Here is a 112,763-nt window from a genome sequence, read left to right on the forward strand (position 1 = left end):
CACGTCCCGCCTGGCGGCGGTGGTCTTGACCGGCTCGGTCCGGCGGACGAGCGAGACGAGCCCGCTGTCGACGTTCGGCGCCGGCCAGAAGACGTTCCGCCCGATCGAGCCGGCCCGCTTGACCTGCGCGTACCAGTTCGCCTTCACCGACGGCACGCCGTACACCTTCGAGCCCGGCCCGGCGGCGAGCCGGTCGGCGACCTCCGCCTGGACCATCACGAGGGTGCGCTCGATGGTGGGGAAGGTTTCGAGCATGTGCAGCAGCACGGGGACGGCGACGTTGTAGGGAAGGTTCGCGACGAGGGCCGTGGGGGCCGGGCCGGGAAGCTCGGTCACCTGCATCGCGTCCGAGTGCACGAGGGCGAAACGGCCGGCGCGGATGGGCATGCGGGCGGCGATGGTGGCGGGCAGCGCGGCGGCGAGGACGTCGTCGATCTCCACGGCCGTGACCCTGTCCGCCACCTCCAGCAGGGCGAGGGTGAGGGAGCCGAGCCCCGGGCCGACCTCGACGACCGTGTCCTGCGGGCGGACGTCCGCGGTCCGCACGATCCGGCGGACCGTGTTCGCGTCGATCACGAAGTTCTGGCCGCGCTGTTTGGTGGGGCGCACGCCGAGCGCTGCCGCGAGTTCACGGACGTCGGTGGGGCCCAGTAGGGCGTCGGGGGGGCTGCTCACGGCACAAGGGTACGGGGCGGGGGCTGTGCCCCGGTTCGTGGGCGCCCTGGGGGTCGGGGGTGCGGGTGCGTCGGCGTGTGCGGGTGGTGTGTGGTCGCTGGCGCAGTTCCCCGCGCCCCTGAAAAGCAGGGGCTGCGCCCCGTGCTTCTCGGCCCGCAGGGCCACCGCTCCTCAGGCCCGCAGGGCCTGGTTTTTCAGGGGCGCGGGGAACTGCGCAACCAGCCCCCACCGGACCCGCACTCGCCGACGCACCCGGACCCCGCCCCCCGACGCGGCCCTCACCCCCGCAGCCGGGCCCCGCAATGGGGCCAGGGACTCGCCCCCCGCTGGACGTACAGCTTCTTCGCGCGGAGGGTCTGTTCGCCTGCGGAGGCGTCCTGGGGACGACCGCTGCCGCCGAGGCTCTGCCAGGTCCTCGTATCGAACTGATACAGCCCCCCGTACGTCCCGGAGGGATCGACCGCGTTCGGCCGCCCCCCGGACTCGCACGCGGCGAGCCCGGACCAGTTCAGCCCCTCCGCCCCGGCCACGGACGTCGGCATCGCCTTCGTCCCGACCTTCACAAGCTGGTCCTGCGGCTCACGCACGACCTCCGTGCGGAGCAGCCGCGGCCGCTGCCTGACCCCGTTGACCGTGCGGATCGCGTACGTGATCCGGCGGGTGCCCGGGTGACCGGCCCGCTCGACGACCTCCGTGCCCCGGAAGAGCGAGGGGTCCTCGGTGCGGAGCACCCGGAACGGGATGGGCACCTCGCGGACCTCCTGGGACCCGGTCACCCGCAGCACGGTCACCGTCTGCCCGTCCCGGGGGAAGCTCGACCACGCGACCGAGGTGGTGTCCTCCCCGCGCAGGGTGACCCCGGCCTGCTCCACGGCCTCCCCCACGGTCGCCGCGTTCGTCCGGATCGTCCGCGTCCGCCCGTCCGCCATGATCGTGACGGTGCGCTCGGTACGGACGTCCAGCTCCAGACCCTCACGCCCGATGCGCCGGGAGCGCGAGGTCGACACGTACGCGCCCTCCGCACGCACCCCGAGTTGCTGAAGCGCCCCGTCCACCGTGCGGGCGGTCGTCCAGACCTTGCGCGGCCGGCCGTCCAGGGTGAGGTCGACGGGCCGCCCGTAGTGCACGGCGACCTCGTCACCGCTGCTCAGCGCGGTACCGGGGGCGGGGGCGATGACATCGTGGGCGCCGAAGGCGACGCCTTCGTCGGCGAGCAGCTCGGAGACGTCGTCGGCGAAGGTGTGCAGCGTGCGCGGCCGCCCGTCGACGGTCAGCTCGATCGCCTTGTCCTTCGCCACGAAGGCGGAGGTCCCGCCCGCGAGGAACGCCACCACCAGCGCCTGCGGCACCAGCCGCCGCAGCGAACCGGGCCTTCCGGCGGACCGCCCGCGCCGCACGGCCCGCCGGGAGCCGCCCCGCCCGCCACCGACCGGCCCGGCGGGCTCGGGGTTCAGCTCTTCCGGCACCTCACGGGCGCGCCGGTCCTCACGGGCGGGCCGGTCCTCATAGGCGGGCCGGTCCTCATAGGCGGGCCGGTCCTCATAGGCGGGCCGGTACGTGTCCGCGTAGACCCCGTACGGCAACGTCGCGGCCTCGTACGGCGGCGTCGCGGCCTCGAACGGCGGCGTCGCGGCGGCGTACGGCTGCGTCCGGACGTCATACGGCGGCGTCCCGGTGTCGTACGGCTGTGTCCCGGTGTCGTACGAGGCAGGCTGCCAACTCGTACCGTCCGCAGGGCCATAGGTCTCGTACGACGACGACTGCACGTTGCTCACGACGACACGCTCCAGAGGGGATCCGGGTCCGGGTCGGGCGACGTGAACCTAGCGGACTCCGGTCACCCTCCAAAGCAACGTGGTCACGCAGTGTCGCGACACGGGCCGCTGATCATCTTTTTGGGTCCCTCGGACGGCCGACAGAACGTGACCGGTCAGTAATCGAACGCCCGCGCCGTGTTCGCCGCGAGCGCCGTCGCCAGCGCGTCCTCGCCGATCCCCCGCACCGCGGCCATCGCCCGAACCGTGACCGGAATGAGATACGGCGCGTTGGGCCGTCCGCGGTACGGCACGGGCGTCAGGAAGGGCGCGTCGGTCTCGACGAGGACGAGTTCGAGGGGCGCGACGGCGAGGGCGTCGCGCAGCGGCTGGGCGTTCCTGAAGGTCATGTTCCCGGCGAAGGACATGAAGTAGCCGTGCTCGGCGCACACGGCGGCCATGTCGGCATCGCCGGAGTAGCAGTGGAAGACGGTCCGCTCGGGCGGGCCCTCCTCCTTCAGGATCCGCAACACGTCGTCGTGGGCGTCGCGGTCGTGGATGACCAGCGCCTTGCCGTGCCGCTTGGCGATCTCGATGTGCGCGCGGAAGGACCGCTCCTGGGCGGCCTTGCCCTCCGGCCCGGTCCGGAAGTAGTCGAGCCCCGTCTCCCCGACCCCCTTGACCTGTGGCAACGCGGCCAGTCGGTCGATCTCGGCGAGCGCTTCGTCGAGCGCCGCGTCACCGCCGGGTGTCCGCGCGCCCTGCCGGGACCAGCCGTCCGGGTCGCCGTGCACGATCCGCGGCGCCTCGTTGGGGTGCAGCGCGACCGTCGCGTGCACGGCCTCGTACCGCTCGGCGGTCTCGGCGGCCCAGCGCGAGCCCTTGATGTCGCAGCCGACCTGCACGACCGTCGTCACCCCCACGGAGGCGGCCTTCGCGAGGCCCTCCTCGACCGTGCCGGACTGCATGTCCAGATGGGTGTGCGAATCCGCGACCGGCACCCGCAGGGGTTCGGGGAGCGGGGGCGCGGCGTTCTTGTCGTTCTTGCCGGACGCGTTGCCGGAGTCGTTCGAAGGCATGCCCCGATCCTACGAATCGCACGATCGGGGCATGTCCTCCAGGCTCGCTGGGGGGAGGTCAGCTCGCCTTGCGGTGGAACGGGTGCAGGAGGTCGGCCAGGTGCCAGTGGTGGTGCTCCTTGTGGTCCACCGCGTCCGAGGTCTCAGCGTCCGCCGCCACGGGGCGTGGCTTCGGCACGTGCCGCCGTCGCTCGGCGTCCCGGACCGACGACACCTGGCCCGCCCGCATGATCCGTACGACATGACCGTCGCAGTTCTGGCACGCGGGCCTCGACAGCGGGGACGGCACGACCTGGCCGTCGGCCACGTACATCACGAAGTCGCGTCCCTGGGCGTCGTTGTGGTGCTCTATCTCGTACGACTGCTCCCAGCCGTGCCCGCAGTGCATGCAGGCGAACGAGTACGACTCGTGCACGACGGCGGTGGCGGTGTCCCGCAGGACGGTCCGCTCTGCGATCTCGGTCATTGCCAGCTCCTCTGGTCCGCTGGACGGTGAGGACGAGTACGTCCTCAGCACCCAGTTGACTCCTCGGCGGACCTGGAGTGCACCCCACCTGCCGACTGTTGAAGCCGTTTTGGCCCTCCCTTGTGGGAAGGCCGTCTGTGCGAGGGCTGTGCTTTGCTCAGCTTTGCCAGGGCATGGGGCGTGGGGGCTCGTTCGCGGCGCACAGGGGCGTGCGTTGTGCGTCGCGGAGTGCGGGTCCGGTGGGGCTTCCCGCGCAGTTACCCGCGCCCCTGAAAGCAGGTGCCGCGCCCCACGCTTTGCGGCCCGAGGACCGTCGCCCAACAGCGCCGAGGACCGTTGTTCTTCAGGGCCCGCAGGGCCATCGTCCTTCAAGCCCGCGGGGCCTGGTCCTGCCGACCCGCGGGACCGTCGTCGTCCAGACCCTGGCCGGAAACCGTCGTCGTCCAGACCCGCGGGGCCTGGTCTTCCAGCGGCGCAGGGCATGGTCCTCCAGGGGCGCGGGGAACTGCGCGGGAAGCCCCACCGGACCCGCACCCGAAAACGCATCCCACCCCCTACGGCGCAGCCCTCTTCGCGGCCACCACCGCGTCGAAGACCTCCCTCTTCGGCAACCCGGCCTCGACCGCCACCGCGGCGATCGCCTCCTTGCGCCGCTCCCCCGCCTCCTCCCGCACCTGAACCCGCCGCACCAGCTCCGCCCCGTCCAGTTCCTCCGGCCCCTTCTCCGGCGCCCCCTCGACCACGACGGTGATCTCCCCGCGCACACCGGCCGCCGCCCACTCGGCCAGCTCCCCGACAGGGCCCCGCTTGACCTCCTCGTACGTCTTGGTCAGCTCACGGCACACGGCGGCCCGCCGCTGCGCGCCGAAGACCTCGGCCATCGCCGCGAGCGTCGCGTCCAGGCGGTGGGGCGCCTCGAAGTACACGAGTGTGCGCCGCTCCTCCGCGACCTCGCGCAGCCGCCCCAGCCGCTCTCCGGCCTTGCGCGGCAGGAACCCCTCGAAGCAGAACCGGTCCACGGGCAGCCCGGACAGCGCGAGCGCGGTGAGCACGGCCGAAGGCCCGGGGACGGCAGTGACGCGGATGTCCTTCTCCACGGCGGCGGCGACGAGCCGGTACCCGGGGTCGGAGACCGACGGCATCCCCGCGTCCGTGACCAACAACACCCGGGCGCCGCCCACCAGTGCCTCGACGAGCTCCGGTGTACGCGCGGCCTCGTTGCCCTCGAAGTAGGAGACGATCCGCCCGACAGGCTGCACACCCAGCGCCTGGGTGAGCCGCCGAAGCCGCCGGGTGTCCTCGGCGGCGACCACGTCCGCACCGGCCAACTCCTGGGCGAGCCGGGGCGGCGCATCCGCAACATCACCGATGGGGGTACCTGCCAACACAAGGATTCCTGTCACACCCCCATCCTCCCAGCCACCACCCCCTGGGGGCGAAGCCCCCGAAGGGACCGCGGGACTGTGCCGATGTGCGGCTCCACCGGGTGAGCGCGACCAGCCGCGCCCCGCCCGCGGACACCGCGGCGCAGGCATCCCCACGCCCGGAAGGCACCCCACGCCCCACGACCCACATTCCGTTCCCACGGGACTCCCACAGCGGTGTTCCCTACGATGGCGCGGTGACCAGTACCGCGTCCTCCACGGACACCCGGCAGGACCAGGCCACCGAAGAGCACCGGCCGTCGTGGCAGCACCGCCTGCGCCGATTCGGCTACGCGGCGCCCCGGAGAGGCGACGTCCGCACCCGGCTGGTGCCCCCGTACACCCGGCCGAGCCCGCGCGTCGTGGCCGTGCTCGGGCTGCGCGAGGAGGTCGCGACGCGCCTGGCCCGCTGGTCGGCGTGGGGCGGTCCGCTGCTGGTGACGCTGTTCGCGGGGCTGATGCGGTTCTACAACCTGGGCAGCCCCAAGGCGGTGATATTCGACGAGACGTACTACGCCAAGGACGCGTGGGCGATCGTCCATCGCGGGTACGAGGTCAACTGGGCCAAGAACGCCAACGAGCTGATCCTCCAGAACAACGGGGACGTGCCGATCCCGACGGAAGCGGCGTACGTGGTCCACCCGCCGGTCGGCAAGTACGTGATCGGTCTGGGCGAGCTGATGTTCGGGTTCGACCCGTTCGGCTGGCGCTTCATGACGGCCCTGCTCGGCACGCTCTCCGTGCTGATGCTCTGCCGGATCGGCCGCCGGATCTTCCGCTCGACGTTCCTCGGCTGCCTCGCGGGCACGCTGATGGCGGTGGACGGCCTGCACTTCGTGATGAGCCGCACCGCGCTGCTCGACCAGGTGCTGATGTTCTTCGTGCTGGCCGCGTTCTGCTGCCTGGTCATCGACCGCGACCGAGCACGCGGACGACTGGCCGACGCGCTCCCCCCGGACGGCGAAGGAGTAGTACGCCCCCACTCCCTCATCGCCGAGACGACCCGCCTGGGCTGGCGCCCCTACCGCTGGCTGGCCGGCCTCTGTCTCGGCCTGGCCCTCGGCACCAAGTGGAACGCCCTGTACTTCCTGGTGTTCTTCGGCGTCATGGCGGTGCTGTGGGACTACTCGGCCCGCAAGGTCGCCGGTGCCCGCCAGCCGCTGATCGCCGTGCTCCAGCGCGACCTGGGCCTCGCGTTCCTGTCCACGGTCCCGGTCATGATCGCCACGTATCTGGTCTCCTGGACCGGCTGGATCCTCTCCCCGGACGACGGCACCGGCGGCTACTACCGCAACTGGGCCGTGACCGAGGGCAAGGGCGGCTGGTTCAGCTGGCTGCCGGACTGGCTGCGCAGCCTGTGGCACTACGAGCACGCGGTCTACGAGTTCCACATCGGGCTGTCGTCCCCGCACACGTACCAGTCGAACCCGTGGAGCTGGATCGTCGTCGGCCGCCCGGTCTCGTACTTCTACGAGTCGCCGTCACCCGGCAAGGACGGCTGCGCCACCGATACCGCCGACAAGTGCGCCCGCGAGGTCCTCGCCATCGGCACTCCTCTCCTGTGGTGGGCCGCCGCGTTCGCGGTCCTCTACGTCCTGTGGCGCTGGTTCTTCCGCCGCGACTGGCGCGCCGGCGCGATCGCCTGCGGCATCGCCGCGGGCTACCTCCCCTGGTTCATGTACCAGGAGCGCACGATCTTCTTCTTCTACGCCGTCGTCTTCCTCCCCTTCCTCTGCCTCGCCGTCACCATGATGATCGGCGCCATCCTCGGTCCCCCCGGCGCACCGGAACGCCGCCGCGTCGCCGGCGCGGCGGGCGCCGGCGTCCTGGTCCTTCTGATCGCCTGGAACTTCATCTACTTCTGGCCCATCTACACCGGCCAGCCCATCCCGATCGACAGCTGGCGGTCGCGGATGTGGCTGGACACCTGGGTCTAGCCCGGCGGACGAACCACGAGTGCGTGAACCACGAGTGCGTGAACCACGAGTGCGTGAACCACGAGTGCGTGAACCACGAGTGCGTGAACCACGAGTGCGTGAACCACGAGTGCGTGAACCACGAGTGCGTGAACCACGAGTGCGTGAACCACGAGGGTGCGGCCGGCGGCCGCACCCTCGTGACACCGGTGATCAGCACACGCTGGCCGTCGAGTTGGCCCAGAAGACCAGGAACGACCATGTCTGGGCCCCGACGGTCCCGTCCACGGTGATGCCTGCGCAGCGCTGGAACCGCTTCGTCGCCGCATTGGTGACCGGCCCGAAGTCCCCGTCCAGGTCCAGGTTGGCGCCTGTCATGGCTTCGTTCAGGTAGCACTGGGCCTGCTGGACAGCGCTTCCTGACGACCCGACCCTCAGCGTCGGCCTCTGGATGGTGAAGTTGCAAACGTCTTGGGAGCCGTGGGCGACGAGCTTCTCAGGCAGCGCCGCACTTCTCACCGCCATGGCGCGAGGCGCCTCTGACTGAGCGTTCTGCGGTACCGCTACGGCCGCGCCTCCCGCAAGGACGAGAGAGGCGACCAGAGTCACACAGGTGGACAGGCGTCGCATTTTCATCACCTCCAACAGACACACCCCCTGTACCACCGTGCACTTCCGTCCCGGAGGCTGCATCCCGGCGACGCCGTCACCCGCGCCCGCGGGATTGTCCGCGGGACTGCTCGTGTCGGGGCCGGCATCGGTGGCTGGGCCACTGCAAACGGATCGCATCGGCGCCCCAGAGGAACGGTCCGTCGCCACCGTGGTCGCGAATGGCCGGATACCCGGGTGTGATGGCCTGAATCCGGTTTGCCGGGCTTCCTGGGCTAACAATCAGGGCACACACAGGAAGCATTTTTCCCACGCGTTACGTCGGCGTGTTTACAGTGAGCCTCGGCAAGCGGTTTCTGAACGCGTTCAAAGGGGGATTCGCGTCATGCGCAAGGGGGTCAAGGTCGCCATAGTCGGCGGGGTGTTCGCGGCGATGGTGGGGGGTGCCGGATACGGCGGGTACAACTTCGTGACGGCGCTCAACGGGGACGGTGGGAGCGCGGAGAAACGGACCGGGCCGCCGAGCGCGGACGAGGTCCGGGAGACGACGGAGAAGTTCTTCGCGGCCTGGGAGAAGGGCGACTCGGCCACCGCGTCGTCGTACACGAACGACGCCGTGGACGCGGGGAAGGTGTTCGGCAGCTTCGTCGGCACCGCCCGGATCGACGATGTGAGGATCGCGCCGGGCAAGCCCACCGGGACCGGCGGCCGGACCGTCCCGTTCTCCGTCGAGGCGAACGTGGCGTACGAGGGGAAGAGCAAGGAACTCTCGTACAAGAGCCGGCTGACCGTCGTGCGCGGGAAGACGACCGGACGGGCCCTGGTCGACTGGCGGCCTTCCGTCGTGCACCCCGAACTGAAGGCCGGCGACACGCTGTTCACCGGGGAGGCGGCGGCGCCGCCCATCGAGGCCGTGGACCGGGACGGCAAGGTGCTGACCAAGGAGAAGTACCCGTCCCTCGGGCCGATCCTCGACACCCTGCGCGAACGCTACGGCGCCGACGCGGGCGGTACACCCGGCATCGAGCTGGGCATCCGCCACACCACCACGGAAGCCGGCGACACCACCCTGCTGACCCTCGCCAAGGGTAAGGCGGGCAGGTTGGAGACCACGATCAGCGCGCGGACGCAGGCGGCGGCCGAGCAGGCGGTCAAGAAGTACGCCGAGTCGTCCGTGGTCGCCCTGCAGCCCAGCACCGGTCAGGTGCTGGCCGTCGCCAACCACCGCGGGGACGGCTTCAACGCGGCCTTCCAGGGGGAACTCCCGCCCGGCTCCACGATGAAGATCGTCACCGCCGCGATGCTCATCGACAACGGTGTGACCTCCATGAACGGCCCCGCACCCTGCCCCGACACGGCCACCTGGATGAGCCAGACCTTCAAGAACCTGCCGGGCATGAAGGCGAACGAGACGCCGAGCGCCACGCTCGCCAACAGCTTCGAGAGGTCCTGCAACACGGCCTTCATCAAGCTGATCGACGAGAAGCCGCTGACCGACGCGTCGTTGACCGAGGAGGCGCAGGAGCGGTTCGGGATCGGCCGGGACGACTGGAAGACGGGCATCGCCTCCATGGACGGCAAGGTGCCGCCCTCCGGCGGGCCGAACCGGGCCGCCAACGCGATCGGCCAGGGTGACGTCCTGATGAACCCGTTGAACATGGCGTCGGTGACGTCCACGGCGATCACGGGACAGTTCCGGCAGCCGTATCTGGTGTCGCCGAAGCTGGACGACCGGAAGCTGGCCACGGCGAAGGGGTTGTCGCCCGGTACCTCGTCGCAGTTGAAGCAGATGATGAGGCTGACCGCGACTCAGGGGACGGCCGAGACCGTCATGTCCGATCTCGGCGGCGACATCGGGGCCAAGACCGGCTCCGCGGAGATCGACGGGCAGGCCGTGGCGGACAGTTGGTTCACCGGGTTCCGCGGGGACGTGGCCGCGGCGGCGATGTCGGAGGGCGGTGGCCGCGGCGGTGAGGCGGCCGGTCCGATCGTGGTGGATGTGCTCAAAGCCGGGGGGTGAGTTCCCGCGGGTGGGCGGGGCTGCTCGCGCAGTTCCCGCGCCCCTGCTCGCCTCTGTTCCCGCGCCTTGAAAGACAAAGACCGGACCTGCGGACCGAAAAGCGAAAAGCAGGGGCTGAGCCCCTGCTTTTCGCTTTTCGCGTGGGCGGGGAACTGCGCGAGCAGCCCCCGCCCACCCACGGACGAACTCCCGGCCAAACCCACGGAGTGATCCGCGGGACTCTAGTGTGGTGGTTCTCGTTGAGGGACGAGAGGCAGTCGAGGGCAGCGGAAGGTCGAAAGCGTGGGTAAGCGTGGGTAAGAGAAGGCGTGTCGACGAGCGGAAGGCCGCGAAGTCGGGGAGGTCACGGCGGCACCTCGTGCTGGGCGGAGTCGCGGTCGCGGCCCTCGGCGGCGGCGCGGTCGCCGTGTACACGGTGTTCGGTGCCGGCGCGTCGGCCGACGACGGTTCGGCCGACGCCGAGGCCGTGAAGAGCGGGCCCCTGTCCTCCGCCGAGGTCCGTACGGCCGCGACCGCGTTCCTCACCGCCTGGCAGAAGGGCACCGTCACGAAGGCCGCCGCCGCCACGGACGACTCGGCCGCCGCGAAGGCCGCGCTGACCGGTTTCACCAAGGACGCCCATGTGAAGGACGTCACCCTGACCCGCGGCAAGCGCGCGGGCGACAAGGTGCCGTTCACGGTGAAGGGCACGGTCGCCTACAAGGGCGCAAAGAAGCCGCTGACCTACGCGTCCGCCCTCACCGTCGTACGGGCCGAGAAGGACGGCGAACCCGTCGTCGACTGGCAGCCGTCCGTCGTCCACCCGGACCTCGACGAGGGCGACCGGCTGGTGACCGGTGAGGCCGGCACGCCCCCGGTGAAGGCCCTCGACCGGGACGGCGGCGAGCTGACGACGAAGAAGTACCCGTCGCTGGGCTCGGTGCTGGACGGTCTGCGGGAGAAGTACGGCAAGAAGGCGGGCGGCAGGGCGGGCGTCGAGCTGCGGATCGTCCGGGCGGACCCGGCGCAGGACGGGTCGGACGGCAAGTCCGCCAAGTCCGGCACCTCCGATTCGTCCGAGTCGCCCGAGGCGTCCGAGAACTCCACCAAGTCCTTGAAATCCGGCACGTCCGGCAAGTCCGGCAAGGAGAAGGCCGCAGACAAGACGCTGCTGGAGCTGAGCGAGGGCACTCCCGGGGAGTTGAGGACGACGCTCAGCCCGTCGCTGCAGGCCGCCGCCGAGGCGAAGGTGGCGGCCACGCAGCGGGCGTCGGTGGTCGTGATGCGCCCCTCGACCGGCGAGATCCTGGCCGCGGCGAACTCCGGCAGCTTCAACGTGGCGTTCCAGGGCTCCCTGGCCCCCGGCTCCACGATGAAGATCGTGTCGTCGGCGCTGCTCATCGACAAGGGCCTGGCCTCGGCCGACAAGGTCCACCCGTGCCCCAAGTTCTCGTCGTACGGCGGCTGGAAGTTCCAGAACGACGACAAGTTCACGATCAAGGGCGGCACGTTCAAGGCGAGTTTCGCCCGCTCCTGCAACACCGCCTTCATCTCCCAGGCGAAGAAGCTGGACGACAACTCCCTGACCCAGGAGGCCCAGCAGGTCTTCGGGCTCGGCCTGAACAACTGGGCCATCGGCGTGCCCAGCTTCGACGGCGCGGTGCCGGTGCAGAGCGACGCCCCGATGGCGGCCTCGCTGATCGGCCAGGGCGGCGTGCGGATGAACCCGCTGAACATGGCGTCCGTGGTGTCGACGGCCAAGACGGGCGTCTTCAAGCAGCCCTACCTGGTCGCGCCGTCCGTCGACGGCCGCACCCTCGCCACCGCCTCCCGGCCCCTGTCCGAAACGGCCCGCTCCCAGCTCCGCGAGCTCCTCCGGTACACCGCCGCGGCCGGTACGGCGGCCGAGGCGATGTCGGGCCTCGGCCCCGACTACGGCGCCAAGACCGGCTCCGCCGAGGTCGACGGCCAGAAGGAGCCCAACGGCTGGTTCACCGCGTGGAAGGGCGACCTGGCCTCCGCCGGAGTCGTCCAACAGGGCGGCCACGGCAGCGAGTCGGCGGGCCCGATCGTGGCGGCGCTCCTGAAGGCGGGCAGCGGGGGCTGAGCACCGCGCTCAGGGCGGGCCGCCCGTCCTCGCGCCCCCTCAGCCGAGTGGCGTACGGCCGTGGACGGGGGTCTTCTCGTACGACTCGGGTGACTGGTCCAGGCACCAGTCGAACACCGACGGCCAGGAACCGTAGCCCGCGTCCAGGTCGAGATGGGCCTCGCCCGGCAGTACGTCGGCGGGCAGGCCCAGCGGTTCGGCGTACGTCGCGGCCGCGCCCCCGGGGCAGAACGGGTCGTTGTCGCTGCCGACGACCCGGGTGTACGAGGCGGTCGTGGCCAGTCGCGCGGGGCTCAGCTCCGGCGGGGCGAACTCGGCGATCTCCGGGTGCTCCAGGACGACTTCGGGGGCGGGCGGGGCGATGAGCAGGACGCGGTCGACGGGGCCGGACAGCACGTCGTCCCGCGCGACCGCGTGCAGCCACAGCAGGCAGGCCAGGCTGTGGCAGATCACCGTGATCCGCCGGCCCGCCAACTCCCCCAGCAGCGCGTCCAGTTCCGCCAGCCACCGCTCCAGGTCCGGGTCGTCCGCCTCCGGGAGCTGCGGGTACGCCACCTCGTGGCCCAGGTCGGTGAGGCGGTCGGCCAGCCAGTGCTGCCAGTGCGCGGCCGGGCGGTGGTTCTGCCAGCCGTGCAGGATCAGGAAGGCGCGGGTGCCGTCGGCGGGCGGGGTTCTTGTCATCCCCCGATCGTCAGCGAAACGGATCGGTCGGTCCAGTGCCGTCTCTGTGGCTGGATGGGATGTTCGGCGGGTGCGGGTCCGGTGGGGGCTGGCCGCGCAGTTCCCCGCGCCCCTGAAAAGCAGGGGCTGCGCCCCGTGCTCTTCAGGACCGCCGACCCGTCACCTTCAGGACCGCCGACCCGTCACCTTCAGGACCGCAGGCCCGTCGCCTTCAGACCCGCCGGCCCTTCACCTTCACGACCGCCGACCCGTCACCTTCGAACTCGCCGGCCCGTCACCTTCAGGCTCGTCGCCCGTCACCTTCAGGACCGCAGGCCCGTCGCCTTCAGACCCGCCGGCCCTTCACCTTCACGACCGTCGGCCCTTCACCTTCACGACCGCCGGCCCTTCACCTTCACGACCGCCGACCCGTCACCTTCAGACCCGCCGGCCCGGTCGCCTTTCAGGCCCGCAGGGGCCTGGTCTTTCAGGCCCGCAGGGGCCTGGTCTTTCAGGGGCGCGGGGAACTGCGCGACGAGCCCCCACCGGACCCGCACCCGCCCCACCGCCTCGACAACCCACTCGCATGGCCAGTACACCCACCACTACCGTGCCCCGCATGACCAACGTCGCGCAGGACACCGAGGGCTCCGGAGCCCACCCCCGTTTCGCCGAGGCGCTCACCGCGCTGGGTCTGGGCGAACTGCACACCCGGATCCGCCGGTTCCCGGACGCCACACGGACCGCGGCGGAGGCGGCCGCCGCCCTCGGCTGCGAGCTGAGCGAGATCTGCAAGTCGCTGATCTTCGCGGCGGACGGCGTCCCGGTGCTGGTGCTCATGGACGGCGCGTCCAGGGTCGATGTGGAACTGGTCCGGCGTGAACTCTGCGCCGCGAAGGTCACCCGGGCACGCGCCGACGTCGTACGGGAGGCGACCGGGTACGCGATCGGCGGGGTCCCGCCCTTCGGCCACCGGACGAGGACCCGCGTCCTGGCGGACCGCTCGCTCCTCGACCACGCGACGGTGTGGGCGGCGGCCGGCACCCCGTACACCGTCTTCCCCATGGACCCCAAGTCGCTGATCGCGCACGCGGGCGCCACCCTGGTCGACGTCCGGGAGGCCGGCGAGGGCGTCCGCGAGCCGAACGCGTGACGCCGGTCGTCACCGCGGCGGTGCTGCTCGCCGCGGTCACCCACGCCGGCTGGAACGCGATCGCCCACAAGATCACGGACAAGCTGGTCGGCTTCACGCTGATATCCGGCGGCGGGGCGCTGATCGGGTTCGTGATGGTGCCGTTCGTGCCACTTCCGGAGGCCGGAGCGTGGCCGGCGCGGCTAGGACCCGTCCGCCGGCAGACTGCTCAGATCCAGGACATCGCCCGCCGGAGGGGGCTGAATGTCCACTCGGTCGTTGAAGGCGCTGAACCTCGTGACGCGGGGGAAGTAAGGGTCCTTGTAGTCGACCCCCAGAAGGTACGGCTCGCCCTCGGCGGCCACGTAGAAGGTGTGGACGCCCCCCTCGACTTCGTCGTCCGTCACTCGCACAGGGATGACCGGCTCACCGTCGAGCTCGGTCGGGTTGTCCCTGGTCGCCTTGCCCAACGAGGGGGACAAAAACCGCCACGCACAGTCGGCCAGGTTGTCCGCTCCCCTCGCCGCGCTCACGGGGCTCTTCAGCCAGGGTTTGCTCCGCATCGCTGGGACCGTCTTCCGGCCCCACATTTCGCGGTACATGTCGTTGGCATGGATGTAGTCCGTCTCACCGATCCGGATCTGCTCCATCTCCGCCACATCGGAGACATAGGACGCGGTCGACTTCAAGGTGCATCTGGTCTTGAGATCGGTCGTCAAGCGGCCAGTAGATCGATTGCCGGTGGTGGTCGAGGTGACATCCCAGACGACGGTCACCGACGTGAGCGCCTTCATGGCGCGATCGGCCTCGCCGAGCAACTGGTCGGCGGAGCGCGTGTCAGACGTGCCAGCCGTGTCACTGACGTCGGCACAACCGACCGCGACAGCACCCATGAACAGGCACAGCGCAGCGGTGATCGTCTTCGTCCGCACAATCCCCCCTGGCGTGTAGGGCGGCACAGACTACCGGAACGGATCGCTCCGCATCCCGTCGGGTGTGCCACCGTCCCCGGCAGCCACTCACGCTCCTGAAGGGAAGCCCGGCAAGCCCGCCCGACAGGGGCACCGCCGACCTCGAAACGGAGCGACCAGTCAAGCGTCTCGGCCCCAGGAACGATGTCGATCATCGTGGGCGCGGCGATCGGGGCGGTGTTCTTCAAGGAGCGGTTCGGGGCGCCTCGGATCGTGGCTGCGGGGTTGCTGGTGGTGGGCATCGGGCTGATGCTGCGGGCCGGATAGGCGGGACGGGGACCGATAGGCGGGATGAGGACCGGATAGGCGGGGCGGGGGCCCGGCAGGCCGTGCGTCCACGGGCGCGGAGGAGCACTCTGGAAAGAGCGATTCCGGAGGTGATCCGTCATGATGAAAACGGCTGTCGGATGGCACATCGAGCTGGAGTTCCAGGAGGACGATCAGCGCACACGGGCGGCGGCCCTCGTACGGCTCCCCGACGGGAAGGAGGTACGCGCGAACGGCTACGCCAGCCGCCACCGGACCGACTCCCATCAGCCCCGGGTCGGCGAGGAGATAGCCGGGGCCAGGGCCCTGAACGAGCTCGCCATGAAGCTCCTCACCAAGGCCCACGACGAGATAGACGAGGCATCGGGCCGCACGTCGCACCCGATAGCGCTCTGACCCAGGACGCCGGCAACCACCGCGCCCACCCCACCCGCCTCGGCCACGCCCCGCCGCGACGCCGGCGTCGGCGTCTTCGTGGCCGTACCCCGCGCCGCGGGCAGTCGTGCCGCCGGGGGCGGCCCGGGGTGGGCGCGGCGGCGCCCTGCTCGCGCCGGTGGGCGAGACCCGCTCGCCCGGCCTCGGCATCCGGGTCGCTGCCGCGCCGGTGGTCGAACAGTGGACGCGTTGCCAAGTAACAGTGGACCGTCAGCCAACGACATTGGCCGGATTTCCGCGCATCCTGGTGATCGCCGCCGCGGAGTGCGGCCGTCCGGAACTCCGGGATCGGGCCAGGACACCAGCGGGGGAGCCCTGGGCCGGTCCGGCCGCTCACCCGTGACGGCCGCGCTTCGCGGTGAGCATCTGCGCCCGGCAGCCCGGCAGCCCGGCAGCTCGCGCTCGGGACGACTGTTGAGCTCGGGACGACTGTTGTTCGGCGGCCGCGGTCGTACGTGGCTACGCGGCTGGTCACGCCCACGCGACGGAGCCGCCCATCGACACGGCCCCGCACCCCTGGAGGGCGCGGGCGCCCTCTAGCCCAGCGCCTCCCGCACCGCCTTCACCAGTGTCTGCGCCCTCGGGTCCGCCGTCACGGTCTTGCGGTAGCCGTTCGTGACGTAGCCGAAGGCGAGGCCGGTGTCGGGGTCGGCGAAGCCGAGGGGGCCGCCCCGGCCGGGGTGGCCGAAGGAGCCGGCGCCGAACAGCGGGGAGGCGGTGCCGTGGAGCATGTAGCCGAGGCCGAAGCGGGTGTTGATGACGAGGACGCGGTCGGGGCCGGAGGCTTCCTCGGCGCGGGCGGCCTCCAGGGTCGCCGGGCCGAACAGCCGTACGCCGTCGACCTCGCCGATGAGCGCCGCGTAGAAGCGGGCCAGGCCGTCCGCCGTGGCGATGCCGTTGGTCGCGGGGAGGGCGGAGGCCCGGTACGCCGGGTCGTTCTGGTCGGGGAACGGGGTGATCGCGGCGAAGGCGCGGCGTGTGAGGGAGTCCGGGTCGTCGTAGGCCTCGGTGACCGAACGCCTGGCGCGCACCCGCAGCCCGCCCGTGGGTTCGGGCGCCGACTCCAGACGGCCCGCGCGGCCGACCCGGCCGGCCGCCGCCACCGAGTCCGGCAGCCCCAGCCACAGGCCGGCGTCCAGGCCCAGCGGGGTGGCGATGTCCGACGCGATCCACTCGCCCGTCCCCCGGCCGGTCACGCGCCGGACCAGTTCGTCGAGCATCCAGCCGTACGTCAGGGGGTGGTAGCCGTGGTCGGTGCCGGGCTCCCAGGCGGGGGTCTGCGCGGCCACGGCCGCCGGGCCCCGGCGCGGGTCCAGCGCCTCGGCGGGGGTGAGGGGACGGTCCAGGACCGGGAGCCCGGCCCGGTGGTTGAGCACGTGCCGCACCAGCACGCGGTCCTTGCCGTGCGCCTTGAACTCCGGCCAGTACCGGCCCACCGGCGCGTCGAGGTCCAGCTCCCCACGCTCGGCCAGCATCAGCGGTACGGCGGCGGCGACGCCCTTCGTCGCCGAGCGCATGATCTGGGCGGTGCCCTGCTGCCAGGGCTCGTCGCCGTCGACGTCCCGGGTGCCGGCCCACAGGTCGACGACCTTGCGCCCGTGCCGGTAGACCACCACCGCCGCGCCCCGCTCGCCGAGCGCCTCGAAGTTGCGTACGAACGCGGCCCTGACCGGCTCGAAGCCCTCGGCGACTGTGCCGTTCACGTCCACGTCGGCGCTCCTTGCTGTCCGTTCACTCGCCACGACCACTCGCCGCGACGACGGATGCAACGTGCAGGCATGGCCCGGGATTCCCCCGCCCGAGGCCGCCGCAGCCCTTCGCCGCCGGCAGCCCCTCCGGGCCGTTCCAGGCCCCTCCAGCCCTTCTCAGCCCTTCTCAGCCCAGCAGGATCGTGACCTCGATGTTGTCGCGGGTCGCGTTCGAGTACGGGCAGACCTGGTGGGCCGCGTCGACGAGCTTGGCCGCGATGTCCTGGTCGATGACCGGGAGGGAGACACTGAGGGCCACGGCGAGGCCGTAGCCGCGCTGCTTGTTGGGGCCGATGCCGACCTTCGCGGCGACGGTGGAGCCGGTCAGGTCGTAGCCGGCGCGGCGGCCGACGAGGACCAGCGCGTTGTGGAAGCAGGAGCTGTACCCGGCGGCGAACAGCTGCTCGGGGTTGGTGCCGTCACCGTCGCCGCCCATGGCCGGCGGCATCGCGACCTTGAGGTCGATCTGGCCGTCCTGACTGCTGATGTAGCCGTTCCGGCCGCCGTGCGCGGTGGCCTCGGCGACGTACATGATCTTCGTCGGACGAGTGTCGGTACGGGTGTCGGGACCGGAATGAGGACTGGCACCGGCATCGGTACCGGCATTGGAACTGGTACCGGGTCCGGTCCCCACCACGGCGTCGTCAGTCATTCCCTTGGCCTCCCCCAGGACGAGCGCGTGGCCTCCCCAGGACAGGCGCGCACGAATACATCGTGCACAAGGTACCGGTCGGTAGGGGAGAGCGGTTACCAGGGGGTAGTAACCACGGGTAACACAAGGTCACCGCCGACCGCCGAGCGACCCGCCGGCGAGCGACCCGCCGGTCGGCCTCGCCCGCTCAGCGGCCTGCCGCCTTCGTCGCCCGTGCCGTCAGCTGCCACAGTTCCTCGCGCAGCCGGGTCACCTCGGGGGCGTGCAGCCCGGTGGCGGCCGCGAGGGTGGCGGGGACGGCCGCCGCACGGTCGCGGAGCTGTTCGCCGCGGCCGGTGAGCGCGATCCGCACCGAACGCTCGTCCCGCAGCGACCGCTCCCGGCTCAGCAGCCCGGCCGACTCCAGCCGCTTCAGCAGCGGCGAGACCGTGCCGTAGTCGAGCCGCAGGGCGCCCGTCAGTTCCTTGACGGTGGTCTCGCCGCGCTCCCAGAGGGAGAGCATGACCAGGTACTGCGGGTAGGTGAGGCCGAGTTCGTCGAGCAGCGGGCGGTACGCGGCGGTGACCGCGCGCTGGGCCGCGTACAGCGCGAAGCACAACTGCTGGTCGAGGAGCAGCGAACCGTGCTGTTCGGGTTCCTCATGATTCGTCACGGGCCCCATTGTCACGGACGCGTGTGGTGCGCTGCGGGGGGACCGTGTTTGTCCGCGGTGGGTGAGGGCTGGTCGCGCAGTTCCCCGCGCCCCTCAAAAGCGCAGGGCGCCCCCGGCCTTCAAGGGTCGCGGGGAACTGCGCGAGAAGCCCTCGCCCACCCGCGCCGGGCGAACAACCCGCACCCCGAGCCCTAACCCGCCCTCACCGACCGCGGATCGAATCCGAACGGCAGTTCCAGACGATGGGCCCGCATCAGCTCGTCGTCGACGAGGAGTTCACCCGTCACCCCGTCCGCCGCGATGACACCCTCGCTGAGGATCAGGGAACGCGGGCAGAGTTCGAGCGCGTACGGCAGGTCGTGCGTGACCATGAGCACGGTGACGTCCAACGACCTCAGGATGTCCGCGAGTTCGCGGCGCGAGGCGGGGTCCAGGTTGGAGGACGGCTCGTCGAGGACGAGGATCTCGGGTTCCATGGCGAGCACGGTGGCGACGGCCACCCGCCGCCGCTGCCCGAACGAGAGGTGGTGCGGTGGCCGTTCCTTGAACTCCGCCATGCCGACCTGTCCGAGGGCCTTGTCCACCCGGGCCTCCAGTTCGGGGCCCCGCATTCCCGCCGCGGCGGGCCCGAAGGCCACGTCCTCGCGCACGGTCGGCATGAACAACTGGTCGTCGGGGTCCTGGAAGACGATGCCGACCTTCCGCCGGATCTCGGCCATGTGCCGCTTGCCGACGGGCATCCCGGCGACGGTCACCGTGCCGGCGCCCCCGGTGAGGATGCCGTTCAGGTGCAGGACGAGGGTGGTCTTCCCGGCGCCGTTCGGCCCGAGCAGTGCGACCCGCTCCCCTCGCCCGACGGTGAAGTCGACGCCGAAGAGGGCCTGATGGCCGTCGGGGTAGGCGAAGGCGAGCCCGGCGACTTCGAGGGAGAATGTCACGAAACCCTCCGAATGCCACTGCGTGATCGGGTGACGTCAGTGGCGAACGGTGCATAGCGAGAACCAAGCATGCGCATCCCTTTTGGCGTTCAGATCATCCAGGCTGGTCTCAACCCGGCTGGTGTTGATCGTGTGAGACTCGGTCATCCGCTGGATGACCGAGCAGCGTGAGCCAGGAATCCCCCTTGTTCGCAAGAGGGAGGGAGGAGTCAAAGGCTCCATCCCAGCAGACAGACAACGAGGGCCGCGCCCGGAAGCGCGAAGGCGTACGACCACTGCGCCCGGGACGCGGTCACCTCGTCGATGACGGGCATGGTGCCCGTGTACCCCCGGCTGATCATGGCCAGATGGACCCGCTCGCCGCGCTCGTACGAGCGGATGAACAGCGCCCCGACCGTTTTGGCGAGCACCCCCCAGTGCCGTACGCCGCTCGCCTCGAACCCCCGTGACTCGCGCGCGATCCGCATCCGCCGCATCTCATCGGTGATCACGTCCCCGTAGCGGATCATGAAGGACGCGATCTGGACGAGCAGCGGGGGCAGTCTGAGGCGCTGGAGTCCGAGGAGGAGTTCGCGGAGTTCGGTGGTGGACGCGAGGAGGACGGAGGCGGCGACGCCGAGTGTTCCCTTGGCGAGGACGTTCCAGGCGCCCCACAGCCCGCTGACGCTCAGCGACATCCCGAGGACCTCGATGCGCTCGCCCTGCGCCACGAACGGCATCAGCACGGCGAACGCGACGAACGGGATCTCGATGAGCAGCCGCCGGAGCAGGAACCCGGCGGGTACGCGGGCCACGTACGCGACCACGCCTAGCAGCACGGCGTACAGCCCGAACGCCCACATCGCCTCCCTTGGCGTCGACACCACGACGACCACGAAGGCGAGGACGGCCGCGAGTTTGGTGTGCGGCGGCAGGGCGTGCACGGGCGAGTGCGCGTGCCGGTAGAGCTTGTGGGCGTGGCCGGCTCCCATGTCAGGCGTTCCCGGGCACGGAGGTGGGGGACGTGGCGTCGCCCTCGTCGGTACGCCGCTTGCGTACGGCCCAGAAGATCCCCGTGCCGGCGACGACCGTGACGCCGACGCCGATCACGCCCGCGAGGCCGCCGGAGAGGCGGGTGTCGGTGAGGCCCTCGACGCCGTAGTCGGCGAGCGGGGAGTCGGCGGCGGCGTGGTCCTCGACCTTGGCGTCGATGCCCTTGTCCGCGGCGACCTTCTCCAGTCCGTCGGGGTCGGCGGACGCGTAGAAGCTGACGACACCGGCGAGGAGGAGGGAGGTGCCGAGGCCGGCGAGGATCAGCCTGCGGGGCGACCGGGCGGCGACGGGGGCGGGCGTCGGCTCGGCTGCGGGCGCGTCGACCAGCTCACCGCCGACGCGCAGCTTCAGCGGGGCGGTCAGGCCCCGGGCGCCGTGCACGAGGTCCGGGCGTACGGCGATGACGGCACCGACCGTGGCGGCGGTGATCGCCGCCTCGCCGATGCCGATGAGGGTGTGGACGCCGACCATGGCGGTGAGGACCGAGCCGATCGGCACGTCCGTGGTGCCGCCGATCGCGTAGACGAACGTGAAGGCGACGGCCGCGGCGGGCACGGAGATCAGGGCGGCGACGAAGGCGGAGACGGTGATCGAGCGGCGCGTCCTGGGCAGCACCTTCACGAGTCCGCGGAAGAGGGCGTACGCGACGACGGACGTGACGACCGCCATGACGCTGATGTTCACGCCGAGGGCGGTGAGGCCGCCGTCGGCGAAGAGGATGCCCTGCATGAGGAGCACCACGGACACGCACAGGACCCCTGTATAGGGGCCCACGAGTATCGCGGCCAGGGCACCGCCGAGCAGATGTCCGCTGGTCCCTGCCGCGACCGGGAAGTTCAGCATCTGTACGGCGAAGATGAACGCGGCGACGAGCCCGGCGAGCGGCGCCGTCCGCTCGTCCAGCTCACGCCGGGCGCCGCGCAGGCTCACGGCGACCGCACCGGCGGCGACGACTCCGGCGACCGCCGAGACGGGGGCGTTGATGAATCCGTCGGGGACGTGCATACGAGGGCTCGCTCTCCTGGTCGGGGGCCGGGCCACCGGGTGGGGACGCGCTGGCTGAGGGCTGGGTGCTGGGTGCTGGGCAGTCTGTGGATGGCTGGATTGGCCGGAACCTTACGATGATAGAGCCCTATTGCGAGTCTCTTGCAAGAGCGAGGCGGGTCCGATTAGCGAACGGCTCGCCGAACGCGGCGAAGGAACACCCGCCGACCGCCCGGCGCACCCACAGCGGCCTCCCGGGACTCCCGCAGGCCCTCCACGGGCGCGCGGCGGAAAATATGCGACATTGGAGGGGCAGCGGACAGCGGATTCACAGCTTCCGTCAGGGTCACTCAGCGTGAGGAGCAGCCCGATGTCTGTCACCGTCGAGCAGTACGCTCGGGCACATGTCGTCACGGACTCCCCCGAGGACCGGGACACCGTGCCGGTCGTCCTCCGCTACGACACCGACGCCTCCACCGTCCGCCTCCGCCTTCCCGGCCCCGACACCTCCGCCGTCCGCGGACGCCTCCCCGGCCCCGACGAGTGGACCTTCCCCCGCGACCTCCTCGAACGCGGCCTGCGCACCCCCACCAGCTCCGGCCCCGTGAGCATCTGGCCCTGCGGCCGCGTCCAGGCCGTCATGGAGTTCCACTCCGCCCAGGGGGTGGCGGTGATGCAGTTCGACACGAAGGCACTGATCCGCTTCCTGCGCCGGACGTACACGGCGGTTCCGGTCGCGCACTGAACGGAGCGCGGGGGTGTTCACGACCGCGACGGCCCTGCTGCTTCCGGCCCGGGTCGGGCCCGCGTCGGCCTGGCGGCACGGCCGCCGGCGCGTCCCAGCCGGTGTGGTGACTCTCGGAGCGAGCACGTACGCGAGGACCGGCCGCGTGCACGGTGATCACCACGCCGTCCCCGTCAGGTCGTACCCCGCCATCAACCGATCGGCTGATGCCCCTTCGAGCGCGATGGCCGATGTCCGCGTCCGGTGCCCCCGGGCACGCTCTTGTGCATGGCAGTCATCGAAGTCAGCGGCCTGCACAAGGCCTACGGAGACAGGAAAGCAGTCGACGGCGTGTCCTTCGTCGTCGAGGAGGGGGAGATCTTCGGGATCCTGGGCCCCAACGGCGCCGGCAAGACCACCACCGTCGAGTGCGTGGAGGGACTGCGGCGGCCCGACGGCGGCAGCATCCGCGTCGCCGGGCACGACCCCGTCGCCGACCGCGGCCCCGTCACCCGCATCCTGGGCGCGCAGCTCCAGGAGAGCGAACTGCAGCCCAAGATCACGGTCCGGGAAGCGCTCGAACTGTACGCCGCCTGCTGTCCGGATCCCGCTGACTGGCGTGCCCTCGCCGAGCGCCTCGGTCTCACGGACAAGCTCCGCACGCGCTTCGCGAAGCTGTCCGGCGGACAGAAGCAGCGCCTGTTCATCGCGCTCGCCCTGATCGGCAACCCTCGCATCGTCGTACTGGACGAGCTGACCACCGGGCTCGACCCGCGCGCCCGCCGCGACACCTGGCGGCTCATCGAGGACGTACGCGACAGCGGTGTCACCGTGCTGCTGGTCACCCACTTCATGGAGGAGGCCCAGCGCCTGTGCGACCGGATCGCCCTGATCGACCAGGGCCGCATCACCGCACTGGACACCCCGGCCGGTCTGATAGGCCGCACGGCGAGCGGTACGGCGGTCTCCTTCAGGCCCTCCGCCCCGCTGGACACACGGCAGCTGGCGGACCTGCCCTCGGTCGCGTCCGTGACACGGACGGAGAAGGACGGCCGGATCGTCATCAAGGGGACCGACGAAACGGTTGACGCCGTGCTGTCACTGCTCGCCGCGCAGGGCATCACCGCCCACCAACTCCGCGTCACGGAAGCCACCTTGGACGACGCCTACCTCGACCTGACGGGACTGGACGCATGACCGCCACCACCACCGCCATCACCCACACCCCCACCCGCCCCGCCGCCGTCAAGGGCAGTGCCACCGCCGTCCTCAAGGCCGAGGCGCGGCTCTTCCTGCGGGAGCCCGCCTCCCTCTTCTGGATCCTCGCCTTCCCCACGGTGCTGCTGTGCATCCTGGGCTCCATCCCGTCCTTCCGGGAGCCGTCGGCCGATCCGAACGGCCTGCGCCCGGTGGACCTGTACGTCCCCGTCGCCGTTCTGCTCGCCATGATCATGTCCGGCATCCAGGCCATGCCGCCCGTCCTGACCGGCTACCGCGAGCGGGGCATCCTGCGCCGCATGTCCACCACACCCGTGCGGCCGGGCGCCCTCATCGGCGCACAGATCGTGCTGCACGGCGCCGCCGTGGTGCTCTCCGCCTCGCTCGCCCTCGCGGTGGGCCGGATCGTGTTCGACGTGGCTCTGCCCCGCCAGTCGGCCGGGTACCTGGTGGCCTTCGTACTCGCCGCACTGGCCACCTTGGCGATCGGCGGCACCGTCTCCGCCGTCAGCCGGACAACGAAGATCACCCAGGCGGTAGGGTCCGTGGTGTTCTTCCCTGTCATGTTCACCAGCGGTGTCTGGCTGCCCGTCTCGACGATGCCTGACGCCCTCCAGCGCATCGTGGAACTCACCCCTCTGGGCGCCGCCGCACAGGCCCTCGACGCGGCCGCCGCAGGGGACTGGCCCGGCTGGACGCACCTCGGGGTCACGGCGCTGTGGGCGGTACTGCTGATGGCCGCGGCCCGGCGCTGGTTCAAGTGGGAGTAGGTCAGGCACACATGAGGACGACGGCCGAGGGAGGCGTCACGAAGACGGCCGAGGGAGGCGTCGCGGCGACGGCTGAGGGAGGCGTCGCGGCGACGGTCGAGGAACGCTGGGCGCAGTTCTTCCGGTACGGCCCGTACGCCCTGCTGGGCCTGGCCACGCTCATCGGGGCCGCGGCCGCCGGTGCGGTGATGACCGCGCGGGAGATGTACGTCGCGGGGGGCCTGGTCCTCGCCTCGCTGGCCCTCCAGGCGTGGTGGACGCGGGCGGTGCCGCGGCTGCTGGAGGCGCAGTACCCGGAGGCCTCCGCCGACAGCGGCATCCAGGCCGGGCCCCTCGTCTGCGCGGCGGAAGCCGACCTGGGCATCCATGGCCGGGTGCTGCCCGGGGGCACCGCCTCGGGGTACGTCTACTTCACACTGCGCACCGCCCTCGCCTTCGCCCTCACCTGGCTCAACCCCTTCTTCGCGATCTACGCGTGCCTCGGCTACTTCGAGGCCGCGCGCCTGCTGTCGCCGCGTGCCGCCCGGATCGGGCTCGTGGTCACCGCCGTCACCATGGCGGGGTCCCAGTCCGGCGGACTGCCGCCCGCCTCGTCGATGAACTGGGTCGCCTTCGGTGCGCTGTTCCTCATGAACGCGGTGCTCGTCACCGTCATCACGCACCTGGAGGCCAAGGAGGCCGAGAAGGCCAAGGAGCGTGCCGAGAAGGTCAAGGAGCGTGCCGAGACCATCACCGCCCTGGAGAAGGCGCTCGCCGAGAACGCCGCCCTGCACACCCAACTCGTCATCCAGGCACGGGAGGCGGGCGTGGCCGACGAACGCCACCGCCTCGCCGCCGAGATCCACGACACCATCGCCCAGGGACTGGCCGGCATCATCACCCAGCTCCAGGTGGTCGCCTCCGCCGCCGATCCGGACGTGGCCCGCGAGCATCTGGGCCGCGCGCAGGCGCTGGCCCGCCAGTCCCTGGGCGAGGCCCGGCGCTCCGTGCACAACCTCTCTCCGGCCGCCCTGGAGCACGACACGCTCCCCGTGGCTCTGCGGAAGACCGTCGCCGAGTGGTCCGAACGCACCGGTGTCAGTGCCCGGTTCACGGTCACCGGCACCGAGGAACCACTGCACGAAGAGGTCGCCGCCACCCTTCTGCGGATCGCCCAGGAAGCCCTCGCCAACGCGGCCGATCACGCCGACGCCGCCCGCGCGGGCGTGACGCTCTCCTACATGGGCGACGAGGTCACCTTGGACATACGGGACGACGGGCTCGGCTTCGACCCCCTCGCCGTACCGCCGCGCACGCGCATCGGCGGCTTCGGCCTCGACGGGATGCGCGCCCGTGCCCAACGCATCGCGGGCACCCTCGCCGTCGAGTCGGAAGCCGGGCAGGGCACCGCGATCAGTGCTCGCGTACCGTTGGTACGCCATGACTGACCGCGTCATCACCCTGCTGATCGTCGACGACCACCCGGTCGTACGGGACGGTCTGCGCGGCATGTTCGCCTCCGATCCCGACTTCGACGTCCTCGGCGAGGCGGCGGGCGGCGTCGAGGGAGTCGAACTCGCCCTGCGCCTCGACCCGGATGTCGTCCTCATGGACCTGCGCATGCCCGCCGGCAACGGGGTGAAGGCGATCGCCGAGCTCACCCGGCGAGGCGCCCGCGCCAAGGTCCTCGTTCTCACCACGTACGACACCGACGCCGACACGATCCCCGCGATCGAGGCGGGCGCCACCGGCTATCTCCTCAAGGACGCGCCCCGTGACGAGCTGTTCGCGGCGGTCCGTGCCGCCGCGGAGGGGCGCACCGTCCTCTCGCCCGCCATCGCGTCCCGCCTGGTCTCCGCCGTCAGGAAGCCCACCGTGCCCGCGAGCCAGGCTCTCTCGGCCCGCGAACGGGAGGTGCTCGAACTGGTCGCCAAAGGCACGTCGAACCGCGAGATCGCCCGAGAACTCTTCATCAGCGAGGCGACGGTCAAGACCCACCTGACCCACCTGTACGGCAAGTTGGCCGTGAAGGACCGCGCGGCCGCGGTGGCGGCGGCCTACGACCGCGGCATCCTCGGGTGAGCCGCCTCGCGGTGTGGGGGCGCCACGCCCGTCGTCGGCCTCAGCACGGACGAGTGGTTCTGCCGAGGGCACGACAGTCCCCGGCCGGCTGACCCGGTGCGGGGACATGGCGCGCCTCGGCCGAGACGGGCCGGGGCCGGTTTCCGGGTTACACCGGGACGGTGAGGGTGGCCGTGTAGCCCTTGTCGGTGCTGCCCTCAAGGGTGGCGAGCTGCTGGTCGTAGCCGTCGCTGAAGATGTTGTCGGTCTCCAGGGAGAGCTGGCCGAGGTTCTGCACGCTCTGGCTGTACCCGTCCGTCGCGTACACGGTGTCGCAGACGTCCTTGGGGAAGGCGAGTTGCGAGGTGGCGGTGATGTTCTGGGCCGCGGTGGCGTCGTCCAGGCTGCCGTACACCTCGAAGTGGATGTGCGGCCAGCGGCCCGTGTAGCAGGCGGGGAAGATCGACGTGAAGGTGACCTGGCCCTTGTCGTCGGTCTCCTGGACGCCGCGCAGGTAGTTCTCCTCGGTGACGCCGTCGGAGTAGAGGGAGTACCTGCCCTCCCGGTCGCAGTGCCACAGGTAGACGGCCGCGCCCTCCTTCGGGGAGTCGCAGCCGGAGGACTGGTCGACGACCGTCAGCGTGATCGTCAGCGGGATGCCTTCGGCGACACCGCTGGACGAGCCGAAGCTCTTCGTGATGTCGCGCCGGACGACACCGCTCTCCTTGAGGACGTTCGGGCCGTTCGAGCCGTCACCGGGGTACGGGCCGGCCGTCTCGGTCGGAATGACCTCGCAGTCCGAGCCGGAGGTGCCGGACGAGGACGAACCGGAGGAGGACGCGTCCGACGCGGCACCGCTGCTGGAGTCGTCCGTGGAACAGGCCGCCACCAGCGGGACCATGCTCGCGCCGGCCAGCAGTCTGATCATGCGGCGGCGGGCGAACACGGGGAGGTCGTAGGAGAGCCCTCTGTCGAACTCGTCGTCGTGGTGGTGGTCGTGCCCGTGGCTGTGGCCGTTGCTGCTGCTCGCTGTGCTCATGATGCCGAACCGCGCTTTCCGAATGTTCCCGTCATGGAATGCGCGTGATGCTATGAGTGATTGCTGTGCGATTCCCAGGTGTCTGCCATGGGCACCTTGTCAGACGGCTCGGCCTTCCGTCACCGTGCGGCCGACAGCATCACGAGCGCGAACCACGACAGGCGTCAAGATCATCGTGGCCAGGTGGATCCGGAACGCGAGGTGCCTGGGCCCGGATCCGGCCTGAGCATGGTTGTCCGTCACTGCTCACACCCAGTACGAAGGCGGAGGACAGGCTTCGGTTCGACGGGCGCAGGCTGGGAACCCTGGACGGCCTCACCCGCCTCAATGACGGCCGAGCAACACGTCTGACACTCCGGCAGGTGTCACGCCCCGACCGTCCCGTCCACCCCCTCCCGCAAGAAGTCCGCGTGGCCGTTGTGGCGGCCGTACTCCAGCAGCACGTGCACCATCACCATCCGCAGCGAGACCTCCTCGCCCCACCTCGGCTGGTAACCGGCGAGGTCCAGGGAGTCCGCCTCCCGTTCGATACGGCGTGAGGTCTCCACCTCCGCCTCCCACGCGCCGAACGCCTCCGTCCGCGTCGAGGCGCCCACGTCGTACGCGGCCTGGAAGTCGATCTCCTTCGACCACACCATGGGGGCGTCGTGGTCCTCGAAGGCCCGGCGGAACCAGGCCCGTTCCACCTCCGCCAGGTGTCTTACGAGGCCCAGCAGCGAGAGGGTCGACGGGGGCATCGACCGGCCGCGGAGTTCCTCGTCCGTGAGGCCCTCGCACTTCATGGCGAGCGTCGCGCGGTGGTAGTCGAGAAAGGCGCGGAGCGTCTCGCGTTCGGTGCCGAAGTGGGGCGGTCCTGTGCGGTTGTCGTCGGTCACGGGTCATGGCCTCACATGCGAAGAATCCAGCGGTCAGAGGATTCTTTCCCCTCAGGGAACTGTCGGGTGACGCCCAAGCCGTCGATCCCGGTCGCACGGGAACGCAGAAGCCGGTGAGGGCGCCCGTCCCCACGGGCCCTCACCGGCGGTGCTGCGCGGCTGCCGATCCCGCTCGGCAGTCGTCCGTCGCGTCAGGCGCGGACCAGTTCCCTGTCCTCGTCGTCCTCGGCCGGGTTCTTCGCGGCGTCGTCGTGCGCCCGCAGGCCCTCACCCTCGACATCGACGTTCGGCAGGGCGCGGTCGAGCCACTTCGGCAGCCACCAGGCCTTGTCGCCCAGGAGAACGAGGACGGCCGGGACGATGGCCATGCGGACGACGAACGCGTCGAAGAAGACGGCGATGGCCAGGCCGAAGCCGATCATCTTGATCATCGACTCGCCGGAGCCGATGAAGCCGGCGAAGACGGCCATCATGATCGCCGCGGCGGCCGCGACCACCCGGCCGCTGTACCTGAAGCCGGTCACCACGGCCTGGTTCGGGTTCTCACCGTGGACGTACGCCTCACGTATGCGGGTCACGAGGAACACCTCGTAGTCCATCGCCAGGCCGAAGACCACACCCACCATGAAGATCGGCATCATCGACATGATCGGGCCGGTCTCCTCGACGCCGATGAGTCCCGCCAGCCAGCCCCACTGGAAGACCGCGACCACGGCACCGAGCGCGGCCAGCACGCTGAGCAGGAAGCCGAGGGCCGCCTTCAGCGGAACCAGGATCGACCGGAAGATCACGATCAGCAGGAGGAAGGCGAGCCCCACCACCAGCGCCAGGTACGGGAGCAGCGCGTCGGTGAGCTTCTGCGAGAAGTCGATGTTCATCGCCGTGGCACCGGTGACCAGCACCTTCGCGTCCGTGTCCGCCGTCACGCCGGCGCCCGCGTCACGGATGGTGTGCACCAGGTCCTCGGTCTGCGTCGAGGACGGCTTGGACTTCGGGATCACCGTGATCATCGCGGTGTCGCCGGCCTTGTTGAACGTCGCGGGGGTCACCGTCACGACGTCCTCGAGCCCCTTGATCCCGTCGGTCACCGCGGTGGCGGCCTTCTGCGGGGACGCGCTGTCCTTGGCGTCGACGACGACCATCAGGGGGCCGTTGAAGCCGGGCCCGAAGCCTTCGGACAGCAGGTCGTACGCCCGTCGCTGCGTGGTGGACGTCGCCTGCGAACCGTCGTCGGGCAGGCCCAGTTCGAGCTGGGTGGCCGGGAGCGCGATCGCGCCCAGGCCGACCACGCCGAACAGCAGCACGGCGACCGGACGACGGACGACGAAGCTCGCCCAGCGGGTGCCCATGCCGGGCTTGACCACGGCGGATTCCGTGGCGGAGTCATTGGCGGACTCCGTGGTCGAGGCCACGGCGGAGTCCTTGGTCAGGGCCACGGCGTGGTCCTCGGCGGAGTTCTTCGCCTTGCCGCGTCCGAGCAGCTTGCCCTTGCCCTTCTCACCGGCCGGCCGGACCTTGCGGCCCGCGTAGCCGAGCAGCGCCGGGACCATGGTGAGGGCGATGAGGACCGCGATGACGACCGTGCCCGCCGCCGCGAGACCCATCTTGGTCAGCATCGGGACGTTGACGACCGCGAGGCCGGCCAGCGCGATCACGACCGTGAGCCCCGCGAAGACCACCGCCGAGCCGGCGGTGCCGACGGCCCGGCCGACCGCTTCCTCGCGTTCCCGGCCCTCGGCCAGTTCGGACCGGTAGCGGGAGACGATGAACAGCGCGTAGTCGATACCGACCGCGAGACCGATCATCAGGGCGAGGGTGGAGGTGGTGTCGCCGAGGTCGAGCGCCTTGGCGAGGGCGGTGATGGTGGAGACGCCGATGCCCACGCCGATGATCGCCGTCAGCAGCGGCAGCCCGGCCGCGACGAGCGAGCCCAGGGTGACGACGAGGACGACCGCCGCGAGGGCGAGGCCGATGATCTCGCCGGTGACCGCCGTCTCGGGCTCGGCCTGCAGGGCGTCACCGCCCATCTCGACCGTCAGCCCGGCGTCCTGCGCCTTGAGCGCGGTGGTCTCCAGAGCCTCCTTGGAGGAGTCCTTCAGCTCCATGGCCGGGACCTTGTACGTCACCGAGGCATAGGCGATCGTGCCGTCCCGGCTGACCGCCCTGGTGGTGAACGGGTCGCTGACGGAGGCGACTTCGGAGCCGTCGCCCAGTTCCTTGACGGTCTTCTCGACGGCCGCCTTGTTGGCGGCGTCGGCCATCTTCTCGCCCTCGGGCGCCTTGAAGACGACCCGGGCGGTGGCGCCGTCGGCGCTCATACCGGGATAGCGCTGCTCCAGCAGGTCGAAGGCCTTCTGGGCCTCGGTACCGGGGATGGAGAAGGAGGACGAGCCCGCGGCGGGCGCGGAGGCGGCGCCGACGCCCGCGAGCGTCAGCAGTGCCACCCAGACGAGGGCTACGAAGTGTCGTCGCCGGAAGGCGAGTCGACCCATTTTGTAGAGGAATGTGGCCACGGGGGCGGTACTCCCGTTCAGATCGTGGACGTGCGGAGGGCAGGACGGATCAGCCCGTGCCGCGGGGAGGAGAGGCAGGGCGGGGCAAGGCAGGGGGGATCGGCCCGACAACTTGAGCGGGTGGCGTCAGGTGGAGCTCAGCCGCGCGTCAGGCGGTTGTCGGCGCAGGGGTGTCAGTCGATCGGTACGCCGAGGGCGGGGAGGACCACGGCGTCGATGTACGAGACGAGGAAGGCCTGGGTCGGCGGCAGCTCTTCGAGCAGCGTCCGGGTGAGGAAGGCACCGAACATCATGTGCATCACGAATTCGAGCGCGGGGTTGTCCGGCCGGACCTCACCGCGGTCCACGGCGCGCTGCAGCACCCGCCGGAACTCCTCCATCTCCGGTTCGATGAGGAACTCGCGGAACGCCTCTAGCAGTTCGGGGTTGGTGTGCACCGCCATGGCCAGACCACGCATCAGCGCGGAGCTCTGCTCCATGACACAGTCGTCCTCGCGCCGCGCCTGGGCATGGAGGTCTCCGCGCAGGGACCCGGTGTCGACACCGGCCTCGCCGATCGACTTGTCCTGCCGGATCGCCTTCGCGACCAGCTCGGCCTTGCCGCCCCACTGGCGGTAGAGGGTGGCCTTGCTGGACCGGGTGCGGGTGGCCACGGCGTCCATGGTGAGGGCGTCGTAGCCGACCTCCCGGAGCAGGTCGAGGACGGCCGCGTAGAGCTCGGCCTCACGCTCGGGCGTGATCCGACTGCGGCGCACCGTCGCGGTCTCAGTCATCCCACTCCCCTTACCCAGGTTGCACGTTCGAGACGACAAGGCTACCGGCCGTACGCATGGCACGGGCCGAACACCCCGCTTCTCGAACGAAACGGTTTCGTACACTTATGAAGATACCCCGAGAGTCAAAGAAAACGAAACGGTTTCGTTCGTGCTGTGGGTCACGCCGTCACCGGTCGGTCGTTTTCACGAGTTGCCGGGGCCCCCCGAGGGGAAAAGCATGGGGAGGTGAGCGACACCTATGAGCAAGGGACAGGCCCGAAGCAAGGGTCGGACCAACGGCGGAGGTCGGACCAACGGCGGAGGTCGGGCCAGGAGCAAGGCCCAGGCCGGGAGCAAGGCGCGGGCCTGGACACCGGCTACCTCCGCTTCCCCCACCTCAGTGGCGACCGCCTCTGCTTCGTGGCCGAGGACGACCTGTGGCTGGCCCCCCTCGACGGCTCGGACCGCGCCTGGCGGCTCACCGTCGACCGTACGAAGGTCGCGGGACCGCGTTTCTCGCCCGACGGCCGGCACATCGCGTACACGAGCTGGCGCAGCATCCTCCCGGAGATCCATCTGACTCCGGTGGACGGCGGCGCCCCCGCCCGCCGGCTCACCCACTGGGCCAGCCCCGACACCGAGGTCCGCGGCTGGACGCCCCCCAACAAGAAGGGCCGCTCGGACATCCTGGCCGTCGCCTCCCACGGCGAGCCGTTCTCGTACTTCACCTGGGCCTACAAGGTCCGCACGGACGGCGACCCCGGCCGCAAGCTCCCCTGGGGCCCGGTCTCCGACATCCAGTCCGCCGAGATCGACGGCGAACGCCGCACCCTGCTCCTCACCGGCACGCCCCCGCACGAGCCGGCCTCCTGGAAGCGCTACCGGGGCGGCGCCACGGGCCGCCTCTGGCTGCACGGCGAGCGGCTGCTGGCCGGCCTCGACGGGCACCTGCACTCCCCGATGTTCGTCGGCGGCCGCATCGCCTTCCTCTCCGACCACGAGGGCGTCGGCAACCTCTACTCCTGCGCGTACGACGGCTCCGACCTGCGTCGCCACACCGACCACGATGCCTTCTACGCCCGGCACGCGGCGAGCGACGGCACCCGGGTGGTGTACCAGTGCGCGGGCGACCTGTGGATCGTCGACGACCTCGCCGCCGACGCCGTCCCGCGCCGCCTCGACGTACGGCTCGGCGGTGCGCTCACCGGGCGGCGGCCGTACCAGGTGCCGGCCGCCCAGCACGTCGACGGCATCTCCGTCGACGAGACGGGCCGGGCGAGCGCGGTCGTCGTACGCGGCAGCCTCTACTGGCTCACGCACCGCGACGGCCCCGCCCGGACCATCGCCGACACCCCCGGCGTACGCGTCCGGCTGCCCGAGATGCTCGGCTCCGGCGGCCAGGTGGCGTACGTGACGGACGTGGACGGCGAGGACGCGATCGAGATCGCCCACCTCCCCCGGACCACCGGCGACCGCGAACCCCGCCGTCTCGCCTCCGGCGGTCTGGGCCGCGTCCTGGAACTGGTGTCGGACCCACGCGGCGAACGCCTCGCCATCGCCGCCGACGACGGCCGCGTCCTGCTCCTCACGGTGTCCGACGGAGCGACCGCCACCTCGGGGACCGAGGAATCGACAGGGGACTCGACCGGGGACTCGGCCGAGGAATCGACAGGGGACTCGGCCGGAAACTCGGCCGGGGAGGTCACCGAACTCATCACCTCCCTCAACGGCCCCGTCCGCGACCTCGCCTTCTCCCCGGACGGCGCCTGGCTGACCTGGTCCCACCCGGGCATCGGCCGCACCCTCCGCCAGATCAAGATGGCCCGAATGAAGGACCGGATCGTCGTCGACGTCACCAACGGCCGCTTCGAGGACGAGAACCCGGTGTTCACGCGCGACGGCCGCTACCTCGCCTTCCTGTCCTGGCGCGGCTTCGACCCGGTGTACGACGTCCACACCGGCGACCTGTCCTTCCCGCTCGGCTGCCGCCCCTACCTGGTCCCGCTCTCCTCCGCCACGCCCTCCCCCTTCGCCCTGAACCCAGACGGCCGCCCGGTGGCCGGAGGCATGGACCCGACGGAGGACGAGAACACCGACGGGACGGTGACCGTCGAGACCGAGGGCCTGGAGAACCGCGTCACGCCCTTCCCCGTCACCGCCTCCAAGTACTCGGCGCTCCACCCGGTCGCCGGCGGCGGCCTCGTCTGGCTGCGCTGGCCCATCTCGGGCGCCCTCGGCGAGACCTTCGCCAACCCGGACGATCTGACGGGCCGCCCGACCCTCGAATACTTCAACATCAACAAGGCGAAGAAGTCCGAACTGGTCGAGCACCTGGACTGGTTCGCGGTCAGCGGCGACGGCTCACGGCTGGTCGTGGTGGACGAGGGCGACCTCCGGGCCGTCCCCTCCACCGAGTCCGGCGACGGCGACTCGACTGTCTGGATCGACCTGCGCCGCGTCCTGCACGAGGTCGATCCGGCGGCGGAGTGGCGCCAGTCGTACGCGGAGGCCGGCCGCCTCATCCGCGCGTACTTCTGGGACCCGAGGATGAGCGGCATCGACTGGGACGGGATCCTCGACCAGTACCGCCCCCTGGTCGAACGGGTCGCGTCCCCCGACGAGTTCGCGGATCTGCTGCGGGAGGTCCTGGGCGAGCTGGGCACGTCCCACGCCTACGTCTCCCCCGCGCGCCGCAACGAGGGCCCGCCCCACTACCAGCGCCGCCAGGGCCTCCTGGGTGCCAACTTCGTCCGCCGGGACGACGCCTGGACGATCCGCCGCATCCTGCCCGGCGACTCGTCCGACTCCAAGGCCCGCTCCCCACTGGCCGGCACGGGCATCAGGGAAGGCGCCGCGCTGACCCACGTCGACGGCCGCCCCGTCGACCCGACGACGGGCCCGTACCCCCTGCTGGCGGGCGCGGGCGGTACGACCGTCGAGCTGACCTTCGCCCAACCCGTCAGCCACCACCACCCTTCCGAGGAAGGCCCTCCGGGCCCCTTCGATGCCGAGGGCGAGGTCCGCTCCCGACGCGTGGCCGTGGTCCCCCTTCTCGACGAGCGACCCCTGCGCTACCAGGACTGGGTCGCCAAACGCCGCGAGGTCGTACGCGAGTTGAGCGGCGGCCACTGCGGCTACCTCCACATCCCGGACATGGGCGGCTCCGGCTGGGCACAGTTCAACCGTGACCTGCGTATGGAGGTCTCCCGGCCCGCCCTGATCGTCGACGTCCGCGGCAACGCGGGCGGCCACATCAGCGAACTGGTCGTGGAGAAACTGACCCGCACGATCCTGGGCTGGGACCTGACCCGCAACGCCCAGCCGGTGTCGTACGCGTCCAGCGCCCCGCGCGGCCCGGTGGTGGCCCTGGCGGACGAGGCGACCTCGTCCGACGGTGACATGATCACCGCCGCCTTCAAACTCCTCGGGCTCGGCCCCGTCGTCGGTCTGCGCACCTGGGGCGGTGTCGTCGGCATGACCGGCCGCCACCAACTCGGCGACGGCACCGTCATCACCGTCCCCATGAACGCCGCCTGGTTCGACGCGTACGGCTGGACCATCGAGAACCGGGGCGTCACCCCGGACCTGGAAACCCTCCGCACGCCCCTCGACTGGGCCGAGGGCCGCAACACCCAACTCGACGCGGCGGTGACCCTGGCCCTGGACCTCCTCAAGACCCACCCCCCGGCAGACCCCCCGGACTACACGAACACCCCGAACAGAGCCCGCCCCGAGCTGCCTCCCAGGGCCACCTCCTGACGCGAAGCGTCGGCGTCACAGGGGCGGCGCCTGACGCGAAGCGTCGGCGTCACAGGGGCGCGTGGAACCGCGTGACCAGCCCCACAAAAAACGCAGGGCACCCTCCAAGAAGGAGGGTGCCCCACGTTCCGCGTGGCCGAAGCCGAGTCCGGCGACTACACGTCCTGCCGGAACCTGTCTTCCTCGTCCCGCATCAGCCGCTCGGACTGCTCGTCCCGCCGCTGCGCACCGCGCTCCGGCTGGCCGTGCTCTCGCTGCGGCTGACGCTCGCGCTGCGGCTGCCCGTGCTCACGCTGCGGCTGACGCTCACGCTCCGGCTGCCCGTGCTCACCAGGCCGCTGAGCCCGCTCACGCGCCTGCGGCGACTGCCCGGCCTTCTGCTTGGCCTGCTGCTTGAGCCGCTCGGCCTTGTCCTGGAACTGGTCCTTCATGCCCATGTGGTTTCACTCCCGTAGTGGGTGAGGGGATCGGGCCTCGACCAGACAAACACGGGCGGACATTCAACGCATTTCGATCAGTGACGCTCGGTAACGCTCGGTTATCGAGGGCCCGGTGCCCCCACCCCCCGCGTCCGCTCGTCCGCGGCTCCACCGGCCCCCACCAACCCCTTGGACACCCCGCGCAGCCGCGACTCCATCCGCCGCACCTCCCGCGGCGCGAACGTCCCTATGAGCCCGGGGAGATACCCGCGTACGCCCTGCATGCCCCGCAGCCACCACTGCCCGTACACATGGCCGGCCCGCCGCTCGATCCCGGCGACGAGCCGGTCCACGGCCGGCCCCAGCGGATACGTCTTGCCGGCCGGCCACGGCAGCCGTTCCCGCAACTCCCGCAGCGCCTCGTCCTTGTCGGCGCCGCGCACCATGTCCGTGTCGGTCCAGGACAGATACCCGACCCCTACACCCACGCCCTGATGCGCGACCTCGGCACGCAGACAGTGCGCGTACGCCTCGACGCCGGACTTGGAGGCGCAGTACGCCGTCATCATCGGCGCCGGGGTGATCGCGGCGAGCGAGGCGATCTGCAGCAGATAGCCCCGGCTCTCGATCAGCGCCGGCAGGAACGCCCGCCCGGTGACGGCCGATCCGACGAGGTTGACCTCGATGACGCGCCGCCACGAGTCCGGGTCGGAGTCGACGAAGGGCCCGCTGTTGGCGACGCCCGCGTTGGCGACGACGATGTCGACCCGCCCGAACCGCTCCTTGACCTCCTCGGCGACCTTCGCCATGGCCTCGTGATCGGTGACATCTGCGTGCCAGTACGCGCTGTCCCCGTACAGCCGTTCCGACGCCCGCTTCAGCTCGTCCGGTTCGAGGCCGACGAGCGCGACCCTCACCCCACGCGCCGAGAGCTTGCGCGCGAGGAGTTCCCCGACGCCCCGCGCGGCCCCGGTGACGACCGCGACCCGCCCCTCCAGGATGCTGCCGTTGCTCATGCGCCCGCCTCCTCCAACTCGTCCCGCCCGGTCGTCGCACACCTCGTCGTGTACGCCGTCACGAGCTCGCGTATCCGGGCGGTGACCGCTTCCGGCGCCTCCACCGGCGCCATGTGTCCGACCCCGGTCAGCTCACTCACGCCCACGCAGTCGGGCAGCGCGGCGGCCAGCGCCCGCGCGTGCACGGGTGGGGTCATCCGGTCCGCGGTGCCCACGACGACGGCCGTCGGCACCGTCAACTCCTGTATGCGGTGGTCGAGATCGAGCGAGGCGAGGACATGCGACCAGGCGTGGCGCACCCTGGCCGGACACGCGTGCACGATCCGTGCGCACGCCTCGACCATCACCGGCGACGAACCGGGTCCCATCGTCGCGTACTTGAGGATCCGCCGGGCGACCGGCGTGACCGGCCCGAGCGGCGCCCGCGAGCCGAGGATCTTCCGCGTGAGCCAGGTGCGCACGCGCCCCGGACGCATCGGCACGACCAGCGACTCGGCGACCAGCTTCGAACTGCCCGTGCTGCACAGCAGGACCGCCGCAGCGTGCTCCCGGAACCCCGGCCGTCCGGCGGCAGACATCAGCGTCATCCCGCCCATGGAGTGCCCGGCCAGCACCGCCCCCTCGCCCGGCGCGAGCGTCGCCGCGAGCACCGCCTCCAGATCGTCGGCGAGGGCGTCCGCGCTGCACACGGCGGAGGCGGGGCTGCGGCCGTGGCCGCGCTGGTCGTAGACGACGACCCGGTGGTCGACGGCGAGGTCCCGGACCTGCGCCGCCCAGTACGCCGTCGAACACGTCCAGCCGTGCACCAGCACCACCGCGGGTGCGCCCTCGGGTCCATGCACCTCGACGTGCAGCCGCGCCCCGTCGGCGGACACGGCCGCCAACTCCCTCGCGGCGACGGGCGGCGCGTAGGGTCCGTGCTTCACATGGGTCAGTCGGGTCACGCTCCGGCCTCCACCTTCGCTGTGTCGGCCTTGCCGGCCGTCTCCTCGTTCTCCGTACCCGGCCGGGCCGCCCGCAGCACCGCGTACTCGCTCAGATCGACCCGCCGGGTCGCGCCCCGGAACTCGGTCGTCGTGCCCGGCCAGACGGTCGTGTTGCGGCCGTTCGCATCGAGGTACCAGCTGGTGCAGCCGCCGGTGTTCCAGACCGTGCGCTCCATGCGCTTCTGGACCCGCTGGTTCCAGGCCGCCACGGCGGCGGGCCGGGCGTCGAGGGCGACCCGGCCGCCCAGCACGTCCAACTGCCGTACGAAGTCCGCCATGTAGTTGAGCTGGGACTCGATCATCAGGATCATGCTGGAGTTCCCGAGGCCCGTGTTGGGCCCGATGATCGTCATCCAGTTCGGGAACCCGGCGGCCGACGCCCCGCGCAGCGCCTGCATCCCGCTGTCCGACCAGGCCTCGGCGAGGGTGCGGCCGTCGGCGCCCACCACCCGGTCGGCGATGGGCATGTCGGTGACGTGGAACCCGGTGCCGAAGACGATCGCGTCGACCTCGGCGGCGGACCCGTCGGCGGCGACGAGGGTGGAGCCGTCGACCTTGGCCAGCCCGGAGGCGACCACGTCGACGTTCGGCCGGGTGAGCGCCGGATAGTAGGTGTTGGACAGCAGGATGCGCTTGCAGCCGATGCGGTAGTCGGGGGTGAGCCGGGCGCGCAGCTCCGGGTCCCTGACGGTCCGGGCCAGGTTCCGCCTCGCCACCTGCTCCACCAGGCCCAGCACCTTGGGGCGCTTGGTGAAGGCCTGCACCTGCAACTCCCGGATGCCCCACAGCAGTCCGCGCCGGGCCTGCGCGGTGAACGGCAGCTGCCGGTGCAGCCACCGCTCGACGCCGCCGATGCCCCGGTCGACCCGGGGCAGCACCCACGGCGGCGTCCGCTGGAAGAGGGTCAGCCGGCCGACCTCGGGCTGGATCGCCGGCACGATCTGGGCCGCGGAGGCCCCCGTACCGATCATCGCGACCCGCTTGCCGCGCAGGTCGTAGCCGTGGTCCCAGCGGGCGGAGTGGAAGACCTTGCCGGGGAAGGAGCCGAGCCCCGGCAGCTCGGCCTCGGTCGGGATCCTCGGATCGGACAGCGGCCCGGTCGCGGAGACCACGAAGTCGGCGGACAGCGACCCGCTGCTGGTCTCGATGTCCCAGCACAGCCGCTCGCCGTCCCAGGCCATCCTCAGCACCTCGGAGTCGAAGCGAATGTGGGACCGCAGCCCGAAGACATCCGTCACATGCTCCAGATAGGCCCGGATGTGCTCCTGCCCGGAGAAGGCGCGCGGCCACTCGTAGTCGGTCGCGAACGAGAACGAGTACAGATGGGACGGCACGTCACAGGCGCACCCCGGGTAGTCGTTGTCCCGCCAGGTGCCGCCGACGGAACCGGCCCGCTCCAGGACGACGAAGTCGGTGATCCCCTCGCGCCGCAGCCGCACGGCCGCCCCGAGCCCGCCGAACCCGGACCCGACCACCGCCACCCGCACATGCGGCCCCTGCTCCCGCCGCCCCTGACCCTGCTCGGCCATCCGGTACCTCCACGCCTCAACGCGTGCGCACACCGCGTTCGCACCTCATGTCCGCGCCAGTAATCACTGGCGCAGTGGGAGCGTAGGGCAGGACCGTACCGATGGGTAGGGGTCAGACACTCTGGAGTTACCAGCGGTACGACATAGGCTGCGCGCGTGGCAGAAGACGGCGAGCGACGCGAGTACCGCATGGAGGAGCTGGCCGGGGAGGCCGGCATCACCGTACGCACCCTGCGCTTCTACCGGGAGCGCAAACTGATCCCGCCGCCCCGCCGCGAGGGCCGTATCGCCTGGTACGACGACACCCACCTGGCCCGGCTGCGCACGATCTCGGCGCTGCTGGAACGCGGCCACACGCTCAGCGGCATAGCCGAGCTGGCGGAGGCCTTCGACCAGGGCCGCGACGTGGGCGAACTGCTGGGCCTCGGGGACCCCACCGAGGAGGTCCCGGTCCGCCTCTCCCCCGAGGAACTCGCCGACCACTTCGGCGACCAGGCGACCCCGGAGAACCTCGCCGCCGCCCTCGACCTCGGCTACCTCGCCACCGACGGCGGCGAGATCGTCCACATCAGCCGCCGTCTCCTCGACGTCTCGGCCGCCCTGGTCCGCGACGGCGTTCCCCTCGCCGACGTCCTCGCCGTCGGCCGCCGCGTACGCGAACACGCCGAGGCCCTCGCCATCCTCTTCACCGACCTCGTCCTCACGCAGCCGGGCCGCACCCCCGAAGACCTCCACCGGCTGCGCCCCCTGGCGAAGAGCGTGGCGGAGGCGGAACTGTCACTGGCGCTGGACCGGCGGTTGCGGCAGACCGGAGCGGGCGATCAGGGGCCGTAGCCGGGATCGGCCCCGCGGTCGACCCCGGTGCGTCAGAGGTCGTAGACCGCCGTCACCGGCGCATGGTCCGACCACCGCTCGGCGTGTGTCGCGGCCCGCTCCACGAACCCCTTGACCGCCTTGGCGGCGAGTCCGGCCGTGGCCACCTGATAGTCGATCCTCCATCCCGAGTCGTTGTCGAAGGCCCGCCCCCGGTACGACCACCAGGTGTACGGTCCCTCGACGTCGGGATGCAGGGCGCGCAGGACGTCGACGTACGCCCCGTCGCCCTCGTCGAAGACCTGCCCGAGCCAGGCCCGCTCCTCCGGCAGGAACCCGGAGTTCTTCTGGTTGGCCCGCCAGTTCTTGAGGTCGGCCTGCCGGTGGGCGATGTTCCAGTCGCCACAGACCACGACCTCGCGCCCGTCGGCGGCGGCCCGCTCCCGGAGCTCCTTGAGATAGGCGAGGAACTCTCCCATGAACCGGACCTTCTCGTCCTGCCGCTCGGTCCCGACCTCTCCGGAGGGGAGGTAGAGGCTGGCGACGGTGACGCCGGGGAGGTCGGCCTCGACGTACCGCCCGCTCCCGTCGAACTCGGCCGACCCGAAGCCGACCTGGACCCGGTCGGGCTCGCGCCGGCTGTAGAGCGACACTCCCGCGCGCCCCTTGGCGGCGGCCGGGGCGTGCACGACGTGCCACCCCCCGGGCTGCCGCACCCCCTCCGGCAGTTGCTCCGGCTCGGCCCGCACCTCCTGCAGGCACACCACGTCCGCCGAGGTCCCGGCGAGCCACTCCACGAAGCCCTTCTTCGCGGCGGCCCGCAGCCCGTTCACATTCACAGAGGTCACAGTCAGCACCCGGGCACGATACCCGCACCTTGGACGGAGTCCAGATTCTGACGAAGATCACACCGGACCGGGCGCGCTGGACGGGCGCACCGGGCGGGTACACCGGGCGGGCGCACCGGGCGGGTACACCGGATGGATACGCCGGATGGATACGCCTTGGGCGTCGGTGATGCATAGATGTACGATGCGCGGCATGATTATCCGCCGCGTAGCCTTCGACCACCCCGACGCCGTCAAGCTGAACGACGAGGTCCAGGCCGAGTACAGCGTCCGCTACGGCGACGACGGCGACGCCACACACATGGACCCGGAGCACTTCGTACCGCCGGCGGGGCTGTACCTGATCGCCTACGACGAACACGGCAGCCCCCTGGCCACGGGTGGCTGGCGCACCCAGGACGCCAACGACGAGGACTACCAGGACGGGGACGCCGAGATCAAGCGGATGTACGTCACGCCCGAGGCCCGAGGCCTGGGCCTGGCCCGCCGCATACTCGCCGAACTGGAGTCCGACGCCCGCGCCGGCGGCCGCACCCGCATGGTCCTCGAAACCGGCGCCAAGCAGCCCGAGGCCGTGGCCCTCTACACCTCCAGCGGCTACGCGCCCTGCGCGAAGTTCGGCTACTACCGCTTCCACGAACTGAGCCTGTGCTTCGCGAAGCCCCTCTGACCACACCCTGCGCCCCGCAACCCCGGGCACGTAAATCCCGGTGCCCGTGACGGCGTCGGCCGCCTACGGTGTTCCGGTGACGAAGAACAACCGTCTACGCCGTCTCGTCGTGGGCGACACCACCTGGCACTGGACCGTCCGCCAACTCCCCCACCCGCGACTTCGCGGGAGCGAGAGGGACCCCCGGCGCGTGGCCCGCGACCACTGCCGTCTCAAGCTGTCCCTCTACCCGGAGGGCCCCCGGCGCCGCCGCCTGGTCCTGCTCTTCGGCCCGTCCGAGGACCGCACCGTCTCGAACTGCTACTTCGACTCCGGCGCCCTGGTCCGCCGGTCCGACCACACCTATCTCAACCTCCACGAGCCCGGCACGGTCCGCCGCCTCCTGGACGCCGCCGCCCCGGACCTGGACCTCGACCCGTCCGCCCGGACGGTCGAGGTGGACGGCTGGCCGTACTTCGACGCGATCACGGTCCCGGAGCGGGCGACAGGCGCCGACGATCCGTCCTGACAGAGCATCGTCCTGACAACACGTCAGAGCCCCCAGTGGTGATCACCACTGGGGGCTCTGAGCTGCGTGGACCTGTGGGGATTTGAACCCCAGACCCCCTCGATGCGAACGAGGTGCGCTACCAGACTGCGCCACAGGCCCTTGCAACGAGTGAAACTCTAGCATCCCGATCGCGGTGCTCGGAAATCCGTATCCGAGGGGCCGGCGAGCGGCCCGCGGCCGGCTCGTGGCTGGTCAGCGGAGTGGGAGATCCGGGGCCGCGAGGTCACTCGTTGGCCGCTCGGGGACGGTCGCCGTCCTCGTACTGGTCGAAGAGCGGCGTACGCCCCCGCTCGCGGGAGCGGCGTGCGGACGCGGCCCGGCGGGCGTCGGAACGGCCGCCGTCGGGAGCGTCACCCGCGTCGTCCCCGTCGGCGTCGTCCGCCCGCTCCTCGCCACCGCGCTCCCCCTGCGGCTCACGCCCGGAGGCGTGCGCGGAGTTCGACGGAGCGCCCGACGAGCCGTGCGGGTCGGCCGCGCTGGAGCGCGCGGAGCTCCACGCGTCCGGTGCTCCGAGGTCGACCCCGGACGTGGCCCGGGGGGCGACCGGGGCGGTGACGTACGTCGGCAGCGGCACGGGGACCGGGTCCCAGCTGTCGCCCTGGCCGGGCCGCCGCTGGCGCTCACGCTGCTGGTCGACCCACTCGGCGTGGTCGGTCTGCTCCACGAGGGCGCGGCGGTCGGCCGCGAGCCCGGCCAACTCGGCCCGGTTCTCCTCGTTCTCCGGTCCGTCCTCCGGCTCGTCGGTGTCCACCGGGTCCGGCATCGGGCGCCGCCGCTGGGGCTGCCGCTCCCGCAGTCGCTGCGCCGCCACCTCGGCCTGCCGCCGGTCCATCGTGTACGCGAACCGCTTCAGCTCCTGACGGCGCAGATGCGCGATGTACGTGCTCAGCAGGACCGCCGGTACGGCCGGCGCCCACAGGAAGGCGAGTCCGCCGACCGCCGCGACGACCGCACCCAGCGTGAAGGCGAAGAAGAGCATCACCGTCGTACGCCGTCGGCGCGCGAGCACCTTCAAGCGCTGGGCCCGCGCCTTGGCCTCCGCCGAGTCGCCCCGGCGTGCGCCTGTCGTCTGCTTGCCCGGACGCTTCGCACGTGCGGGGGCGGGGACTTGGGCCGCACTCTGCCTGGCGGACGGCGCGCCCTGCTTGGCGGACGGCGCACCGGCCTGTTTGACCGACGGGGCACCGCCCTGCTGGGGCACCGGCTTCGCCTGCGCCGCCGGTTTCCCCGGCTGCTGCGCCTGCTGGCCCTGTTGCTGGCCCTGTTGCGGTGACTCACCCCGCTCCGCCGGCAGTTGTGCCCTCGTGTGCTCCCGGTGCGGGGGCATGGCGAAGGCCCGGACGTCCACCGAGTCGGTGACGCCGCCCGGTTCGGCGCTGGGCTCCCCCTCTTCGGTGGAGCGCGCCCGCAGGTCCTTGGCGTATCGGCGCTCCATCCCCGCCCGGCCGGAAAGCAGCCGGATGGCGGTGCTGAAGCGTTCCGTCGGACGGGCTTCGTTCAGCTCGTCCTGCCTACGGAGCCACATCGGCACCAAGTAGGCGGCCCAGGCCCCGACGATGACTGCGTAGATGAGGCCGCTGCTGCTCACGCCTCACACGGTAGAGGGGTTTGCGTGAGGCCATCCGCCAATTGAGCCGGTGTGTCGCACGATCCGGCTGATATTTCGAGCTTTTTTTGTGACCGATCCGATCAGCAGGCCACCGAGAGCGCGAAATTAACGTGCCGGGAACGCCTCAACTCGTTCAAGCCGATCGCCACTCGGTCATCGCTCGGACATGCTTTTCGAACATACATTTCATTTATTGGGGCTGTCCGGGCTTGCCCACGTCGGAGCCCGCGTTCCGCGCCCGTTCCCGCTGCCAGCGGCCGAGCAGCCCTTCGGGGACCTCTTCGGCGGTGAGCGCGAAGACGAGATGGTCGCGCCAGGCTCCGTCGATGTGAAGATATCGTGGACGAAGGCCTTCCTCGCGGAATCCGAGTTTCTCCACAACCCGTCGGCTGGGCCGATTCTCGGGGCGAATGCAGACCTCGACGCGGTGCAGTCCGACGGTCCGGAAGCAGTGGTCCACGGCGAGCGCGACCGCCGTCGGCATGACCCCGCGCCCGGCGACCGACTCGTCGACCCAGTAGCCGACGTGGCCGGAGCACATGGAGCCCCAGGTGATCCCGGCGACGGTCAACTGCCCCACCAGCCGCCCCTGGTGCTCGATCACGAACGGCAGCATCCGGCCCGCGTTCGCCTCCGCCCGCAGATGGCGGACCATCTGACGGTACGTCGGCCGGTGCGCGATGGGCCCGCTGGGCGTGGGCGGCGGAATGGTCGCCTCCCAGGGCCGCAGCCAGTCCCGGTTGCGCCGGTTGACCTCGCGCCAGACGCGCTGGTCACGCATCTTTATGGGCCGGAGGACGACCTCGCCGTCCACCAGCACCACGGGCCAGGATGGGCTGTTCAGCTCGCACCCCCGTGGCTGGGTCTGGGGTGGTCCCCGCCGCGGAGCTGGTCGACGGCGTGGGTCAGCAGGGGTTCCAGTACGGCCAGGCCGTCCCGTACCCCGCCGGTCGAGCCCGGCAGATTGACGATCAGTGTCCGGCCCGCGACTCCGGCGAGGCCCCGGGAGAGCGCCGCCGTCGGCACCTTGTCCCGGCCGTACGCCCTGATCGCCTCGGGGATGCCGGGCACCTCGTGGTCGAGGACGGCGCGGGTGGCCTCGGGGGTGCGGTCGGTGGGCGAGACGCCGGTCCCGCCGGTCGTCACGATCACGTCGTATCCGGCGTCGACGCCGGCCCGCAGCGCGGCCTCCACGGGGTCGCCGTCGGGCACGACCCGGGGGCCGTCGACGGCGAAGCCGAGCGCCCTGAGCCCGTCGGCGACCAGAGGCCCGCCCCGGTCCTCGTAGACCCCGGCGGCGGCCCGGTTGGAGGCGGTCACGACCAGGGCGGCGTACGGCGCGGTGAGGGCGCTCCCGAGCGGCGGTTCCACCGGCCTCATGCCCGGCTCCAGTCGCCCGACTTGCCGCCCGTCTTCTCCTCGACGCGGACGTCCGTGATGACGGCGCCCTTGTCGACCGCCTTGACCATGTCGATCACGGTGAGGGCGGCGACGGAGACCGCTGTGAGGGCCTCCATCTCGACGCCCGTGCGGTCCGTGGTCTTCACGGTGGCGAGAATCTCGACGGCGTCGTCAGCGACCGACAGATCGACCTTGACGCCCGACACCGCCAGCGGATGACAGAGCGGGATGAGGTCGGGGGTGCGTTTGGCGCCCATGATCCCGGCGATGCGCGCGGTGGCGAGGGCGTCGCCCTTGGGCACCCCCTCGCCACGCAGCAGTTCGACCACCGTGGGTGAGACCAGGACCCGGCCGCTGGCGCGGGCGGTGCGCGCGGTCACGTCCTTCCCGGAGACGTCGACCATGCGGGCGGCGCCCGCCTCGTCGATGTGGGTCAGTCGGTCCTGCGGCGTACTCATGGTGGCGTGGCGCTCCCGGTCGGGGCCCGTCGCGGTGCGGCGCGCGGTCCGTTGTGCGCGACACGGTACGCCACCCCCGACGGTTCAGCCGAGCAGGACGACCTCGACCTCCGTACCGGGTTCGACCGACTCGGTGCCCTCGGGGATCACGATCAGCGCGTCGGCGTGCGCGAGGGCCGCCACGAGGTGCGAACCGGCACCCCCCACGGGGGTGACCTCGCCGTCGGCGTAGGTCCCGCGCAGGTACTGCCGGCGTCCTGCGGGCGAGGTCAGGGCCTTGGGTGCCTGGAGTGTCGCCGTGGTCGTCGGCCGGTGCACGTCGGTCAGGCCCGCCAGGGTGCGGATGGCGGGCCGGACGAAGATCTCGAAGGAGACGTACGACGACACCGGGTTGCCGGGGAGGGCGAGCAGCGGGGTGTGGTCGGGGCCGATGGTGCCGAAGCCCTGGGGCTTGCCGGGCTGCATGGCGAGCTTGCGGAAGTCGATGCCGGCGCCCTCCTCGTCCTCGTCCCCGACGGACTCCAGGGCCTCCTTGACGACGTCGTACGCGCCCACGCTGACCCCGCCGGTGGTGACGACCATGTCGGCGCGGACGAGCTGGTCCTCGATGGTGGAGCGGAGGGTCTCGGCGTCGTCGGCGACGGCGCCGACGCGGTAGGCGATCGCGCCCGCGTCCCGGGCGGCGGCGGTAAGGGCGAAGCTGTTGGAGTCGTAGATCTGGCCGGTGGCCGGGGTCTGGCCCGGCGGGATCAGTTCGCTGCCGGTGGAGAGCACGACCACGCGCGGGCGCGGGCGTACGCGCACCGAGGCGCGGCCGATGGCGGCCAGCAGCCCGAGCTGGGGCGGGCCGAGGATCGTCCCCGCGGCCAGGGCGCGTTCACCGGCCTTCACGTCACTGCCCTTGGCGCGCACGTGCGCGCGTGCCTCGGCGGAGCGGTGCACGGCGACCTGGCCGGTGGCGCCCTCCGGGTTCGCGCTGCGGGCGCGCATCCCCGAGACGGGTCCCTCGCCGAGGCCGCCGTCGGTCCACTCCACCGGGACGACAGCCTCCGCGCCGGGCGGCAGGGGGGCGCCGGTCATGATGCGGGCGGCCTCGCCGGGGCCCACGTGGGGCTGCTCGGCCTGGCCCGCCGCCACGTCCCCGATCACCGTGAGCACGGCCGGGAACTCCTCGCTCGCGCCCGCGACGTCCGCGACGCGTACCGCGTACCCGTCCATCGAGCTGTTGTCGAACGGCGGCAGCGAGACCGGCACCGTGACGTCCTCGACCAGGACGCAGCCCTGGGCGTCGAGGAGTTGCAGCTCGATGGGTTCCAGGGGGCGGACGGTGGCGAGGATGTCCTCCAGGTGCTCGGTCACCGACCAGAGGTGGTCCGGTCCGGTGGTGCGGGTCGCGGCGGTGCTCAACGTGGCTACATCTCCTCGGCAACGTAAGTGCGAAGCCAGGTCCGGAAGTCCGGGCCCAGGTCTTCACGTTCGCATGCGAGTCTGACAATGGCACGCAGGTAGTCGCCACGGTCACCGGTGTCATAGCGGCGTCCCTTGAAGACGACGCCGTGCACGGGGCCGCCGACCTTCTCGTCCGCCGCGAGCTGCTGGAGGGCGTCGGTGAGCTGGATCTCACCGCCGCGGCCCGGCTCGGTCCGGCGCAGTACGTCGAAGATCTGCGGGGCGAGGACGTAGCGGCCGATGATCGCGTAGTTCGACGGGGCGTCGGCCGCCTCCGGCTTCTCGACCATGCCCGTGACCTTGACGACGTCGCCGTCCTCCGTGGCCTCGACGGCCGCGCACCCGTAGAGGTGGATCTGCTCCGGTGCGACCTCCATGAGGGCGATGACGCTGCCGCCGCTGCGCTCCTGGACCTCGACCATGCGCTGCAGGAGCGGGTCGCGGGGGTCGATCAGGTCGTCGCCGAGGAGGACCGCGAAGGGCTCGTCGCCCACGTGCGGGGCGGCGCACAGGACGGCGTGGCCGAGGCCCCTGGGGTCGCCCTGGCGGACGTAGTGCATGGTCGCGAGGTCGCTGGACTCCTGGACCTTGGCGAGCCGGTGGGCGTCGCCCTTCTTCTGGAGGGCGGACTCCAGCTCGTAGTTGCGGTCGAAGTGGTCCTCCAGGGGACGCTTGTTCCGGCCGGTGATCATCAGGACGTCGTCGAGGCCCGCCGACGCGGCCTCCTCCACCACGTACTGGATCGCCGGTTTGTCCACCACCGGCAGCATCTCCTTGGGAGTCGCTTTGGTGGCCGGCAGGAACCGGGTTCCCAGACCCGCGGCGGGGATGACAGCCTTGCTGATCCTGGGGTTCGCCTCACTCATGGGCGGAACCATATCCGGCGTCTTTGTGCGGAATCTGTGGCTCCGATGAATTCGTTCTCATATGAGCCGATTACGAAGAATACTGGAGCTATCTGTGAGCCGGATGGGACCTGAACCGGAGCTTTCCAAGCGAATGTTGCGACGAGAGCTCCTCCTGGTGAGGAATGGGTTGACGCCGGATGACGTCCGGAAAACGACGGGCGCCCTTGCGGGCCGGGCCCTCGATCTGGCCGAACTGGCCCAGGCGCGCACGGTCGCGGCGTACGTCTCCGTAGGGAGTGAGCCGGGCACCCGCGCGCTCCTCGACGCACTCCGCGCCCGAGGCGTGCGCGTCCTGCTGCCGGCCCTGCTCCCCGACAACGACCTCGACTGGGGTGCCTACGACGGAGAGGCCTCCCTCGCGCGCGTGCGGCACGGGGGCGGCCGTATGGCGCTCCTGGAACCCGTCGGCGAGCGGCTCGGCACGGAGGCCGTGACCACCGCCGACGTCGTCCTGCTGCCGGGCCTCGCGGTCGACGCGCGCGGGATGCGCCTGGGGCGGGGCGGCGGCTCGTACGACCGCGTCCTGGCCCGCCTGGAGCGCGCGGGCGCCGACCCGGCCCTGGTGGTGCTCCTGTACGACTCGGAGGTCGTGGACCGCGTCCCGGAGGAGCCGCACGACCGCCCGGTGCACGCGGTGGTGACCCCGTCGGGGGTACGACGGTTCCGGTGACCGGACGCGAAAGCGGCCTCCACGCACGCGTGGGGGCCGCTTTCCGTGTTCAGACGGGCGTCACGGTTTCAGCAGCAACGTGTCGCTCGTGGTGCTCTCGACCGCCTTGTCGGAGAACGACCACGTCAGCAGCTCGCCCTTGACCCACTTGTCGGTCTGGTCGGTGTAGTGCGCGTTGTACGCGTGCCCGGAGGCGCCGGTGAGGTTGATCCACTTGGACTTGTCGAGGTCCCCGAGGTTCACCACCATGCGCATCGAGGGCACCCAGACGACCTCGTAGCCGCCCGCCGCGTTCCAGCCGGTGGCGTTGACCGTGGCCTCGCCGCCGCCGAGCTTCCAGGGGCCGCGGTTGAGCATGTACTGGAGGAACCCGGGGCCCTCGGTACCGAGGGTCTGGTTCTTCAGGAACAGGCGGTGCAGCCGGCCCCAGCTCCAGGTGTCGATGTCCTTGCCGAGCTTGGCGGTGAGCTCCCAACGGGCGTCCCGCATGGCCCGCTTGAACAGCTCGTCACGGGTGTCGGCGGCTTTCTGGGTGCGCGTCGCCGGGGTCGACCACCAGTCGTTGTCCTCGTCGTCGATGATCCGGCGGACCACCTCGAACCAGCGGTCGCCGCCGTCCGGCTGCGCCTGGTCCGCGTCGCGCCTGCCGCACTCGCGCACCCGCCGGTCCTCGTCGGCGGGCCCGGTGGCGTCGACCGGCTCGACCGACAGGCACTGGCCCTCGACGCGCAGTTCCTTGGGCAGTTTGTTGCCGAAGGCGAGCTTGAGGATGTTGCGCCAGACCGAGTTGAAGTACGCGGCGGCCGCCGAGTCGGCGTCCTGGGTGTAGTCCCAGCCCTCCAGGAGCTTCTGCGCCTCGCGGATGTACTTGTCGTCCACGTCGATCTTGAGCAGCAGCGGCACCAGCAGCTTGGCGATCTCGCTGCTGTTGTCCATCTGCATCTGCCGCATGTCGTCGGTGGAGATCTTGCCGCCACCCTTGATCTTCGACTCGATGAGGCTGGTGATCCGCTGCGCGCGCGTGCCGTAGCCCCAGTCCCTGGTGAGGGTGTACGGGTACTTGTCGTCGACGACGGCCTGGTTCGCGGTGACGATGTAGCCGCGCTCCGGGTCGTACTCGTACGGCAGCTCGTCCTGGTCGATGTAGCCGGTCCACCGGTACCTGGTGTCCCAGCCCGGCGCGGGCACCGAGCCGTCGCCCTTGCCCCGGGTGGGGATCTTGCCGGGCAGCTGGTAGCCGATGTGGCCCTCGGTGTCGGCGTAGATCAGGTTCTGCGAGGGGACGTCGAAGAGGGCGGCGGCCTCGCGGAAGCCGTCCCAGTCCTTGGCCCTGTTCATGGCGAAGACGGCGTCCATGGAGGTGCCGGGGTCGAGCGCGGTCCAGCGCAGGGCGATGCCGTAGCCGTCACCGCGGTCGGGAGCGTCCTGGCCGACCGTGGCCTTCTTGCCGACCTGGACGAGTTCGCTGCTGCGGTCGGACAGCAGGGGGCTGTTGTCCTGGGTGGTGCGGACGACGATCTTCTTGGCCGTGCCCCCGGCGACCTCGATGGTCTCCTCACGGGTCTCGAACGGCAGGACCTTGTCGCCGTACTGGTAGCCGTCGCCGGTGAGCTTCTCCAGGTAGAGGTCGGTGACGTCGACGCCGGAGTTGGTCATGCCCCAGGCGATGTCGGCGTTGTGGCCGATGACCACGCCGGGCATGCCCGAGAAGGTGTAGCCGGAGACGTCGTACCGGCACTTCGCGGAGACGGCCTTGCAGTGCAGGCCCATCTGGTACCAGACCGACGGCAGCGTCGCCGAGAGGTGCGGGTCGTTGGCGAGGAGCGGCTTGCCGGTGATGGTGTGGTCGCCGGAGACGACCCAGGAGTTGGAGCCGATGCCGTTGCCGTTCACACCCACGGCCTCGGGCAGGTCCTCCAGGACGTTGTAGAGGCCGCCCAGCTGGGTCTGGAGGGCCGAGGAGTCCGTGGAGGTCCCCGCAGTGCCGACGCCCGTTCCCGTGCCACCCGTGCCCTGCGTGGAGCCCTCGGTGCCCTGGCCGGCGCCCTCGCCCTGCGTCGACCCGGACCCGTCCGACCAGGTCTTGGTGAGCTCGTCGTACGCGCCCTCCTGCACGATCGTCTCGTTGCGGTCGTACGGGTACTGCGGGTACAGGTCGGCGATCTGCTTGGGGCCGAGGCGGCTGGTCATCAGGGCGCGGTCGATCTCGTCCTGCATGTTGCCGCGCAGGTCCCACGCCATCGCCTTCAGCCAGGCGACCGAGTCGACCGGGGTCCACTCCTCGGGCTTGTAGTCGTTGGCGAAGCCGAGGGCCGCGTACTCCAGGGAGATCTCGTCGCCGTCCTTGCCCGCGAGGTAGGCGTTGACCCCCTTGGCGTACGCGTCGAGGTACTTCCTCGTCTCGGCCGAGAGCGTCTTCTTGTACTCCTCCTCGGCGATCCGGTGCCAGCCGAGGGTGCGCAGGAACTCGTCGTTCTCCACCTGCCCCTCGCCGAACATCTCCGAGAGGCGGCCGGCCGTCATGTGGCGGCGCACGTCCATCTCGTAGAACCGGTCCTGCGCCTGGACGTAGCCCTGCGCCATGAACAGGTCCTCGTCGGAGGAGGCGTAGATCTGCGGGATTCCATAGCCGTCGCGCTTGACGTCGACCGGTCCCGACAGACCGTCCAGGGATATCGAACCCTTGGTCTGGGGGAAGGAGGCGCGCACGGTGGAGACGGACCAGAACGCCCCGTAGCCGACGCCACCGATGATGGCCAGGACCAGGACGATCAGGAGAAGACGGACTTTGCGCCCCTTCTTCCTGCCGGACTTGCCTGACTGCTGGCCGGAGGAGGCGGGATTGTCGGTGGGCATCGCTGTCCTTGCTGTCCTAACACGAGCGGCAGGTCGGGCTGTGCTTTGTACTGAACGCTGGAGCAACCATAGGCGCAGGGCCCGACACGACTTGACGCGGAGTCGGGAACTGGCGCGGACGGCCGTTCGATCTTGCCCTCGCAAGCGTCAAGAAATCGTCAAGAGTTAGGTAAGGTAACGAAGTACTTGCACTGACGTAACCGCAACCGCACGGTTTCCGTGATCGGCTGCGCATGCCCACACGCGCGTGTGCCCCGCATCCAGTGCTCGGCATCCCCCATCGGAACCACGTGCGGTTCGGCGAGAAAGGTACGGCCCTCTGACTGTCCACGACCTCAACCAGCTCCTGCTCGTCTGCTCGCTCGTCCTGTTGGTCGCGGTCGCCGCGGTCCGGATCTCGTCGCGCAGCGGGCTCCCCAGCCTGCTCGTCTACCTGGGCATCGGCATCGCCATGGGCCAGGACGGCATCGGCGACATCCACTTCGACAACGCCGAACTGACCCAGGTCATCGGCTACGCGGCCCTCGTCGTGATCCTGGCGGAGGGCGGCCTCGGCACGAAGTGGAAGGAGATCAAGCCGGCCCTGCCGGCCGCCAGCTCACTGGCGCTGGTCGGAGTCGCGGTGAGCGTCGGCGTCACGGCCGCGGGTGCGCACTATCTGATCGGGCTGGAGTGGCGACAGTCACTCATCATCGGCGCGGTCGTGTCCTCCACGGACGCGGCGGCCGTCTTCTCCGTGCTGCGCAAGATCCCCCTCCCCGCGCGCGTGACGGGCACCCTGGAGGCCGAGTCCGGCTTCAACGACGCCCCGGTGGTCATCCTCGTCGCCGCGCTCTCCATGGCCGGTCCGGTCGAACACTGGTACGCCCTCATCGGGGAGATAGCGCTGGAACTGGCGATCGGCGCCGCCATCGGGCTCGCCGTGGGCTGGCTGGGTTCCTGGGGCCTGCGGCATGTGGCGCTGCCCGCCTCCGGCCTCTACCCGATCGCCGTCATGGCCATCGCCGTCGCCGCCTACGCGGCCGGCGCGCTGGCCCACGGCAGCGGCTTCCTCGCCGTCTACCTGGCCGCCATGGTCCTCGGCAACGCCAAGCTGCCCCACTGGCCGGCCACGCGCGGCTTCGCCGAGGGGGTCGGCTGGATCGCCCAGATCGGCATGTTCGTCCTGCTCGGACTGCTGGTCACCCCACACGACCTGGCCGACGACATCTGGCCCGCACTCGTCATCGGCCTGGTGCTGACCATGGTGGCGCGACCGCTGAGCGTCGTCGTCGCGCTGACGCCGTTCCGGGTGCCGTGGCGTGAGCAGACACTGCTGTCGTGGGCCGGGCTGCGCGGCGCGGTGCCCATCATCCTGGCGACGATCCCCATGGTGAGCGGCGTCGAGGGCAGCCGTCGGATCTTCAACATCGTCTTCGTGCTCGTCGTCGTCTACACCCTCGTCCAGGGCCCGACGCTGCCCTGGCTGGCCCGCAAGCTGCGCCTGGGCGGCTCCGGCGACGAGGCCGCCGACCTCGGCATCGAGTCGGCGCCCCTGGAGCGGCTGCGCGGCCACCTGCTGTCCGTCGCCATCCCCGAGAAGTCCCGCATGCACGGCGTCGAGGTCAACGAGCTCCGGCTCCCCCCGGGCGCCGCCGTCACCCTCGTCGTCCGTGACGGCAAGTCCTTCGTGCCGCTGCCGACCACGGTGCTGCGACGCGGCGACGAACTGCTCGTCGTCGCCACGGATCCCGTCCGGGACCAGGCCGAACGCCGCCTCAGGGCCGTCGGCCAGGGCGGCAAGCTGGCCGACTGGCTGGGGACGGGGAACGGGAAGGGGAACAGGAAGGGCGGGGCAGGTCGCTGACAGGCTCCGGGGTGGGGCACCGGGCCTCCGGGGCAGGTCGCTGACAGGCTCCGGGGTGGGGCACCGGGCCTCCGGGGCAGGTCGCCGACGGGCACCGGGGTGGGGCGCCGGGCCTCCGGGGCAGGTCGCTGACAGGCTCCGGGGTGGGGCGCCGGGCCTCCGGGGCAGGTCGCCGACGGGCACCGGGGTGGGGCGCCGGGAGCCTCCGGGGCGGGGCGTAGAGAGCCTCCGGGCGGGTCGTTAAGAACAGGTTTCACGCTGTTCACGCCCTCCGGAATCGGAGGCACGGCCGTCCATGGTGCTCGCTTTCACAGGTGACCCCGCCAGTCTCCCCTGTACGATGAAGGCGCACTTGATCGGACCAACTCTGCCTGACGCAGAGCTGGCGCGACCGTATGGCGGTCGGGACGCCCCTCGCAGTGGGCTCCGGCATCTACCGCAGTAGCGCAAGAGGACAGCTCTCGGCGCCCCCCGCACGGGCGCGCTACCAGGCGGCGGAAAGGCACGGCCGTGGCATCCACGGTCACCTCGAACACCTCGAAGACGTCCCGCCCGGGCTACGGGCAACTGCTGCGCACCCGCGGCGCGTGGACGTTCCTTCTCCCCGGCTTCGCGGCACGTCAGCCGTTCGCCATGCTGACCATCTCCATCGTGCTGCTGGTCCAGCACACCACCGGCTCGTACGGGGCGGCCGGCGCCGTGGCCGCCGCCACCGGTGTCTCCATGGCGGTGTTCGCGCCCTACAGCGGCCGTCTCGCCGACCGTCACGGTCAGCGGGCCGTCCTGATCCCCGGCATCCTCGTCCACGGGGCGGCGGGCCTCTCCCTGACGGCGCTGGCCCTGATGGACGCCCCCTTGTGGGCGCTGTTCGTCGCCGCCGTGCCGACGGGAGCCTCGGTGCCGCAGATCGGCCCCATGGTGCGGGCCCGCTGGGGCGTCAAGCTCCGCAACTCGCCCCTGATGAGCACCGCCGCCGCCTTCGAGTCCGTCACCGACGAGCTGACCTTCGTGCTTGGCCCGCTGGTCGCGACCGCGCTCTGCACCGCCGTGCACCCGGCCGCCGGCCTGCTCACCGAGGCCGGGCTGACACTGATCGGCGGCCTGCTGTTCGCCGCGCAGCGCGGCACCCAGCCCAAGGTCGTCTCCATGGCGCACGCGCGCGTGGAGCACGTCTCCGCCCTGTCCGTCCCCGGGGTACGCGTCCTGATCGTCACCTTCCTGGGCATCGGCTCCGTCTTCGGCGGCATGCAGGTCTCGCTGGCCGCCTTCTCCGAGTCGATCGGCGAGCCCGGTCTCAACGGCGTTCTGTACGGCGTCTTCGCCGCCGGCAACATGCTCTCCGGCATCGTCTGCGGCGCGATCGCGTGGAAGGTGGGCCCTCAGCGGCGCCTGGTCGTCGGCTACGCGGCCCTCGCGCTGGCGGCCTCCGCCCTGTGGACCGCCGACTCCGTGCTCGTCCTCGCCACGCTCGGCCTGCTGGTCGGCATGTGCATCGCCCCGGCCCTGATCACCGGCTACACGCTGGTCGACTCCCTGGTCCCGTCCGGTGCCCGTACCGAGGCCTTCACCTGGCTGACCGGCGCGGTCGCGCTCGGCCAGGCGGCCGCCGTCACGGCCGCCGGACAACTGGAGGACCGGCTGTGGACCGGCGCCGGATTCCTGGTGCCCGCGGCCGGTACGGCACTGGCTCTTGCGACACTGTTGGCGCTGCGTACACGGCTGGTGGGCAGGCCCCGGAGCCGTACCGTCGCGCGTGTCGTCGGTCACCGAGTGCCGGTGACAGTGGACTGATCCCGGGGGAATAGGTCAGTATGGACCGTCGTTAGCACTCATCGAGTGAGAGTGCCAGGAGGAAGAGCCAGTGCCGACGTACCAGTACCAGTGCACCGAATGCGGTGAGGGCCTCGAAGCGGTGCAGAAGTTCACCGACGACGCCCTGACCGAGTGCCCCGCCTGCAACGGCCGCCTCAAGAAGGTGTTCTCCGCGGTCGGCATCGTCTTCAAGGGCTCCGGTTTCTACCGGAACGACAGCCGCGGCTCCTCGTCGAGCAGCACCCCGGCGACGTCGAAGTCCTCGGCGGAAGCGAAGTCGTCCTCGGACGCGAAGTCCTCCTCGTCGTCTTCGTCGTCTTCGTCGTCCTCCGACTCGAAGTCGTCGTCCTCGGGCTCCTCCTCCACCAGCAGCACCTCGGCCGCATAGCGCCTCCGTCCGGGACCCCGCCGTCGCACGACGACCGGCGGGGTCTTCGGCGTCTCTCCCGGCCCGGTTAGGGTGCGGGCATGGCGAACACGGAGCACATGGAGAACGGTGTCGGGCCGGCGGTCGGGGCGGGCACGGCGGACGGCACGGCAGGGACGGACCTCGCGGAGATCGGCGTCATCGGAGGGTCGGGCTTCTACTCGTTCCTCGACGACGTGACCGAGATACAGGTCGACACCCCCTACGGGCCGCCCAGCGACTCCCTCTTCCTCGGCAAGATCGCCGACCGCCGGGTCGCCTTCCTCCCGCGCCACGGCCGCGGCCACCATCTGCCGCCGCACCGCATCAACTACCGGGCCAACCTGTGGGCCCTGCGTTCCGTCGGGGCGCGCCAGGTGCTCGGCCCGTGCGCGGTGGGCGGTCTGCGGCCGGAGTACGGACCGGGCACGCTCCTTGTCCCGGACCAGCTGGTGGACCGCACGAAGTCCCGCGCCCAGACCTACTTCGACGGCCTGCCGCTGCCCGGCGGCACCATCCCCAACGTCGTCCATGTCTCGCTCGCCGACCCCTACTGCCCCGTCGGCCGCAAGGCCGCCCTCGAAGCGGCGCGCGGGCGCGACTGGGAACCGGTGGACGGCGGCACCCTGGTCGTGATCGAGGGCCCCCGCTTCTCCACCCGCGCCGAGTCCCTGTGGCACCAGGCCCAGGGCTGGTCCGTGGTCGGCATGACCGGCCATCCCGAGGCGATCCTCGCCCGCGAACTGGAGCTCTGCTACAGCTCCCTGACCCTCGTCACCGACCTCGACGCCGGCGCCGAGACCGGCGAGGGCGTCTCCCACGAGGAGGTCCTCCAGGTCTTCGCCTCGAACGTCGACCGGTTGCGCGGGGTTCTCTTCGACGCGGTCGCCGCCCTCCCGCCGAACGACAGCCGCGACTGCCTGTGCACAAAGGCACTGGGTGGGATGGACCCGGGGTTCGAACTGCCCTGACGGTGCGGCCCCGTCGGCCCGTCCGGTGCGGGGGTGAGGGAGCAGCCGGGGCGGAACTCCTCGTTCGGGTGGTGGGGTTTTCCACAGTCGGCGGGTAGTCCACAGGCCTCAGCGGGCTCCGCCGCGAAGCCTCATCGTGGGACCGCAAGCCGATCTCACACAGCAGGTGGTGGCCCCATGTCCCGTCGCTCGCCCTCTCCCTCGCCCTCGGCCTCTCCCTCGTCCTCGGCCTTTCCCTCGCCCTCGGCCTTTCCCTCGTCCTCTCCTTCGTACTTGTCCACGCCGACGTCCACGTCCGCGCGCTCGTTCACGTCGCCGTACTCGTCCACGCCCGCATCCGCGCGTCTTCCCTCCTGGGCCGCCGGCCCACCCGGCACCGACGCGCCTCCCACCTGCGAGGTCCCGCACTTCGCCCCGCTACGGGTACGCGGCGGCGCACACCGGCTCCGCCGCCTCGCCCGCTGCCGAAGGCGAGCGATGGCCGCCGGCCTGGCGGTGACCGCCGCCGCCCTGTTGGCGACGGGAGCGGGGCCGAGGGAAGCCGGACGGGTCAGGGGCCACCCCGTGGCCGACCCGGTCCCCGAACGCCCCACCACTGTCGAGACGGTGACCGCGCCGGTCCGGATCGCCGACGGCGCCACGGTACGGCTGCTGCGCCCCGGCGACCGCGTCGACGTGATCGCGGCCGAGGAGTCCGCGACGGGCGCCGGCGCCGCACGGGTCGTCGCACGCGGCGCCCGCGTGTCCAAGGTGCCGACCGCCAGTGCCACCGAGAGCGGAGCCCTGGTCGTCCTGACCGTGCCCCGCCGCACCGCGGCCCGGCTGGCCGGCGCGGGAGCCACGTCCCGCCTGGCGGTGACGCTGTGGTGACCGCGAGCCCCGGCGCGGGTACTGGTCCTGCGAAAGCCGGCCCCCACCCGTCAAGTCCCACGATGGAGGGACCCCATTGGACACCCCGGCCCGGCCCTGACGTAGGTTGCGGAGTCATTTGTTCCACAATCAGCGCAGAGAGGCCTCGTGGTGAGCGAGAAGAAGAAGCCGAGCGTCTGGGAGGGCTTCAAGGCCTTCCTGATGCGGGGGAACGTCATCGACCTGGCCGTCGCCGTGGTCATCGGCGCGGCATTCACCAACATCGTCAACTCGGTGGTGAAGGGACTCATCAACCCGTTGGTGGGGGCGATCGGCACCAAGAATCTCGACAGTTATGTCAGCTGCGTGGAGAAACCCTGCGAGGTGGCCGACGACGGCACGGTGACCAGCGGTATCCAGATCGCGTGGGGCTCGGTGCTGGGCGCCACGCTCAGCTTCGTGATCACCGCGGCCGTCGTCTACTTCCTGATGGTGCTCCCCATGGCCAAGTACCTGGCCCGTCAGGAGGCCCGCCGGAAGGCGAAGGAGGGCATGCAGGAGGTCATCGAGGTGAGCGAGCTGGAGGTGCTCAAGGAGATCCGCGACGCCCTGGTGGCCCAGCGCGGCTCGGGCCACGACCGCGATTAGCGGCACCGGAGGCCCTTGGCGGACGGTGTCAGATGTGGTGGGGCGGCTTCTCGTCGAGGAAGCGCTTCAGGTCGGCCACGCTGTCGCCGCCGTCGCCGGGCCGCTCGCCCCACCCGTGGTCCGTGTCGTCGGACGACGGCCGGCTGAGCGGGTCGTCGAAGACGAGCGCGGCCTTGGGGTCACGCGGTTCGGGGGCGGGAGCGGTACTCATGCCTCCAGGGTACGGCCCCGAGCACGAACGGCGGCCGGTCGCAGCCCCAGCCCCGGCTCGCCCACACGTTCACCGGGCCCGTCCGCGCACTCCCTCGGTCCACCCAGGAACTGGTGAACACCCGAGCGGGAATTCCACCGGCTTTTCTGGTGTGCTTGGCCGCATGACGCCCAGTTCCACGCCATCGACCCCCTCGGTTCCGGAACCGGCCCCAGGTTCCGGAACTGCCTCGGCTTCCGCCTCCTCTCCCGGCGTCGGCCGGGCTCCGGTGCGCAGGCTGGTCGCGCGGGGGCGTGAGGAGGAACATCGGGTCGCCTCACCGCTGGAGCTCTTCTTCGACCTGTGCTTCGTCGTGGCCGTCGCCCAGGCGGGCATCCAACTGGTGCACGCCGTCGCGGAGGCGCACGCCGCCGAGGGCATCGTGAACTACGCGATGATCTTCTTCGCGATCTGGTGGGCCTGGATGAACTTCACCTGGTTCGCCTCGGCGTACGACAACGACGACGTGCCGTACCGACTGGTGACCCTCCTCCAGATCGCCGGTGTGCTGGTCCTCGCCGCCGGGGTCACCCGGGCCTTCGAGGACCACGACTGGCTGTTGGTCGTCCTCGGCTATGTGATCATGCGGCTGGCGATGACCGCGCAGTGGCTGCGGGCCGGGCGAAGCGCCACGGGCGCCGAGCGGGTCACGGCACTGCGGTACGCGGGCGGCGTGGCGCTGTGCCAGGTCGGCTGGCTGGGGCTGCTGATCGTGCCGGAACCGGCCAGGCCGTGGCTGTTCCTGGTGATGGCGATCGCCGAACTGTGCGTCCCGGTGTACGCGGAGAAGGGCTTCCAGACGCCCTGGCATCCGCATCACATCGCCGAGCGGTACGGCCTGTTCACCATCATCGTGCTCGGCGAGACGCTCCTGGCGGCGACGGTCGCCGTGAAGTCGGCGGTGGACGACGACGACGCGCTGGGCGAGCTGCTGCCCATCGCGGTGGGCGGGCTGCTGATCGTGTTCTCGGCGTGGTGGGTCTACTTCGCCGTTCCCATCCACGGTCATCTGCGCTCCAACAAGGAGAGCTTCCTGTGGGGTTACGGCCACTACCTGATCTTCGCCTCGGCGGCCGCGATCGGCGCCGGACTGGAGGTCGCGGTGGAGCAGGCGGTGCACAAGGCGCACATCTCCACGCTCGCCGCGTCGGCCGCGGTGACCCTGCCGACGGCGCTGTATCTCCTCTCCGTGTGGGCGCTGCACGCCCGTCACCACAAGGTGGGCACGGCCCAGCAGACCGTCCTGCCGCTCTCCGCGCTGGCCGTGATCGTGTGCACGTTCCTGGGGCACTGGGCAGTCCTGGCCGCGGGCGTCGTGGCGGCCGTGACGGTCACGGTCGGGGTGGTGTTCACCGCCCGCGCCCACAGCACCCACGACGCCGAAGAGACCCGCCAGGCCCACCCGGCCCGCGAGACACGAGAGGCCCACAGCACTCATGACGTCCATGACAGTTGACGCGCTGACCGATGTTCCCGGCCTGTTGGTCGGCCACGCCACCCGGGTCGGCGGGGGCTGGCTCACCGGTACCACGGTCGTGCTGGCTCCGGAGGGCGGCGCGGTCGCGGCCGTGGACGTCCGCGGGGGTGGGCCGGGCACCAAGGAGACGGACGCGCTCGACCCGCGCAACCTGGTGCAGAAGGTCGAGGCGGTGGTCCTGACCGGCGGCAGCGCGTACGGGCTGGACGCCGCGTCGGGAGTGATGGCCTGGCTGGAGGAGCGCGGACGCGGTGTGCGGGTGGGGCCCGACCCGGCGCACGTGGTGCCGGTCGTGCCGGCCGCCTGTGTCTTCGACCTGGGGCGGGGCGGGGAGTTCAGGGCCAGACCGGACGCGGCCACCGGCCGGGCGGCGGTCGAGGCAGCCGCCGCGAGCGGGCCCGGCTCTCCGGTGGCGGAGGGGTGCGTGGGTGCCGGGACGGGGGCGACGGTCGGGCTGCTCAAGGGCGGCATCGGCACCGCGAGCACCGTGCTGGACTCGGGGATCACGGTGGCCGCACTGGTGGTCGCCAACGCGGCGGGATCGGTGACGGATCCGGAGACGGGGGTGCTGTACGGGGAGTTGTTCCAGGGACGTGCGGCGTATCCGGCGCCCGAGGTCCACGAGAACGCACGCCGCAGGGTCGCCGAGGCCGCCGCGAAGAGTCCCCCTCCCCCGCTGAACACCACGCTGGCCGTGGTCGCCACCGACGCCGACCTGACCCGCGCCCAGGCCCAGAAGCTGGCGGGCACGGCACACGACGGCATCGCCCGCGCCGTACGCCCCGTGCATCTGCTCAACGACGGCGACACGGTGTTCGCCCTGGCGACGGGTGCCCGGCCGCTGCCGCCCCGGGCCGGCCTCCTCGCTCTGAACGAACTCCTCGCGGCAGGGGCGGACTTGGTGACCCGGGCGATCGTACGGGCGGTGCGGGCGGCCGAGTCGGTGGACGGGCCCGGTGGAGTGTGGCCGTCGTACGAGGAGTTGTACGGAGAGGGACGACGGGGATGAGGATGAGGGGGATGAGGGGGATGAGGGGGGTCTGAGGTCCGCTGGTTCCAGCCGCTGTCGCCGGGGGCGATTGTCCCGGTTCTGTCACGTGATGCCCTCAGGCGGGAGTCAGGGGGAACCCGCCCGGCCGCTGCTCGCTCCTTCTTCACGTACCGAGCGGATCACGTGGATCGCCGTTGACGCGAAGAAGCTGGAGCAGATCGTGACGAGGCCGAAGATTGCTGTACGGCGGGCACTGGGGACCTGTGCCGTGCTGGTGGTCGGTGCGCTGACCCTCACCGGCTGTGGCGGGGACGCCCAGGCCGACAACGAGAGTGGCGGCAAGGGGACTTCGGCCGGGGACGCGGACGCGCGGATCACGATCTCGGCGAAGGACGGTTCGACGGGCGCTTCCATCAACGCGACCGGCGTGAAGGTCAGCGGCGGCAAGCTGACCGAGGTGGAGATGACCGTCGCCGAGGGCGGCGCGGTGGTGGCGGGCGAGATAGCGGCGGACGGGCGGTCCTGGAAGCCGAAGGAGCAGTTGGAGCGCGGCACGAAGTACCGGATCTCCGCGACCGCGAAGAGCGCCGCCGGGAAGACGTCGGCCGCCAACTCCATCTTCACGACCGTGTCGACGGCCAACAGCTTCATCGGGACGTACACACCGGACAACGGCACCACGGTCGGGGTCGGGATGCCGGTGTCGTTCACCTTCGACAAGGCGATCACGGACAAGAAGGCCGTGCAGTCGCACATCAAGGTGACGTCGAGCAGCGGGCAGGAGGTGGTCGGGCACTGGTTCGGGGCGCAGCGTCTCGACTTCCGGCCCGAGGAGTACTGGAAGGCCGGGTCCAAGGTCACGATGAAGCTGGACCTGGACGGCGTGGAGGGCGCGAACGGCCTCTACGGCGTGCAGGACAAGACGGTCACCTTCACGGTCGGGCGCTCGCAGGTCTCCACGGTCGACGTGAACACGCAGACCATGACGGTCGAACGGGACGGGAAGACACTCAAGACCGTGCCGATCTCGGCGGGCGCCGCGGCGAACCCGACGTACAACGGCCAGATGGTGATCTCGGAGAAGTTCCGGCAGACGCGGATGAACGGGTCGACGGTGGGCTTCGGCGGTGAGTACGACATCGCGGACGTGCCGAACGCGATGCGGCTGACCACATCGGGCACCTTCATCCACGGCAACTACTGGTACAACAGGTCCAACCCGCCCTTCGGTCGGCAGGGCACCAGCCACGGCTGCGTCGGCCTCGCGGACGCCCAGGGGGCGAACGGCGACACGGTCGGCAAGTGGTTCTTCGACAACTCGCTGATCGGCGACGTGGTGATCGTCAAGAACTCCCCCGACAAGACGGTCTCGCCGGACAACGGCCTCAACGGCTGGAACATGTCGTGGAGCGAGTGGACGGCGGGAGACGCCATCTGACCCCTCTGTTCTGGGAGTTCGTCGGGCCGCGCGGGAACGAACCGCGCGGCTCCGGCGTTCTATCCACGTACGTTTTCTCGGTTCCCGGACATGATGTCCGACCGAGGGGCTACGGTATGCACCCACAAGGTGACATGCAGCAACGCCGGGAGAAACCTTGAGCGTTCCGTACGAGACGGCAGCGTACGAGCCACCCGAGTCGCCCGAGTCTCCTGAGGAGCACCTCGCGCGGCTCCTCGGCCGCGCCCTGAACTCCTTCGAACTGCCCGACGAGACGATACGACAGCTCGACTGCGCCCTCGCGCACGACAGCTCGCTGCACTCCGCGCACTACAGTTCGGGGCTGCACCGGGCGACGTACCGGCACACCTGGCTGCTCGCCGACGGTTCGGCCGTCACCATGTGGGAGCTGGTGCACAACACGGTGCCCGGCAGCGACACCCAGCACGAGGTGTACACGGACGAGGAGGAGCTGCGGGCCGCCACCGCGCGCCTGCCGCTGCCGCCGGACGCCCCCGACTTCGAGTTGCCCACCATGGTGGAACTGGCGGCGTTCCCCGAGCCGCGCCACGAGTACGCGCTGGACGACTCGGCGGACCACGCCCGCCGGCTGCTGCGGCGCGCGGAGAACCCGGACCCGCCCGGGGACGAGCTGGCCACGCTGCTGCTGCGGACCGCGTTCGCGCACGAGATCACCCAGGCCTTCGGCCGCCCGCACCGTCCCGCCCGGCACGGCCGGCCGGGCTTGAGCTTCTCGCTCTACGAACACGCGTTCCTGCTCGCGGACGGGCAGGAGGTCTCCCTCTGGGAGGTCGAACACACGGCCACGCCTGACGGGCGCCACATGTGCGAGGTGTACGCGTCGGAGGACGCGGCCCGAGACGCGATGGAGCGGCGGGCGGGGACCCTCGGCTAGACCTCTCGGACCTTGCGGGCCTGCGGGCCTGCGGGCCTGCGGGCGGAGGGGCTCAGGCCATGCGGTCGTCGCTGAACTGTCGGGCCAGGAACGCGAAGGCGTCCTGCTCCGCCGGGGTCAGCTCCACGTGCTCCACGTGCGGGCCCCTGCGGAGCTGATGGGGCAGGCCCCGCAGACGCTGCCCGCGCCTGCGGGCCCGGTCGGCGAAGCGGCCGCGGTGGACCTCGTGGTCACGGCGCAGGACGCGGACGAGCACGGCGACCCAGACGACCGCCGCGAGGACGAGGGCGGCCACGCCCAACGGGTGGAGGATCGACACGTGCTCAGGCATGCCGTCCAGTAGACACCACCCGATGGGACTTTGAGCCCGGACCGTGACGTATCTCGCAGGTACGGCTTACACGTCACACCGGTTGTAAAGGCTTCAAAGGGACGCACGGGGCGTCTCGCTCACCTCGGTCCGGCCCCTGTCTCCTCCCGGCCGGGGAACGCGTACGACCGCGGCCCTCCCCGGCCGGGGAACGCGCATGGCCGAGGCCCTCCCCGGCCGGGAAACACGTACGACCGCGGCCCCCTCCCACGCGGAGGGGGCCTCGGCCGTACGCACGGTCACGGGTTCAGGCCGCGACCGGCTCCTTCGTCTGCGCGTCGGCGGCCGCGGGAGCGGACTCGGGCGTCGTGCCCGCCGGGGCCTTGCGCATGCCCTTCAGGAGGATGACCAGGCCGGCCGTGACCGCCGTACCGACCGCGACGGCCAGCAGGTAGAGGAACGGCCTGCCGATCAGCGGGGTGACCCAGATACCGCCGTGCGGGGCGCGCAGGGTCGAGCCGAAGGCCATGGCCAGCGCGCCGGTGACCGCGCCGCCCGCCATGGAGGCCGGGATCACGCGCAGCGGGTCGGCCGCCGCGAACGGGATCGCGCCCTCGGAGATGAACGAGGCACCGAGCACCCAGGCCGCCTTGCCGTTCTCGCGCTCGGTGGTGGTGAACAGCTTCTTGCGGATCGTGGTCGCGAGGGCCATGCCCAGCGGCGGGACCATGCCGGCCGCCATGACAGCCGCCATGATCTTCATCGCGGAGTCGCTGGGGTCCTGCACGGCGATACCGGCGGTGGCGAAGGCGTAGGCGACCTTGTTGACGGGGCCGCCCAGGTCGAAGCACATCATCAGGCCGAGCAGGACACCGAGCAGGATCGCGTTGCTGCCGGAGAGGCCGCTCAGCCAGTCCGTCATGCCCTTCTGCGCCTCGGCGATGGGCTTGCCGATCACCACCAGCATCAGGAAGCCGACGATCATCGACGAGATGAGCGGGATCACCACCACCGGCATGATGCCGCGCATCACCGGCGGGATCTTGATCCGCTGGATACCGAGGACGACCCCACCGGCGATCAGACCGGCGGCCAGGCCACCGAGGAAACCCGCGTTGATGTTGGCGGCGATCATGCCGCCGACGAAGCCGGGGACGAGACCCGGCCGGTCCGCCATGCCGTACGCGATGTAACCGGCGAGGACGGGGATCAGGAAGCCGAAGGCGACGTCACCGATCTGGAACAGCAGGGCCGCCCAGCTGTCGACCTGGAGCCAGTCGAAGTGCTCGGTGACCGGCTTGGCCTGGTTGATCTCCCAGCCGCCGATCGCGAAGCCGAGGGCGATGAGGAGACCGCCCGCCGCGACGAACGGGACCATGTAGCTCACGCCTGACATCAGCCACTTGCGCAGCTTGGTGCCGTAGCCCTCGCCGGGCTCGCCCGCCCGGTCGACAGGGGTGCCGGGGCGCGCGGCGGCGGTGACCTCGCCGCGCTCGGCCTTGCCGCGGACCTCGGCGATCAGTGCGGCGGGGCGGCTGATGCCCGCTTTCACGCCGACGTCGACGGTGGGCTTGCCGGCGAAGCGGTCCTTCTCCCGTACGGGCACGTCGTGGGCGAAGATCACACCGTCGGCGGCGGCGATGACCGCCGGGTCGAGACGGGAGAACCCGGCCGAGCCCTGCGTCTCGACGACGATCTCGACGTCACCGGCGTCCCGGCCCGCGTTCTCCAGCGACTCGGCGGCCATGTAGGTGTGCGCGATGCCGGTGGGGCAGGAGGTGACGGCGACGATACGGAAGGGGCGGGCCTCGACGGGGGCGGCCTCGACGGGGGCGGCCTCTTCGGGGACGGTCGGCGCCGGGGTCGTGCTGACCGCGGCGGCGTCGGGGGAGGCCGTTCCGCCCGACGCCGCCGCGGAGTCTTCGGTGCCCGAGGTGGTCTCGGTGGGCTGTGCCGTCTCGTCGCCCCGGATGAGCGCGGCGGCGCGGGCCGCGTCGTCCACGGCGCGGAGCGCGTCCGTGAACTCGGTGTTCATCAGCTGGCGGGCGAGGGAGGACAGGATCGTGAGGTGGGCGTCGTCCGCGCCCGCCGGGGCGGCGATCAGGAAGATCAGGTCGGCGGGGCCGTCGGGCGCGCCGAAGTCGACGCCGGCCGCGCTGCGGCCGAAGGCGAGGGTCGGCTCGGTGACGTGCTCGCTGCGGCAGTGCGGGATGCCGATGCCGCCGTCGAGGCCGGTCGGCATCTGCGCCTCACGGGCGGCCACGTCGGCGAGGAAGCCGTCCAGGTCGGTGACCCGGCCCTTCGCCACCATGCGCTCGGCGAGGGCACGCGCCGCCGCTTCCTTCGTATCGGCGGACAGGTCGAGGTCGACCAGGTCCGCGGTGATCATCTCGCTCATCGCGGGCTCCTTCGCACGCGTATCGCCCGGGGGATGTGGCGGGCGGGGGTGGGGACGGAGGTGTGGGGGGCGTGGGCCACGGGGGCCGACCGGGGGAAGGACAGGTGCGGGAGGGCGGGTAAGGAAGAACGCAGGTTCGTTCGCGGTCTTCCGCTCATGACACCGGCTCCCTCAGGACCAGGTCCGCCGGTATCTCCGCCGTCACCGTGACCGCGGCCGGGTCCAGGTCGGACGGGGTCGGCATGACGCTTCCCGGGAGTTGGACGGCGGCGGCGCCGTGGGCGACGGCGGACGCGAGGGCTTCGGGGCCGTGGCCGCCGGCGATGAGGAAGCCGGCGAGGGAGGAGTCGCCGGCGCCGACGTTGCTGCGGACGGCGTCGACGCGGGCGGTGCCGAACCAGGCGCCCGAGGCGTCGACGAGGAGCTGCCCGTCGGCGCCGAGGCTGGCCAGCACCGCGTCGGCGCCCATCTCGCGGAGCTCCTCCGCGGCCTTGACGGCGTCGCCGACGGTGGCGAGGGGGCGGCCCACGGCTTCGGCGAGTTCCTCGGCGTTGGGTTTGACGACGTCCGGGCGTTCGCGGAGGGCGGCGAGCAGGGCCGGGCCGGAGGTGTCCAGGGCGATGCGGACGCCGGCGGCGTGCGCGCGGGCGACGAGTTCGGCGTACCAGGACGGGGCGAGGCCGCGCGGGAGGCTGCCGCAGCAGGCGATCCAGGAAGCGTCGGCGGACTGGGCACGGACGGTCTCCAGGAGGAGTTCCTGCTCGGCGGCCGTCAGTTCGGGGCCGGGTGCGTTGATCTTCGTCAGGACGCCGTCGGCCTCGGCGAGGGCGATGTTGGAGCGGGTCGCCCCGGCCACCGGCACCCGCGCGACCTCGATGCCCTGCGCGTCGAGGAGGTCCGCGACCAGCGCGCCCGGCGCTCCGCCGAGCGGCAGTACGGCCACGGTGCGCCGGCCGGCCGCGGCGACCGCCCGGGATACGTTGACGCCCTTGCCGCCCGGGTCCATGCGTTCGCCGGTGGCCCGGATGACCTCACCGCGGTCGAGGGAGGGGACCTCGTAGGTGCGGTCGAGGGACGGGTTCGGTGTGACGGTGAGGATCATGAGCGGTCTTTCCGGCCGTTGGACCGGGCCGCGGCGGAGCCGTTGACGGGTGTCGTGCCCGGGACGCGCAGCACTTCGGTGCCCTTGCGTTCGATGGCGAGGGCGTCTTCGGGACTCAGTCCGCCGTCGGTGATCAGCAGATCCACGTCGCTCAGGTCGCCGAAGCGGGCGAAGTGCTCCTGGCCGTGCTTGGAGGAGTCGGCGAGCAGCACCACGCGCCGGGCGGCGGCCACCGCCGCCCGCTTCACGGCGGCCTCGGCGAGGTCGGGGGTGGTCAGACCGTGGTCGACGGAGAAACCGTTGGCCGCCACGAAGAGGACGTCGGCGCGGATCTCTCCGTAGGCCCTGAGCGCCCAGGCGTCCACGGCGGCGCGCGTGCGGTGGCGGACACGGCCGCCGACCAGGTGGAGCTGGATGCCCGGGTGGTCGGCGAGGCGGGCCGCGATCGGCAGGCTGTGCGTGACCGCGGTGAGCGCGGCCTCCAGCGGGATGACGGCGGCGAGGCGCGCGATCGTCGTACCGGCGTCGAGGACGACCGTGCCGTCGCTCGGCAGTTCGGCGAGGGCGGCCTGCGCGATGCGGTCCTTCTCGTCGGCCGCGGTGCCCTCACGCTCGGCGAGGTCGGGCTCGAAGTCCAGGCGGCCGGCGGGGATCGCGCCGCCGTGCACCCGCTGGACGAGGCCGGCGCGGTCGAGGGCCTTCAGATCCCGGCGGATGGTCTCCGCCGTGACCTGGAACTCCTCCGCCAGCGACACCACGTCCACCCGGCCGCCGTCACGCGCGAGCCGGAGGATCTCCTGCTGCCGCTCCGGTGCGTACATGTCCGTTCCCCTCCGACCGATGCCCGATTCTGTGGTTTCGATCGGAGGCTACGCCCGGATTTCCAGAAAGTAAACAGGTTCGGGCGTGACTCAGACATGGACGGGCATGCCCGGGCGTACGGCGAGAGGTGGGGTCCGGCACCTTCCCAGGTGCCGGACCCCACCTCTCGCCGCCGCCGGCGCACCGGTTCACCGCCGGTCAGCGCACCGGCTCACCGGCCCGTGCCGACGCCTGCTCACCGGCCCCGGCGTACACCGGCTCGTCGGTTTCTGCGTACACCGGCTCGTCGGGCTCCGCGGACGTCGACTCGTCGGGCTCCGGGGACGTCGGCTCACCGGGCACCGGGGCGGCTCGCCCCGGCAGGGCGAACATCAGCAGGAAGATCGCGACCAGGACGGCGGCCACCCAGCCGAGCGCGTACTCGAAGGCGTCCACGAAGGCGGGGCCGATCTCGGCCGAGGCGAGGTGGTCGTCCATGACGCCGAAGAAGACGACGGCGACCAGGCCGAGGCCCAGCGCATTGCCCATCTGCTGGACGGTGCTGATCAGCCCGGACGCGGACCCGGCGTGCTCTCGCGGCACTCCGGAGAGGATCGCGTCGGTCAGCGGGGCGACGACGAGACCCATGCCCGCGCCCATCACGACCAGCGGGAGCGCCATCTGCCAGGGGGTGATGGCGAGGCCGTACCGTTCGGACTCCGCCAGGTACAGCAGCACCCCGGCCGCCATCAGCAGCGCGCCCGTCTGGAGGACCTTGCGGCCGAAGCGCGGGACGAGCTTCTGGACCGAGACCCCGGCCGCGACCGACACGGCGAGGGAGAACGGGATGCCGGTGAGGCCGGCCCGCAGGACGCTCCAGCCGAGGCCGGTCTGGAGATAGAGCGTCCAGACGAGGAAGAAGACACCGAGGGCGACGCCGAAGACGGTCTGCACGGCGATGCCCGCAGCGAAGCTCTTCACCCTGAACAGCGACAGTTCGATGAGCGGCGACCCGTCACGCGCGGTCTTGCGCCGCTCGTACGCCACCAGCGCCACGAGCACGGCCAGCGAGCCGGCCATCGAGACGTACCCCCACAGCGGCCAGTCCAGCTCCCGGCCCCGGGTGAGCGGGTAGAGCAGCATCAGCAGGCCGGCGGTGACGAGGGCGACGCCCACGAGGTCCAGCTTCAGTGCCTGCGGGGCCTTGGACTCGGTGATGAAACGGCGGCCCAGGATCAGGCCCGCGACGCCGACCGGCAGGTTGATCAGGAAGATCGCCCGCCATTCGAGGCCGAGCGGGTTCCACTCGATGAGCAGGGCGCCGAGCAGCGGGCCGGAGACCGCGCCGAGGCCCACGATCGCCCCGAACAGGCCGAACACCTTGCCGCGTTCGTGCGCCGGGAAGGTCGCGTGCACGATCGACAGCACCTGCGGCACCATCAGCGCGGCGGTCGCGCCCTGCGCGATCCTCGCCGCCACCAGCATCTCCGGGTTCGCGGCGAGGCCGCACAGCGCGGAGGCGAGCGTGAAGCCGCCGATCCCGAGGAGGAAGATCCGCCTGCGGCCGTGGATGTCGCCGAGGCGGCCACCGGTGACGAGGCCCGCGGCGAAGGCGAGGGCGTAGCCGGCGGTGATCCACTGGATCTGGCTGAACGTGGCGTGTTCGCTTCGCTGGATGGAGGGGATCGCGATGTTGACGATGGTGACGTCGACCAGGTCCATGAAGGCGGCCGTCATGACGATGGCGAGGGCTGTCCAGCGGCGGCGGTCGGCTCCGCCGGGGGACGCGTCGAGCGCCGTTCGGGCTTCTGTCGTCGGGTCGCCGACGTTCGTCCGTGGCTGGTCGCGCCCACGCGACGGAGTCGCAGATGTAACAGCCCCGCGCCCCTGAAGGGCGCTCGTTGTCGAGGTCATGCGTGGAAAGTAGAGGTCCAGTAGGCCAGATCGTGTCCTACTTCTCCGGCATGCTCGGGTCATGACGACACCAGGGAAACCATCGGCCGGAGAGGGGCTCTCATGACCACCGACACCCCCGGCAGGCTCCTCCAACTCCTCTCCCTCCTCCAGACGCCCCGTGAGTGGCCCGGTGGGGAACTCGCCGGGCGGCTCGGGGTGTCGCGTCGTACGGTCCGGCGGGACATCGACCGGCTGCGGGAGCTGGGGTATCCGGTGCAGGCGACCATGGGGGCCGAGGGCGGGTACCGGCTGGTGGCGGGGAAGGCGATGCCCCCGCTCGTGCTGGACGACGAGGAGGCCGTGGCGATCGCGGTGGGGTTGCGGGCCGGGGCCGGGCACGCGGTGGAGGGGGTGGACGAGGCGTCCGTACGGGCGCTCGCCAAGCTCGAACAGGTGCTGCCGTCGCGGTTGCGTCACCGGGTCTCCACGTTGCAGGCCGCCACCACTCCCCTGACCAGCGGCGACGGGGCGACCGTCGCACCCGAGACGTTGACCGTGATGGCCTCGGCGGTGGCGGGTCGGGAGCGGCTGCGCTTCGCCTACCGTTCCGGCGACGGCACGGACTCACGGCGCCACTGCGAGCCGTACCGGCTCGTCTCGACCGGCCGCCGCTGGTATCTCGTCGCGTACGACCTCGACCGCGCCGCCTGGCGCACCTTCCGGGTCGACCGGGTCGAGGAACCTTTCGCCACGGGCGCCCGGTACGCGCCGCGTGAGCTGCCGACGGGGAGTGCGGAGGAATATCTGCGGCAGTCGATGTACCGGCGGCAGGAGACCTACGCGTTCGACGTCACCTTCGCCGCGCCCGCCGAGTTCATCGCGGCCCGGCTCCCCCGCTGGTTCGGTACGCCCGAACCCCTCGACGAGCACAACTGCCGGCTGCGGGCCTCCGTCGGCGACTCCGTGGAGTGGCTGGCCGTACGGCTCGCCATGGTCGACTGCGACTTCACAGTGCACGAGCCGCCTGAACTGGTCGGGTGTGTCAAGGAGTTGGGCTCACGGCTGACTCGGGCGGCGGGCGCCTCCGAGGCGTGAGGCTCGGGGTCGGACACGGGACGCGGGACGCGAGGCACGAGGCACGGGACGCGAGGCACGGGACGCGAGGCACGGGACGCGGGCCTCTGACGTGCGGGACGCGGGCCTCTGACGTGCGGGTATGGCACTCGCCATGCCCGGGCGGGGATTGCCTCCGGGGCACTATCTGCCCCGTTCGGTTCACCCCCGGGGTTCAGGGGCCGGGGGTCGGTCTGCCTGGCCCTGATTCCCTCCGGCCGGACCCCTCGGGCCGGTCGGACTCCCTCGGGCCGGTCGGCCCGTTCGGGCGGCTTCCCCCCTGTGGCTTCCGGGGCTCCCCGGGGCTTCCATGGCTTCCATGGCTTCCATGGCTTCCATGGCTTCCATGGCTTCCATGGCTTCCTGCGACAGCGGAAAAGAAGCCGGGCTCCGGCGCCGGGGGGGGTGGCGCCGAAGCCCGGCTCTCGGAGAGTCCCGGCGCTGGGGGGAGAGCGTCGGGACTCGGCTTCGGATGGCTTCGGTGAAGTCCGGGGTCCTGCGGTGAAGTCCTGTTCAGGGCCATGACGGGACTTCGAGTGGTGACGGCGTACGGAGGCGCACACGCACTTCGGTGTGGCGTGTGCCCCCCCGACTCCCTCGAACTCCGGGTCCCGGGCCTGACGGCTCCGGGCCCGGTGAAGTCGTGGCCCGGAAGTCTTGTGCCCCGGGAACGGGGAGTTGAAGCGGCGTAGTACGGCCAAGTAGCGGCACAGTACGGCCAAGGTGTGGCCGACGTACGGGTGGTACGCCGGACCAAGCCCCGTGGCGGCCCCAGGGGTTGGGCCGTACGGGGCCTTGGTCCGTACCGGGCCGGATCGTCCGTTGCTTGACCCTCGAAAGGGTCAGGCGACCGCGTCGAAGCCGGTGTCGCGGGCGAGCTTCTTCAGTTCGAGCAGGGCGTGCTTCTCGATCTGGCGGATCCGCTCACGGGTGAGCCCGTGTTCCTTGCCGACCTCGGTGAGGGTGCGCTCGCGGCCGTCCTCGATGCCGTACCGCATCTTGATGATGGACGCGGTGCGCTGGTCGAGGCGCCCGATGAGGTCGTCCAGCTCCTCGCTGCGCAGCAGCGTGAGCACGGACTGCTCGGGCGAGACCGCGGAGGTGTCCTCCAGCAGGTCGCCGAACTGGGTGTCGCCGTCGTCGTCCACCGACATGTTCAGCGAGACCGGGTCGCGGGCCCAGTCGAGGACGTCGATGACACGGTCCGCGTTGGAACCGAGCTCGGCGGCGATCTCCCGGGGCTCGGGGTCGCGCCCGTGCTCGCGGTTGAACTCGCGCTGCACGCGGCGGATCCGGCCCAGCTCCTCGACGAGGTGGACGGGCAGCCGGATGGTGCGCGACTGGTCCGCTATCGAACGGGTGATGGCCTGACGGATCCACCAGGTGGCGTACGTCGAGAACTTGAAGCCCTTGCGGTAGTCGAACTTCTCGACCGCGCGGACCAGGCCGGCGTTGCCCTCCTGGATGAGATCGAGCAGGGGCAGGCCACTGCGCGGATAGCGCCGGGCGACGGCCACGACAAGGCGCAGGTTGGACCGTATGAAGATGTCCTTGGCCCGCTCGCTGTCGGCGACGAGGGCTTCGAGCTCCTCGCGGGTGGCGTCCGCCTTGGGCTCCTCGGCGCCGTCGAGGATCTGCTGCGCGAACACACCCGCCTCGATCATCTGGGACAGCTCGACTTCCTTGGCGGCGTCGAGCAGCGGTGTACGCGCGATCTCGTCGAGGTACATGCCGACCAGGTCGCGGTCGGCGATCTCGCCGCCAGAGGCGCGAACGCTGCGAGCCGCGTCGGTCCGGCCGGCGGACGAACGACGAGCGGCGACGGCACGGGTTGCCATGCGTGCTCCCTTGCGATGGTGGGCTGGCAGGGTCGTATCGGGTCCTGCACGGGTCTTGATGCGGCCGCTCGGACACTCTCCCGAGTGCCCTGCTTCCGAAGGAAACAACGACTGGAATCAGGACAGAATTCCCAACCCGTCCCACTATTTTTCTGATCTTGCAGTACCCTGTGCCGCCACAGGGGGAGGCGAGATGTCCAGGGAGTCCGTAGAGGTGCAGGTCAGACCAGGAGTCGAGACCGACCTCGCCGCCCTCACCGACATCTACAACCACTACGTCCGTGAGACGCCCATCACATTCGATACCGCCGTCTTCACTCCGGAAGAGCGCCGTCCTTGGCTCCTCTCCCACCCTGAAGACGGCCCGCACCGCCTGATGGTTGCCACCTCCACGGACTCACAGCGGATTCTCGGGTACGCCACGAGCAGCGCGTTTCGCGTGAAACCGGCGTACGACACCTCGGTGGAGGTGTCGGTGTACCTCGCCCCGGACGCGGGCGGCCGGGGCGTGGGCACGCTGCTGTACAAGGCCTTGTTCGAGGCGCTCGCCGACGAGGACGTCCATCGCGCCTACGCCGGGATCGCCCAGCCGAACGAGGCGTCGACACGGCTGCACGAGCGGTTCGGGTTCCGTTACGTCGGCACGTATCGGGAGGTCGGGCGGAAGTTCGGGCGGTACTGGGATGTGGCCTGGTACGAGAAGGGGCTGTGACTCCCCGCCGACGGCCCGGGCCGTTGATCGGCCGAACTCGCTGATCGGCCGAACCCACCGCTCGGCCGAACTCACTGCTCGGCCGAACTCACTGCTCGGCAGACAGTGCCTCCCTCATGACCTTCGCGGAGGCGGTGGGGTCGTAGTTCTCGGGCACCCCTTCGACCAGGATGATGTCGCCCTCGACATGTCGTGACCGCAGCGGGGCTATTTCCTGGTACGCGGGGGAGTCCCACCAGCTCCGCGCCTCGGCGATCCCGGGGAAGCCGATCACCACGACAGCTCCGGGCCAGCCCCCCTCCTTCACCTCGTGCTGGGCGAAGTGCACGAGGAAGCGGCCGCCGTACGGCTCGAAGGTGGCGGGGATGCGCTCGACGTACTCGGCGATCTCCGGGTGCGGGGCGGCGTCCCTCAGGTGGGCTATGGCGTAGGCGGGCATGGCGTCCTTCCGGTCGGGCGCTCTGGCGGTCGGGCTCCGTACGCCGACGAGCCTGACAGCCGGACGGGCCGGGGTCGATGACCTGACAGGTAAACGACCCCGGCCCGAGGGCCCGTGCCAACAGGCCCGCCCCGTCGCCGGGGCCGCCGCCGGGAGCGGCTAGCCGAACTGCACCGAGCGCTTCGCCAGCCCCAGCCAGAAGCCGTCGATCACCGACCGCTGGGCATCCAGTTCACCGGAGGCCTCGGCCGCGCCCATCGTGACGAAGAGGGGGGCGAAGTGCTCCGTGCGGGGGTGGGCGAGCTGCCCGGCCGGGGACTTGTGGAGGAAGTCGAGGAGGGCGTCCCAGTCGCGGGATTCGAGGGCCCGGTGGCCCCAGTCGTCGAACTCGGTGGACCAGGTGGGGACGCCGGCCTGGCGGAGGGCGGCCAGGTTGTGGGTGAAGAATCCGGAGCCGATGATCAGCACGCCCTCGTCCCGGAGGGGGGCGAGCTTGCGGCCGATGTCCATGAGCTTCACCGGGTCGAGCGTCGGCATGGAGATCTGCAGGACCGGGATGTCGGCGTCGGGGTACATCTCCACCAGGGGGACGTACGCACCGTGGTCGAGGCCCCGATCCGGAATGTCCTGGACGGGGATGCCGGGGGCCTGGAGCAGCTTGCGGACCGAGGCCGCCAGCTCGGGGGCACCCGGTGCCCCGTACTGGACCTTGTAGTAGTGCTCGGGGAAGCCCCAGAAGTCGTAGACCAGGGGGACGGGGGCGACGGCGCCGAGGGCGAGCGGGGCCTTCTCCCAGTGGGCGGAGACCATGAGGATCGCCTTGGGGCGGGGCAGGGTCGCCGACCAGGCGGCGAGCTCGGCGGGCCAGATCGGGTCGTCGGCGAGCGGCGGGGCCCCGTGACTCAGGTACAGGGCGGGCATGCGCTCGGCTGTGGCGGCGGACATAGGGGTGACTCCCTCAACACGCGCGACGCACACGACACACGCGCCTCGGCGGGCCCGGTGGTCGCTCTCTGTCTCCTTGGTTTCGCCTGGCTCTCCAGGCTCTTGAGACTCCCCCAACTCCCCAGTAGTTGAAGTCTCAATATTTCTTGTTTCACCTTACATCTCTATAGTTCAAATTTCAAGAAGGAGCCTCGTACAGTGGAGTCATGAAGGATGCATCCGCTGAGGAAGAACCCCGCTGGCTCACCGACGAGGAGCAACGCACCTGGCTCGCCTACGTGCACGCCACAACCCTGCTCGAGGACCATCTCGACCGCCAGTTGCAGCGCGACGCGGGCATGCCGCACCTCTACTACCACCTGCTCGTGGTGCTGTCCGCAGCGCCGGAGCGGCGGCTGCGGATGACCGAGCTGGCGATGCAGACGAAGATCACGCGGTCGCGGCTGTCGCACGCCGTGTCCCGGCTGGAGAAGAACGGGTGGGTGCGGCGCGAGGACTGTCCGTCCGACAAGCGGGGGCAGTTCACCGTACTGACGGACGGGGGGTCCGAGATGCTCTCGAAGAGCGCGCCGGGGCATGTGACCGCGGTGCGGCAGGCGCTGTTCGACCGGTTGTCGGCGGAACAGCGGAAGGCCCTCGGCGAGATCATGGGAGTCATCGCGGAGGGCCTTCAGCCGTCTGAGGCGGGTGCGGATCTGCCCTGGCTTCGTTAGGGGCCTTTCCGTCGTGGAGTTGTGCGGGTGGGCGGGGTCTCACGCGGTGGCCGCGCGGTTGCCGCGCAGCTGCCGCGCGGTTCCCGCACCCCTGGAGGGGTGGGGTGGGGTGGGGCATGAGCTTCACCCCTGCCCCACCCCACCCCACCCCTCCAGCACCCCTCTCAGTGGGCGATCACCGGAACCTTGATCTCGTCCGTCGCGTCCTCGCCCGCTCCGGCCGTGGCCGTCATGTCCGGCTTGCCGGTGGTGATGAGGGTGAAGGCGATGGCGGCGGAGGCCACGAGGATGGCCACGGCGAACCAGATGGCGTTGGTGTAGCCGTTGACCATGCCCTGGAGTTCGACCAGCTGGCGGGCCGGCTTCGAGGTGGCCGAGCCGATGTGGTCCTTGATGTAGGACGTGGTCGCGGAGGCGGCGATCGTGTTCAGGAGGGCCGTGCCGATGGCACCGCCGACCTGCTGGGAGGTGTTGACCATGGCGGAGGCCACGCCCGCGTCACGCGGTTCGACACCGTGGGTCGCGAGGGACATCGCCGGCATGAACGCCGTACCCATACCGAGGCCGAGCAGCAGCTGGGCCGGCAGGAGCAGACCGGCGTACGAGGAGTCGACCTCCATCTGGGTCAGCAGGAGCATGCCGAGGCCGGCGACCAGGAAGCCGGGGGCCATCAGCAGGCGCGGCGGGACCCGGGTCATGAGGCGGGTGCCGATCTGGGTCGAGCCGGTGATCATGCCCACGATCATGGGCAGGAAGGCGAAACCGGTCTTGACCGGCGAGTACCCCTTCACGATCTGCAGGTAGTAGGTCAGGAAGAGGAACAGGCCGAACATCGCGATGATCGCGAGGCCGAGGGAGAGGTAGACACCACCGCGGTTGCGCTCGATGAGCACGCGCAGCGGCAGCAGCGGGGCCTTGACCTTGGACTCGACGAACACGAAGGCCGCGAGAAGCACCGCCGAGGCGATGAACAGGGTGATCGTCATCGAGTCGCCCCAGCCCTCGGACTCGGCCCGCGTGAAGCCGTAGACCAGGGAGACCAGGCCCAGGGTGGACAGGATCACGCCGGGGATGTCGAGCGGGGAGCGGTTGCGGCCGCCCGCCGGCTCACGGATGACGAAGTACGCGCCGACCGCCGCGATCACCGCGAACGGGATGTTGACGAAGAAGGTCCAGCGCCAGTCCAGGTACTCGGTGAGGAAGCCGCCGAGGATCAGGCCCACGGCGCCGCCACCACCGGCGATCGCGCCGTAGATGCCGAAGGCCTTGGCCCGCTCCTTGGCGTCGGTGAACATCACGGCAAGGAGGGAGAGCGCGGCGGGCGCGAGCAGTGCGCCGAAGACGCCCTGGAGCGCGCGGGCGCCCAGCATCATGGCCTCACCGGTGGCGGCGCCGCCCAGCGCGGAGGCGCCGGCGAAGCCGATCAGGCCGGTGACGAAGGTGCGCTTGCGGCCCCACAGGTCGGAGATGCGGCCGCCGAAGAGGAGCAGGCCGCCGAAGGCCAGCGCGTACGCGGTGATGACCCACTGGCGGTTGCCGTCCGATATCCCCAGGTCCTGCTGGGCGGACGGAAGGGCGATGTTCACGATGGTCGCGTCGAGCACGACCATCAGCTGGGCGAGGGCGATGAAGACGAGCGCTTTCCAGCGGTTGGCATGAGCGTCGTTGCGCGGATCGTCCACCGATCCGGCGGCGCTGCGGACTGTTTCGGACATGGGGATACCCACTTCGGGACTTCGTGACGGAAAAATCGGTATCGGGTGGCGAAAAAGGCGTCGAGAGGTGGCGGCTTGTCGGCGGTCTGTCGTCGTCGACAGTGGTGAGATCGGTGCGATCGGGCGATCGGGCGATCGGCGGGATCCGTGCGACGCCGGCCTGTCTCTTGGCGGAATCGGCGGGATCGGTGCGATCGAGCGTCAGGTCAGGTTCGGGCCGGACCGGTTCGATGTCTGGTCAGGACGGTGTGGCCAGGTCGGGTGGGTCAGGTCAGGTCAGGTGGGCCAGGTCAGGTGGGCCAGGTCAGGTGGGTCAGGACGGGCAGGGCCTCCGTAGGTCCTCCACGGTGATGGGGGCACCGGGCAGTTCGGAGAGGGCCGGGGCACGCAGGCCGTCCAGGAACACTTGCAGGTGGCGGTGGAGGAAACGGTCGGCGCCCGCGCACTGGGTGCCGGCCGGGGGCCTGCTGAGCTGGCTGACGGCGATCATCAGGTCGCCGACACCCACGTCGGAGCGGAGCTGCCCGGCGTCCCGGGCGCGCTTCATGATCCCCTCGACCTGCTCCTCCAGACGCTCGCGCGCCGCCTCCAGGTCGGGGTGGTGCTTGTCGAACGTGCTCTGGATCATCGGGCAGAGCGCGCTGATCCGTTCGTCGGCCGAGGTGTGCACGAAGCGCGAGAGCGCCTCGAACGCGTCACCGGTCTCGGTGAGCGCAGCCTCGGCCGCGAGGGCCGTACGGTCCATGACCGAGCAGACGACCTCACGGACCAGCGCGTCGCGGTCCGGGAAGTTGCGGTACAGCGTGGCGTTGCCGACGCCGGCCCGGCGGGCGACCTCGTCGAGCGGCACCTCGGGGCCGAACTCGACGAACATCTCCCGTGCGGCGCTGACGATCCGCTCCCGGTTGCGCAGGGCGTCGGCCCGAGGGCGGGGCACCTTGCGACGTACGGCGGTGGCGGTGGCGGTCTCCACGACGTACTCCTCTTCCCTGATCCAGTGGTGTGGGGGGCGCCCGGGGACTATCCGGGGATGGAGTCCCCGTTTCGCTCGGACACATGGCTAAACGGGGAAATGATCCCCGGTTATTTCCGCCACCGAAGACTTTTCCCGTGACCTGGATCACACATCGACAGTCCTTGCGTCGATGCCCACGTTCGGCCCTTCCAGCGCGCGCCCGCGCACCCCTCGACCCAGGGTGATCGAGAGGGTGCAGCCCCGTCCCCGGGCGGCTGCCGTGGAGCGAAGGGCGCGTGCATGCAGCAGCCGTTCCGCAGACGCGGGATACCCGCGCGCCGGATACGTCCGCGCCGCGTCGTCGCGCTCGCCTCCGTCACCGCCCTCACGCTCGCGGTCAGCACCTCCGCCGGCACCGGGCACCTGATGGCGAAGGAGACGACGACGGCCGCGGGGGCCACAGCCCCGGCCCGCGGTTCGGCGCTCGACCCCTGCATGATCCGCGGTCCGCTCGGCACCCAGATGTCCGAGGGCGTGCCGACCCCGCCCGGCTACGCCCGCTCCACCGGCACGGTACGCGCCCTCAACCTGATGATCGACTTCTCCGACGCGCCCGGCGAGGGCAGTGCGATGGACCGCTTCGCGGAGTTCGCCCCGCAGACCCAGAAGTGGTTCAGGACCAGCAGTTACGGCCGTATCGACTACCGCCCCGAGGCCCCGCTCACCGAGTGGCTGCGGATGCCGAAGTCCTTCCGCTCGTACGGCATAGAGCGCGGCGCCCCCTTCGATCCCGGCTACCGCCGGCTGGTCCAGGACATGGTGCGGGCCGCCGATCCGCTGGTGGACTTCCGGTCGTACGACCTGATCAACGTCCTCGTCACCCCGAACGCGGGCCCCTCCGCCCTCGACACCGTCCTGTCGGTGACCTTCGCCGGCAACCGGGAGGCACCGGTCGCGGACGGTGTGCCGGTCGCCAACGCGTCCTTCGTCTACAGCCGCCAGGACGACGGCTCGGGCTCGTACGCGGAGACCGGGTACCGGGTCCTCCCCCACGAGAACGGCCATGTCTTCGGGCTGCCCGACCTCTACACCCACGAGGGTGGGGGCGCGGTCGGGCACTGGGACATCATGAGCGAGGACTGGGGCGTCGAGAACGATCTGCTGGGCTGGCACAAGTGGAAGCTCGGGTGGCTCGACGAGACGCAGGTCGGCTGCGTGGCCGCCGTCGGCACGGCCGAGTACACGCTGACCCCGCTCCCCGTCGCCGGCGGCGCGAAGCTGGTCGTCGTCCCGCTCGGCTCCCGAGCGGCGTACGTCGCCGAGCTGCGCACGCGGGCGGGCAACGACGCGGCGGTGTGCCGGCCGGGTGTGCTCGTCTACCGGGTCGACGCGACCGTCGACACCGGGAACGGGCCCATCAAGGTCCACGACTCCCGCCGGGACAGCGGTGGGTGCACCCGCAGCCCCAACGTCCACGCGGAGCTGTCCGACGCGCCGTTCGTCCCCGGTGAGACCTTCAAGGACGTGCGGACGGGGGTGGAGATCACCGTGGCCGGGGTGGATGTCGGGGGGAACCATCGGGTGGTGGTGAGCCGACGGTGACCTTTGGGGGTGGAGGACGGGGTGGGGTGGAGGACGGGGTGGGGTGGAGGACGGGGTGGGGTGGAGGACGGGGTGGGGTGGAGGACGGGGTGGGGTGGAGGACGGGGTGGGGTGTCTGGGGTATGTCTGGCGGGTGCGGGTCCGGTGGGGCTTCTCGCGCAGTTCCCCGCGCCCCTGAAAAGCAGGGGCTGCGCCCCATGCTTTTCGCCCCGCAGCCCCGTCGCCTTCCAGGCCCGCCGCCCCGTCGCCTTCCAGGCCCGCCGGCCGTCGCCTTCCAAACCCACCGGCCCGTCGCTTTCCAGACCCGCAGCGGCCACGTCATCCAGGCCCAGCAAGGGCCTGGTCTTCAGGGGCGCGGGGAACCGCGCGAGAAGCCCCACCGGATCCGCACCCGCCAGACCACACACGCGAGCTACCGGGCGCCCGGCGCGGCAGCGCGGCCGGACCGCATTACCGTGACCCCATGCTCCCGAACGCCCCGCGCGCGGTCCCCGCGCCCGCCGAAGCCGTCGCACCCCTGATGCGGGGGATCACCGTGCTGCGTCGGCTCACCGAGGCGGACGGAGCGCTGAGTCCGAGCGGGCTGGAGCGGGCCACCGGTCTCGCGCGCTCCACGGTCGACCGGATCACGGCGACGCTGGCCCGCATGGGCTACGTACGGCTGGACGGCCGCGACGCGGTCCTCGCCCCCCGCCTGATGGAGCTGGGCAACGCCTATCTGGCCGCCATCCGTCTCCCCCGCCTCCTCGACGCCCACGCGGACGCCCTCGCCGACGAGCTGGACGAGTCGGTGTCCCTGGCGGTCCGCGACCGGGACGGCGTCCGCTTCATCCACCAGGCGACCCGCCGCCGCGCGATGTCCCTCAGCTTCCGCATCGGCGACCTCCTCCCCGCCGAACGCACCGCCCCCGGCCCACTGTTCGCCACCGAGTGGGAGCCGGCGGACTGGGCCCGGTGGCACGCCCGCCGCGCGGCCGACCCGGAGGGCCACGGCTTCCCGGCGGTGCCTCCGCGCAGCGGCGCGTACGACGACTTCGAGGACCGTACGGTTCGGGCGGGCGCCCAAGGGTGGGCGCTGGACGACCAGTTGATCGAGCCGGGGCTGGTGGCGGTGTCCGTACCCGTGCGGGATCCGCGTACGGGGCGCATCGCGTGTGTGGCGAACGTCGTCAGCCATACGAGCCGGCACACGGCGGAGTCCCTGCGTTCGGTGCTGCTGCCGCGGCTGCGGGCGGCCGTGGGGGCGATGGAACGGGAGCTGCGGGAGCCCACGGTGGCCGCCGCCTCGGCGCGGGTCGGCGCCTCGGGCCCCTCCGGTCCCGTGGGTCGCTCCTCCGGTCTCGCCGCCTGGACCGGTGCGTCCAAGCAGGAACTGGGCCGGGAGTTCATCGAGTCGCTCGCCCGGGGGCTCACCGTGATCACCTCGTTCGGCGAGGGGCGGGCCACACTGACCCTCACCGAGGTCGCCCAGGCCACCGGGCTCGCTCGGGCGACGGCCCGGCGCGCGCTGATCACCCTCGAACACCTCGGGTACGTCGAGTCGTACGACCGTGTCTTCCGCCTCACGCCCCGGGTTCTGGGCCTGGGCTTCCCACCCCTGTCCATGCTGCCCCTCCCCCGGATCGCCGCGCCGCACCTGGCCGAACTCTCCGCGCGGGTCCACGACTCGGCGTCCCTCGCGATCCTCACCGGGGGCGGGGACGAGGTGCAGTACACGGCGCGGGTCGCCACGAGCCGCATCATGAGCGTCAACATCACCCTCGGCACACGGCTGCCGGCGTACGCGACCTCGCTCGGCCGCGTCATGCTCGCCGACCTGCTCCCCGAGGTCTCCCTGCCGGAGCGTCCCGTCCGACTGACCCCGCACACGGTCACCGACCGACGCGAACTGCTGGCCGTCCTGGAGCGCGTGCGGGGCGCCGGTTACGCCCTCGTCGACGGGGAGTTGGAGGAGGGCCTGCGGTCCATCGCCGTGCCGGTCCGGGAGCGGGGCGGGCGGGTCGTCGCCGCGGTGAATGTCGCCATGCACAGCAGTCGGCGGTCGGTCGAGGAGTGCGTGACGGAGGTCCTGCCCGAGCTGCGGGACGCGGTGGGGCGGATGGAAGGGGAGCTGGCGGTGGCGGGGATGTTCCGGCGCGTCCCGGAAGTCTGACGGAAGACCGAGGGACGTTCGACCTGAAGCCCCGCCTGAAGCCCGGCCGAAGCCCGCCCGAAAGCCCGGCCCGAAGCCCCGCCCGAAAGCCCGGCCAAGGCCCGACCTGCGGTGCGAACACCGTACGCTGGCCGTGTCAACCGTACGCAGGTAGAGGAGAGGCGCTCCCATGGCACCCGAGAAGCCGGTCAGGAAGCAGGAGGGGTTCCAGTCCGTGTGGACCCGGCCCCGGACCGGGCGGGAGCAGCCCGCGCTGAGCCGGGAGCACATCGTGGCCGAGGCGCTGCGCCTGCTCGACGAGGAGGGCATCGACGCCCTGAGCATGCGCAAGCTCGGCAACCGGCTGGGCGCCGGCGCGACCTCGCTCTACCGCCATGTCGCCAACAAGGACGAGCTGCTGGAGCTGGCGGTCGACGAGATCTACGGCGAGATCGAGGTCCAGGCCACCCCGGCCCCGGCGAACTGGCGTCACGACACGGCCACTTGTGCCCACAGCCTGCGCGCCACGATCCTGCGCCACCCGTGGCTGGCCTCCGTGCTCGGCGAGCTCGGCATGTCCTACCTCGGCCCGAACTGGATGCGGGCCTCCGAAGCCATGCTGAAGCTGCTGACCACCGCCGGGTTCCCCGCCGACGAGGCCGACCGGGCGCTCTCGACGCTCGTCGCGTACGTCACCGGCACGGCCACCAGCGAGGCCGCCTGGCTCAACGTCCTCGCCCGCAGCGGTCAGGACGAGCGGACCATGGTCGAACGGCTGTGGCCGGCCGCCGAGGAAGCCGCCCAGGAGTACCCGCTGCTGCGCGAGGGCTACGCCGAACAGCGCGGAGCGGATCCGCGGGCGGCCCGGGACGAGGGGTTCCAGTACGGACTCGACCGGGTGCTGGACGGGTTGGAGACGCGGCTGAAGTGAGCTGACGTCGACCGGCCGTGTCTCCAACCCCCTTCAGACGCTCACCCGTTGACGCCCGTGTACTTGCTCAGGCTCCAGTTCCACAGCAGCCGCGACAGGACGAAGGCGAGGAGGCCGATGAAGGGTGAGGCCACCGCCAGCGCCTCCGGTACACCCATCGCGTCGCCATGGCCGGTCAGTACCCCGGCCGGGAAGTACGCGATGAAGGCGAGCGGTACGACGAAGGTGAACGCGGCGGACGCGGCCTTCGGGAGGATGCTCAGGGGATAGCTGCCGAAGGTCCCCATCAGCTCCTCCAGCCACTGGCTCCAGTACGAGGTGGCAGGGAAGTGGAACGCGGCGGCGGCCAGGGCCGTGAAGAGCGCGGCCTCGACCAGCATGCCGCCGAGGACACCCGCCACCACGTACGCGATCCGGCCCGCCGTCCAGTCGACGGAGCTGCGCTGCAGTGCGGCGACGAACAGCCCGACAGCGACGACCAGGTCACCGAGGGCGTTGACCGGGAAGAAGGTCAGCTGGACCTGACGGTAGACCGGCATCGGGCGGATCAGACAGGGGTCGACGACTCCTTCCTGGACGAGGACGTTCATGTACTGGACCCGGCCGAGGAACAGCACGTACAGCCCGTGGGCGAGCATGCGCATACTGGCGATGAGCAGCACGTCGGAGCTGGACCAGCCGCCGAGTCCGGGGAACCGGGTGAGCAGGACGGTGGCGAAGACGACGATCGAGACCTGCCAGATCGCGCCGACGCAGACGTTCATCAGGAACTCGCCCCGGTACTCCAGCCGGGCCTTGAAGTTGAGCTTGGTGATCCGCCACACGACGCGCCAGGCGTGCGCGGGCCCGTGCGGAGCGGTTCCGTGCGGGGCGGTCCCGTGCGGGGCGGTTCCGTGTCGTACGTCGGTCCCTTGTGTGGTCGTCATGGTCATCCTCCCTGGGACACGACGCGACGGCCGGCCAGGTCCCAGAGCCGACGGGTCAGCAGTGCGAGCAGCACGATCCAGACGGCCTGGATCGCCATCTGCCCGAAGGCGTCACCGACACCGATCCGCCCGACGTAGATGGAGAGCGGTACGCCGAGGGTCGCCTGGAACGGCAGGAACGCGCTGAGCGTGATGAACCAGTCCGGGAAGTACCAGAGCGGGGCGTACACACCGGAGAGCAGGTTCTGCGCGAAGACGAGGATCAGCAGGGCCGCCTCGTTGCGCAGGGTCCAGAAGCACATCAGGTCGACCAGCATCATCACGTAGTACAGGACGAGTTGGCCGAGCAGCATGCTGACCGCGAAGACCCCGGCCACCGAGGGGGAGGCGGGCGGTGCGACGACCCCGACGGCGAGACACAGCACGTATCCGGCGAGCACCCAGCCGAAGCCGTACAGCTGGTCGCCGAAGGCGCGCAGCGCGTAGTAGCGCTGGGGCTTCATCGGCCGCAGGTACCAGTAGACGATCGTCCCGAAGTGCAGATGCTGGATCACCGTGTCGCGGCCCGCGCGCCGGTCGAGGCCGCGGATGCGGTTGGCGAGCACGGCGAGTACGGCGTAGCCGACGGCCTGGGTCTCGTTCAGCCCGGCGCTGGAGTCGGTGTTCGCGTACAGCCCCCGCCAGAGGTAGACGACCAGGCAGACCTGGACGAGGAGCCGTACGGCGGTGGCGGTCATCCGGGGCGGGGTGAGCAGCTCGCCCCGGGGCGTGATCCAGGAGACGCGGCGGGCACGGGAGAGGGCGGACGGGGTGGACGGGGTGGACGGGGTGGCTGTGGCGGCCATGGCTCAGCCGCCCTGGGGGGCGGAGGTGACGGTGGCCGGTTCCTGGGACGGGATGTCGCTGAGGTAGGCGGCGCGCATGACGTCCTCCAGGTCGTTCTCCTCCAGCGCCAGATCCGCGACGCGGAACCGCCCGATGATCGCCTTGAGCGCCTCGTGGACGGTGGGCGCGTCCTCGCCGACCGGCCCGAAGACGACCCGCGGCCCTTCCCTCCGCAGCACACCGATACCGGCGAACCCGGGCAGAGGCACGGGGCCGATCTGCTCGATCTGTTCAACCTGCTCGGTCTGCTCGATGTCGGCCGGGTCGGCGAGCGTGGCGCGGACCTGCCAGGTGCCGCCGAAGCGGCGCCGGATCTCCTGGAGCGAGCCGTCGAGGACGATCCGGCCGTGGTTGATCAGCACGACGCGCTCGGCAAGCCGTTCCACCTCGGTCATGTCGTGCGTGGTGAGCAGGACGGTACGGGCCCGCTCCTCGACCTGGTGCCGCAGGAACCGCCGTACCTGCTCCTTCACCACCACGTCCATGCCGATGGTGGGCTCGTCGAGGAAGACGACGGGCGGGTCGTGCAGGAGCGAGGCGGCGAGATCGCACCGCACGCGCTGTCCGAGCGACAGATGCCGGACCCGGGTGTCCCAGAACTCGGAGAGTTCGAGCAGCCCGTCGAACTCCTCGATCCTCGCCCGGAATTGAGCCTCGGGAACGCCGTAGATGTCCCGCAGGATCTCGAACGACTCCCGGGCGGGCAGATCCCACCACAGCTGCGTCCGCTGCCCGAACACGGCCCCGATGTTGTGGGCGTTGCGCTCCCGGTCCCGGTGCGGGACGGCCCCGGCGACGAGCGCCTCACCGGAGGTTGGCGTCAGGATCCCGGTGAGCATCTTGATGGTGGTGGACTTCCCGGCCCCGTTGGGACCGAGCAGTGCGAGCAGCTCCCCCTCACCCACACTGAAGTCGACGTCCTGCACCGCGACCTTGTCCACGCGCAACGGACTGACGAGCGACTTGAGCGCCCCCGCGAGGCCGGGCCGCCGTACGGTCGTCCGGAACACCTTGGACAGCCCGCGCGCCTCGATCACCGCAGACAACGGCATCACATCCCCTCACACCAGCTCATTCGAAATATCGAACATCATCCGGAACAACGGCGGAATGCTAGGCCCGCACGTGGGCGGAGAGAAACGAATTGTTGCCGTCATCGCCATCGAGGCATCGGGCATCGGGCATCGGCCATCGGGCATCGGGCATCGGGCATCGGGCATCGAGAGCCTCAAGGACGCCGGTATCGCCTTCTCCTTGCCTCGCGCATCGCGAAGAAGCCGACGATCAAGACGTCCCTGTCGAAGTCGCCCACGCTCTGGTTCCTGTTCCTGCTCCTGTTCCTGCTCCTGTTCCTGCTCCTGTTCCTGTTCCTGCTCCTGTTCCTGTTCAACGGCGGCGTGGTCGCGTACTGCCACCTGGCCATGGACGGCGTGAAGGGGATCGCGACCGCCGGCGGCATGGGCCTGGCCTAGCTGGGCGGGCGCGGTCGGCGGCCTTGTCGCGAACCGCCGAAGCCGGTCACGACTTCGGTTTCGGCTGCGGGCCGGGCCACGACTGGTGCCGCGGGACGCCACCGGGCCCAGACCGTCCCTGCGCGAAGGCGGTCCGGTCCGCCACGCGGACTCTCGGGCGATCACTCGTGCCGGTTCGGGGGTGGTGTCGGGTGCCGGCAGGCCCAGCGCGTTGCGTACGGCGATGCGGCGCACCGGACGGCGAGGACCACTCGACCGTCGTCAGGGCAGTCGTCGCGTCAACCACCGCCCCCGAGCCGTGACCGCGCCGAACGCCGGCCCGTCGGCCTCACCCGTCCGCACGATGCGCCGCACCGTGCCGCGGCCGGACCTTCGACAAGAGATCCGCAAGCCACCAGGGCGGCTGCACCGATCCGACTGACGCCGCCCCTCGTCCAACAGACCACATCTCTCACGCACGAGAACCACACCTTCGGGGCCGGAGATGTGGTGCGTCAGACGCGCTGCCCGGCGTCCAGCAGGGCGAGGGCGTTGCCGATCCCCTGATCGAGGAGTTCATTGGCGAGCTGACTGTCGGTCAAGGCGCGGGACAGCTGGAGTGTCCCGGCCATCAGGCCGAGGAGGCCGAGTGCCTTCACACGTGCGGAGGACGGGGCCTCGGGCGCCATGCGGGCGGCAATGCCGTCGATGAGGACCAGCACGCCGTCGGTGTACGCCTGCCTGGTCGGGTCGGCGCAGCGCCCGATCTCGTCGAGCAGAGCGGCGTTGGGGCAGCCGTCGCCAAGGCTGTCGCGGTGCTGGGGCGACAGGTATCCCCGCACAATCTGCTCGAGTCCGGCACGGCCCGGAGCAGCCCGCGCGACGACACTCTCGGCCTGCACCTTCAACTGGTCGGCGACTACCGTGGTGACGAGGTCGTCCTTGGAATCGAAGTGAGCGTAGAAGGCCCCATTGGTCAGCCCCGCGTCCTTCATGAGCGTCGAGACCCCGGAGCCGTCGATACCGTCTTGCTTGAGCCGGCGGCCCGCCGTCTCGATTATCCGCCGCCTCGTCTCCGCCTTGTGCTCTTTTCCGTACCGCACCACAGCAACCGCTCCTTCGCGGGCCGGAAGGACCGGTTGCCCTTCACCGACTTCACCAGCCTATTGTATTGCGAACGTACTCCAAAAAGTCGCCGACCCGGCCCTGCCGCATCAGGCGCCCCCGGGGTGCCCGGCTCCTGGCAGTGAGCGTGCGGCGGTGCACCTGGCGGAGAACGTCGCCGCCGGGACGATCAACCCCAGTCACCCTGCTTACGAAGCGCTGCCCGAAGCAGTCGGCCGACTCGCCCCGGGCTCCGGCCAGGCCGAGGCCCCAGGTCCGCACCTGTCCGGAGACCGGCTCGACGCCCGGCACCACTGATCGCTTCAGCCGGTGACCTGTGTTCCAGGACCGGGATATCGAAATCGATGATCCCGGCCCGGCGGGAGTCCGGTGAAGATGAAGATCACCCCGGGCCCGGAACTTCCACACCGATGGATCGGGCGGCCACGGCGATCTTCACTTCCCCGCCCCCGGTGCGCTCGGGCAGCCCCTGTTCGACATGTCCAGCCTGCACCTCGCCGAAGCGCACACCACAGCCGGCGGCCGGCCCTACCTCTACCAGCCGACCTGGCCGGCCCCGGCCATGGACGGCGTCTTCGACGCCACCCAGCCCATCGGCACCGAACCCGGCGTCACGCCCTACCCGGCCGACACCACCCACCGTGTTTGGGCGGACCGCAACCTTCAACGCCCTTCCGCTGCGACCGCTCTCACTCGGCATCACCAGGATCACCTCACCCGTGCCCGCAAACAGTGCCCCGGACACGAGGCAGTCACATGACCGCGGCTCATCACTTGCCGCCTTCTGCTCCCGGACCGATCGACGGTCCTCGCCTGTCTTTCTCCCGCTTTCTCCCTCCGGATTCTCCGTGTTCATCGCCTATGTCGTCCTCGCTGTCATGCTGTCCCTGGTGCTGGTCTTCTCTGCCATCCCCGACATCACCCACGACCCGAAGATCACAGAGGGGCTCAAAGCGCTCGGGGTGCCCGACAGCTGGTTCCTGCCGCTCGGCCTGGTCAAGATCGCGGGCGCTCTGGGGCTGCTCTCCGGCATCGCCTACCGGCCGTTGGGCATCGCGGCGGCGATCGGCGTCGTCCTGTACTTCCTGGGCGCCGTGATCACGCACCTCCGTGCAGGCGACATGAAGGATTCGGCACCCCGACCGTCAACATGCCGGCCGCAGCCGAAGACCACCCTGATGATCGCCTGGGCCTGAGGCCGGCCGCGCTTCAGCGAGGCAGCAGGACGTCGACCTGCCTGCGGATGTCCTGCACGATCTCCTCGACGCTCAAGGCGATGTTCACGCTCACCGCCATGCTGAGGAACATCACGGCGGACACGATGTGTGCCAGCGTCGCGGCGTCGCCCTCTGCGACCCGATCGTCTCGGCGCAGCACGGCGGCGACGGCCTCCTCGGTCTGCGCGACGATGGCCAGTGCCGCGCCGTGCCGGGGCTCCTCGGGGTCGCCGAAGACCATCTCTCGCAGGTAGGTGCGTCCGTTGTCGACCTGGATGCGGTTGCACTCGACGATCGGCCGGACGATCGCCAGCACCGCGTCCAGCACGCCGGGGACGGCCTCGGCGTCCGCAAGGCCCTGCTCAAGTGCTTCGACGTACTTGGCGTTCTGGACGAGCAGGAGGAGTTCGCCCTTGGTCTTGGCATAAAGGAACAGGGTCCCGGTGCCGATGTCGGCCTTGTCGGCGATCTGCTGGGTCGTGACCTCATCGACGCCGTGTTCGGCGAACAGCTCAGTGGCGGCAGCGACGATGCGGTCGAACTTCTCCTGCTTGTTCCGCTCGCGCCGTCCGACCGACCGGGGGGCGACAGACATGGCAGTGTCCTCCAGGAATAGATTCCGACTGTAGTCAGTTATGATTGCAGTCGCTACCGCGTGGGCTCGAATACGGCTGCGCTCATTCTCCCACGGCAGGGCGAGGAGTCACTTCGCCGCTGTCGGGCCACGGGCGCAGGCGGTGCCAAGTGCCGCGAGTTCACCCCGGTCGGTGTCGGTGTCGGTGAAACTCGGACAGGCCATGCCCAGCGAGCGCTTCGTCGAGCAGCATCCGGTGCAGTTCGCCCAGCGACCTGGCCATGACCGAGTGAATCAGCCCCAGCGGACCGACCTCTTGGCCCCAGCTGCCGGATGCGTGAGGGGTGTCGGACGGCGACGGGGCGCGAGGAGGGCCGGGAAGCGTGGGGCAGATGGATTGCTGAGCAGATCCGGCGGTCCGCTTCTCGCCCGCGCCACTCACTCCTCGTGGTGCGGGAGGATGCCGCCGTTCTTGACGTAGGTGAGGGCGGCGGTGACGTCGTAGGCGTGGATCGCGGAGACCTGCGGTGCCAGCCGGTCGGACAGGTCCTGGATCGCGTCGCCGGTGAAGAAAGCGTCCCGTGCTGCGGTGTCGGTGAACCCGAGGCTGAGGGAGGCGTGGAAGTGCTGGTCGTGGGGGTTGTCGTGGGCGACGTCCGGGGTGTCCCAGAGCTTTTCTATCCAGGGCAGGAACGTCTGCGTGCGCAGTTCCTTCAGCACTCCGGTGCCGGCGAGCGCGGGAGCGAGCTGCTCGTTGACGAACTTCCGGAAGGCGCCGGCGCCGACGCCGTCTCTGCGGCGCAGGTAGACGAGAGCGCGGGCGCCGACCGTCTGTCCGGGGCCTGCGACGTCGTACCAGCGGGATGAGTTCGGCGGGCCCGCGTAGAGCAGGGTGCGGCGGAACACGTTGATCTCGTCGGCGTGGGCCAGCTTCGTCTGCTTGCGCCCTTTCAGGGGTGCGAGCGCCGATCGAAAGGTGACTTCCGCGACGCCGTCGATCTTCCGGTCGGCGGGGATCGCGGTCTGGACCCCGTCGGTGGCCGGCCACCGCCCCGTGTTGTGCTCGGCGAGGTGGATCTGCCGGTACTCCTCCAGGCCCGGGGTGGCGGAGATGATCCCCGAGTGCGGGCCCTTCCAGTGGTCCATGCCCCTCTGGCGGGGCTGATCCGTCCGCACCCACAGCAGGATCGAGGAGGTGAGAGGCTTCTTCACTTCCAGGGGTGCGACGGCCGGTGACGTGCTCATGATGCTGCCCTTCTCTTCCCGGTCAGGCGGTTGTCATGGGGCGAGGAACTCGACCGCCACGGGGGCGAACCGGTCGTGGAACTGGAAGATGCCGCCGTGCCCGGAGTCGGGGTAGATGATCAGCTCGCTGCCCTTGATGCGGTGGTGCAGGTCCTCCGACAGGACCGAGGGCACCATGCGGTCGTTGTCGCCGTTGGCGATCAGGGTGGGCTGCGTGATCGACGACAGGTCGTCGGGGGCGGAGCGCCCCCACTTCTTGATCGCCTTCAGCTGTGTCTGGAACGCCTTGGTCTTGATGTCCGCGTCGCGGTCGACGGTGCGCTCCTTGAGCCGGTTGACGAACGCGCGTGCGGCGGGCTTGCCGGTGGCGTTGCGGTTGAAGAACAGGAACTCCTTGGGGTCCGAACGGGTCAAGGTGGCGCGCAGGATGTCCCAGTAGGTGATTCTGGCGACCTTGTCCATGTCCTTGCCGCCCTTGGGCCCGGTGCCGGTGAGGACGAGCTTGCGGACGAGCTCGGGGTGCTTCACCACCAGGGCCTGGGCGACCATGCCGCCGAGGGAGAAGGAGAAGACGTCGATCTTGTCGAACCCGAGCGCCTTGATGAAGGTGTAGGCGTCGTCGGCCATGGCCTCGACACTGTCCGGCACCTGGCCGGTGGAGGCCCCGACACCGCGGTTGTCGAAGGCGATGACGTGACGGCCCTTCGCGATGGGGTCGATGATGCGGGGGTCCCAGTTGTCCAGGGTCGCGGCGAGGTGGACGAAGAAGACGACGGGGATGCCGCCCTTCGGTCCCAGCTCGCGGTAGGCGTAGGTGACGCCACCGGCGCTGACGGTGCGGGCCGGGGCCTTCGCGTAGGAGGTGATGACGGCTTCGTTCGGGGTGTCGGTACTGCTCATGACGGATTCTCCTTGCGTGTTCTGTGTCGCTGTGTGTTTCGTGTCGCCCGTCGCGGTTGCGGCGGGTGAGCTGGGTCAGCTGTTGCCGATGACGGCCTTGCCGCGGATGCCGCCCTGGGACAGGGACTGCAGCGCCTGCGGGGTCTGGTCGAAGCCGACCACCTTTCCCACGACCGGGCGCACCACGCCCTCGTCGATGAGGGTGGTGATCTGTCGGAGCTGGTCGCCGCTGGCGCGCATGAACAGGAACTCGTACGTCACCCCGAGCTTCTTCGCCTGCCTGCGGATCTTGCGGCTCAGGCCTGCGACCGCCAGGCGCAGCAGCGGGTTCAGGCCGGCCTCGCGGGCGAACGCGGGGTCCGGGGGACCGGCGATCCCGATGGCTTTGCCGCCGGGCTTGAGCACCCGCAGGGACTTCTCGAGGGTCTCCCCACCGATGCTGTCCAACACCAGGTCGTAGCCGGTCAGGAGCTGCTCGAAGTCCTGGGTGCGGTAGTCGATCACCGTGTCCGCGCCGAGCGCGCGCACGAAGTCCGCGTTGGAACCGCCGGCGGTCGTGGCGACGCTCGCACCGAGGTGTGCGGCGAGCTGGATCGCGATCGAACCGACCCCGCCGGCGCCGGCGTGGATGAGAACCTTCTGCCCGGGCCGCACGTTCCCGCGCTCCACCAGCGCCTGCCACGCCGTGAGCGCCGCCAGCGGCAGTGAGCCGGCTTCTTCCATGCTGATCGAGGCGGGCTTGAGCGCCAGGTCGCTCTCCGCGACGGCGATGCGTTCGGTGAAGGTGCCGATGCGGTCCTGGTGGGGCCGGGCGTAGACCTCGTCTCCGGGCTTGAAGCCGCGAACCGCCGCCCCGACGCTGATGACGGTGCCCGCGACGTCGTTGCCCAGGATCAGCGGCAGCTTGTAGGGCAGGATCTGCTTGAACTCACCGGCGCGGATCTTCTCATCCAGCGGGTTCAGTCCGGCGGCCTCCACCCGGACCAGCACGTCGTGCTCCCCCACGGTGGGCTCGGGGACTTCCGCCTCCTGCAGCGGCTCCTTGTACTTGGTGACGACGAACGCTCTCATCGGGCGCCACTCCTAGCCTTAGTCCTATTTATCCAAGTTTGAGATTGGATCGGCAAACCCGGTGCGACATCCAGGGTCTCGCCCCGCACGACCAATCCGAGTACACTCAACTATGAGTCCACTCAGAAATATTGTCAAGGGAGGTCCCCATGGGAAGCGGTCACATGCCGATCGGGCGCCGCGAGAGGGCCAAACAGGACAAGCGCGAGCGCATCACGGCCGCAGCCCGCGAGCTGTTCGCCGAACACGGCGTCGCCAGGGTCACGACGCAGCAGATCGCCCACCGGGCCGACGTCGCGATCGGGACGCTCTACCTGTACGCGTCCACCAAGGCCGAGTTGTTGATCATGGTGCAGAACAAGAAGTTCGCAGCCGCCATCGATTCCGGCCTCGCCGCCGCGAACGCCGCCGTCGGACAGGGCGCGCTGGAGCCGGTCGTCGCTCTCATCCGCCCCGTGGTGGAGTGTGTGAGGGAGCACATCGAAAACGGCCGCACATACCTGCACGAACTCGTCTTCGGCGACCCGGCCGAGCCCTACCGGCAAGCGGGCCTGGCCCTTGCCGGCCGTCTCGAGGACGGCGTCACCGGCCTGCTCACCCGCGACGAGCACATCGGCGCCGCCGACGCGGCGACGCTGGCACGGGTGATCACCGCGATCATCCACATCAGCACCACCGCCACCGTTTACCTGCACCGCAGCGACGAAGCCGTCCTCGCCGACATCCGCCACCAGATCCACGCCACCCTGACGCCCCACCACCGCGCCGCATGACCGCTCGCTGCACGCTGCACGCTGCACGCTGCACGAGCCAACCATCACCCCCAGAAAGCGGGCACCTCATGAGCACGCACTACGACGTCATCGCCCACGGCGCCGGAACAGCGGGTACGTCACCGCGATCCGCGCCACGCAACTCGGCAAGACCGCTCGGCCGTGGTCAGGCTTCCGGGCTCCCGCCTCCGACCGGTCGCCGTTGCCGTGTGTCGGTGGCGCGAGAATCCCCGCGCGGCAGGCATCGAGGATTTCGTCCGCCAGCGGAGAACCGTCGGGGCATGCCCGCGACAACATGACCGCGCCGACCGAATGGGCGAGCGTGTCGATCACCAGGGCTCGGGCCGCGCCCTGGTCCATGTCCCCCCGCGTTCCGCCATGGGCCTGGAGGACAGTGAGCAGCTTCTCGATCTCCAGAAGGAGGGCGTTCACCTGGTGGCCGGTCCTGCAACGCTCCGCCGCATCATCCAGACCGCCCCGGACTACTGCACTGACCCGGCAGCCGTCGCAGGGCAGACGAGCACCTACCCGGAAGACTCGAAGCCGGCACGGCTATCAGCCAACGGACAACCTGTCCGGATCCGCATCACCGCTGGCGACGCCTCCTCAAGGTCGGCAATGTCAACGGACCACGAGCTAGCCCTGCGCGCCTTCGACCCCCTGCGCCCTCCTCACAGTGCACCCTTCAGCACTCGTGCCTGCCGGCGCCAGAACTCCCGCGAGACCTCGGCCTTGGGAAACACCAGGTCGAAGCCGTGGAAAGCGCCGGGGACGACGTCGAGGTCACAGGGCACGCCGCTGTCGCTCAGCCGGCGCGCGTACTCGACGTCTTCGTCGTGGAAGAGATCGAGGGTGCCGACGCCGATCCAGGCCGGAGGGAGACCGGTGAGATCCTCGCGGCGGGCCGCGGCCGCGTACGGGGAGACGTCCGGGCCCGCGACGGCGTCGCCGAGGTAGGACGACCAGCCGTATCGGTTGCTCTTGGGCGTCCAGACGCGCACCTTGAGGGTGTCCAGGTCCGCTCTCGTCGTCGTGCGGTCGTCCAGCATGGGGTAGGGGAGCAGTTGGAACACCGGCCGGATCTCGGCCCGGTCATGGGCGAGGAGCGCGAGGGCCGCGGCGATTCCGCCGCCCGCGCTGGCACCTCCGATCGCGATGCGATCGATGTCGATGTACAGGCCACCCGCGCGCTCGGCCAGTCCACGCAGCGCGGCGTAGGCGTCCTCGACCGCGGCGGGCGCGGGATGGTCCGGCCCCAGTCGATAACGAACCGCGGCGACGGTGATGCCGAGCTCGCGGGCGAAGGCGATGTTCGTACGGTCGTCCTGCTCGGGTGCGCCGAAGATCAGCCCGCCTCCGTGTACCCAGAGCAGCGCCGGAGCCGCTGCCTTCAGGCCGGTCGGCTGGAAGACGCGAAGCGAAACGGGCGGTGCGCCCTCGGGCCCGGGCACGACGATCTCCTGAACCGTGACGTCCGGCCCTGGATCGGTCGAGCGCCACTTCACGCTCCGCACGATGCGCGACGACAGACGTCCGTAGGACACATTGGGGAGGAAGCGACCTCGTTCGAGATCGGGGTGGAAGGCGCTCATCGGGTCCTCGTTCTTTCCCCTCGTCGAGGGTGTACGGCATCGTCCGGCCACCCGGCGGGGGACCGGCGTCGCGAGTGGGGACGGTCATACAGCCGGTGCGGCGGAGCCTATGGGGCAGGGCCGACGCGCAGCTGCATGAAACTCTCGCGGTCGCGCGCGTAGCTGAGGCCGCCGCTGTGGTCGGCCGTCCAGGCCGTCGGCTGCCGGACCGGGGCGAGGGCGCGGGCGTCGCTGGCCAGCGTACGAGCGCGGGTCATGTCGGCGTCCGTCCACCGCCTCGATCCGGCAGGCGCGCGGATCGTGCGACTGCCGTGCCTGTACCGCTCGGTCAGACCTTGGCCTTCTCGCGGACCCAGGCGCCGATCTGTGCGATGGCGGCGTCGGTCTCCGGAATGCGGCCGGCTCCGTAGACGTAGGAGTGCTGGCCTCCGGGGACCACGACGGTCGCCGTGTCGATTCCGGCGTCCTTGACGCGGGCGGCGAACTCCTCGTCCTCGCCGGCCAGGACCTCGTAGGTGCCCCAGGAGACGAGGGTCGGGGGCAGACCGCTCAGGTCCGCCCGGTTCAGGTTGATCCGGGTGTCCGTGAACTCGATGCCGGTGCCGCCGATCCAGGATTCCCGGAAGAACTCCAGCAGTTCCTTGCTGAGGATCTTGTCCGTTCCGGCGTTGGCCGTGATGGTCTCGTCGGCGATTTCGAGGTCGCACCAGGGGGAGATCGACACGATGGCGCCGGGCAAGGGCTGCTTCTTGTCGCGGAGGCGAAGCGCCAGGGCGACGGCGATGAACCCGCCGATCGAGTGGCCGATCGTGATGATGTTTCCCGGCTCGTACCCTTCGGAGAGCAGCCAGTTGAAGGCCGCCTCCGCGTCGTCCACCTGGGCCGGGTACTTGTGTTCCGGTGCTCGCCGGAAGTCCAGGACCAGTACGGGGGCCCCGGCGGCCTTGGCGATATGGCCTGCGAGCTTTCGGTCGACGTGTGCCGACGCCAGAACGGAACCCCCGGCGTGACTGTGCAGGAGGACGTGGTCGGTGTTGGCGTCGACGGGTTCGCACCAGATTCCCAGCACGCCACCCGCGTCCACCTCCCGATAGGTGACGCCTTCCGGCTCCCGGGCCGCGAGATGGACTTGCTCCGCCTGGATACGCGCCGCATCCAACTCGGACGGGGGCTCCGCCCCTGTGGCCAGCCATTCCGCGAACGCGGTCGCTTCCGGGCTCAGTTCAACAGCAGCGTGCTCGGACACGTGGTACCTCCATGGGCCATTTGGGCATACCGGCCCGCCAGGACCGGTATGGCCGGGGATTGTCAGGCGATGAGGGTGGGGTAGTCGGTGTAGCCGGCCTCGCCGCCGCCGTAGAAGGTGGCGGGGTCGGGGGTGTTCAGCGGTGCGCCGGTGCGTACGCGCTCGACCAGGTCGGGGTTGGCGAGTGCCATCACGCCGACGGTGACGATGTCGGCCAGACCGTCTTCGATGTCCTTCGCGCGGGTGGCGATGTCGGTGCCGGCCCGGTTGAGAACCAAGGTGCTCGGCCACAACTTGCGGAGGGTGTGCAGAAGTTCGTCGTCGCCGCCGTGGCCGATGTGCAGGTAGGCGAGGTCGAGCGGGGCGAGGGCGCGCACGAGTGCCGGGTACAGCTCGTGGGTGTCGCTCTCCGCGATGTCGTTGAACGGGTTGCCGGGAGAGATCCGCAGGCCGGTGCGGCCGGCGCCGATCTCGTCGGCCACGGCGGTTGCCACCTCGACGGCGAAGCGGATGCGGTTCTCGACGGAGCCGCCGTAGCGGTCGGTGCGCTGGTTGGTGTTGTCGGACAGGAACTGGTGCACCAGGTAGCCGTTGGCGCCGTGGATCTCCACGCCGTCGGCGCCTGCCGCGACGGCGGCCGCTGCGGCACGCCGGAAGTCGTCGACCGTGGCGGCGACCTCCTCGGTGGACAGTTCGCGCGGTACCGGCATCTGCTGAGGGCCGGACGCGGTGAACATGTCGCCCATCGGCTGGACCGGGGAGGGAGCGACCGGCTGCCTGTGGTGGGGGGTGTTGTCGGGGTGGGACATCCGTCCGGCGTGCATGAGCTGGATGACGATGCGTCCGTCGACGCCGTGCACGGCGTCGGTGACCTTGCGCCAGCCGGCGATGTGCTCCTCGGAGTAAATGCCGGGGGTGAGGAGGTAGCCCTGGCCGTCGGCGTTGGGCTGGGTGCCCTCGGTGATGATGAGGGCGTGCGAGGCGCGCTGGGCGTAGTACTCGGCGTTCAGCTCGGTGGGTATGCCTTCCGGGGTGGACCGGTCCCGCGTCATGGGGGCCATTGCCAGCCGGTGCGGCAGGGAGATCTCCCCGGCGACGATCGGGTTCCACAGGACGTTCGACATGGATGTCTCCTCGAATAAGGGGGGAGAGAGAGTTGCGGGGTGGCGGGCTGGCGCGAGTAGCGCGTAGGCGGTGCCCGGCCGGACGGGTCTGGTGACCTTCCACCGTGAAACCGACCTGGCCCACGGCCGGGCGGCCCGGTCCGCGCTCGGTCGGGAACGGCGGCGGACCGCGTGGAGGGGCGGTCGAGGGTGCGGGCGGGCTCGCCGCGCACATGACCGCCGCCTTGGCGATGCTGAGCCCTGGCTTTTTGCACAGGGGGAGGACGCCGAGCGCGTCGGTCTTCCCCCACGCCGGGGGACACATCGGTCGTGTGCGGCAGCGGCCGTGCCGTTGTCACAAAGGGACTGCCGCACCGGAGTCGGAGCGGTGGTCAGCCGCGGTAGCGATCGGCCGGGACCCTCAGCGACAGGTTCGGGACGAGCGCCTGACGCGCCTTCTCGAACGACTCCCAGTCGCTGATCTCCGGCAGCGACGGGATGGTGACGGGCTCCCCGGCATCGAGGCCGGCGAGCGCCGCGTCGACGGCGTCGTCCACGTTCATGATGATCTCGTCGGGGAACGCCTCGAGGTCGACGCCTGAGCCGTCCCAGAGATCCGTGCGGACGGCGCCCGGCAGCACGGCCTGCACCGTGACGGGGCTTTCGGCGAGTTCCTGCTGCAGGGCCTGGGTGAACGTCAGCACGTAGCTCTTGGTGCCGCTGTAGACGGCGCTGACGGGCAGGATGTTGAGAGCCATGGCAGAGGAGATGTTCACCACGGTGCCGCGTCCGCGGGCCGTCAGGCCCGGCAGGACCGCGATGGTCAGCCTGGTCAGCGAGGTCACGTTGAGGTTGATCAGCGCCTCGTAGGCCGCCGCGTCGGAGCCTGTCAGCGGCGTGAGCAGCGCACCGCCGGCGTTGTTGATCAGCACCTCGATGCTCTCGTCGGTCCGCAGACGCTCCTCGACCACGGAGATCTGCGCCGCATCGGTGAGGTCGGCGGCGACGACGTCCACCGCACGGCCCGTGCGGCTACGGATGTCCGACGCCAGCGTTTCCAGCCGCCCGGTGTTCCGGGCCACCAGGATCAGGTCGTAGCCCCGGTCGGCAAGCCGCTGCGCGTAGGCGGCACCCAGGCCGGCGGACGCACCGGTGACGACGGCGGTCTTGTTCTGCGTGGTCATGGGGTGGATCTCATTTCTGGTGCGGCGGATGAGTAGGGGCCACAGCTTCGGCCCCGCTTTAGATTACGATAGGTATCTAAAGCGGTCCAGTCAACGGGCCCGGCGCCGCCAGTCACCGCACGCGGCCGGAGACTGCTCGACATACACGCGGGACCACAGGGTCGACGCCGAGCGGGTTCGGAGGGCGGCCCCTCGGGCACATGGTCGCCTTGGACGGTTGCGCGCACCGCCTTCAAAGCGAGCACGCGGGCGCGACGAACGACACCCCCGCAAAGACCCCGCACGCCGCCCGCAAAGACCCGCACGCCGCCCGCCGCACGCACGCCGGGCGCCACGCGAGCCACCCCCAACCGGCGTCGGATCACCCCCGGCCACTCGGGGGCGAGCAGCGCGGTCTCCGGCTTCGACAACCCCTCGGCTTGCCGCGTACAGGCGCTCAGACGCCCAGGCGCGGGACCCACTTGTCACCAAAGGTGAGGGAACAGGCCCGTTCAGCCGCCATGCGTGCGCTCCACGAGCTTTCGCATCGGCGTCTTCCCACAACCGCCCTCCGGGACGGAGGCATCACACGGGCGGAAGTGACAACCGGTTCGGATGCGGGCCCCTCGCGGACTTCTCGCCTTACGCAGCGAGAAGGATTCGTACGGAAGAGGGTGCCATGGTCGGCCGTCGACGCTTCGCATATGATAGATGCACTTCACTATCTAACGTGAGCAGGTGACTGATGAGTCGCGTTTCGCAGGCGCAAGCGCTCGAGAACCGCAGGCGCGCGGTCGCCGCGGCCTCCCAGCTCTTCCGGGAGCGCGGCGTCAACGGCATCAGCGTCGCCGATCTGATGAAGTCCATCGGGCTGACCACGGGCGGCTTCTACAAGCAGTTCCCCTCCAAGGAGGCCCTGATCGGCGAGGCTGCCCAAGCCGCTTTCGGGGACCTCGACGTACTCCTGACCTCGTTCGACACGGCCCACGGCGATCACGACACCGCGCGCGGCGCCCTCGTCGACTTCTACCTGTCGGCCGAGCACCGTGACCAGCCCGGCACCGGTTGCCCCACCGCGGGATTCGCAGGGGACATGGCTCGCGAGCCCACAGCCGGGGAGGTGCGCGACACGTACGCGGCCGGAGTCCAGGAATTCGCCGCGTGGATGTCCACCGACGCCGACGACGGCCTTCCCACGGTGGCCGCCCTGGTCGGCGCGATCCTCCTCGCCCGGGCCACCGCGGGAACAGAACTGTCGGAACAGATCCTGGAATCGACCCACAAAGCCCTGACCGCACCACACCGGCCTCGACCGGAATCCTGAAGACGGGCTATGCGGCTGTGGCCCAACGCCACGTAGCCAAAAGGTTGTTGGCCCTGTCAAAGATCCTGCTGGCTTATTCCGTCCCCGCGGGGCCGGCGGCTCGTTGGTCGGGGCAGCAGCGGCCGTCTTGGCGTTCCGGTCGCGGGTGGGGTGTGGAATGTCGATGCGGCCGAGGCCATGGCCGAAGGTGCCTGAGCTGACCGCGCAGGTGGCGCGGGCCGTGGCGCCCTCGGTACTGGTGTGCTCTCGTATTCAACTGTCGCCGGTTCGCCGAGAAACCCAGCTCCTTGGTGACCTTTTGTAGTCGCCAGCTGCATATCGGCTCCACGCCGGCCCTGATGTCCGGACTCAGCCGACTAGCGTTCTGTAGGCCTTCAATTCCACTGATGCCCCGGTCGTCGTGCCAGACTGTGCCGACATTCATGGCGGGTATCGGGGACAGCCAAGGTGCTCAGGTCGTTGCTGCGGGCTGGTGGTGCGGAGGGGCGGGCCGGCCGACCGAACAGCAAGGCTGATGGGAAATCCTCAGCCGGGGTGAACGGGTGGGGCTGGTGATCTTGACGGGTCCCAAAACTTTAGCCCGTATTGGTCCTCAATCTTGTGGACCTCCTCATGCTTGGGGGGCGCGGGCCAGATGGTAATTACGTGGTCTTCAACGGGATGGCCAGGGAGTTCAGGCACCGCACTGAGCTGTCGCCCTTGGTCACGCCCACGGGTGTGAATTCGGATGCGGTACCAGCCGGGCCCCTTGTGAGCCAGATTCCCGGCTTCGCGCAGAGTATCTCCTGCCCAGAGGAGAGGAAACATGATTCCTTTCTCGCTGTGATGGCTGAGGTCCACGACCGATTCCCACGCTTCGAAATCCTGGGGCGGCTCATTATCCCGGCACTCGATGGCCAGCGTGATACAGCCGCTGTGTGTGCCCGGCATAATGGTCAGATAGCCACTCCCGGCTCCTGCGAGCGTGTTCCCTCTTGAAATCCTCGGAATCTCTTCAGGGTCGGGGAGGCTGCCCCATTCGCAAAGGTAGTACTGGCTGTACTCCACATTCAGATGGTCTGTTCTCCATGTCACGCCCGACAACGTGCGTCCCTCGATTCAGCGATCCCGCCACACCTGTTGCAACCAGTACGGTGAGCCATACCGGCGCCGAGCCGCACTGACGCACACCAACGTGCTCACGCCACAGCGCCTCCCCCGACGCCGACGCCCTCTCAGCCTTCGCTCCACGGGACGGACGCGACCACAGTCCGTGACACTCGCTCCTCATCCACGACAGCGGGCAGCCGAACACCGACTGCATGATCAACGACGCCTACCAATCGCAGACCCCAATTCGGTTACGCGGCGAGGGAGAGGTCGAGTCGGGCAAGGTGGCTGACGCGGGTGCGGTGGAGCGGGTGGCCGTTCCACCAGGCATCGAGGCGTATGAGGTTGAGTGCGACGGCGGAGAAGACGTGCTCCAGGTGGGTCTTCTGGAGACCGCGATCGCGGGCACGTCTCATCCCGGTGACCGCGACGGCCTGGTGGATGGTTCCCTCGATGCCCGCGCGGGTTCCGTACTTGGCTCGCCACTGCTCGTCCCTCCCCACAAGATCCATGACTCCGGTGCGCCACACCCTGCCTGCCCTCCAAGCGAAGCACAGCAAATCCCTGAACATCGCTCCGAGCAATTTCATATGACGGCCCATCAGCCCTACCGTGCACCCCGCCACCAAGCCCTACGACAACCAACGGAGGCAACCTGACCCACCAACTCACAGTTGGCGAGGGCCTGTGCCGCTCTCCATGCACCCAGAGGAGAGGTAACTCGCCTACAGGACAAGCTTCCTGGCGACACACCAGATCCGGATCCGCGTACCCCCACACCCGTCGGCCCCGCGGCGGGCGGTTCACAGCCCCGAAGCCCCCATCGGGTCGCACGCCTTCGGGGTCACGGCGCCCAGCGCCACATCTCTCTACAGACAACGGGTCCCCGCCACCGTAAGGGCACCGGTCGGTCACCCTGGAGCGTTGCACGATCTACGCATGCCGCGCAGTAACAACGATGAGCACCCTTTGCACTACGTAGCGGACGGAGACCGGCCGGAGGCCACCCTGACCCACGACGCTCCGCTGGGCGCCCACTGCGGGCTGCTCCTCGCCGGCGACCTGAACCGCACCATGCGCTCCCGCAAGCTCCCGCTTCACGGACTGGCCGACCTGGCCCGTGTCGCGCATTCCACCGTCGCCCGAGTCCTCAACGGCGACGTCCTGCCGGACATCGGCACTCCGACACGACTGGAGGAGGCACTCGACCATCAGCTCTGGCCCGGCCCCGCAGCGATTCGCGCTTCGGCATCAGCCAGGCGCCAGGTGATCTGACCCGACAGGCTCCGCCGCGAAAGGCCGGCGGCAGTCAAGCCGACACCTGCAATCACCTCGCCTCCACGTCGGCGGCGGAACGGACAAACCGAGCCTCCGCGCTGACAGAGACGAACACTAACCAGCCCTACACAGAAAACCGCAGGTCACACCCTTCGCAACGCCCCACCCCCCGTACTACACCCCTCCGCTCCGCCCCGATCCGCTACGCTGTTCACGTCAGCGGTCAGGTCGCGCAAGATGTCCGCCCGGGAAACCGTCGCGAGCACCAGCGCACCCCCATTGACCAGCGGGCTTGTACGCCTCGGTTGAAGATCCACTCGCTGGGTTTTCTCCAAGGTTCTTTACAGGCCCCCGCCTTCGTAGCTCAGGGGATAGAGCACCGCTCTCCTAAAGCGGGTGTCGCAGGTTCGAATCCTGCCGGGGGCACAGCAAAAGGGCCAGCTCAGGAGGGGTTCCTCCCGGGCTGGTCCTTCGTCGCGTTCGAGGCCGTGCCACACGCGTGCCACTAATGCCACGCGGATGCCACATCACTCCTGGCCGGTGGCCTCTCCCCCGCCCTCACGGATCATGGCCCCGAGCCGGTCGGCGATGGCACGGTCACGGTCGCTGGTCATGTGCTGATAGATCAGCGCGGCGCGCGAGCTGCTGTGGCCCATGCGGGTCATCAGCTCACGGGTGCTGGCCCCAGCCGTAGAGGCCAGCGTATTGCCCGTGTGCCGAAGATCGTGGAAGTGCAGTTCAGACGTGACTCCCGCCGCCTTCCGCGCCTTGACCCAGTCGTCACGGAAGTTGCTCCGCCGAAGCTGCCCGCCCTGCGGCCCGACGAAGACGTGACCGTCACGACCAGGAGCCGCAAAGTGCTCCAGATGACGGGTGACCTCGCCGAGCAACTCGGCCGGGAAGGAGACGGTACGCACTCCGGCCGCAGACTTGGGCGCCTTGTCGAACAGCCGACCGCTCTGCAACTCAGCCTGAGCACGGCGAACGGTGACGGTCAGCCCCTCCTGATCGATGTCTCGACGCCGCAGGGCCGCCAGCTCCCCGAACCTCAGCGTGGTGAAGGCTGCCAAGAGCACGAGCAGCCGGTAGCGCGGCGCGATTGCGTCGGCGATGGCGAAGACCTCGGGCACCGTGAGGATCGGCCGCTCGGGCACGTCATAGCGATCGGCGCCCTTGATACGACACGGGTTGCGCCGGATCAGCTCGTCGTCCACGGCCGTGTTCATCAGGGCCCGCAGCAGTTGGTACGCCTTGACGACCGTTGGCTCGCCGATGCCGGCCGCGAGGAGCCTGCCGCGCCAGCTGCGCACCCGAGTCGTCGTCACGTCGGCCACCGATCCGGCCCCGAAGGTGGGCAGGATGTGCAGCCGCACCACCGACTCGTTCCGCTCTCGGGTGCGGTCAGCGAGCTTCCGGTCCCGCAGCCACGCGGTTGCGTACTCCTCGAAGTTCACCGCCCCGGCATCCGGGTCCGACCACTGCCCACGCGTGATGTCGGACTCGACGTGCGTGAGAGCGGCTTGAGCATCGGTCTTGGTCGGGTAGGTCTTCTCGGCCGGACGCAACTGGCCCGTCTCCGGGTCGCGGTAGCGGACCTGCCAGCGACCGGACGGAAGCTGCCGGACCGACCCGAAGTTTCTGCGCCTCCCCTTCTTGTTGGCCATCAGGCGACCCTCCGGAGAGAGCCGCGCCGGTGGCCGATCGGCTGCACCGTGTTGGCGTCGACGAAGGCATTCACCGCGCTCTCTGGGATGCGGACGTGTCGGCCGACCTTGACGAACTCGATGCGTCGCTCGGCGATCAGTCGGCGCGGGAAGCGTTCCGTGGTGCCGAGGAGTTCGGCCACCTGCGCCACGGTGAGGTAGCGGTCAGCCACGGGTGGGTTCTCCTTCCGTTCCGGGTGCGGGCGTGAGGGATTCGGCGAGCCAGGCTTCGGTGTCGGAGAGTCCGGTTCCTGCAAAGACCCAGTGGGCAAGGACGTACGTCGTATCTGGAGCCGGTCCGTTGGCTGTCGCGGCTTGTGCGCGGCGCCATTCGGCGCGGGCGTCGCGGAGTGCGCCGAGGGTGGTGGAGTAGCGGCGGGACTTGGTGGAGAAGTGGCCGCGGAAGCCGAGCATGTGGGCCCAGGCGCGCAGGCGGAGGTGTTCGAGATCCTTGCGTGCACCGAGGAACCAGGCGGTTCGAATGAGGCGGCGGGCGTGGTCGCTGATGTCGAGCTGGGCGAGTTCGGCGGCGAACTTCAGCGGCCGGTCGAGAGCTCCCGCGGCTGTCTCGGCGCCCTTGGTGGCGTACTTGGCGATGTACGCGGCGACCGCGCGCTCGGTCAGCTCCTGGCCGTCGTTGAAGTCGGCGGAGCGGATGGTGCGGACGTCGAGTTGGCGGCCGAAGGTGAAGGTGTGAGTGCGTCCGTCGATGACCGGGCCGTCCACACGGACCTTGGCTGCCGCCGTCTCGATGGCGTCGGTGAGCAGTTCGGCGGTGGCCCAGGCCGGAGGCGGGGTGTCGCCGCCGGTGGGGCCGTCGATGCGGATGACGGCGTGGAAGTGGACGGCGCCGCGCTTTTGGTACTCGGCGACCTTGGCGAAGGAGACGCGGGCGTGGTCGCGGAACCGGCGTTGTGACAGGCCCGCGCGCTTGGCGACTTCCCGGCGCAGGTAGGTGGAGAAGCGTCGCCAGAGCGGACCGGCGTGGGCGTTCCAGAGGACGGCCGCTTCGTAGTCGTAGGTGTCCGGGTCGAGCGGGGTGCCGAGTTCGGCGTCGTCATGGTCGTGGCGGTTGCGGCAGCGGCAGGAGCGACCGCTGGAAGGGCGGTTGTGGACCGGGCCGAAGCTCGGGGCGGTGAAGGTGGCGAAGACGCGCGGGTGGGTGGCGACGTGTTCGGGGGTGCCCTTGCCGCCGCGCAGGCCGGAGGTGATCAGGTGGAAGGTGTCACGGCGGTAGACCTCGGAGCAGGCCGCGCAGCGGGTGGTGCGGCGGTTGTTGCAGCGGACGAGGAGTTGGCCGGCCGGGAGGTCGGTGGAGTCGAGGTGGTGGAGAACGCGGCCGATCTCACCGGTCGTGGTGTCGACGTCGTGCTCGGTGCGGTGGCCGTCGAGGCGGATGGGGTTGACGCAGCCGCCAAGTCCGGAGAGCTGGCGGAGGATACCGGGCAGGGTGCCGTGCTCCGCGAGCTTCGCGAGTTCCGGGAGCGGGGGCGGTGTGGTGCGGGTGAAGATGGCGATTCTCCTTCTGACTGGCTCGGTCAGGAGTGATGGCCCCGGGGCGGCGGATGCTTGGTCGTGTGCGCCGCCCCGGGTGTCGGGCGCGTTCAGCGCCGGTTCTGTTCGCGGATCAGGGAGCGCAGGACCACGGCCGCGATGGCCACGGAGAGGGCCGAGACGGCGACGGCGGCCAGGAGCGCGGTGATGACGACACCGCCGACGACCACGGCCGCCACGACTCCGGGACTGATGGAGACCGCCGGGAGCGAGCGCCGTACGGGCGCCGGATCGGCCGGGGTGTGGGTGTGTGCGGGCGGTGGGGTGGGGCTGTGGGGGTACTTGGGCAGGAACACGGTCGGGCTCTCCTTATCTACTCGTCTAGGCGTGTGAGCCGTTTATGACGTCCACGCCGGAGCGGGTGCCGGATTCGATGGCGGGGGCGAGGAAGGTCTGCGAGAGGTAGAAGCCGAAGAGGGCGATCAGGACGACGACCCAGGTGCGGACGCCGAGGAACTTGACCGCTCCCCAGGCGAAGAAGCCGAGGACGACGACGAGCGGCAGGCTGACGGTCACGGTGTACGGGGTCCCTTCGGAGGATCAGCGGACGGGGCAGCGGTGGGTGCGGGCGGCCAGCTCGGCGGCGGCGCGGCTGTCGTAGTCGGCGGAGAAGCCGCAGCGCGGGGCCGTGCAGGCGGCGGTGTGCTTCTCGCGTCCCCGGCCGTCGTAGGACGTGGCGACCTGGACGGGGCCGATGCGGGTGGTGTTACGGAAGCGGCGGTTGGCGGACACGGGGTCTCCTCTCAGAGGTGGGCGGCGATGGCTTCGGCCATGGGCGCGGGGACGCCGAGGCGGGCGCGGAGAGTCGGGGTGTCGATCGGTGCTCCCGTGCGGATGTGGTGTTCGGCGGCGACCTTGCGGGCGTGTTCGACGAGGGCGGTCGGGACGGGTACAGCGGGCCGCTCGGGCGGCGGTGGCTCGATGGCCGGTGGTATCGGCGGCGGTTGCTCGGGGGCGACTTCGGGCGCGTGCTCCTGGTCCACGGTGTCGTCCGTGTCGTCGAGGTCCGTGTCGGTGGTCGTCGGGGTGGTGTGGGCGAGGAGGGTTCCGCCGAGGAAGGCGACGGCGGGCCAGCCCGCGACGAGGATGCGCAGCCAGGCCGGGACGTCGTTCAGGTCGAGGAGGCCGGCGGTGGCGACATTCGCTCCGAGGGAGGCGGCGAGGGCGATGACGAACCAGCACCACCCGGCCGCTTTCGCCTCACCGGTCCGCAGTCGGCGCCAGGCGGCGACGAGCAACAGGTCGACCGAGACCGGGTAGGCCCACGCCTTCCACCCGTCCTGACCGGCCGCCGAGGCGATGTCGTGCAGGTGGGCGAAGGACAGCGCGGCGGCGATGAGCGCCTGGACGAGCACCGCGTCGACACGGGCCAGTTGGGCGCGCATGATGCGGCTCCTTCCGGATTTCAGGCATGGCAGGGGTAGGGAGTTGGCGCGAGGCGGTCACGCCGACCGGGGTGAGGGGTGGGTGAAGGTCAGTCGGTCACCGGGTGCGGCTGCACTGCCGGGGCTGAGGACTCCACGGACCGTACGGGGGTGTCGGGCCGGAAGGGCTTCAGCGCGGGAAGGTCGGGCACCAGGTGGGCCAATTCCCGGCAGATCTCGGCAGCGGCGCCGAGAGAGAGGTACGGGGTGCGGATGCGGGACCAGCCGCCGGAGGTGTCACCGGCCACGGCCAGGCCGGGCAGTTCGGGAGCGATGGCGCAGGCGGCGAAGACCGCTTCAGGGGCGATGTCGCCCAGCGCCATTTTCGCGGAGGCTTCGTCGTTGACGCGGTGGCAGACCCGGCCGGTGAGCTGGGCCCGAAGCATGGTGGCGCCCTTGCCCAGCTCGGCGCCGAAGCGCTGCCCGCACACCTCCAGGTAGATGCCGACGGCGCGGCCGAGCTGGGCGAGGCGGATGAGCTGAGTGACCATCTCGTCCCGCCGTTCCTCGTCCTTCTTCGTGGCGACGAGGAAGAGTTCGGCCACTTCGTCGACGAACAGCACGATCGGCACCGGGCGTTGACTCTCAGGCAGGCCCCAGATGTCGGAGGTGATCTCCTCGTCGGGTGTGCCGGGGGCGATGCCCTGCCGGGCCTTGATCAGGTCGTAGCGGTCCTCCATTTCCTTGACGAGCACGGGCAGCAGCTCGGCAGCTTCGTCGGAGTCGGTGGCGAGGGCGGAGAGCCGGGAGGCGAACGGCGCCAGCTCCACACCCCGCTTGCAGTCGATACCGACCAGGGCAACGGACTGCCGGGCCAGGCCGGTGATCAAGTGCCGCAGGTACATGGACTTGCCGGACAGCGTGGCGCCGAGGGTGAGTTGGTGCGGGATGGTGCGGTAGTCGCGTACGAAGGGAGTGGCGTCCTCCCGCAGTGCCACGGGCACCTTGAGGAGTTCGGCGGCGGCCTTGCGGGGCATCCGCACGTTCCGCAGCACGTCGAAGCCGACGAGCCGCAGTTCGACCACGCCAGGCTTGACCGTCGTCACGTACACGGCGTGGACGCCCCAGGCGTGCCGCAGCCGTTCGGCCGAGGCGGCGACATCGGCGGGTTCCTGCCCCGGAGCGAGCCGGAGGCGGAGCCGCAGCCCGGTCGAGGTGGGCCGGATGATGCCCCGACGGGGCGGTACCGGCCGGACCTCCCGCCGAGTGGTGGCCTTGACGGCGAGGACCCGCAGCCGGGACGGCGCCACGGTCAGCCCGCACGCCTCCATGACCGAGCCGTAGGAGCCGAGGAGCCGGGCGGTGGATATCGGCAGGCCGACCGTGGGCCAGTACACGCGGGGGTGCTTGGCCCGGATGTAGGCGGCCCCGCCGCCGAGCGCGGCGACAGGACCACCCACCTCCAGAAGAGTCACCAGATCGGACATCAGGCGGTGGCCCCCATGGCGGCCGGGAAGGCGGCCGGAGTCACGGCGGCGGCGCGGAAGGCGATGCCGTGACGCTGCTGCCCGTTGAACACGCTCTCCCACGGCCGGGCAACCAGCCCCGGCAACGAGACCGGCGCCCCCAGCGTCAGCCCTTCGGTCACACCACCCTCAGGAATGGTGACCTTGACCAGCGACGACTCCCCGTCCTCGATGTAGACGACGCCGAGCGTCATCAACGCTTCCCCGCTCACGGCGTCCTTGGCGATCTCGCCCGTCTGCCGGTCCCGGACCTTGGGCTCAGGAGCCTCGGTCAGCAGAATCGTCGCGGCCGAGGTCTCAACACGAATGGTGCGCAAGGCAATTCACCCATCTACTCGTCTATACATGATGCGATCTGCGAACCCGATCTACGGGGCTCACGCGGACCACCCTGCCACACCACTTGCCCACTCGTCTATACGAGTATGCCTGTTGGGGTGTACGAGTTCGAGAAGCGCGCCCCCCACTGTCAGACCCATCCGCCAGAATCCGGCCATGCTGATAGCAACAAGCGCCAACGGCCACGTGGTGAAGCGTCCCTCGAAGCCAGCCATCGGGACGATGCTCGCCAACCTGCGACGCGGCAACGAGCACATGGTGCTTGAGCGCCAGGCGGAGGACCTCGAAGGGGACTGGTACATCCAGGTCCTGTTCCGCGACAACAACACCTACCAGCTGGAATACCGGGACGGTGTCCCTGCCGAGCACTACCAGACGCGCACCGTCTCGCAAGAGAAAGTGCGGGTGGCGCTCATCGGCTGGGTAACCGGCAAGCCGGACTGGCGCGATGGCTTCATGTGGAACAACATCGGCGACATGTTCACACCGGAGGCCTAGCACCCCACCGACACCGGTCACGCGATCACGTCGCCGGGAGCTGGTACGCCAGGACGTACGCATCCGCAGCCATAACCGTGTCGCAGACCTCCACGGCCCGACCTTCGGCGTCGAAGGCGGTACGGATCAGGTGGATCACCGGCACACCGGAGGCCAGCCGGAGCGTCTTCACCTCGGCCGGCGAGGGCATCCGGGCGCGGATCTCCTCCTCGAAGTGGTCGAGGCGGTGGCCCAGCTCTTCGAGGCGGGCGTAGATCCCGCCGGGGCCGGGGTTGGGCTCGGCGATGGGAGTACCGCGCGCGATGTCGAGCGGGAGATACGAGGTGGCGAACTCGACCGGCCGCCCGTCGAGGAGATACCGGCGTCGACGAGCCAGCACCCGCCGCACGGACCCGAGCCGTGTCGAGACGTCCTGACTGGCCTTTTCTTCCTTTACCTCAAGGCTGTCGACCTGGGGGTGACTGCCGGCGGCGTTGGCTTCGACGATGAAAGCCGCCTTGCCCTGCTCGCGGTGGCGCCGGGCGAACCGGTCGGAGGCGAGTCGCCGCACGGGCGGCCGGGGCCGGACGAAGACGCCCTTGCCGTGCTCGGCGTGCACGAGCCCTTCGCCCTGGAGGACGGAGAAGGAGTTGCGGACCGTCATCCGGGATACCCCGTAGTGGTCAACAAGCTCGGCTTCCGAGGGCAGTTTTTCACCCTCCTTGAACCGCCCACGGTCGATGGCCTCACGCAACTGGTCGGCGATCTGCCGAAAGACCGCACGATCACTCGTGGGATCGAGATCACCGAGGAAGCCGGAAGGAAGAGAGGGCACGTGTACTCCTTTAGATATCTAGACGAGTGGGCGATTGTTGTTGCTACGGTGGAGAGCCTAGCCAGCCGAGAGGGCCGAGGAACGTGAGCACTGACCGTCCGCACTCCGTGAGCGTCGCCGGAGTCATAGTCGACGACCAGGGCCGCGCCCTCTTGATCAAACGCCGTGACAACGGCAAGTGGGAACCCCCGGGCGGAGTCCTCGAACGCGAGGAAACCCTTCCCGAAGCCCTCCAGCGCGAAGTCCTCGAAGAGACCGGCATCAAGATCGCACTTCCCGCGACCCTGACCGGCGTCTACAAGAACATGACGGGCCTGATCGTCTCGCTGGTCTTCCGCTGTGAGGCGGCCGACGGCACACCGACCACCGGCGACGAGACCCGCGCACTGCGCTGGGCCACCCGTGAAGAAGTCACCGAGCTTGCCGACGAGGCATACGCGATCCGCGTCCTGGACGCATTGGACGCGGCATCCCCGCCGGCCATCCGCGCCCACGACGGCGTGAAACTCGTCTAGCCCGAACCCGCTGCACATGGCGGCCTACCAGCACGAAGGAACTTGTATGCACGAGTATACGAGCACCGCCCGGGTCTGGGGACTCACTTGCCCAGGATTTCCGGAAGAGGTGAGCCGGGCCCGCCGCTGGACCCGCGACATCCTGCACGGATCGCCCCTGGCCTACGACGCCGAGCTGATCGTGAGCGAGCTGAGCGCGAACGCGATCCTCCACACGGCCAGCGGCATGGAATCCGGCAGCTTCCACCTGGCCCTCGCGGTGACCCGGCAGGTGATCGCCCTGTCGGTGACGGACGGCGGAGGAACCGGCACGGCCCCCAAGGCCGAGCACCAGGACGCCGAGGCCGAACACGGCCGAGGCCTGGGCATGGTCACCGCACTCGCCCACCGAGTCGTCGTCCACGGCAGCAACAGCGGATACACGGTCACCGCGGAACTGTTCACCGGCACCCGACCGGGAGACCACCTGTGCTGAAGGACGAAGCCCGCCGGGGCTACTGGTGCGAGTGCTGGACCGAAGACCTCATCGACAAGGGCGGGTTGGAACTGCGGGCCTCGTTCGACGCCTACACGGCACCCCAGGCCGACAGATGGGTTGCCGTCGCGCTCCGCACCATCTCACCGGCATTCGACCCGGACGCATCCGCCCAGGCGTGGGAGTGGCTGTACGACGGCCGCATAGACACACGACGAGCCCTCCTACGCTCCGAACCCTGTACCGTGTCGGTCACCTTCGACTCGACCCGCATCACCTGGACGATCCGGCCAGTGATCTTCCTGCCCCTCGCACACCGACAGGGCACGGAACTTCCAGCCTGCGCATACGACTTCAAGCCTCACACGGGCCGCTCGAACCAGCCGCCGAGGTGCGGTTGAAACGCCTGCTCTAAACGATCTCCTTCCAGACGATCGCCGAGATTGTCTGGCGAGCTACCACCCGAACTCAGAGGGCCCGACGACTCGGGTCACATGGACGGTGCGACAGGTGCTCTTCCTGTCTTCCACACCGTCAAGGTCGCGAACTCCCCCTATGCGCATACGCCTTCAAAACGCTCACGCCCCGAGTTGTCGCTTAACCTCGTCCCCCTGGGGGTGGGAGATGGAGCAGGCCGTTTTCGAGTCGGTCAGGTACTCCGCGATGTGCCAGGACTGTGGTGCGGAGCTGGAGTGCTGCGGTGTCCAAGCGCTCGTTGACGGCCGCTTGCGGTGGGACGTCGAGTCAACGTGTCCTGCGTGCGGGTTCGCGGTGGCCGTGTGTGGCGGGGATCTGCCGAGTGAACAGCGCCAGCAGCTGCTCGCGGAGCATGGGCCAGCGACCCTTCAAGTGCTCGATGAGTCGGCAAACAGTGTCGTGATCATGAGGGTGCTCCGAGCCGAGCTGGGCATCGATCTGGTCGACGCCAAGGCTGTGCTGCGCCGTGTTCTGAGCGGTGGCCACTCAGGAACGCTTCCTGAGCTGGAACTACTCGCCCAGAAGCTGCGGGCGGCTGGCATCGCGGCCGCCGCTACGCGGTCCTAGAACAGCGGCCAGCGTGCCAAAGCCCGGAGGGGACGTCAGGCATCTCCCGGGCCCGGACAAACCCCGAGCGAGCGTGTCTAGTCCCAGGTGATGTTTGACGTTCTGGTCCCAGATGATGCTTGACGGTGGGCCTAGACAACATCGGAAACCTTGTAGGGCTTGTTCGCCTTGACGTGGCGGACGGGAATGTCGGTCGTGCGCCGGATGACCCGGACCTGCCCGTCCAGCTCGACGGTGATCGTCGTCTCAGACACGTGCACGGTCACCGTCTGGCCTGCGTACGGGCGGCCGAGGGAGACGCTCTGGCGGCAGACCATGATCGTGCCCACAGCACTGATCCGCCGCTGCACCCGCACCGGCTCGATGCCCGGCCGCGGTGGCGGTCCGGCCGGACGCAGGCCCCGCAGCCGACGCACTTCCTCTCCGGTCAGCGGGTTGGGCCGCACCCGCAGGAGTTCTCGCGAGGATGGGTCGAAGAACGACAGCGTCTCGTCGTCGAGGCGGATGCCCACCTGGCGGCCGCCGAGGATCTCCGCGGCCAGCACCTGGCGCCCGGCCAGGCCCACCAGGCCGCTGTTGTTCACGACCCGGTCCACCTCGAACGCCATCCCCTCACCGGCAGGCAGCGGGGCCGGTCCGGCCGTACGGCCGCCCCGGACAGCCAGCCGTCCCAGGTCAGCCACCGACAGGTGCGACCGCACGCTCTTGATCCGCGTCCCAGCGATCAGCAGATGGATCACCGACGTGTCCGCCCAGAACGTCACCGTCAGCCCCGAACGGGCCGGACCCAGCCAAAACTGCTTGCCCGCCACCTGCAGATTCCCACTCGCAGGCACCACCCGATCGAACTCCACCGGCCCACCGGGCTCCACCGCCGCGGCCGGGACCACCTCAGGCAGGGCGGCGGGCACAGCCGAGGCTTCAGCCGGAGCCGGAGCCGGAGCCGGAGCCGGAGCCGGGTCCGGGTCCGGGTCCGGGTCCGCTGGAGGTGTCCGCTGCTGCGGCACCAGCGCCAGCACTCCGGGAATCTTCAGCCCCAGCATGTCCCGCTCCTCCTCGGGCACCGGGGTGAACCGGTCTCCCGGAGACTGCATGTCCAAGGCCTGATGCGGACGCATCGAGTTGTATTCCTGCACCCAACGATCCAGTGCCGCCTGGGCCGCTTCGATGCTCTCGAACGCGCCGCAGTCGTCGAGGAGTTCACGCCGCAGCGTCTGATGGAACCGCTCCACCTTGCCCGTCGTGGTCGGCGACGCCGGCTGCGTCAGCCGATGCGCGATCCCGTTCTCCCGGCAGATCCGGTCGAACAACACCTCACCGCCCTGCCCGAACCGGTCGGTGAACTGCTTGCCGTTGTCGGTCAGCACCTCTTCCGGCACCCCGAACCTC

General features: G+C 70.5%; 111 protein-coding genes, 2 tRNA genes and 2 pseudogenes (2 of these 115 running past the window's edge). 45 read left to right on the plus strand and 70 right to left on the minus strand.

All coding sequences use genetic code 11. The features are described 5' to 3' along the window. The 5 genes from rsmA to rsmI form a co-directional block, all read right to left on the minus strand. Positions 1–675, minus strand: the 5' portion of a protein-coding gene (rsmA, locus tag OG858_RS18785) for a 16S rRNA (adenine(1518)-N(6)/adenine(1519)-N(6))-dimethyltransferase RsmA (protein WP_327724202.1). It extends 330 nt beyond the left edge of the window; only the first 675 of its 1,005 coding nucleotides appear in the window; it begins with the start codon at positions 673–675; its stop codon lies beyond the left edge, outside the window. Between the two features lie 278 nt (positions 676–953). Beyond that, positions 954–2,450 carry a ubiquitin-like domain-containing protein gene (locus OG858_RS18790; RefSeq protein WP_328544698.1) on the minus strand — a complete coding sequence of 499 codons (1,497 nt, stop codon included), beginning with the start codon at positions 2,448–2,450 and terminating at the stop codon, positions 954–956. Positions 2,451–2,605: 155 nt separating this feature from the next. Continuing rightward, positions 2,606–3,508 (minus strand): TatD family hydrolase, encoded by a 903-nt coding sequence (locus OG858_RS18795; protein WP_086754222.1) that lies wholly within the window; start codon positions 3,506–3,508, stop codon positions 2,606–2,608. Positions 3,509–3,566: 58 nt separating this feature from the next. Further along, entirely contained in the window at positions 3,567–3,974 is a 408-nt protein-coding gene (locus tag OG858_RS18800) for a hypothetical protein (protein WP_319069109.1), read from the minus strand. Positions 3,975–4,528: 554 nt separating this feature from the next. After that, positions 4,529–5,377 carry a 16S rRNA (cytidine(1402)-2'-O)-methyltransferase gene (gene rsmI, locus OG858_RS18805; protein ID WP_319069110.1) on the minus strand — a complete coding sequence of 283 codons (849 nt, stop codon included), beginning with the start codon at positions 5,375–5,377 and terminating at the stop codon, positions 4,529–4,531. Positions 5,378–5,595: 218 nt separating this feature from the next. Between rsmI and OG858_RS18810 the strand changes: the two genes are divergently transcribed. Further along, a complete protein-coding gene (locus tag OG858_RS18810) occupies positions 5,596–7,335 on the plus strand; it encodes a dolichyl-phosphate-mannose--protein mannosyltransferase (protein ID WP_319069111.1) in 1,740 nt (579 codons plus the stop codon). A gap of 192 nt (positions 7,336–7,527) precedes the next feature. Here the strand turns inward: OG858_RS18810 and OG858_RS18815 are convergent, their stop codons facing one another. After that, a complete protein-coding gene (locus OG858_RS18815; RefSeq protein WP_086754146.1) occupies positions 7,528–8,103 on the minus strand; it encodes a peptidoglycan-binding domain-containing protein in 576 nt (191 codons plus the stop codon). Positions 8,104–8,308: 205 nt separating this feature from the next. Between OG858_RS18815 and OG858_RS18820 the strand changes: the two genes are divergently transcribed. Together OG858_RS18820 and OG858_RS18825 are read left to right on the plus strand one after the other, a co-directional pair. Then, positions 8,309–9,943, plus strand: coding sequence for a penicillin-binding transpeptidase domain-containing protein (locus OG858_RS18820; RefSeq protein ID WP_327724205.1), 1,635 nt, complete (start codon positions 8,309–8,311; stop codon positions 9,941–9,943). Between the two features lie 292 nt (positions 9,944–10,235). Beyond that, positions 10,236–12,029 (plus strand): penicillin-binding transpeptidase domain-containing protein, encoded by a 1,794-nt coding sequence (locus tag OG858_RS18825; RefSeq protein ID WP_319069114.1) that lies wholly within the window; start codon positions 10,236–10,238, stop codon positions 12,027–12,029. A 39-nt stretch (positions 12,030–12,068) separates the two neighbouring features. Here OG858_RS18825 and OG858_RS18830 read toward each other — a convergent pair whose 3' ends face one another. After that, on the minus strand, positions 12,069–12,710 hold the full coding sequence (locus tag OG858_RS18830) for an RBBP9/YdeN family alpha/beta hydrolase (RefSeq protein WP_319069115.1): 642 nt from the start codon (positions 12,708–12,710) through the stop codon (positions 12,069–12,071). Positions 12,711–13,308: 598 nt separating this feature from the next. Between OG858_RS18830 and OG858_RS18835 the strand changes: the two genes are divergently transcribed. Together OG858_RS18835 and OG858_RS18840 are read left to right on the plus strand one after the other, a co-directional pair. Further along, a complete protein-coding gene (locus OG858_RS18835) occupies positions 13,309–13,842 on the plus strand; it encodes a YbaK/EbsC family protein (RefSeq protein WP_086751583.1) in 534 nt (177 codons plus the stop codon). Further along, positions 13,839–14,018, plus strand: a pseudogene (locus OG858_RS18840) (EamA family transporter); the annotation flags it as partial. The gene OG858_RS18835 and the pseudogene OG858_RS18840, both read left to right, overlap by 4 nt. A 6-nt stretch (positions 14,019–14,024) precedes the next feature. Here the strand turns inward: OG858_RS18840 and OG858_RS18845 are convergent. Beyond that, positions 14,025–14,753, minus strand: a complete 729-nt coding sequence (locus tag OG858_RS18845; protein WP_179201319.1) for a hypothetical protein — start codon at positions 14,751–14,753, stop codon at positions 14,025–14,027. A gap of 180 nt (positions 14,754–14,933) precedes the next feature. On the opposite strand from OG858_RS18845, the pseudogene OG858_RS18850 reads away from it, so the two are divergent. Beyond that, a pseudogene (locus OG858_RS18850) lies at positions 14,934–15,059 on the plus strand (EamA family transporter); the annotation flags it as partial. 120 nt (positions 15,060–15,179) lie between these two features. After that, entirely contained in the window at positions 15,180–15,455 is a 276-nt protein-coding gene (locus tag OG858_RS18855; protein WP_086751577.1) for a DUF1876 domain-containing protein, read from the plus strand. Positions 15,456–16,030: 575 nt separating this feature from the next. On the opposite strand, the gene OG858_RS18860 is transcribed toward OG858_RS18855, so the two are convergent. From OG858_RS18860 to OG858_RS18885, 6 genes are all read right to left on the minus strand, one after another. Further along, complete coding sequence (locus OG858_RS18860; protein WP_086751924.1) at positions 16,031–17,203, minus strand: serine hydrolase domain-containing protein; 1,173 nt, start codon at positions 17,201–17,203, stop codon at positions 16,031–16,033. Positions 17,204–17,369: 166 nt separating this feature from the next. Then, entirely contained in the window at positions 17,370–17,894 is a 525-nt protein-coding gene (locus OG858_RS18865; RefSeq protein WP_406196923.1) for an organic hydroperoxide resistance protein, read from the minus strand. A gap of 187 nt (positions 17,895–18,081) precedes the next feature. Further along, on the minus strand, positions 18,082–18,555 hold the full coding sequence (locus tag OG858_RS18870; RefSeq protein WP_086751921.1) for a MarR family winged helix-turn-helix transcriptional regulator: 474 nt from the start codon (positions 18,553–18,555) through the stop codon (positions 18,082–18,084). Between the two features lie 182 nt (positions 18,556–18,737). After that, positions 18,738–19,484: an energy-coupling factor ABC transporter ATP-binding protein gene (locus OG858_RS18875; protein ID WP_319069125.1), complete on the minus strand. Its 747-nt coding sequence runs from the start codon at positions 19,482–19,484 to the stop codon at positions 18,738–18,740. A 209-nt stretch (positions 19,485–19,693) separates the two neighbouring features. Beyond that, on the minus strand, positions 19,694–20,455 hold the full coding sequence (gene cbiQ, locus OG858_RS18880) for a cobalt ECF transporter T component CbiQ (protein ID WP_328544697.1): 762 nt from the start codon (positions 20,453–20,455) through the stop codon (positions 19,694–19,696). 1 nt (position 20,456) lies between these two features. Continuing rightward, positions 20,457–21,521 carry an energy-coupling factor ABC transporter permease gene (locus OG858_RS18885; RefSeq protein ID WP_319069127.1) on the minus strand — a complete coding sequence of 355 codons (1,065 nt, stop codon included), beginning with the start codon at positions 21,519–21,521 and terminating at the stop codon, positions 20,457–20,459. A gap of 349 nt (positions 21,522–21,870) precedes the next feature. Between OG858_RS18885 and OG858_RS18890 the strand changes: the two genes are divergently transcribed. From OG858_RS18890 to OG858_RS18910, 5 genes are all read left to right on the plus strand, one after another. Next, positions 21,871–22,245 carry an SsgA family sporulation/cell division regulator gene (locus tag OG858_RS18890; protein ID WP_037705552.1) on the plus strand — a complete coding sequence of 125 codons (375 nt, stop codon included), beginning with the start codon at positions 21,871–21,873 and terminating at the stop codon, positions 22,243–22,245. Between the two features lie 267 nt (positions 22,246–22,512). Next, entirely contained in the window at positions 22,513–23,421 is a 909-nt protein-coding gene (locus OG858_RS18895) for an ABC transporter ATP-binding protein (protein ID WP_319069130.1), read from the plus strand. Beyond that, a complete protein-coding gene (locus tag OG858_RS18900; protein WP_319069132.1) occupies positions 23,418–24,212 on the plus strand; it encodes an ABC transporter permease in 795 nt (264 codons plus the stop codon). The genes OG858_RS18895 and OG858_RS18900 overlap by 4 nt, the downstream gene beginning before the upstream one ends. Positions 24,213–24,223: 11 nt before the next feature. Continuing rightward, entirely contained in the window at positions 24,224–25,639 is a 1,416-nt protein-coding gene (locus OG858_RS18905; RefSeq protein WP_319069133.1) for a sensor histidine kinase, read from the plus strand. Beyond that, positions 25,632–26,273: a response regulator gene (locus OG858_RS18910; RefSeq protein ID WP_086748220.1), complete on the plus strand. Its 642-nt coding sequence runs from the start codon at positions 25,632–25,634 to the stop codon at positions 26,271–26,273. Before OG858_RS18905 ends, OG858_RS18910 begins: the two co-directional genes overlap by 8 nt. Before the next feature lie 148 nt (positions 26,274–26,421). Here OG858_RS18910 and OG858_RS18915 read toward each other — a convergent pair whose 3' ends face one another. The 4 genes from OG858_RS18915 to OG858_RS18930 all read right to left on the minus strand — a co-directional run bounded on the left by OG858_RS18915 (position 26,422) and on the right by OG858_RS18930 (position 31,452). Then, entirely contained in the window at positions 26,422–27,291 is an 870-nt protein-coding gene (locus tag OG858_RS18915; RefSeq protein WP_328544696.1) for an intradiol ring-cleavage dioxygenase, read from the minus strand. A gap of 365 nt (positions 27,292–27,656) precedes the next feature. Then, positions 27,657–28,166, minus strand: coding sequence for a DinB family protein (locus OG858_RS18920; RefSeq protein ID WP_086748222.1), 510 nt, complete (start codon positions 28,164–28,166; stop codon positions 27,657–27,659). A gap of 191 nt (positions 28,167–28,357) precedes the next feature. After that, positions 28,358–30,679 (minus strand): MMPL family transporter, encoded by a 2,322-nt coding sequence (locus OG858_RS18925; protein ID WP_319262347.1) that lies wholly within the window; start codon positions 30,677–30,679, stop codon positions 28,358–28,360. Positions 30,680–30,852: 173 nt separating this feature from the next. Continuing rightward, positions 30,853–31,452, minus strand: a complete 600-nt coding sequence (locus OG858_RS18930; protein WP_319069138.1) for a TetR/AcrR family transcriptional regulator — start codon at positions 31,450–31,452, stop codon at positions 30,853–30,855. 348 nt (positions 31,453–31,800) lie between these two features. Between OG858_RS18930 and OG858_RS18935 the strand changes: the two genes are divergently transcribed. Beyond that, positions 31,801–35,193 carry a S41 family peptidase gene (locus tag OG858_RS18935; RefSeq protein ID WP_408059480.1) on the plus strand — a complete coding sequence of 1,131 codons (3,393 nt, stop codon included), beginning with the start codon at positions 31,801–31,803 and terminating at the stop codon, positions 35,191–35,193. Between the two features lie 155 nt (positions 35,194–35,348). Here the strand turns inward: OG858_RS18935 and OG858_RS18940 are convergent, their stop codons facing one another. From OG858_RS18940 to OG858_RS18955, 4 genes are all read right to left on the minus strand, one after another. Beyond that, the gene (locus OG858_RS18940; RefSeq protein ID WP_086748522.1) at positions 35,349–35,630 is read right to left on the minus strand and encodes a hypothetical protein; all 282 of its coding nucleotides are present in this window, start codon (positions 35,628–35,630) and stop codon (positions 35,349–35,351) included. A gap of 101 nt (positions 35,631–35,731) precedes the next feature. Beyond that, positions 35,732–36,628, minus strand: coding sequence for an SDR family oxidoreductase (locus OG858_RS18945; protein ID WP_086748521.1), 897 nt, complete (start codon positions 36,626–36,628; stop codon positions 35,732–35,734). Beyond that, positions 36,625–37,572, minus strand: a complete 948-nt coding sequence (locus OG858_RS18950; RefSeq protein ID WP_086748520.1) for an alpha/beta fold hydrolase — start codon at positions 37,570–37,572, stop codon at positions 36,625–36,627. Before OG858_RS18950 ends, OG858_RS18945 begins: the two co-directional genes overlap by 4 nt. Next, positions 37,569–39,143, minus strand: coding sequence for a flavin-containing monooxygenase (locus tag OG858_RS18955; protein ID WP_086748519.1), 1,575 nt, complete (start codon positions 39,141–39,143; stop codon positions 37,569–37,571). Before OG858_RS18955 ends, OG858_RS18950 begins: the two co-directional genes overlap by 4 nt. 156 nt (positions 39,144–39,299) lie before the next feature. Here OG858_RS18955 and OG858_RS18960 point away from each other — a divergent pair, with 156 nt between their 5' ends. Further along, positions 39,300–39,977 carry a MerR family transcriptional regulator gene (locus OG858_RS18960; protein WP_086748518.1) on the plus strand — a complete coding sequence of 226 codons (678 nt, stop codon included), beginning with the start codon at positions 39,300–39,302 and terminating at the stop codon, positions 39,975–39,977. 32 nt (positions 39,978–40,009) lie between these two features. Here the strand turns inward: OG858_RS18960 and OG858_RS18965 are convergent, their stop codons facing one another. Next, positions 40,010–40,804, minus strand: a complete 795-nt coding sequence (locus tag OG858_RS18965) for an exodeoxyribonuclease III (RefSeq protein ID WP_086748526.1) — start codon at positions 40,802–40,804, stop codon at positions 40,010–40,012. 193 nt (positions 40,805–40,997) lie between these two features. On the opposite strand from OG858_RS18965, the gene OG858_RS18970 reads away from it, so the two are divergent. Both OG858_RS18970 and OG858_RS18975 read left to right on the plus strand, forming a co-directional pair. Then, positions 40,998–41,474: a GNAT family N-acetyltransferase gene (locus OG858_RS18970; protein WP_319262340.1), complete on the plus strand. Its 477-nt coding sequence runs from the start codon at positions 40,998–41,000 to the stop codon at positions 41,472–41,474. 76 nt (positions 41,475–41,550) lie between these two features. After that, entirely contained in the window at positions 41,551–41,982 is a 432-nt protein-coding gene (locus tag OG858_RS18975) for a hypothetical protein (protein ID WP_086748524.1), read from the plus strand. 67 nt (positions 41,983–42,049) lie between these two features. Here the strand turns inward: OG858_RS18975 and OG858_RS18980 are convergent. The 7 genes from OG858_RS18980 to galU all read right to left on the minus strand — a co-directional run bounded on the left by OG858_RS18980 (position 42,050) and on the right by galU (position 47,807). Then, a tRNA-Ala gene (locus OG858_RS18980) sits at positions 42,050–42,123 on the minus strand. A gap of 124 nt (positions 42,124–42,247) precedes the next feature. Beyond that, on the minus strand, positions 42,248–43,612 hold the full coding sequence (gene sepX, locus OG858_RS18985) for a divisome protein SepX/GlpR (RefSeq protein WP_086748516.1): 1,365 nt from the start codon (positions 43,610–43,612) through the stop codon (positions 42,248–42,250). 211 nt (positions 43,613–43,823) lie between these two features. Next, positions 43,824–44,453 (minus strand): GNAT family N-acetyltransferase, encoded by a 630-nt coding sequence (locus tag OG858_RS18990; RefSeq protein WP_256960419.1) that lies wholly within the window; start codon positions 44,451–44,453, stop codon positions 43,824–43,826. A gap of 20 nt (positions 44,454–44,473) precedes the next feature. After that, positions 44,474–45,013, minus strand: a complete 540-nt coding sequence (locus OG858_RS18995) for a MogA/MoaB family molybdenum cofactor biosynthesis protein (protein WP_319319324.1) — start codon at positions 45,011–45,013, stop codon at positions 44,474–44,476. After that, positions 45,010–45,492 carry a cyclic pyranopterin monophosphate synthase MoaC gene (moaC, locus tag OG858_RS19000; protein WP_086748514.1) on the minus strand — a complete coding sequence of 161 codons (483 nt, stop codon included), beginning with the start codon at positions 45,490–45,492 and terminating at the stop codon, positions 45,010–45,012. The genes OG858_RS18995 and moaC overlap by 4 nt, the downstream gene beginning before the upstream one ends. Before the next feature lie 84 nt (positions 45,493–45,576). Continuing rightward, entirely contained in the window at positions 45,577–46,899 is a 1,323-nt protein-coding gene (glp, locus tag OG858_RS19005; RefSeq protein ID WP_086748513.1) for a molybdotransferase-like divisome protein Glp, read from the minus strand. A gap of 5 nt (positions 46,900–46,904) precedes the next feature. Then, positions 46,905–47,807, minus strand: coding sequence for a UTP--glucose-1-phosphate uridylyltransferase GalU (galU, locus tag OG858_RS19010; protein ID WP_037705530.1), 903 nt, complete (start codon positions 47,805–47,807; stop codon positions 46,905–46,907). Between the two features lie 103 nt (positions 47,808–47,910). Between galU and OG858_RS19015 the strand changes: the two genes are divergently transcribed. After that, a complete protein-coding gene (locus tag OG858_RS19015; protein ID WP_179200985.1) occupies positions 47,911–48,519 on the plus strand; it encodes a 5-formyltetrahydrofolate cyclo-ligase in 609 nt (202 codons plus the stop codon). 60 nt (positions 48,520–48,579) lie between these two features. Here OG858_RS19015 and OG858_RS19020 read toward each other — a convergent pair whose 3' ends face one another. Continuing rightward, positions 48,580–51,375, minus strand: coding sequence for a penicillin acylase family protein (locus OG858_RS19020; protein ID WP_319262335.1), 2,796 nt, complete (start codon positions 51,373–51,375; stop codon positions 48,580–48,582). Between the two features lie 247 nt (positions 51,376–51,622). Between OG858_RS19020 and OG858_RS19025 the strand changes: the two genes are divergently transcribed. The 4 genes from OG858_RS19025 (at position 51,623) to OG858_RS19040 (ending at position 56,410) form a co-directional block, all read left to right on the plus strand. Then, positions 51,623–53,221, plus strand: coding sequence for a potassium/proton antiporter (locus OG858_RS19025; RefSeq protein WP_319069144.1), 1,599 nt, complete (start codon positions 51,623–51,625; stop codon positions 53,219–53,221). 510 nt (positions 53,222–53,731) lie between these two features. Continuing rightward, complete coding sequence (locus OG858_RS19030; protein WP_086750576.1) at positions 53,732–55,012, plus strand: MFS transporter; 1,281 nt, start codon at positions 53,732–53,734, stop codon at positions 55,010–55,012. A 70-nt stretch (positions 55,013–55,082) separates the two neighbouring features. After that, positions 55,083–55,421, plus strand: a complete 339-nt coding sequence (locus OG858_RS19035; protein ID WP_319069146.1) for an FmdB family zinc ribbon protein — start codon at positions 55,083–55,085, stop codon at positions 55,419–55,421. 80 nt (positions 55,422–55,501) lie between these two features. Continuing rightward, positions 55,502–56,410, plus strand: coding sequence for an S-methyl-5'-thioadenosine phosphorylase (locus OG858_RS19040; protein WP_319069148.1), 909 nt, complete (start codon positions 55,502–55,504; stop codon positions 56,408–56,410). Between the two features lie 155 nt (positions 56,411–56,565). Here the strand turns inward: OG858_RS19040 and OG858_RS19045 are convergent, their stop codons facing one another. Continuing rightward, positions 56,566–56,739, minus strand: a complete 174-nt coding sequence (locus OG858_RS19045; RefSeq protein WP_319069201.1) for a hypothetical protein — start codon at positions 56,737–56,739, stop codon at positions 56,566–56,568. Between OG858_RS19045 and OG858_RS19050 the strand changes: the two genes are divergently transcribed. Together OG858_RS19050 and mscL are read left to right on the plus strand one after the other, a co-directional pair. Beyond that, positions 56,684–57,280, plus strand: a complete 597-nt coding sequence (locus OG858_RS19050; protein WP_319069150.1) for a hypothetical protein — start codon at positions 56,684–56,686, stop codon at positions 57,278–57,280. The two genes, OG858_RS19045 and OG858_RS19050, sit on opposite strands and share 56 nt — an antisense overlap. Positions 57,281–57,430: 150 nt before the next feature. Further along, positions 57,431–57,907, plus strand: coding sequence for a large conductance mechanosensitive channel protein MscL (gene mscL, locus OG858_RS19055; RefSeq protein ID WP_179200955.1), 477 nt, complete (start codon positions 57,431–57,433; stop codon positions 57,905–57,907). Between the two features lie 28 nt (positions 57,908–57,935). Here mscL and OG858_RS19060 read toward each other — a convergent pair whose 3' ends face one another. Then, a complete protein-coding gene (locus OG858_RS19060; RefSeq protein WP_037705523.1) occupies positions 57,936–58,118 on the minus strand; it encodes a hypothetical protein in 183 nt (60 codons plus the stop codon). A 163-nt stretch (positions 58,119–58,281) separates the two neighbouring features. Here OG858_RS19060 and OG858_RS19065 point away from each other — a divergent pair, with 163 nt between their 5' ends. The 4 genes from OG858_RS19065 (at position 58,282) to OG858_RS19080 (ending at position 62,979) form a co-directional block, all read left to right on the plus strand. After that, positions 58,282–59,613 carry a low temperature requirement protein A gene (locus OG858_RS19065; protein WP_327744010.1) on the plus strand — a complete coding sequence of 444 codons (1,332 nt, stop codon included), beginning with the start codon at positions 58,282–58,284 and terminating at the stop codon, positions 59,611–59,613. Then, positions 59,603–60,643 carry a P1 family peptidase gene (locus tag OG858_RS19070; protein ID WP_319069153.1) on the plus strand — a complete coding sequence of 347 codons (1,041 nt, stop codon included), beginning with the start codon at positions 59,603–59,605 and terminating at the stop codon, positions 60,641–60,643. Before OG858_RS19065 ends, OG858_RS19070 begins: the two co-directional genes overlap by 11 nt. 202 nt (positions 60,644–60,845) lie before the next feature. Next, positions 60,846–62,063, plus strand: a complete 1,218-nt coding sequence (locus OG858_RS19075; protein ID WP_319262327.1) for a L,D-transpeptidase — start codon at positions 60,846–60,848, stop codon at positions 62,061–62,063. 157 nt (positions 62,064–62,220) lie between these two features. Next, positions 62,221–62,979, plus strand: coding sequence for a DUF6227 family protein (locus OG858_RS19080; RefSeq protein WP_086748212.1), 759 nt, complete (start codon positions 62,221–62,223; stop codon positions 62,977–62,979). A 52-nt stretch (positions 62,980–63,031) separates the two neighbouring features. On the opposite strand, the gene OG858_RS19085 is transcribed toward OG858_RS19080, so the two are convergent. From OG858_RS19085 to OG858_RS19105, 5 genes are all read right to left on the minus strand, one after another. Next, a complete protein-coding gene (locus OG858_RS19085) occupies positions 63,032–63,310 on the minus strand; it encodes a hypothetical protein (RefSeq protein WP_319069154.1) in 279 nt (92 codons plus the stop codon). Positions 63,311–63,596: 286 nt separating this feature from the next. Then, on the minus strand, positions 63,597–65,687 hold the full coding sequence (locus OG858_RS19090) for a PTS fructose transporter subunit IIABC (protein ID WP_328544694.1): 2,091 nt from the start codon (positions 65,685–65,687) through the stop codon (positions 63,597–63,599). A gap of 154 nt (positions 65,688–65,841) precedes the next feature. After that, on the minus strand, positions 65,842–66,789 hold the full coding sequence (gene pfkB, locus OG858_RS19095; protein WP_086753369.1) for a 1-phosphofructokinase: 948 nt from the start codon (positions 66,787–66,789) through the stop codon (positions 65,842–65,844). Further along, positions 66,786–67,610 carry a DeoR/GlpR family DNA-binding transcription regulator gene (locus OG858_RS19100; RefSeq protein ID WP_086753371.1) on the minus strand — a complete coding sequence of 275 codons (825 nt, stop codon included), beginning with the start codon at positions 67,608–67,610 and terminating at the stop codon, positions 66,786–66,788. Before OG858_RS19100 ends, pfkB begins: the two co-directional genes overlap by 4 nt. Positions 67,611–67,809: 199 nt before the next feature. Then, positions 67,810–69,327: an MFS transporter gene (locus OG858_RS19105; protein WP_256960313.1), complete on the minus strand. Its 1,518-nt coding sequence runs from the start codon at positions 69,325–69,327 to the stop codon at positions 67,810–67,812. A gap of 279 nt (positions 69,328–69,606) precedes the next feature. Here OG858_RS19105 and OG858_RS19110 point away from each other — a divergent pair, with 279 nt between their 5' ends. After that, complete coding sequence (locus OG858_RS19110; protein WP_086747644.1) at positions 69,607–70,581, plus strand: helix-turn-helix transcriptional regulator; 975 nt, start codon at positions 69,607–69,609, stop codon at positions 70,579–70,581. Positions 70,582–71,441: 860 nt separating this feature from the next. On the opposite strand, the gene OG858_RS19115 is transcribed toward OG858_RS19110, so the two are convergent. After that, the gene (locus tag OG858_RS19115; RefSeq protein ID WP_037705510.1) at positions 71,442–72,437 is read right to left on the minus strand and encodes a sigma-70 family RNA polymerase sigma factor; all 996 of its coding nucleotides are present in this window, start codon (positions 72,435–72,437) and stop codon (positions 71,442–71,444) included. Positions 72,438–72,630: 193 nt separating this feature from the next. Between OG858_RS19115 and OG858_RS19120 the strand changes: the two genes are divergently transcribed. Next, a complete protein-coding gene (locus OG858_RS19120) occupies positions 72,631–73,149 on the plus strand; it encodes a GNAT family N-acetyltransferase (protein WP_086747643.1) in 519 nt (172 codons plus the stop codon). An 88-nt stretch (positions 73,150–73,237) separates the two neighbouring features. Here the strand turns inward: OG858_RS19120 and OG858_RS19125 are convergent, their stop codons facing one another. Together OG858_RS19125 and OG858_RS19130 are read right to left on the minus strand one after the other, a co-directional pair. Continuing rightward, positions 73,238–73,588, minus strand: a complete 351-nt coding sequence (locus OG858_RS19125; RefSeq protein WP_086747642.1) for a DUF1330 domain-containing protein — start codon at positions 73,586–73,588, stop codon at positions 73,238–73,240. A 159-nt stretch (positions 73,589–73,747) separates the two neighbouring features. Beyond that, on the minus strand, positions 73,748–74,533 hold the full coding sequence (locus OG858_RS19130; RefSeq protein WP_086747641.1) for a dioxygenase family protein: 786 nt from the start codon (positions 74,531–74,533) through the stop codon (positions 73,748–73,750). Between the two features lie 206 nt (positions 74,534–74,739). Here OG858_RS19130 and OG858_RS19135 point away from each other — a divergent pair, with 206 nt between their 5' ends. Further along, positions 74,740–75,246: a MarR family winged helix-turn-helix transcriptional regulator gene (locus OG858_RS19135; protein ID WP_319069167.1), complete on the plus strand. Its 507-nt coding sequence runs from the start codon at positions 74,740–74,742 to the stop codon at positions 75,244–75,246. A gap of 164 nt (positions 75,247–75,410) precedes the next feature. Here OG858_RS19135 and OG858_RS19140 read toward each other — a convergent pair whose 3' ends face one another. After that, complete coding sequence (locus tag OG858_RS19140) at positions 75,411–76,961, minus strand: MFS transporter (RefSeq protein ID WP_179201438.1); 1,551 nt, start codon at positions 76,959–76,961, stop codon at positions 75,411–75,413. Positions 76,962–77,274: 313 nt separating this feature from the next. Continuing rightward, on the minus strand, positions 77,275–77,934 hold the full coding sequence (locus OG858_RS19145; RefSeq protein WP_319321781.1) for a TetR/AcrR family transcriptional regulator: 660 nt from the start codon (positions 77,932–77,934) through the stop codon (positions 77,275–77,277). 282 nt (positions 77,935–78,216) lie between these two features. Between OG858_RS19145 and OG858_RS19150 the strand changes: the two genes are divergently transcribed. The 3 genes from OG858_RS19150 to OG858_RS19160 all read left to right on the plus strand — a co-directional run bounded on the left by OG858_RS19150 (position 78,217) and on the right by OG858_RS19160 (position 82,580). Continuing rightward, positions 78,217–79,518, plus strand: a complete 1,302-nt coding sequence (locus OG858_RS19150; RefSeq protein ID WP_319069169.1) for a M6 family metalloprotease domain-containing protein — start codon at positions 78,217–78,219, stop codon at positions 79,516–79,518. Positions 79,519–79,981: 463 nt separating this feature from the next. After that, positions 79,982–81,670 carry an IclR family transcriptional regulator domain-containing protein gene (locus OG858_RS19155; protein ID WP_319069170.1) on the plus strand — a complete coding sequence of 563 codons (1,689 nt, stop codon included), beginning with the start codon at positions 79,982–79,984 and terminating at the stop codon, positions 81,668–81,670. A 169-nt stretch (positions 81,671–81,839) separates the two neighbouring features. Beyond that, the gene (locus tag OG858_RS19160) at positions 81,840–82,580 is read left to right on the plus strand and encodes a TetR/AcrR family transcriptional regulator (RefSeq protein WP_086749185.1); all 741 of its coding nucleotides are present in this window, start codon (positions 81,840–81,842) and stop codon (positions 82,578–82,580) included. A gap of 41 nt (positions 82,581–82,621) precedes the next feature. Here the strand turns inward: OG858_RS19160 and OG858_RS19165 are convergent, their stop codons facing one another. The 5 genes from OG858_RS19165 to OG858_RS19185 all read right to left on the minus strand — a co-directional run bounded on the left by OG858_RS19165 (position 82,622) and on the right by OG858_RS19185 (position 86,948). Further along, the gene (locus OG858_RS19165; RefSeq protein WP_319069172.1) at positions 82,622–83,506 is read right to left on the minus strand and encodes an ABC transporter permease; all 885 of its coding nucleotides are present in this window, start codon (positions 83,504–83,506) and stop codon (positions 82,622–82,624) included. A gap of 2 nt (positions 83,507–83,508) precedes the next feature. Then, on the minus strand, positions 83,509–84,351 hold the full coding sequence (locus OG858_RS19170) for an ABC transporter permease (RefSeq protein WP_319069174.1): 843 nt from the start codon (positions 84,349–84,351) through the stop codon (positions 83,509–83,511). Positions 84,352–84,354: 3 nt separating this feature from the next. Beyond that, complete coding sequence (locus OG858_RS19175; RefSeq protein WP_319069175.1) at positions 84,355–85,443, minus strand: ABC transporter ATP-binding protein; 1,089 nt, start codon at positions 85,441–85,443, stop codon at positions 84,355–84,357. Between the two features lie 9 nt (positions 85,444–85,452). Then, a complete protein-coding gene (locus OG858_RS19180; protein ID WP_328544693.1) occupies positions 85,453–85,806 on the minus strand; it encodes a hypothetical protein in 354 nt (117 codons plus the stop codon). A 551-nt stretch (positions 85,807–86,357) separates the two neighbouring features. Further along, positions 86,358–86,948 carry a TetR/AcrR family transcriptional regulator gene (locus OG858_RS19185; protein WP_319069177.1) on the minus strand — a complete coding sequence of 197 codons (591 nt, stop codon included), beginning with the start codon at positions 86,946–86,948 and terminating at the stop codon, positions 86,358–86,360. Between the two features lie 154 nt (positions 86,949–87,102). On the opposite strand from OG858_RS19185, the gene OG858_RS19190 reads away from it, so the two are divergent. The 3 genes from OG858_RS19190 to OG858_RS19200 all read left to right on the plus strand — a co-directional run bounded on the left by OG858_RS19190 (position 87,103) and on the right by OG858_RS19200 (position 88,163). Next, on the plus strand, positions 87,103–87,264 hold the full coding sequence (locus tag OG858_RS19190) for a hypothetical protein (RefSeq protein WP_179201073.1): 162 nt from the start codon (positions 87,103–87,105) through the stop codon (positions 87,262–87,264). A gap of 181 nt (positions 87,265–87,445) precedes the next feature. Continuing rightward, positions 87,446–87,727 carry a hypothetical protein gene (locus OG858_RS19195; RefSeq protein ID WP_319069180.1) on the plus strand — a complete coding sequence of 94 codons (282 nt, stop codon included), beginning with the start codon at positions 87,446–87,448 and terminating at the stop codon, positions 87,725–87,727. A gap of 88 nt (positions 87,728–87,815) precedes the next feature. Continuing rightward, positions 87,816–88,163 carry a DoxX family protein gene (locus tag OG858_RS19200; protein WP_319069181.1) on the plus strand — a complete coding sequence of 116 codons (348 nt, stop codon included), beginning with the start codon at positions 87,816–87,818 and terminating at the stop codon, positions 88,161–88,163. 13 nt (positions 88,164–88,176) lie between these two features. On the opposite strand, the gene OG858_RS19205 is transcribed toward OG858_RS19200, so the two are convergent. The 4 genes from OG858_RS19205 to OG858_RS19220 form a co-directional block, all read right to left on the minus strand. Next, positions 88,177–88,779, minus strand: a complete 603-nt coding sequence (locus OG858_RS19205) for a TetR/AcrR family transcriptional regulator (RefSeq protein WP_319069183.1) — start codon at positions 88,777–88,779, stop codon at positions 88,177–88,179. A 417-nt stretch (positions 88,780–89,196) separates the two neighbouring features. Then, complete coding sequence (locus OG858_RS19210) at positions 89,197–90,003, minus strand: strictosidine synthase (RefSeq protein WP_319069185.1); 807 nt, start codon at positions 90,001–90,003, stop codon at positions 89,197–89,199. Between the two features lie 33 nt (positions 90,004–90,036). Next, complete coding sequence (locus tag OG858_RS19215) at positions 90,037–90,903, minus strand: alpha/beta fold hydrolase (protein WP_327744016.1); 867 nt, start codon at positions 90,901–90,903, stop codon at positions 90,037–90,039. Between the two features lie 75 nt (positions 90,904–90,978). Beyond that, positions 90,979–91,974: an NADP-dependent oxidoreductase gene (locus OG858_RS19220; RefSeq protein ID WP_327744018.1), complete on the minus strand. Its 996-nt coding sequence runs from the start codon at positions 91,972–91,974 to the stop codon at positions 90,979–90,981. 149 nt (positions 91,975–92,123) lie between these two features. Between OG858_RS19220 and OG858_RS19225 the strand changes: the two genes are divergently transcribed. After that, positions 92,124–92,747, plus strand: coding sequence for a TetR/AcrR family transcriptional regulator (locus tag OG858_RS19225; RefSeq protein WP_327744019.1), 624 nt, complete (start codon positions 92,124–92,126; stop codon positions 92,745–92,747). Between the two features lie 87 nt (positions 92,748–92,834). Here OG858_RS19225 and OG858_RS19230 read toward each other — a convergent pair whose 3' ends face one another. The 6 genes from OG858_RS19230 to OG858_RS19255 all read right to left on the minus strand — a co-directional run bounded on the left by OG858_RS19230 (position 92,835) and on the right by OG858_RS19255 (position 97,872). Next, on the minus strand, positions 92,835–93,179 hold the full coding sequence (locus OG858_RS19230) for a hypothetical protein (protein WP_327744021.1): 345 nt from the start codon (positions 93,177–93,179) through the stop codon (positions 92,835–92,837). A 239-nt stretch (positions 93,180–93,418) separates the two neighbouring features. After that, positions 93,419–94,339, minus strand: coding sequence for an alpha/beta hydrolase (locus OG858_RS19235; RefSeq protein WP_327744022.1), 921 nt, complete (start codon positions 94,337–94,339; stop codon positions 93,419–93,421). Between the two features lie 107 nt (positions 94,340–94,446). Next, complete coding sequence (locus OG858_RS19240) at positions 94,447–94,596, minus strand: hypothetical protein (protein ID WP_327724214.1); 150 nt, start codon at positions 94,594–94,596, stop codon at positions 94,447–94,449. Positions 94,597–94,667: 71 nt separating this feature from the next. Beyond that, positions 94,668–95,585 (minus strand): alpha/beta hydrolase, encoded by a 918-nt coding sequence (locus tag OG858_RS19245; RefSeq protein ID WP_086749173.1) that lies wholly within the window; start codon positions 95,583–95,585, stop codon positions 94,668–94,670. Positions 95,586–95,647: 62 nt separating this feature from the next. Next, positions 95,648–96,709, minus strand: a complete 1,062-nt coding sequence (locus OG858_RS19250; RefSeq protein ID WP_086749172.1) for an alkene reductase — start codon at positions 96,707–96,709, stop codon at positions 95,648–95,650. A 371-nt stretch (positions 96,710–97,080) separates the two neighbouring features. Beyond that, on the minus strand, positions 97,081–97,872 hold the full coding sequence (locus OG858_RS19255) for an SDR family NAD(P)-dependent oxidoreductase (protein WP_328544692.1): 792 nt from the start codon (positions 97,870–97,872) through the stop codon (positions 97,081–97,083). Positions 97,873–98,596: 724 nt separating this feature from the next. On the opposite strand from OG858_RS19255, the gene OG858_RS19260 reads away from it, so the two are divergent. Then, positions 98,597–99,175: a TetR/AcrR family transcriptional regulator gene (locus OG858_RS19260; protein ID WP_086749170.1), complete on the plus strand. Its 579-nt coding sequence runs from the start codon at positions 98,597–98,599 to the stop codon at positions 99,173–99,175. A 1,340-nt stretch (positions 99,176–100,515) separates the two neighbouring features. Here OG858_RS19260 and OG858_RS19265 read toward each other — a convergent pair. Next, positions 100,516–100,776 (minus strand): transposase, encoded by a 261-nt coding sequence (locus tag OG858_RS19265; protein ID WP_373420822.1) that lies wholly within the window; start codon positions 100,774–100,776, stop codon positions 100,516–100,518. 427 nt (positions 100,777–101,203) lie between these two features. Between OG858_RS19265 and OG858_RS19270 the strand changes: the two genes are divergently transcribed. Continuing rightward, positions 101,204–101,539, plus strand: a complete 336-nt coding sequence (locus OG858_RS19270) for a helix-turn-helix domain-containing protein (protein ID WP_328544691.1) — start codon at positions 101,204–101,206, stop codon at positions 101,537–101,539. A gap of 356 nt (positions 101,540–101,895) precedes the next feature. Next, positions 101,896–101,968, plus strand: a tRNA-Arg gene (locus tag OG858_RS19275). A 101-nt stretch (positions 101,969–102,069) separates the two neighbouring features. On the opposite strand, the gene OG858_RS19280 is transcribed toward OG858_RS19275, so the two are convergent. The 9 genes from OG858_RS19280 to OG858_RS19320 all read right to left on the minus strand — a co-directional run bounded on the left by OG858_RS19280 (position 102,070) and on the right by OG858_RS19320 (position 108,006). Next, the gene (locus OG858_RS19280) at positions 102,070–103,206 is read right to left on the minus strand and encodes a tyrosine-type recombinase/integrase (protein ID WP_328544690.1); all 1,137 of its coding nucleotides are present in this window, start codon (positions 103,204–103,206) and stop codon (positions 102,070–102,072) included. Then, positions 103,206–103,418 (minus strand): helix-turn-helix domain-containing protein, encoded by a 213-nt coding sequence (locus tag OG858_RS19285; protein ID WP_328544689.1) that lies wholly within the window; start codon positions 103,416–103,418, stop codon positions 103,206–103,208. The genes OG858_RS19280 and OG858_RS19285 overlap by 1 nt, the downstream gene beginning before the upstream one ends. Next, complete coding sequence (locus tag OG858_RS19290; RefSeq protein ID WP_328545321.1) at positions 103,411–104,694, minus strand: replication initiator; 1,284 nt, start codon at positions 104,692–104,694, stop codon at positions 103,411–103,413. The genes OG858_RS19285 and OG858_RS19290 overlap by 8 nt, the downstream gene beginning before the upstream one ends. A 155-nt stretch (positions 104,695–104,849) precedes the next feature. Beyond that, complete coding sequence (locus tag OG858_RS19295) at positions 104,850–105,095, minus strand: SpdD protein (RefSeq protein ID WP_328544688.1); 246 nt, start codon at positions 105,093–105,095, stop codon at positions 104,850–104,852. 25 nt (positions 105,096–105,120) lie between these two features. Further along, complete coding sequence (locus OG858_RS19300; protein ID WP_033531893.1) at positions 105,121–105,315, minus strand: hypothetical protein; 195 nt, start codon at positions 105,313–105,315, stop codon at positions 105,121–105,123. Between the two features lie 24 nt (positions 105,316–105,339). Next, entirely contained in the window at positions 105,340–105,531 is a 192-nt protein-coding gene (locus OG858_RS19305; protein WP_328544687.1) for a mobile element transfer protein, read from the minus strand. Between the two features lie 11 nt (positions 105,532–105,542). After that, positions 105,543–106,184: a DUF2637 domain-containing protein gene (locus tag OG858_RS19310; RefSeq protein ID WP_328544686.1), complete on the minus strand. Its 642-nt coding sequence runs from the start codon at positions 106,182–106,184 to the stop codon at positions 105,543–105,545. An 89-nt stretch (positions 106,185–106,273) separates the two neighbouring features. Then, complete coding sequence (locus tag OG858_RS19315) at positions 106,274–107,650, minus strand: FtsK/SpoIIIE domain-containing protein (RefSeq protein WP_328544685.1); 1,377 nt, start codon at positions 107,648–107,650, stop codon at positions 106,274–106,276. Further along, entirely contained in the window at positions 107,650–108,006 is a 357-nt protein-coding gene (locus OG858_RS19320; protein ID WP_328544684.1) for an SCO3933 family regulatory protein, read from the minus strand. Before OG858_RS19320 ends, OG858_RS19315 begins: the two co-directional genes overlap by 1 nt. A gap of 178 nt (positions 108,007–108,184) precedes the next feature. Here OG858_RS19320 and OG858_RS19325 point away from each other — a divergent pair, with 178 nt between their 5' ends. Next, the gene (locus OG858_RS19325; RefSeq protein ID WP_328544683.1) at positions 108,185–108,526 is read left to right on the plus strand and encodes a hypothetical protein; all 342 of its coding nucleotides are present in this window, start codon (positions 108,185–108,187) and stop codon (positions 108,524–108,526) included. A 25-nt stretch (positions 108,527–108,551) separates the two neighbouring features. On the opposite strand, the gene OG858_RS19330 is transcribed toward OG858_RS19325, so the two are convergent. After that, entirely contained in the window at positions 108,552–109,340 is a 789-nt protein-coding gene (locus OG858_RS19330; protein WP_037722666.1) for a GntR family transcriptional regulator, read from the minus strand. A 107-nt stretch (positions 109,341–109,447) separates the two neighbouring features. Between OG858_RS19330 and OG858_RS19335 the strand changes: the two genes are divergently transcribed. From OG858_RS19335 to OG858_RS19350, 4 genes are all read left to right on the plus strand, one after another. Continuing rightward, entirely contained in the window at positions 109,448–109,855 is a 408-nt protein-coding gene (locus OG858_RS19335) for an NUDIX hydrolase (RefSeq protein ID WP_060892820.1), read from the plus strand. Positions 109,856–109,901: 46 nt separating this feature from the next. Continuing rightward, positions 109,902–110,330 (plus strand): ATP-binding protein, encoded by a 429-nt coding sequence (locus OG858_RS19340; RefSeq protein WP_328544682.1) that lies wholly within the window; start codon positions 109,902–109,904, stop codon positions 110,328–110,330. After that, positions 110,324–110,731, plus strand: coding sequence for a hypothetical protein (locus OG858_RS19345; protein WP_328544681.1), 408 nt, complete (start codon positions 110,324–110,326; stop codon positions 110,729–110,731). The genes OG858_RS19340 and OG858_RS19345 overlap by 7 nt, the downstream gene beginning before the upstream one ends. Before the next feature lie 223 nt (positions 110,732–110,954). Further along, entirely contained in the window at positions 110,955–111,374 is a 420-nt protein-coding gene (locus OG858_RS19350) for a hypothetical protein (RefSeq protein ID WP_328544680.1), read from the plus strand. 131 nt (positions 111,375–111,505) lie between these two features. Here the strand turns inward: OG858_RS19350 and OG858_RS19355 are convergent, their stop codons facing one another. After that, on the minus strand, positions 111,506–112,763 hold the 3' portion of the coding sequence (locus tag OG858_RS19355) for an IS481 family transposase (protein ID WP_328545292.1). 587 nt of this gene lie beyond the right edge of the window; only the last 1,258 of its 1,845 coding nucleotides appear in the window; the start codon falls outside the window, past its right edge; it ends in the stop codon at positions 111,506–111,508.

This window comes from Streptomyces europaeiscabiei (genome assembly GCF_036346855.1).
GTDB lineage: Bacteria > Actinomycetota > Actinomycetes > Streptomycetales > Streptomycetaceae > Streptomyces > Streptomyces europaeiscabiei.

Excerpts from the sequence above, each read along its gene's own strand:
- OG858_RS18795 (WP_086754222.1), bottom strand. The coding sequence starts at position 3,508 with ATGCCTTCGAACGACTCCGGCAACGCGTCCGGCAAGAACGACAAGAAC.
- OG858_RS18800 (WP_319069109.1), bottom strand. The coding sequence starts at position 3,974 with ATGACCGAGATCGCAGAGCGGACCGTCCTGCGGGACACCGCCACCGCC.
- OG858_RS18815 (WP_086754146.1), bottom strand. The coding sequence starts at position 8,103 with ATGCGATCCGTTTGCAGTGGCCCAGCCACCGATGCCGGCCCCGACACG.
- OG858_RS18820 (WP_327724205.1), top strand. The coding sequence starts at position 8,309 with ATGCGCAAGGGGGTCAAGGTCGCCATAGTCGGCGGGGTGTTCGCGGCG.
- OG858_RS18830 (WP_319069115.1), bottom strand. The coding sequence starts at position 12,710 with ATGACAAGAACCCCGCCCGCCGACGGCACCCGCGCCTTCCTGATCCTG.
- OG858_RS18835 (WP_086751583.1), top strand. The coding sequence starts at position 13,309 with ATGACCAACGTCGCGCAGGACACCGAGGGCTCCGGAGCCCACCCCCGT.
- OG858_RS18855 (WP_086751577.1), top strand. The coding sequence starts at position 15,180 with ATGATGAAAACGGCTGTCGGATGGCACATCGAGCTGGAGTTCCAGGAG.
- OG858_RS18865 (WP_406196923.1), bottom strand. The coding sequence starts at position 17,894 with ATGACTGACGACGCCGTGGTGGGGACCGGACCCGGTACCAGTTCCAAT.
- OG858_RS18870 (WP_086751921.1), bottom strand. The coding sequence starts at position 18,555 with ATGGGGCCCGTGACGAATCATGAGGAACCCGAACAGCACGGTTCGCTG.
- cbiQ (WP_328544697.1), bottom strand. The coding sequence starts at position 20,455 with ATGGGAGCCGGCCACGCCCACAAGCTCTACCGGCACGCGCACTCGCCC.
- OG858_RS18885 (WP_319069127.1), bottom strand. The coding sequence starts at position 21,521 with ATGCACGTCCCCGACGGATTCATCAACGCCCCCGTCTCGGCGGTCGCC.
- OG858_RS18890 (WP_037705552.1), top strand. The coding sequence starts at position 21,871 with ATGTCTGTCACCGTCGAGCAGTACGCTCGGGCACATGTCGTCACGGAC.
- OG858_RS18895 (WP_319069130.1), top strand. The coding sequence starts at position 22,513 with ATGGCAGTCATCGAAGTCAGCGGCCTGCACAAGGCCTACGGAGACAGG.
- OG858_RS18900 (WP_319069132.1), top strand. The coding sequence starts at position 23,418 with ATGACCGCCACCACCACCGCCATCACCCACACCCCCACCCGCCCCGCC.
- OG858_RS18905 (WP_319069133.1), top strand. The coding sequence starts at position 24,224 with ATGAGGACGACGGCCGAGGGAGGCGTCACGAAGACGGCCGAGGGAGGC.
- OG858_RS18910 (WP_086748220.1), top strand. The coding sequence starts at position 25,632 with ATGACTGACCGCGTCATCACCCTGCTGATCGTCGACGACCACCCGGTC.
- OG858_RS18915 (WP_328544696.1), bottom strand. The coding sequence starts at position 27,291 with ATGAGCACAGCGAGCAGCAGCAACGGCCACAGCCACGGGCACGACCAC.
- OG858_RS18930 (WP_319069138.1), bottom strand. The coding sequence starts at position 31,452 with ATGACTGAGACCGCGACGGTGCGCCGCAGTCGGATCACGCCCGAGCGT.
- OG858_RS18940 (WP_086748522.1), bottom strand. The coding sequence starts at position 35,630 with ATGGGCATGAAGGACCAGTTCCAGGACAAGGCCGAGCGGCTCAAGCAG.
- OG858_RS18945 (WP_086748521.1), bottom strand. The coding sequence starts at position 36,628 with ATGAGCAACGGCAGCATCCTGGAGGGGCGGGTCGCGGTCGTCACCGGG.
- OG858_RS18955 (WP_086748519.1), bottom strand. The coding sequence starts at position 39,143 with ATGGCCGAGCAGGGTCAGGGGCGGCGGGAGCAGGGGCCGCATGTGCGG.
- OG858_RS18970 (WP_319262340.1), top strand. The coding sequence starts at position 40,998 with ATGATTATCCGCCGCGTAGCCTTCGACCACCCCGACGCCGTCAAGCTG.
- OG858_RS18995 (WP_319319324.1), bottom strand. The coding sequence starts at position 45,013 with ATGAGGCCGGTGGAACCGCCGCTCGGGAGCGCCCTCACCGCGCCGTAC.
- moaC (WP_086748514.1), bottom strand. The coding sequence starts at position 45,492 with ATGAGTACGCCGCAGGACCGACTGACCCACATCGACGAGGCGGGCGCC.
- galU (WP_037705530.1), bottom strand. The coding sequence starts at position 47,807 with ATGAGTGAGGCGAACCCCAGGATCAGCAAGGCTGTCATCCCCGCCGCG.
- OG858_RS19015 (WP_179200985.1), top strand. The coding sequence starts at position 47,911 with ATGGGACCTGAACCGGAGCTTTCCAAGCGAATGTTGCGACGAGAGCTC.
- OG858_RS19020 (WP_319262335.1), bottom strand. The coding sequence starts at position 51,375 with ATGCCCACCGACAATCCCGCCTCCTCCGGCCAGCAGTCAGGCAAGTCC.
- OG858_RS19040 (WP_319069148.1), top strand. The coding sequence starts at position 55,502 with ATGGCGAACACGGAGCACATGGAGAACGGTGTCGGGCCGGCGGTCGGG.
- OG858_RS19060 (WP_037705523.1), bottom strand. The coding sequence starts at position 58,118 with ATGAGTACCGCTCCCGCCCCCGAACCGCGTGACCCCAAGGCCGCGCTC.
- OG858_RS19065 (WP_327744010.1), top strand. The coding sequence starts at position 58,282 with ATGACGCCCAGTTCCACGCCATCGACCCCCTCGGTTCCGGAACCGGCC.
- OG858_RS19070 (WP_319069153.1), top strand. The coding sequence starts at position 59,603 with ATGACAGTTGACGCGCTGACCGATGTTCCCGGCCTGTTGGTCGGCCAC.
- OG858_RS19085 (WP_319069154.1), bottom strand. The coding sequence starts at position 63,310 with ATGCCTGAGCACGTGTCGATCCTCCACCCGTTGGGCGTGGCCGCCCTC.
- OG858_RS19090 (WP_328544694.1), bottom strand. The coding sequence starts at position 65,687 with ATGAGCGAGATGATCACCGCGGACCTGGTCGACCTCGACCTGTCCGCC.
- pfkB (WP_086753369.1), bottom strand. The coding sequence starts at position 66,789 with ATGATCCTCACCGTCACACCGAACCCGTCCCTCGACCGCACCTACGAG.
- OG858_RS19100 (WP_086753371.1), bottom strand. The coding sequence starts at position 67,610 with ATGTACGCACCGGAGCGGCAGCAGGAGATCCTCCGGCTCGCGCGTGAC.
- OG858_RS19105 (WP_256960313.1), bottom strand. The coding sequence starts at position 69,327 with ATGACGGCCGCCTTCATGGACCTGGTCGACGTCACCATCGTCAACATC.
- OG858_RS19110 (WP_086747644.1), top strand. The coding sequence starts at position 69,607 with ATGACCACCGACACCCCCGGCAGGCTCCTCCAACTCCTCTCCCTCCTC.
- OG858_RS19115 (WP_037705510.1), bottom strand. The coding sequence starts at position 72,437 with ATGGCAACCCGTGCCGTCGCCGCTCGTCGTTCGTCCGCCGGCCGGACC.
- OG858_RS19120 (WP_086747643.1), top strand. The coding sequence starts at position 72,631 with ATGTCCAGGGAGTCCGTAGAGGTGCAGGTCAGACCAGGAGTCGAGACC.
- OG858_RS19125 (WP_086747642.1), bottom strand. The coding sequence starts at position 73,588 with ATGCCCGCCTACGCCATAGCCCACCTGAGGGACGCCGCCCCGCACCCG.
- OG858_RS19130 (WP_086747641.1), bottom strand. The coding sequence starts at position 74,533 with ATGTCCGCCGCCACAGCCGAGCGCATGCCCGCCCTGTACCTGAGTCAC.
- OG858_RS19135 (WP_319069167.1), top strand. The coding sequence starts at position 74,740 with ATGAAGGATGCATCCGCTGAGGAAGAACCCCGCTGGCTCACCGACGAG.
- OG858_RS19140 (WP_179201438.1), bottom strand. The coding sequence starts at position 76,961 with ATGTCCGAAACAGTCCGCAGCGCCGCCGGATCGGTGGACGATCCGCGC.
- OG858_RS19150 (WP_319069169.1), top strand. The coding sequence starts at position 78,217 with ATGCAGCAGCCGTTCCGCAGACGCGGGATACCCGCGCGCCGGATACGT.
- OG858_RS19155 (WP_319069170.1), top strand. The coding sequence starts at position 79,982 with ATGCTCCCGAACGCCCCGCGCGCGGTCCCCGCGCCCGCCGAAGCCGTC.
- OG858_RS19160 (WP_086749185.1), top strand. The coding sequence starts at position 81,840 with ATGGCACCCGAGAAGCCGGTCAGGAAGCAGGAGGGGTTCCAGTCCGTG.
- OG858_RS19165 (WP_319069172.1), bottom strand. The coding sequence starts at position 83,506 with ATGACGACCACACAAGGGACCGACGTACGACACGGAACCGCCCCGCAC.
- OG858_RS19170 (WP_319069174.1), bottom strand. The coding sequence starts at position 84,351 with ATGGCCGCCACAGCCACCCCGTCCACCCCGTCCACCCCGTCCGCCCTC.
- OG858_RS19175 (WP_319069175.1), bottom strand. The coding sequence starts at position 85,443 with ATGCCGTTGTCTGCGGTGATCGAGGCGCGCGGGCTGTCCAAGGTGTTC.
- OG858_RS19195 (WP_319069180.1), top strand. The coding sequence starts at position 87,446 with ATGTCCAGCCTGCACCTCGCCGAAGCGCACACCACAGCCGGCGGCCGG.
- OG858_RS19205 (WP_319069183.1), bottom strand. The coding sequence starts at position 88,779 with ATGTCTGTCGCCCCCCGGTCGGTCGGACGGCGCGAGCGGAACAAGCAG.
- OG858_RS19210 (WP_319069185.1), bottom strand. The coding sequence starts at position 90,003 with ATGAGCACGTCACCGGCCGTCGCACCCCTGGAAGTGAAGAAGCCTCTC.
- OG858_RS19215 (WP_327744016.1), bottom strand. The coding sequence starts at position 90,903 with ATGAGCAGTACCGACACCCCGAACGAAGCCGTCATCACCTCCTACGCG.
- OG858_RS19220 (WP_327744018.1), bottom strand. The coding sequence starts at position 91,974 with ATGAGAGCGTTCGTCGTCACCAAGTACAAGGAGCCGCTGCAGGAGGCG.
- OG858_RS19225 (WP_327744019.1), top strand. The coding sequence starts at position 92,124 with ATGGGAAGCGGTCACATGCCGATCGGGCGCCGCGAGAGGGCCAAACAG.
- OG858_RS19235 (WP_327744022.1), bottom strand. The coding sequence starts at position 94,339 with ATGAGCGCCTTCCACCCCGATCTCGAACGAGGTCGCTTCCTCCCCAAT.
- OG858_RS19240 (WP_327724214.1), bottom strand. The coding sequence starts at position 94,596 with ATGACCCGCGCTCGTACGCTGGCCAGCGACGCCCGCGCCCTCGCCCCG.
- OG858_RS19250 (WP_086749172.1), bottom strand. The coding sequence starts at position 96,709 with ATGTCGAACGTCCTGTGGAACCCGATCGTCGCCGGGGAGATCTCCCTG.
- OG858_RS19255 (WP_328544692.1), bottom strand. The coding sequence starts at position 97,872 with ATGACCACGCAGAACAAGACCGCCGTCGTCACCGGTGCGTCCGCCGGC.
- OG858_RS19260 (WP_086749170.1), top strand. The coding sequence starts at position 98,597 with ATGAGTCGCGTTTCGCAGGCGCAAGCGCTCGAGAACCGCAGGCGCGCG.
- OG858_RS19265 (WP_373420822.1), bottom strand. The coding sequence starts at position 100,776 with ATGGATCTTGTGGGGAGGGACGAGCAGTGGCGAGCCAAGTACGGAACC.
- OG858_RS19270 (WP_328544691.1), top strand. The coding sequence starts at position 101,204 with ATGCCGCGCAGTAACAACGATGAGCACCCTTTGCACTACGTAGCGGAC.
- OG858_RS19280 (WP_328544690.1), bottom strand. The coding sequence starts at position 103,206 with ATGGCCAACAAGAAGGGGAGGCGCAGAAACTTCGGGTCGGTCCGGCAG.
- OG858_RS19310 (WP_328544686.1), bottom strand. The coding sequence starts at position 106,184 with ATGCGCGCCCAACTGGCCCGTGTCGACGCGGTGCTCGTCCAGGCGCTC.
- OG858_RS19315 (WP_328544685.1), bottom strand. The coding sequence starts at position 107,650 with ATGTCCGATCTGGTGACTCTTCTGGAGGTGGGTGGTCCTGTCGCCGCG.
- OG858_RS19325 (WP_328544683.1), top strand. The coding sequence starts at position 108,185 with ATGCTGATAGCAACAAGCGCCAACGGCCACGTGGTGAAGCGTCCCTCG.
- OG858_RS19340 (WP_328544682.1), top strand. The coding sequence starts at position 109,902 with ATGCACGAGTATACGAGCACCGCCCGGGTCTGGGGACTCACTTGCCCA.
- OG858_RS19350 (WP_328544680.1), top strand. The coding sequence starts at position 110,955 with ATGGAGCAGGCCGTTTTCGAGTCGGTCAGGTACTCCGCGATGTGCCAG.